The sequence below is a fragment of the Rhodophyticola porphyridii genome (genome assembly GCF_003688285.1).
In the GTDB taxonomy this organism is placed as follows: domain Bacteria; phylum Pseudomonadota; class Alphaproteobacteria; order Rhodobacterales; family Rhodobacteraceae; genus Rhodophyticola; species Rhodophyticola porphyridii.
The window spans coordinates 169,926-280,496 of sequence record NZ_RCNT01000005.1 but is presented as its reverse complement, the minus strand read 5'-3'; the positions used below and the strand labels follow the sequence as shown (position 1 = coordinate 280,496).

Annotated in this window: 114 protein-coding genes, 1 tRNA gene and 1 pseudogene (2 of these 116 running past the window's edge); 53 read left to right on the top strand and 63 right to left on the bottom strand. The window is 65.6% G+C overall.

Annotated features, from left to right (window positions below; genetic code table 11):
- Together D9R08_RS11790 and D9R08_RS11785 are read left to right on the top strand one after the other, a co-directional pair.
- Positions 1-1,140: the 3' portion of a zinc-binding dehydrogenase gene (locus tag D9R08_RS11790; protein ID WP_121898236.1), read on the top strand. Its footprint begins 3 nt before the window's first position; the window shows 1,140 of its 1,143 coding nt (coding positions 4-1,143); its start codon lies beyond the left edge, outside the window; it ends in the stop codon at positions 1,138-1,140.
- A gap of 132 nt (positions 1,141-1,272) precedes the next feature.
- Positions 1,273-2,493 carry a mandelate racemase/muconate lactonizing enzyme family protein gene (locus tag D9R08_RS11785; RefSeq protein WP_121898235.1) on the top strand — a complete coding sequence of 407 codons (1,221 nt, stop codon included), beginning with the start codon at positions 1,273-1,275 and terminating at the stop codon, positions 2,491-2,493.
- Here the strand turns inward: D9R08_RS11785 and D9R08_RS11780 are convergent.
- From D9R08_RS11780 to D9R08_RS11765, 4 genes are all read right to left on the bottom strand, one after another.
- Positions 2,490-3,257: a FadR/GntR family transcriptional regulator gene (locus D9R08_RS11780; protein WP_121898234.1), complete on the bottom strand. Its 768-nt coding sequence runs from the start codon at positions 3,255-3,257 to the stop codon at positions 2,490-2,492. The genes D9R08_RS11785 and D9R08_RS11780 overlap by 4 nt on opposite strands.
- Before the next feature lie 177 nt (positions 3,258-3,434).
- A complete protein-coding gene (locus tag D9R08_RS11775) occupies positions 3,435-4,088 on the bottom strand; it encodes an OmpA family protein (protein ID WP_121898233.1) in 654 nt (217 codons plus the stop codon).
- 139 nt (positions 4,089-4,227) lie between these two features.
- The gene (locus D9R08_RS11770) at positions 4,228-5,082 is read right to left on the bottom strand and encodes a methylated-DNA--[protein]-cysteine S-methyltransferase (protein ID WP_407690609.1); all 855 of its coding nucleotides are present in this window, start codon (positions 5,080-5,082) and stop codon (positions 4,228-4,230) included.
- A 92-nt stretch (positions 5,083-5,174) separates the two neighbouring features.
- Positions 5,175-6,197, bottom strand: a complete 1,023-nt coding sequence (locus D9R08_RS11765; RefSeq protein ID WP_121898231.1) for a Hint domain-containing protein — start codon at positions 6,195-6,197, stop codon at positions 5,175-5,177.
- Between the two features lie 164 nt (positions 6,198-6,361).
- On the opposite strand from D9R08_RS11765, the gene nth reads away from it, so the two are divergent.
- From nth to D9R08_RS11745, 4 genes are all read left to right on the top strand, one after another.
- Positions 6,362-7,006 (top strand): endonuclease III, encoded by a 645-nt coding sequence (gene nth, locus D9R08_RS11760; RefSeq protein ID WP_121898230.1) that lies wholly within the window; start codon positions 6,362-6,364, stop codon positions 7,004-7,006.
- Positions 7,003-8,007 carry an adenosine kinase gene (locus D9R08_RS11755; RefSeq protein ID WP_121898229.1) on the top strand — a complete coding sequence of 335 codons (1,005 nt, stop codon included), beginning with the start codon at positions 7,003-7,005 and terminating at the stop codon, positions 8,005-8,007. The genes nth and D9R08_RS11755 overlap by 4 nt, the downstream gene beginning before the upstream one ends.
- Positions 8,008-8,104: 97 nt before the next feature.
- Entirely contained in the window at positions 8,105-9,328 is a 1,224-nt protein-coding gene (locus D9R08_RS11750) for a S8 family peptidase (RefSeq protein ID WP_121898228.1), read from the top strand.
- Positions 9,329-9,470: 142 nt separating this feature from the next.
- Positions 9,471-11,192, top strand: a complete 1,722-nt coding sequence (locus D9R08_RS11745) for a cation:proton antiporter (protein WP_121898227.1) — start codon at positions 9,471-9,473, stop codon at positions 11,190-11,192.
- A 22-nt stretch (positions 11,193-11,214) separates the two neighbouring features.
- Here the strand turns inward: D9R08_RS11745 and D9R08_RS11740 are convergent, their stop codons facing one another.
- A complete protein-coding gene (locus tag D9R08_RS11740) occupies positions 11,215-11,964 on the bottom strand; it encodes a phosphate ABC transporter ATP-binding protein (RefSeq protein ID WP_233557434.1) in 750 nt (249 codons plus the stop codon).
- A 271-nt stretch (positions 11,965-12,235) separates the two neighbouring features.
- On the opposite strand from D9R08_RS11740, the gene D9R08_RS11735 reads away from it, so the two are divergent.
- Positions 12,236-13,615, top strand: a complete 1,380-nt coding sequence (locus tag D9R08_RS11735; protein ID WP_121898225.1) for a 5'-nucleotidase C-terminal domain-containing protein — start codon at positions 12,236-12,238, stop codon at positions 13,613-13,615.
- 37 nt (positions 13,616-13,652) lie between these two features.
- Here the strand turns inward: D9R08_RS11735 and D9R08_RS11730 are convergent, their stop codons facing one another.
- Both D9R08_RS11730 and D9R08_RS11725 read right to left on the bottom strand, forming a co-directional pair.
- Positions 13,653-14,369 (bottom strand): hypothetical protein, encoded by a 717-nt coding sequence (locus D9R08_RS11730; RefSeq protein ID WP_121898224.1) that lies wholly within the window; start codon positions 14,367-14,369, stop codon positions 13,653-13,655.
- Positions 14,350-15,168: a sulfotransferase family protein gene (locus tag D9R08_RS11725; protein ID WP_121898223.1), complete on the bottom strand. Its 819-nt coding sequence runs from the start codon at positions 15,166-15,168 to the stop codon at positions 14,350-14,352. The genes D9R08_RS11730 and D9R08_RS11725 overlap by 20 nt, the downstream gene beginning before the upstream one ends.
- A gap of 142 nt (positions 15,169-15,310) precedes the next feature.
- Between D9R08_RS11725 and D9R08_RS11720 the strand changes: the two genes are divergently transcribed.
- Both D9R08_RS11720 and D9R08_RS11715 read left to right on the top strand, forming a co-directional pair.
- Complete coding sequence (locus D9R08_RS11720) at positions 15,311-16,888, top strand: DUF5928 domain-containing protein (RefSeq protein WP_121898222.1); 1,578 nt, start codon at positions 15,311-15,313, stop codon at positions 16,886-16,888.
- 83 nt (positions 16,889-16,971) lie between these two features.
- Positions 16,972-17,436 carry a DUF1203 domain-containing protein gene (locus D9R08_RS11715; RefSeq protein WP_233557428.1) on the top strand — a complete coding sequence of 155 codons (465 nt, stop codon included), beginning with the start codon at positions 16,972-16,974 and terminating at the stop codon, positions 17,434-17,436.
- On the opposite strand, the gene D9R08_RS11710 is transcribed toward D9R08_RS11715, so the two are convergent.
- Positions 17,437-18,369: an ABC transporter ATP-binding protein gene (locus tag D9R08_RS11710; protein ID WP_121898221.1), complete on the bottom strand. Its 933-nt coding sequence runs from the start codon at positions 18,367-18,369 to the stop codon at positions 17,437-17,439.
- 102 nt (positions 18,370-18,471) lie between these two features.
- On the opposite strand from D9R08_RS11710, the gene D9R08_RS11705 reads away from it, so the two are divergent.
- From D9R08_RS11705 to D9R08_RS11685, 5 genes are all read left to right on the top strand, one after another.
- On the top strand, positions 18,472-18,660 hold the full coding sequence (locus D9R08_RS11705; protein WP_121898220.1) for a zinc-finger domain-containing protein: 189 nt from the start codon (positions 18,472-18,474) through the stop codon (positions 18,658-18,660).
- Complete coding sequence (locus D9R08_RS11700; protein ID WP_121898219.1) at positions 18,660-19,322, top strand: DUF2459 domain-containing protein; 663 nt, start codon at positions 18,660-18,662, stop codon at positions 19,320-19,322. The genes D9R08_RS11705 and D9R08_RS11700 overlap by 1 nt, the downstream gene beginning before the upstream one ends.
- Before the next feature lie 111 nt (positions 19,323-19,433).
- Positions 19,434-22,235, top strand: coding sequence for a DNA polymerase I (gene polA, locus D9R08_RS11695; protein WP_121898218.1), 2,802 nt, complete (start codon positions 19,434-19,436; stop codon positions 22,233-22,235).
- Between the two features lie 73 nt (positions 22,236-22,308).
- Positions 22,309-22,857 (top strand): YdeI/OmpD-associated family protein, encoded by a 549-nt coding sequence (locus D9R08_RS11690; protein WP_158598989.1) that lies wholly within the window; start codon positions 22,309-22,311, stop codon positions 22,855-22,857.
- 76 nt (positions 22,858-22,933) lie between these two features.
- A complete protein-coding gene (locus tag D9R08_RS11685; protein ID WP_121898216.1) occupies positions 22,934-23,734 on the top strand; it encodes a crotonase/enoyl-CoA hydratase family protein in 801 nt (266 codons plus the stop codon).
- Positions 23,735-23,812: 78 nt separating this feature from the next.
- Here D9R08_RS11685 and D9R08_RS11680 read toward each other — a convergent pair whose 3' ends face one another.
- The 6 genes from D9R08_RS11680 to D9R08_RS11655 all read right to left on the bottom strand — a co-directional run bounded on the left by D9R08_RS11680 (position 23,813) and on the right by D9R08_RS11655 (position 28,854).
- On the bottom strand, positions 23,813-25,162 hold the full coding sequence (locus D9R08_RS11680; RefSeq protein ID WP_121898215.1) for a pyruvate dehydrogenase complex dihydrolipoamide acetyltransferase: 1,350 nt from the start codon (positions 25,160-25,162) through the stop codon (positions 23,813-23,815).
- Positions 25,163-25,165: 3 nt separating this feature from the next.
- Positions 25,166-25,426, bottom strand: a complete 261-nt coding sequence (locus tag D9R08_RS11675) for a hypothetical protein (RefSeq protein WP_121898214.1) — start codon at positions 25,424-25,426, stop codon at positions 25,166-25,168.
- A gap of 4 nt (positions 25,427-25,430) precedes the next feature.
- Positions 25,431-26,822 carry a pyruvate dehydrogenase complex E1 component subunit beta gene (locus tag D9R08_RS11670; protein WP_121898213.1) on the bottom strand — a complete coding sequence of 464 codons (1,392 nt, stop codon included), beginning with the start codon at positions 26,820-26,822 and terminating at the stop codon, positions 25,431-25,433.
- 13 nt (positions 26,823-26,835) lie between these two features.
- A complete protein-coding gene (locus tag D9R08_RS11665) occupies positions 26,836-27,378 on the bottom strand; it encodes a hypothetical protein (protein ID WP_121898212.1) in 543 nt (180 codons plus the stop codon).
- Entirely contained in the window at positions 27,375-28,403 is a 1,029-nt protein-coding gene (gene pdhA / locus D9R08_RS11660) for a pyruvate dehydrogenase (acetyl-transferring) E1 component subunit alpha (RefSeq protein WP_121898211.1), read from the bottom strand. The genes D9R08_RS11665 and pdhA overlap by 4 nt, the downstream gene beginning before the upstream one ends.
- 157 nt (positions 28,404-28,560) lie before the next feature.
- On the bottom strand, positions 28,561-28,854 hold the full coding sequence (locus D9R08_RS11655) for an FtsB family cell division protein (protein WP_121898210.1): 294 nt from the start codon (positions 28,852-28,854) through the stop codon (positions 28,561-28,563).
- 130 nt (positions 28,855-28,984) lie between these two features.
- On the opposite strand from D9R08_RS11655, the gene D9R08_RS11650 reads away from it, so the two are divergent.
- Positions 28,985-30,574, top strand: coding sequence for an acyl-CoA dehydrogenase family protein (locus D9R08_RS11650; RefSeq protein ID WP_121898321.1), 1,590 nt, complete (start codon positions 28,985-28,987; stop codon positions 30,572-30,574).
- A gap of 71 nt (positions 30,575-30,645) precedes the next feature.
- Here the strand turns inward: D9R08_RS11650 and D9R08_RS11645 are convergent, their stop codons facing one another.
- From D9R08_RS11645 to gap (D9R08_RS11625), 6 genes are all read right to left on the bottom strand, one after another.
- Positions 30,646-31,536, bottom strand: a complete 891-nt coding sequence (locus tag D9R08_RS11645; protein ID WP_121898209.1) for a fructose bisphosphate aldolase — start codon at positions 31,534-31,536, stop codon at positions 30,646-30,648.
- Positions 31,537-31,653: 117 nt separating this feature from the next.
- On the bottom strand, positions 31,654-33,252 hold the full coding sequence (locus D9R08_RS11640) for a hypothetical protein (protein WP_121898208.1): 1,599 nt from the start codon (positions 33,250-33,252) through the stop codon (positions 31,654-31,656).
- Positions 33,253-33,369: 117 nt separating this feature from the next.
- A complete protein-coding gene (locus D9R08_RS11635; RefSeq protein ID WP_121898320.1) occupies positions 33,370-34,548 on the bottom strand; it encodes a phosphoglycerate kinase in 1,179 nt (392 codons plus the stop codon).
- Positions 34,549-34,633: 85 nt separating this feature from the next.
- Positions 34,634-35,638, bottom strand: coding sequence for a type I glyceraldehyde-3-phosphate dehydrogenase (gap, locus tag D9R08_RS11630; RefSeq protein WP_121898207.1), 1,005 nt, complete (start codon positions 35,636-35,638; stop codon positions 34,634-34,636).
- A 126-nt stretch (positions 35,639-35,764) separates the two neighbouring features.
- On the bottom strand, positions 35,765-35,908 hold the full coding sequence (locus tag D9R08_RS19240; protein WP_199709336.1) for a hypothetical protein: 144 nt from the start codon (positions 35,906-35,908) through the stop codon (positions 35,765-35,767).
- A gap of 66 nt (positions 35,909-35,974) precedes the next feature.
- Positions 35,975-36,979 carry a type I glyceraldehyde-3-phosphate dehydrogenase gene (gene gap / locus D9R08_RS11625; protein WP_121898319.1) on the bottom strand — a complete coding sequence of 335 codons (1,005 nt, stop codon included), beginning with the start codon at positions 36,977-36,979 and terminating at the stop codon, positions 35,975-35,977.
- Between the two features lie 250 nt (positions 36,980-37,229).
- On the opposite strand from gap (D9R08_RS11625), the gene D9R08_RS11620 reads away from it, so the two are divergent.
- Positions 37,230-38,207: a DUF808 domain-containing protein gene (locus tag D9R08_RS11620; protein ID WP_121898206.1), complete on the top strand. Its 978-nt coding sequence runs from the start codon at positions 37,230-37,232 to the stop codon at positions 38,205-38,207.
- A gap of 76 nt (positions 38,208-38,283) precedes the next feature.
- Positions 38,284-38,712: a DUF2267 domain-containing protein gene (locus tag D9R08_RS11615; RefSeq protein WP_121898205.1), complete on the top strand. Its 429-nt coding sequence runs from the start codon at positions 38,284-38,286 to the stop codon at positions 38,710-38,712.
- Positions 38,713-38,843: 131 nt separating this feature from the next.
- On the opposite strand, the gene tkt is transcribed toward D9R08_RS11615, so the two are convergent.
- Positions 38,844-40,862: a transketolase gene (gene tkt / locus D9R08_RS11610; RefSeq protein WP_121898204.1), complete on the bottom strand. Its 2,019-nt coding sequence runs from the start codon at positions 40,860-40,862 to the stop codon at positions 38,844-38,846.
- 268 nt (positions 40,863-41,130) lie between these two features.
- Here tkt and D9R08_RS11605 point away from each other — a divergent pair, with 268 nt between their 5' ends.
- The 3 genes from D9R08_RS11605 to D9R08_RS11595 all read left to right on the top strand — a co-directional run bounded on the left by D9R08_RS11605 (position 41,131) and on the right by D9R08_RS11595 (position 43,774).
- Complete coding sequence (locus tag D9R08_RS11605) at positions 41,131-42,000, top strand: coiled-coil domain-containing protein (RefSeq protein ID WP_147450665.1); 870 nt, start codon at positions 41,131-41,133, stop codon at positions 41,998-42,000.
- The gene (locus D9R08_RS11600) at positions 41,993-42,415 is read left to right on the top strand and encodes a cell division protein ZapA (RefSeq protein ID WP_121898202.1); all 423 of its coding nucleotides are present in this window, start codon (positions 41,993-41,995) and stop codon (positions 42,413-42,415) included. The genes D9R08_RS11605 and D9R08_RS11600 overlap by 8 nt, the downstream gene beginning before the upstream one ends.
- 156 nt (positions 42,416-42,571) lie before the next feature.
- Positions 42,572-43,774, top strand: coding sequence for a serine hydrolase domain-containing protein (locus D9R08_RS11595; protein WP_158598988.1), 1,203 nt, complete (start codon positions 42,572-42,574; stop codon positions 43,772-43,774).
- 9 nt (positions 43,775-43,783) lie between these two features.
- Here the strand turns inward: D9R08_RS11595 and D9R08_RS11590 are convergent, their stop codons facing one another.
- Entirely contained in the window at positions 43,784-44,449 is a 666-nt protein-coding gene (locus D9R08_RS11590) for an SDR family NAD(P)-dependent oxidoreductase (protein WP_199709334.1), read from the bottom strand.
- A gap of 123 nt (positions 44,450-44,572) precedes the next feature.
- On the opposite strand from D9R08_RS11590, the gene D9R08_RS11585 reads away from it, so the two are divergent.
- Entirely contained in the window at positions 44,573-45,178 is a 606-nt protein-coding gene (locus tag D9R08_RS11585) for a biotin transporter BioY (RefSeq protein WP_121898200.1), read from the top strand.
- A gap of 202 nt (positions 45,179-45,380) precedes the next feature.
- Entirely contained in the window at positions 45,381-45,785 is a 405-nt protein-coding gene (locus D9R08_RS11580) for a BLUF domain-containing protein (protein ID WP_121898199.1), read from the top strand.
- 9 nt (positions 45,786-45,794) lie between these two features.
- Here D9R08_RS11580 and purF read toward each other — a convergent pair whose 3' ends face one another.
- From purF to radA, 3 genes are all read right to left on the bottom strand, one after another.
- The gene (gene purF / locus D9R08_RS11575) at positions 45,795-47,300 is read right to left on the bottom strand and encodes an amidophosphoribosyltransferase (protein WP_121898198.1); all 1,506 of its coding nucleotides are present in this window, start codon (positions 47,298-47,300) and stop codon (positions 45,795-45,797) included.
- Between the two features lie 126 nt (positions 47,301-47,426).
- Positions 47,427-48,020, bottom strand: a complete 594-nt coding sequence (locus tag D9R08_RS11570; RefSeq protein ID WP_121898197.1) for a CvpA family protein — start codon at positions 48,018-48,020, stop codon at positions 47,427-47,429.
- Between the two features lie 58 nt (positions 48,021-48,078).
- Positions 48,079-49,443: a DNA repair protein RadA gene (gene radA, locus D9R08_RS11565; protein ID WP_121898196.1), complete on the bottom strand. Its 1,365-nt coding sequence runs from the start codon at positions 49,441-49,443 to the stop codon at positions 48,079-48,081.
- 597 nt (positions 49,444-50,040) lie between these two features.
- Here radA and D9R08_RS11560 point away from each other — a divergent pair.
- Positions 50,041-51,057: an autotransporter outer membrane beta-barrel domain-containing protein gene (locus tag D9R08_RS11560; protein WP_158598987.1), complete on the top strand. Its 1,017-nt coding sequence runs from the start codon at positions 50,041-50,043 to the stop codon at positions 51,055-51,057.
- Here the strand turns inward: D9R08_RS11560 and D9R08_RS11555 are convergent.
- The gene (locus tag D9R08_RS11555; protein ID WP_121898194.1) at positions 51,054-51,506 is read right to left on the bottom strand and encodes a paraquat-inducible protein A; all 453 of its coding nucleotides are present in this window, start codon (positions 51,504-51,506) and stop codon (positions 51,054-51,056) included. The two genes, D9R08_RS11560 and D9R08_RS11555, sit on opposite strands and share 4 nt — an antisense overlap.
- A gap of 203 nt (positions 51,507-51,709) precedes the next feature.
- Between D9R08_RS11555 and D9R08_RS11550 the strand changes: the two genes are divergently transcribed.
- Entirely contained in the window at positions 51,710-52,300 is a 591-nt protein-coding gene (locus tag D9R08_RS11550) for a GNAT family N-acetyltransferase (RefSeq protein WP_233557427.1), read from the top strand.
- Positions 52,301-52,324: 24 nt separating this feature from the next.
- On the opposite strand, the gene D9R08_RS11545 is transcribed toward D9R08_RS11550, so the two are convergent.
- The 7 genes from D9R08_RS11545 to pyrC form a co-directional block, all read right to left on the bottom strand.
- Positions 52,325-52,693 carry a hypothetical protein gene (locus tag D9R08_RS11545; RefSeq protein WP_121898192.1) on the bottom strand — a complete coding sequence of 123 codons (369 nt, stop codon included), beginning with the start codon at positions 52,691-52,693 and terminating at the stop codon, positions 52,325-52,327.
- Positions 52,694-52,763: 70 nt separating this feature from the next.
- Positions 52,764-53,510 (bottom strand): ABC transporter ATP-binding protein, encoded by a 747-nt coding sequence (locus D9R08_RS11540; protein WP_121898191.1) that lies wholly within the window; start codon positions 53,508-53,510, stop codon positions 52,764-52,766.
- Positions 53,507-54,289, bottom strand: coding sequence for an MlaE family ABC transporter permease (locus D9R08_RS11535; protein WP_121898190.1), 783 nt, complete (start codon positions 54,287-54,289; stop codon positions 53,507-53,509). The genes D9R08_RS11540 and D9R08_RS11535 overlap by 4 nt, the downstream gene beginning before the upstream one ends.
- Positions 54,286-55,332, bottom strand: a complete 1,047-nt coding sequence (gene alr, locus D9R08_RS11530; RefSeq protein ID WP_121898189.1) for an alanine racemase — start codon at positions 55,330-55,332, stop codon at positions 54,286-54,288. Before alr ends, D9R08_RS11535 begins: the two co-directional genes overlap by 4 nt.
- A gap of 137 nt (positions 55,333-55,469) precedes the next feature.
- Entirely contained in the window at positions 55,470-56,972 is a 1,503-nt protein-coding gene (locus D9R08_RS11525) for a replicative DNA helicase (RefSeq protein ID WP_121898188.1), read from the bottom strand.
- Between the two features lie 223 nt (positions 56,973-57,195).
- Positions 57,196-57,876 carry an orotate phosphoribosyltransferase gene (locus D9R08_RS11520; protein ID WP_121898187.1) on the bottom strand — a complete coding sequence of 227 codons (681 nt, stop codon included), beginning with the start codon at positions 57,874-57,876 and terminating at the stop codon, positions 57,196-57,198.
- A 67-nt stretch (positions 57,877-57,943) separates the two neighbouring features.
- Positions 57,944-58,981, bottom strand: coding sequence for a dihydroorotase (gene pyrC, locus D9R08_RS11515; protein ID WP_121898186.1), 1,038 nt, complete (start codon positions 58,979-58,981; stop codon positions 57,944-57,946).
- Between the two features lie 177 nt (positions 58,982-59,158).
- On the opposite strand from pyrC, the gene D9R08_RS11510 reads away from it, so the two are divergent.
- From D9R08_RS11510 to ureG, 12 genes are all read left to right on the top strand, one after another.
- A complete protein-coding gene (locus D9R08_RS11510; protein WP_121898185.1) occupies positions 59,159-59,971 on the top strand; it encodes an urease accessory protein UreD in 813 nt (270 codons plus the stop codon).
- Between the two features lie 16 nt (positions 59,972-59,987).
- Positions 59,988-60,290, top strand: a complete 303-nt coding sequence (locus D9R08_RS11505; RefSeq protein WP_121898184.1) for an urease subunit gamma — start codon at positions 59,988-59,990, stop codon at positions 60,288-60,290.
- A 125-nt stretch (positions 60,291-60,415) separates the two neighbouring features.
- The gene (locus D9R08_RS11500; protein WP_121898183.1) at positions 60,416-60,985 is read left to right on the top strand and encodes a hypothetical protein; all 570 of its coding nucleotides are present in this window, start codon (positions 60,416-60,418) and stop codon (positions 60,983-60,985) included.
- Positions 60,982-61,287 (top strand): urease subunit beta, encoded by a 306-nt coding sequence (locus tag D9R08_RS11495; protein WP_121898182.1) that lies wholly within the window; start codon positions 60,982-60,984, stop codon positions 61,285-61,287. The genes D9R08_RS11500 and D9R08_RS11495 overlap by 4 nt, the downstream gene beginning before the upstream one ends.
- Positions 61,284-61,595: an antifreeze protein gene (locus D9R08_RS11490; RefSeq protein ID WP_121898181.1), complete on the top strand. Its 312-nt coding sequence runs from the start codon at positions 61,284-61,286 to the stop codon at positions 61,593-61,595. The genes D9R08_RS11495 and D9R08_RS11490 overlap by 4 nt, the downstream gene beginning before the upstream one ends.
- A 52-nt stretch (positions 61,596-61,647) precedes the next feature.
- A complete protein-coding gene (locus D9R08_RS11485; RefSeq protein ID WP_121898180.1) occupies positions 61,648-62,043 on the top strand; it encodes a carboxymuconolactone decarboxylase family protein in 396 nt (131 codons plus the stop codon).
- A gap of 506 nt (positions 62,044-62,549) precedes the next feature.
- On the top strand, positions 62,550-64,259 hold the full coding sequence (ureC, locus tag D9R08_RS11480) for an urease subunit alpha (protein WP_121898179.1): 1,710 nt from the start codon (positions 62,550-62,552) through the stop codon (positions 64,257-64,259).
- Between the two features lie 160 nt (positions 64,260-64,419).
- Positions 64,420-65,112 carry a hypothetical protein gene (locus tag D9R08_RS11475; RefSeq protein WP_121898178.1) on the top strand — a complete coding sequence of 231 codons (693 nt, stop codon included), beginning with the start codon at positions 64,420-64,422 and terminating at the stop codon, positions 65,110-65,112.
- Between the two features lie 151 nt (positions 65,113-65,263).
- On the top strand, positions 65,264-65,500 hold the full coding sequence (locus D9R08_RS11470) for a DUF1127 domain-containing protein (protein ID WP_233557426.1): 237 nt from the start codon (positions 65,264-65,266) through the stop codon (positions 65,498-65,500).
- Positions 65,501-65,697: 197 nt separating this feature from the next.
- Entirely contained in the window at positions 65,698-66,141 is a 444-nt protein-coding gene (locus D9R08_RS11465; RefSeq protein ID WP_121898177.1) for an urease accessory protein UreE, read from the top strand.
- Positions 66,113-66,781: an urease accessory protein UreF gene (locus D9R08_RS11460; RefSeq protein WP_233557425.1), complete on the top strand. Its 669-nt coding sequence runs from the start codon at positions 66,113-66,115 to the stop codon at positions 66,779-66,781. Before D9R08_RS11465 ends, D9R08_RS11460 begins: the two co-directional genes overlap by 29 nt.
- Positions 66,782-66,880: 99 nt before the next feature.
- Positions 66,881-67,492: an urease accessory protein UreG gene (gene ureG / locus D9R08_RS11455; RefSeq protein WP_121898175.1), complete on the top strand. Its 612-nt coding sequence runs from the start codon at positions 66,881-66,883 to the stop codon at positions 67,490-67,492.
- Here ureG and D9R08_RS11450 read toward each other — a convergent pair.
- Complete coding sequence (locus D9R08_RS11450) at positions 67,469-68,407, bottom strand: phosphoadenosine phosphosulfate reductase (protein WP_121898174.1); 939 nt, start codon at positions 68,405-68,407, stop codon at positions 67,469-67,471. The two genes, ureG and D9R08_RS11450, sit on opposite strands and share 24 nt — an antisense overlap.
- Before the next feature lie 230 nt (positions 68,408-68,637).
- Between D9R08_RS11450 and D9R08_RS11445 the strand changes: the two genes are divergently transcribed.
- The 8 genes from D9R08_RS11445 (at position 68,638) to D9R08_RS11410 (ending at position 79,345) form a co-directional block, all read left to right on the top strand.
- Positions 68,638-69,537, top strand: coding sequence for an AAA family ATPase (locus tag D9R08_RS11445; RefSeq protein ID WP_121898316.1), 900 nt, complete (start codon positions 68,638-68,640; stop codon positions 69,535-69,537).
- A 519-nt stretch (positions 69,538-70,056) separates the two neighbouring features.
- Complete coding sequence (locus D9R08_RS11440) at positions 70,057-71,367, top strand: vWA domain-containing protein (RefSeq protein WP_121898173.1); 1,311 nt, start codon at positions 70,057-70,059, stop codon at positions 71,365-71,367.
- 20 nt (positions 71,368-71,387) lie between these two features.
- Positions 71,388-73,163, top strand: coding sequence for an OmpA family protein (locus D9R08_RS11435; RefSeq protein WP_121898172.1), 1,776 nt, complete (start codon positions 71,388-71,390; stop codon positions 73,161-73,163).
- A 216-nt stretch (positions 73,164-73,379) separates the two neighbouring features.
- A complete protein-coding gene (locus D9R08_RS11430; RefSeq protein WP_121898315.1) occupies positions 73,380-74,348 on the top strand; it encodes an XdhC family protein in 969 nt (322 codons plus the stop codon).
- The gene (locus D9R08_RS11425) at positions 74,345-75,355 is read left to right on the top strand and encodes a molybdopterin-binding protein (RefSeq protein WP_121898171.1); all 1,011 of its coding nucleotides are present in this window, start codon (positions 74,345-74,347) and stop codon (positions 75,353-75,355) included. Before D9R08_RS11430 ends, D9R08_RS11425 begins: the two co-directional genes overlap by 4 nt.
- 112 nt (positions 75,356-75,467) lie before the next feature.
- The gene (locus D9R08_RS11420; protein ID WP_121898170.1) at positions 75,468-75,953 is read left to right on the top strand and encodes a (2Fe-2S)-binding protein; all 486 of its coding nucleotides are present in this window, start codon (positions 75,468-75,470) and stop codon (positions 75,951-75,953) included.
- Positions 75,954-76,100: 147 nt separating this feature from the next.
- Positions 76,101-78,467 carry a xanthine dehydrogenase family protein molybdopterin-binding subunit gene (locus tag D9R08_RS11415; RefSeq protein WP_121898169.1) on the top strand — a complete coding sequence of 789 codons (2,367 nt, stop codon included), beginning with the start codon at positions 76,101-76,103 and terminating at the stop codon, positions 78,465-78,467.
- Between the two features lie 86 nt (positions 78,468-78,553).
- Entirely contained in the window at positions 78,554-79,345 is a 792-nt protein-coding gene (locus tag D9R08_RS11410) for an FAD binding domain-containing protein (RefSeq protein WP_121898168.1), read from the top strand.
- A gap of 57 nt (positions 79,346-79,402) precedes the next feature.
- Here D9R08_RS11410 and D9R08_RS19235 read toward each other — a convergent pair whose 3' ends face one another.
- Entirely contained in the window at positions 79,403-79,579 is a 177-nt protein-coding gene (locus D9R08_RS19235; RefSeq protein ID WP_199709344.1) for a hypothetical protein, read from the bottom strand.
- A gap of 71 nt (positions 79,580-79,650) precedes the next feature.
- Here D9R08_RS19235 and D9R08_RS11405 point away from each other — a divergent pair, with 71 nt between their 5' ends.
- Together D9R08_RS11405 and D9R08_RS11400 are read left to right on the top strand one after the other, a co-directional pair.
- Positions 79,651-80,568: a LysR substrate-binding domain-containing protein gene (locus D9R08_RS11405; protein ID WP_121898167.1), complete on the top strand. Its 918-nt coding sequence runs from the start codon at positions 79,651-79,653 to the stop codon at positions 80,566-80,568.
- A complete protein-coding gene (locus D9R08_RS11400; RefSeq protein WP_233557424.1) occupies positions 80,538-81,116 on the top strand; it encodes a sugar O-acetyltransferase in 579 nt (192 codons plus the stop codon). The genes D9R08_RS11405 and D9R08_RS11400 overlap by 31 nt, the downstream gene beginning before the upstream one ends.
- A 300-nt stretch (positions 81,117-81,416) precedes the next feature.
- On the opposite strand, the gene infC is transcribed toward D9R08_RS11400, so the two are convergent.
- Positions 81,417-82,115: a translation initiation factor IF-3 gene (infC, locus tag D9R08_RS11395; protein WP_121898166.1), complete on the bottom strand. Its 699-nt coding sequence runs from the start codon at positions 82,113-82,115 to the stop codon at positions 81,417-81,419.
- 28 nt (positions 82,116-82,143) lie between these two features.
- On the opposite strand from infC, the gene D9R08_RS11390 reads away from it, so the two are divergent.
- Positions 82,144-82,800: a hypothetical protein gene (locus D9R08_RS11390; RefSeq protein WP_121898165.1), complete on the top strand. Its 657-nt coding sequence runs from the start codon at positions 82,144-82,146 to the stop codon at positions 82,798-82,800.
- 113 nt (positions 82,801-82,913) lie between these two features.
- On the opposite strand, the gene D9R08_RS11385 is transcribed toward D9R08_RS11390, so the two are convergent.
- From D9R08_RS11385 to cysG, 6 genes are all read right to left on the bottom strand, one after another.
- On the bottom strand, positions 82,914-83,762 hold the full coding sequence (locus D9R08_RS11385) for a ferredoxin--NADP reductase (protein ID WP_121898164.1): 849 nt from the start codon (positions 83,760-83,762) through the stop codon (positions 82,914-82,916).
- 66 nt (positions 83,763-83,828) lie between these two features.
- Entirely contained in the window at positions 83,829-84,287 is a 459-nt protein-coding gene (locus D9R08_RS11380) for a DUF934 domain-containing protein (RefSeq protein WP_233557423.1), read from the bottom strand.
- A gap of 12 nt (positions 84,288-84,299) precedes the next feature.
- Positions 84,300-85,049 carry a phosphoadenylyl-sulfate reductase gene (locus D9R08_RS11375; protein WP_121898163.1) on the bottom strand — a complete coding sequence of 250 codons (750 nt, stop codon included), beginning with the start codon at positions 85,047-85,049 and terminating at the stop codon, positions 84,300-84,302.
- Complete coding sequence (locus tag D9R08_RS11370; RefSeq protein WP_121898162.1) at positions 85,039-86,706, bottom strand: nitrite/sulfite reductase; 1,668 nt, start codon at positions 86,704-86,706, stop codon at positions 85,039-85,041. Before D9R08_RS11370 ends, D9R08_RS11375 begins: the two co-directional genes overlap by 11 nt.
- Positions 86,699-87,007, bottom strand: a complete 309-nt coding sequence (locus D9R08_RS11365; protein ID WP_121898161.1) for a DUF2849 domain-containing protein — start codon at positions 87,005-87,007, stop codon at positions 86,699-86,701. The genes D9R08_RS11370 and D9R08_RS11365 overlap by 8 nt, the downstream gene beginning before the upstream one ends.
- Positions 87,007-88,401: a siroheme synthase CysG gene (gene cysG / locus D9R08_RS11360; protein ID WP_121898160.1), complete on the bottom strand. Its 1,395-nt coding sequence runs from the start codon at positions 88,399-88,401 to the stop codon at positions 87,007-87,009. Before cysG ends, D9R08_RS11365 begins: the two co-directional genes overlap by 1 nt.
- Before the next feature lie 140 nt (positions 88,402-88,541).
- Here cysG and D9R08_RS11355 point away from each other — a divergent pair, with 140 nt between their 5' ends.
- Positions 88,542-89,024: an Lrp/AsnC family transcriptional regulator gene (locus D9R08_RS11355; protein ID WP_121898159.1), complete on the top strand. Its 483-nt coding sequence runs from the start codon at positions 88,542-88,544 to the stop codon at positions 89,022-89,024.
- On the opposite strand, the gene D9R08_RS11350 is transcribed toward D9R08_RS11355, so the two are convergent.
- Positions 88,975-90,207 (bottom strand): bifunctional alpha/beta hydrolase/OsmC family protein, encoded by a 1,233-nt coding sequence (locus D9R08_RS11350; protein ID WP_121898158.1) that lies wholly within the window; start codon positions 90,205-90,207, stop codon positions 88,975-88,977. The genes D9R08_RS11355 and D9R08_RS11350 overlap by 50 nt on opposite strands.
- A 289-nt stretch (positions 90,208-90,496) precedes the next feature.
- Positions 90,497-91,840: a dimethylsulfonioproprionate lyase DddP gene (dddP, locus tag D9R08_RS11345; RefSeq protein ID WP_121898312.1), complete on the bottom strand. Its 1,344-nt coding sequence runs from the start codon at positions 91,838-91,840 to the stop codon at positions 90,497-90,499.
- Between the two features lie 127 nt (positions 91,841-91,967).
- Here dddP and D9R08_RS11340 point away from each other — a divergent pair, with 127 nt between their 5' ends.
- Together D9R08_RS11340 and D9R08_RS11335 are read left to right on the top strand one after the other, a co-directional pair.
- Positions 91,968-92,720, top strand: a complete 753-nt coding sequence (locus D9R08_RS11340; RefSeq protein ID WP_121898157.1) for a heme-dependent oxidative N-demethylase family protein — start codon at positions 91,968-91,970, stop codon at positions 92,718-92,720.
- Positions 92,720-93,916 carry a class I SAM-dependent methyltransferase gene (locus D9R08_RS11335; RefSeq protein ID WP_121898156.1) on the top strand — a complete coding sequence of 399 codons (1,197 nt, stop codon included), beginning with the start codon at positions 92,720-92,722 and terminating at the stop codon, positions 93,914-93,916. The genes D9R08_RS11340 and D9R08_RS11335 overlap by 1 nt, the downstream gene beginning before the upstream one ends.
- Before the next feature lie 18 nt (positions 93,917-93,934).
- Here D9R08_RS11335 and D9R08_RS11330 read toward each other — a convergent pair whose 3' ends face one another.
- From D9R08_RS11330 to D9R08_RS11295, 8 genes are all read right to left on the bottom strand, one after another.
- Positions 93,935-95,008, bottom strand: coding sequence for a 2'-deoxycytidine 5'-triphosphate deaminase (locus D9R08_RS11330; protein WP_121898311.1), 1,074 nt, complete (start codon positions 95,006-95,008; stop codon positions 93,935-93,937).
- A 68-nt stretch (positions 95,009-95,076) separates the two neighbouring features.
- Positions 95,077-95,153, bottom strand: a tRNA-Pro gene (locus D9R08_RS11325).
- An 80-nt stretch (positions 95,154-95,233) separates the two neighbouring features.
- On the bottom strand, positions 95,234-95,935 hold the full coding sequence (locus D9R08_RS11320) for a MerR family transcriptional regulator (RefSeq protein ID WP_121898155.1): 702 nt from the start codon (positions 95,933-95,935) through the stop codon (positions 95,234-95,236).
- 10 nt (positions 95,936-95,945) lie between these two features.
- On the bottom strand, positions 95,946-96,248 hold the full coding sequence (gene ihfA / locus D9R08_RS11315; RefSeq protein WP_121898310.1) for an integration host factor subunit alpha: 303 nt from the start codon (positions 96,246-96,248) through the stop codon (positions 95,946-95,948).
- A 102-nt stretch (positions 96,249-96,350) separates the two neighbouring features.
- Positions 96,351-97,325, bottom strand: a complete 975-nt coding sequence (locus D9R08_RS11310) for a beta-ketoacyl-ACP synthase III (RefSeq protein WP_121898154.1) — start codon at positions 97,323-97,325, stop codon at positions 96,351-96,353.
- Positions 97,322-98,449, bottom strand: a complete 1,128-nt coding sequence (gene plsX, locus D9R08_RS11305) for a phosphate acyltransferase PlsX (protein ID WP_121898153.1) — start codon at positions 98,447-98,449, stop codon at positions 97,322-97,324. Before plsX ends, D9R08_RS11310 begins: the two co-directional genes overlap by 4 nt.
- A gap of 18 nt (positions 98,450-98,467) precedes the next feature.
- Positions 98,468-98,674, bottom strand: coding sequence for a 50S ribosomal protein L32 (gene rpmF / locus D9R08_RS11300; protein ID WP_121898152.1), 207 nt, complete (start codon positions 98,672-98,674; stop codon positions 98,468-98,470).
- Positions 98,675-98,914: 240 nt separating this feature from the next.
- Positions 98,915-99,511: a YceD family protein gene (locus tag D9R08_RS11295; RefSeq protein ID WP_121898151.1), complete on the bottom strand. Its 597-nt coding sequence runs from the start codon at positions 99,509-99,511 to the stop codon at positions 98,915-98,917.
- A gap of 181 nt (positions 99,512-99,692) precedes the next feature.
- Here D9R08_RS11295 and D9R08_RS11290 point away from each other — a divergent pair, with 181 nt between their 5' ends.
- Entirely contained in the window at positions 99,693-100,112 is a 420-nt protein-coding gene (locus tag D9R08_RS11290; protein ID WP_233557422.1) for an outer membrane protein assembly factor BamE, read from the top strand.
- On the opposite strand, the gene msrB is transcribed toward D9R08_RS11290, so the two are convergent.
- Positions 100,109-100,516: a peptide-methionine (R)-S-oxide reductase MsrB gene (msrB, locus tag D9R08_RS11285; protein WP_121898149.1), complete on the bottom strand. Its 408-nt coding sequence runs from the start codon at positions 100,514-100,516 to the stop codon at positions 100,109-100,111. The two genes, D9R08_RS11290 and msrB, sit on opposite strands and share 4 nt — an antisense overlap.
- Before the next feature lie 112 nt (positions 100,517-100,628).
- On the opposite strand from msrB, the gene D9R08_RS11280 reads away from it, so the two are divergent.
- Positions 100,629-101,363, top strand: coding sequence for a GNAT family N-acetyltransferase (locus tag D9R08_RS11280; RefSeq protein ID WP_121898148.1), 735 nt, complete (start codon positions 100,629-100,631; stop codon positions 101,361-101,363).
- A gap of 212 nt (positions 101,364-101,575) precedes the next feature.
- Here D9R08_RS11280 and D9R08_RS11275 read toward each other — a convergent pair whose 3' ends face one another.
- Positions 101,576-102,481, bottom strand: a complete 906-nt coding sequence (locus D9R08_RS11275) for a GNAT family N-acetyltransferase (RefSeq protein WP_121898147.1) — start codon at positions 102,479-102,481, stop codon at positions 101,576-101,578.
- Between the two features lie 164 nt (positions 102,482-102,645).
- Complete coding sequence (tyrS, locus tag D9R08_RS11270) at positions 102,646-103,896, bottom strand: tyrosine--tRNA ligase (RefSeq protein WP_121898146.1); 1,251 nt, start codon at positions 103,894-103,896, stop codon at positions 102,646-102,648.
- Positions 103,897-103,989: 93 nt separating this feature from the next.
- Here tyrS and D9R08_RS11265 point away from each other — a divergent pair, with 93 nt between their 5' ends.
- A complete protein-coding gene (locus D9R08_RS11265; protein ID WP_233557433.1) occupies positions 103,990-105,060 on the top strand; it encodes an anhydro-N-acetylmuramic acid kinase in 1,071 nt (356 codons plus the stop codon).
- A 25-nt stretch (positions 105,061-105,085) separates the two neighbouring features.
- On the opposite strand, the gene D9R08_RS11260 is transcribed toward D9R08_RS11265, so the two are convergent.
- From D9R08_RS11260 to D9R08_RS11230, 8 genes and pseudogenes are all read right to left on the bottom strand, one after another.
- A complete protein-coding gene (locus D9R08_RS11260) occupies positions 105,086-105,505 on the bottom strand; it encodes a cupin domain-containing protein (RefSeq protein ID WP_121898145.1) in 420 nt (139 codons plus the stop codon).
- On the bottom strand, positions 105,502-106,005 hold the full coding sequence (locus D9R08_RS11255; protein ID WP_267898152.1) for a class I SAM-dependent methyltransferase: 504 nt from the start codon (positions 106,003-106,005) through the stop codon (positions 105,502-105,504). Before D9R08_RS11255 ends, D9R08_RS11260 begins: the two co-directional genes overlap by 4 nt.
- A 106-nt stretch (positions 106,006-106,111) precedes the next feature.
- A pseudogene (locus D9R08_RS19530) lies at positions 106,112-106,273 on the bottom strand (hypothetical protein); the annotation flags it as partial.
- A 49-nt stretch (positions 106,274-106,322) separates the two neighbouring features.
- On the bottom strand, positions 106,323-108,020 hold the full coding sequence (locus tag D9R08_RS11250) for a flotillin family protein (protein ID WP_121898144.1): 1,698 nt from the start codon (positions 108,018-108,020) through the stop codon (positions 106,323-106,325).
- A gap of 55 nt (positions 108,021-108,075) precedes the next feature.
- Positions 108,076-108,822 (bottom strand): OB-fold-containig protein, encoded by a 747-nt coding sequence (locus D9R08_RS11245; RefSeq protein WP_121898143.1) that lies wholly within the window; start codon positions 108,820-108,822, stop codon positions 108,076-108,078.
- A gap of 196 nt (positions 108,823-109,018) precedes the next feature.
- Positions 109,019-109,960 (bottom strand): sterol desaturase family protein, encoded by a 942-nt coding sequence (locus D9R08_RS11240; RefSeq protein ID WP_121898142.1) that lies wholly within the window; start codon positions 109,958-109,960, stop codon positions 109,019-109,021.
- A complete protein-coding gene (locus D9R08_RS11235; protein WP_121898141.1) occupies positions 109,957-110,349 on the bottom strand; it encodes a hypothetical protein in 393 nt (130 codons plus the stop codon). The genes D9R08_RS11240 and D9R08_RS11235 overlap by 4 nt, the downstream gene beginning before the upstream one ends.
- 39 nt (positions 110,350-110,388) lie before the next feature.
- Positions 110,389-110,571, bottom strand: partial view of an ATP-binding protein gene (locus tag D9R08_RS11230; RefSeq protein WP_121898140.1) — the end only. Its footprint extends 1,212 nt past the window's final position; only the last 183 of its 1,395 coding nucleotides appear in the window; the start codon falls outside the window, past its right edge — the gene reads right to left on this strand; the stop codon is at positions 110,389-110,391.

The window sequence follows — 110,571 nt, the reverse complement described above, 5'->3', positions numbered from 1 at the left end:
ACACTCATCCGCGCGGCCGTCTGCCATGCCTTTGGCGAACCTTTGAAAATCGAGGAGGTCACCCTGCGCGCGCCTGCCGCGGGCGAGGTGGAGGTGACGCTGGAGGCGGTGGCCATCTGCCATTCCGACATCTCCTATATCGACGGCGGATGGGGCGGCGGCCTGCCGGCGGTCTACGGCCATGAAGCGGCCGGGATCGTCACCGGTCTCGGGCCCGGCGTGACCGGTCTGGAGGCTGGCGCGCGGGTGATCGTGACGCTGATCCGCGCCTGCGGCACTTGCGTCGATTGTGCCTCGGGCGCGCCGGTCTATTGCAGTTCCGCCGCGCCGGTGGCGCCAAGCCTGACGGGCGCGGACGGGCGCGCGCTGGTCAAGGGCCTGAAATGCGCGGCCTTCGCGGAAAAGGTGGTGGTCGACCAGAGCCAGGTCGTTGGCGTGGGCGACCTGGCGCCGGAGGCGGCGTGCCTTCTGGCCTGCGGAGTGCCGACGGGCGTCGGTGCGGCGGTCAACACCGCCGGTATCCGGCCGGGGCAGAACGTGGTGGTGATCGGCGCGGGAGGTGTAGGCCTGAACGCGATCCAGGGGGCCCGGATCGCAGGCGCGGCACGGATCATCGCGATGGATCTGGAGCCGTCGAAACTGGAGGATGCCAGGGCATTCGGAGCCACCGACGGAATGCTGGCAAGCGAGCCGAAGCCGTTGAAAGCGATCCGGGCGTTGACCGGCGGTCGCGGCGCCGATCATGTGCTGGTCTCCGTCGGTGCGATCCCGGCCTATGATCTGGCGATGCGGCTTCTGGCGCCGAAAGGCACGGTCTATGCGGTCGGTATGCCGCATTCGGGCGACACGGCCAGCTATGAGCCGGTGATCATTGCCGCGACTGGGCAGGGTATGCGCGGCTCGCTGATGGGCGAGATTGTCCCGCAACGCGATATTCCCTGGATGGTCGAGCTTTACGGGCAGGGCCGTCTGAAGCTTGATGAACTGGTGACCGGGCGGTGGACGCTGGACCAGATCAACGAGGCGATCGCCGATACCAGAAGTGGTAAGGCGCGGCGCAATGTCATCGTGTTTCGGGGCGTCTCCCCGGGCGGTACCGGTCCCGCGGGGATTGCGGGAGATCAGGCGTTGCCGGGGTGACGGACGCGCGCCCGCTCCGGATAGCAAGGCTGCGCCCCGGGGTCCGCCGATAGCTGCATCGGGTCATCTGGACCCGTTCGGCGAAACGTGATCTGGTCGGTTCTCCGGCCCCCGGAAAAAGGAGAGCCCGCCATGAAACTCGCCGATCTTGAGGTGTTTGTCATCGCGCCGCCGCCGCCGGGCTGGGGCGGGCGTTACTGGCTGATCGTCCGGGTCACCACCAGCTGCGGGATCACCGGATTGGGGGAGGTCTATGCCGCGGCTGTCGGGCCGGAGGCGATGCGCGCGGTCATCGGCGACGTGTTTGCGCGGCATATGGAGGGCGAAAGCCCCGAGAGTATCGAGAAGATGTTCCGCCGGGTCTATTCGAGCGGGTTCACGCAGAGGCCCGATCCGACCGTGATCGGCGCATTTTCCGGACTGGAAATGGCCTGCTGGGACATTCTGGGCAAGGCGCGGGATCGGCCGGTCTGGGCACTGATCGGAGGGCGGATGAACGATCGTCTGCGCGCCTATTCCTATCTGTACCCGATGGACCACCACGATCCTCGCGCTTTCTGGACCAGCCCCGATATGGCGGCCGAGGCTGCCGCGGCCCTGGCCGATGACGGCTGGACTGCGGTGAAATTCGACCCCGCCGGCCCCTACACGATGCGCGGCGGACATATGCCCGCGCTGTCCGATATCGCCCGATCCGTCGCCCATTGCGCGGCGATCCGGGAGGCGGTTGGGGGGCGGGCCGATCTGCTTTTCGGCACCCACGGGCAGTTTTCGACCGCAGGCGCGATCCGGCTGGCGCGCGCGTTGGCGCCCTATGACCCGCTCTGGTACGAAGAGCCGGTTCCCCCCGACAACATGGCAGCCATGGCAGAGGTCGTGGCGGCCAGCGCGATCCCGGTCGCGACCGGCGAACGGCTTTGCACCAAGGCGGAGTTTGCCCCGGTTCTGCGCGCAGGGGTGCGCATCCTGCAGCCGGCCCTTGGCCGGGCTGGCGGCATCTGGGAGGTCAAGAAGATCGCCGCGATGGCCGAAAGCCACAATGCGCAGATGGCGCCGCATCTTTACGCCGGGCCCGTGGAATGGGCCGCGAATGTGCATTTCGGCATCAGCACGCCCAACCTGCTGATGGTCGAGGCGATCGAGACGCCCTTTCATGACGCTCTGGTATCGGGGCGGCCACGGGTCACGGACGGCTTTGTCGAGGCGCCTGCCGCGCCCGGTCTGGGCATCGCGCTGGAGGACGCCGTGGCGGCGGCGCATGCCTATACCGGCGACCGTCTTCATCTGGAGATGCGCGACGCGCCCTGCGACTGGCAGGGCGGCAATGCCTTCGCGGGCGGGGCGGAGGATTAGCGCGTCTTTTCGTGCTGGTAGCGCAGCCTCGCCACCTCTTCGTTCTTCTCGGCCCGCTGCTGATTCTTCAGGTCTTCTTCCACATAGTTCATATGGGTGATGATCGCCGCGCGGGCGGCCTCGGGATCGCGGGCCTGAATCGCGTCGTTGATGATGCGGTGGTGTTCCAGAAGCAGGTCGCGGGTTGTGCGCTGCTTGAACATGATCTGGCGGTTGTAGAAGACACCTTCGCGCAGCAGGTCGAACATCGACCGCATCATGTGCAGCATGATCACATTGTGGCTGGCCTCGATGATGGCCAGGTGAAACTCCGCGTCCAGTTCCGCCTCGTCCGAGGGGTTCCGCTTGGAATGAGCGGCCTCCATCTTATGGTAAAGCGTGTCGATGACCTTCAGATCGGTGTCCGATCCATGCACGGCCGCGCGGGCGGCGGCCAGCCCTTCGAGATCCCGGCGGAAGGACACATAGTCGAACACCGCCTCGTCATGGGCGGCGAACAGCCGGATCAGGGCCTCGGAAAAGGCGCTGCCCAGCACATCGGCAACATAGATGCCGGCGCCCGCCCGTGTGGCGAGCAGGCCGCGGGTCTGCAATTCGGCGATGGCTTCGCGGAGTGACGGCCGCGACACGCCCAGGCGTTCGCTCAACTCCCGCTCGGACGGGAGCCGCTCGCCCGGCCGAAGAATGCCGCGCAGGATCAACTCTTCGATCTGTCGCACAACGGAGTGGGACAGTTTTTCCGCCTCTATGCGCTGAAACGGCACGACCGGGCCCTCCCTCCCAATTGGTCAAAACATATGACCAGCACGGGCGGGTTGTCTAGGCTTGTGATGGGGAATGCTGCGCGGCCGGGCGGCTCCGGGCCATCTGGCCGAAACATCGCGGGGCGCGAACCCGGCCCGTTCGGGGGCCGGGTTCGGATTTTTGAACCGGCGGAAGCGTCAGTTCATCGGGCGGATGACGATTTCCACCCGGCGGTTTTGCTGGCGGCCCGCCGCAGTGGCGTTGGTGGCGATCGGTGCGGTTTCGCCCCGGCCATAGCTGCGGACGCGCGCGGGGCTGACGCCTTCCTCCAGAATCACGCCGGCGACCGCATTGGCGCGGCGCGTGGACAGATCCTGATTGTAGGCGGCCGACCCGGTGTCGTCCGTATGGCCGATCACATCCACCGTGGTGTTGGGGTACTGCTGCAGGTTGCGCGCAAGGGCGCGGATATCGTTTTGCAGGCCGGGGCGGATGGCGGCGCTGTCCACGGCGAACAGGATGCCCTCGGGCATAGTCACCACCAGCTCTTCGCCGGTGTTGTTGATCGAAATCTGGTCATTGGCCATCGACGATCGCAGGTCGCGCGCCTGACGGTCCAGCATCTGGCCGATGCCCGCGCCGGCAAGCGCGCCGACGGCCGCCCCTGCTGCGGCGCCCATGCCCCGGTCGCTGTCATTGGCCTGCGCCCCGATCGCAGCCCCCAGGATACCGCCGATGATCGCACCGTCCCGGGTGCGGTTCGCGTTCGGATCGGTGTTGGTCGGCACGCAGGCGGTGAGGCCCAATGCGGCGATGGCGGTTACGGCGATGCCGGTTTTACGAATGGTCATGTAGCTGCCCTTTTCCCATGTCTTCTGGCCCGGTATCTGTCACGGGCCTCCCTGGCTATCTGCAATAGCAGGGCCTTGTTATTCAATAACACCGGAAAAAGCGACGGCGGAAAGCCGCCGGTTCGGAGGGGCCGCCCGGTCAGGCGGAGTTGCGGGCGTCCTCTGCGGCGGTTTCCCAGGCGAGCATGGCGCGTTTGACCGGCAGCCCCCAGTGATAGCCCGCCAGCGCACCCGATTTCCTGATCGCGCGGTGGCAGGGGATCAGCCAGCTGATCGGATTGCGCCCCGCGGCGGTGCCGACGGCGCGCACCGCGCGGGGGTTTCCGACCGCCCCGGCGATCTCGGAATAGGTGGTGACCTGCCCGGAGGGGATCGACAGGAGCGCCTCCCACACCTTGATCTGGAAGGGCGCGCCGATCAGGTGCAGGCGTGTCTCACCGGTCCGACCAAAGGCGGCGGTGACCCAGGGGGCCAGCGCGACCATGTCTTCAACGTAGTCCGCATTGGGCCAGCGCCCCGACATGTCGGCAAAGGCGGCCTCGCGCCCGACTTCGGAGGCAAAGGCCATTCCGCAGAGGCCCCGCTCGGTCCCCATGGCGAGAGCGTCGCCGAACGGGCTGTCGAACCAGCCGTAGCGGATTGTCAGGCCCGCGCCGCCACGGGCGTAGTCGCCGGGGCTCATCGCTTCCCAACGCAGGAAAAGATCATGCAGGCGGCCGCCGCCGGAAAGGCCGGTTTCGGCCACGGTATCCAGCACCGTGAACCGGTCGGCCAGCAGGCGCTTGGCATGATCCAGCATCAGGTATTGCTGATAGCGTTTGGGGGATACGCCGACCCATCTGGAAAACACGCGTTGCAGATGGGCGGGGCTCATCTTGAGCGCGCGCGCCAGATCCTCCAGCGAGGGGCCGGGCGCGGGTGCTGCATCGATGATGTCGATCGCGCGGCGTACCACGTTGAAGTGATAGGCGGTGTCGGCTTCCGGTTGGGTCATCTCATTCATCTTACGCTCCATCCTTTGGTCAAGGATAGGGGGGCGTCGATGGCGGATGCGACCCGGTTCTTGCGCCTAACGGACGGCCAGTGTCAGGTGACGCTGGCGCGCGTTTCCCGCTGTCTCTGGCGCTGCGGATAGAGGCAGAGGATTTCCTCGGGTGCCAGATCGAGATGGGCAAGGCAGGGCCGGTCGGATAGCCCGCGGGCGATTTGCTGGGCGATGACCCGCGCCATCGGCGGCAGGGCATTCAGGGTCGGCTCACCCAGCCAGAGGCTTTCGACCCAGAGCCCGTTGGCCTGCACCAGTTCATGGGCGTCGAAGAGAAGCTGGACAACGGTGCCGGAGGTACCGGCCGGCAGCGCGGCAATGCCGCCGCCATCGGCCAGCCGGCTCGCCTGTGCGAAAACCTGCGGCTCGCCGAACAGAAGCTCGGCCATCGGTTCGCGGATCTGGATCCGTAGAGAGCCCGAAACGATCAGCGGCTGTTCGGGCCGCCCGGCCGACACCGCGCTTGCGGCAAGCTGCAGCGGAGCAGGGCCGGGGCCCGTCGCGGGTGTGCCTGCGGGCATGCGGTGGTGCAGGATCCAGCGAACGGGTTGCAATCCGTTGTCATGGGTCAGCACCATGTCCCCTTCGCGCAGGCTGTCCGCCCGGCGCAACCCGGCCCCGGTCGCCACCAGCGCGTCGGAGGCGAAACCGGGCAGATCATGCGCGGTGCATGAGCCTGCCCTGTCGGCATGGGCAGGTGCGCCCGGTACATCGTCGCCGGTCAGGTCGGCATAGCCGAGGCCCGGCACAAGCGGTCGGGAACTTGCATAGCCCACCGCCCGCCCGTCGATTTCGATCCGGTCGAGACAGATTGCCGGGCCGTCGGGCGCGCGCAGCCGTGCATAGGGGACGGCATCGACCGCGCCGCTGATCCGGGGCCTGTCGGCGGGGGTGACGATACTGGCCACGGGCGCAGGCGACGGCCCGCCGGTCGCGCCGGGGGTGACGATCATCTCGATCTCGTCCCGCCGGGGATCGAACCCGGCCCCAAGGGCGAATGTCGCCTCCCGCTGGTCATAGACGAGGGCCAGAGGATCGTAGGCGGTAAGACGAATGCGGGGCAAGGCAGTGCCTTTCAAGGTCGACTTTCGGTCTCCGATCTTTACAGGCCGATGATTAACACCTCGTTAACCGCGCCGGGGCAAAGCGCGAACATTTCGCAAAGAATTGGCGGTAATCAACCGGGGGCTTGCCGTGCCGGTTCTGCCGCGCCATACGGTTGCCCGAAATGGCCAAACAGCTCGACTATCATACGCTCCACGAGATTTTCACGCGTTTTCGCGCCTCCGAACCGGAGCCGAAAGGCGAGCTGGAGCATGTGAACGCCTACACGCTGGTCGTGGCTGTGGCCCTGTCCGCGCAGGCGACGGATGCAGGCGTGAACAAGGCCACGCGCGCGCTTTTCCAGATCGCGGACACACCGCAGAAGATGCTGGACCTCGGCGAAGAGGCGTTGATCGGTCATATCAGGACCATCGGGCTCTATCGCAACAAGGCGAAGAACGTCATCAAGCTCAGCCGCATTCTGGTGGAGCAGTATGACGGGCAGGTGCCGTCCTCTCGCGCGGCGCTGCAATCGCTGCCCGGGGTGGGGCGCAAGACCGCGAATGTGGTCCTGAACATGTGGTGGGGCTATCCCGCGCAGGCGGTCGATACGCATATCTTCCGCCTCGGCAACCGTTCGGGCATTGCGCCGGGCAAGGATGTCGATGCGGTGGAGCGCGCCATAGAAGACAATATTCCGGTGGAATTCCAGCAGCATGCCCATCACTGGATGATCCTGCACGGGCGCTACATCTGTGTGGCGCGCAAACCTAAATGCGCGGCCTGCATCATCCGCGATCTGTGCCAATTCGAGGACAAGACCTTATGAGCAAAACCTATGACGTGGTGGGCATCGGCAATGCGGTCGTCGACGTGATCTCCCATGGCGATGACAGTTTCCTGGACAATATGGGCATCACCAAGGGCATCATGCAGTTGATCGAGCGCGAACGCGCGGAGGTGCTTTACGCCGCCATGTCGGACCGGGTCCAGACGCCGGGCGGGTCAGTGGCCAACACGCTGGCGGGCCTTGGTACGCTGGGTTTGAGCACGGCCTTTGTCGGCCGGGTCAAGGATGACGCGCTTGGCCGGTTCTATGCCGACAGCATGGTGGCCGAAGGCACAGATTTTCCGAACCCGCCGGTGAACGGCGAGCATCTGCCGACGTCGCGCTCGATGATTTTCGTCTCGCCCGATGGAGAACGCTCCATGAATACCTATCTGGGCGTGTCCTCCGAATTGAGCGAGGAGGACGTGGACCCAAGTGTGATGGGCGCCGCGAAACTCCTGTTTCTGGAGGGGTATCTTTTCGACAAGGACAAGGGCAAATCCGCCTTTCTTGCCGCAGCAGCCGCATGCCGGGCGGCAGGCGGACAGGCGGGTATAACCCTGTCCGATCCGTTTTGCGTGGACCGCCACCGTGATGGCTTTCGGGCGCTGATCGAGGATGAGATGGATTTCGTCATCGGCAACGAGGCCGAATGGCTGTCGCTTTACGAAACGCACGATCTGGATGTGGCCCTGCGTGAGGCGGCGATGGTTTGCCCGACGCTGGTGTGCACCCGCTCGGGCGAGGCGGTGATCCTGCGCCGCGATGACGAGCAGGTGGAGGTGCCGGTGGAGAAGATCACCCCGGTGGATGCGACCGGCGCGGGCGATCAGTTCGCCGCCGGGTTCCTTTACGGGCTGGCCACGGAGCAGAGCCTTGAAATGGCGGGGCGCATGGGTGTTCTGGCCGCGGCCGAGGTGATCCGCCATATCGGGCCGCGCCCGCATCGCCCGCTCAGGCAGCTCTTCGCCGAAGAGGGGCTGATCCAGATCGAAGGCTAGGTCCGCACCCCGCGATTTGCTAGCAAGAGCCGGGGCCGTCACGCGCATAACCGCCGCAGTCCGTTGTTCTTGAAACAGATTTTTCGGGGTGCCGATCATGGATCGCTACATCATCCTGCGCGATGAAAACACCGCGTTGCGGCGCGGGCAGCCCTTCGGCGTACCCGGGGCGGCGGGCGAGCCTTTCAGCCGCGGCATGGCATCGACCATTCCGCCCGACCCCGTCTTCGAAACCGCCGAGATGCACAGCGCCGAGGCTCGCAGCCTTGAGCATGACCCGGGCGTGCTTCACGTCGCCCGTGCCATGCCGACCCGGCTGGTGATGCCGGTTGCCTCCGCCACGCCGGGGCCGGGCGCGGGGGATGGGCCTACATGGGGCGTGGCGCGGATCGGCGCCGCCGACAGCCCGTTTGATGGGGCGGGCGTGAAAGTGGCCGTGCTGGATACCGGCATCGATGCCACCCATCCGGCATTCCGGGGCGTGCAACTGGAGCAGCGGGATTTTTCCGGCGATGGTGACGGCGATCCGAACGGTCACGGCACCCATTGCGCGGGCACGATTTTCGGACGGGATGTGGAGGGCACGCGGATCGGCGTTGCCCCCGGGGTCGAGACGGCCCTGATCGGCAAGGTTCTGGGCGATGACGGCTCGGGCAGTTCGGAGATGCTGTTCGATGCGCTGAAATGGGCCTCCAGCAACCGGGTGCGGGTGGTCTCGATGTCGCTCGGCTTCGATTTTCCCGGATTTGCGGAGCGACTGGTCGCGGAGGAGGGCATGCCGGTGATCCTGGCCACCTCCATCGCGCTGGAGGCCTACCGGATGAACCTGCGCATGTTCGACCGGATCATGGACCTGTTTCGCGCACAGGCCGCCTTCGATGGCGGGGTGATCGTGGTGGCGGCGAGCGGCAACGAAAGCGCGCGCGAGACGAACCCGGATTTCGAGGTTTCGGCCTCCGTCCCGGCGGCGGCCGAGGGGGTCATTTCCGTCGGCGCGGTTTCGGAGGCGGGCGGCGTGCTTTCGGTTGCGCCCTTTTCCAACACCAACCCGGTGCTGAGCGCGCCGGGGGTCAATGTCCTCTCCGCCGCGACCGGGGGCGGGCTGGTGGCGCTGAACGGCACCTCCATGGCCTGCCCGCACGTGGCCGGCGCTGCCGCGCTCTGGTGGCAGGCACTGGCGGGCGCGGGCGTGCCGCTGACCAGCCGGGCGGTGGAGGCGCGGATGTTGACCAGCGCCTCGCGGGACGGGTTCGTCGAGGGCACCGATATCGCTGATCGCGGGCAGGGTCTGGTGCAGACACCCTCCGCGGCGCTTGCCTAAGCGACAGGAAGGCTTTTCCTATCAATTGTTGCAGTGACTTGCTGACTGGAATCTCTGTAACAGGGTAGCGGTGCTTTGGCAGGCCCGGGCATCCAATCCAGCCAGGCCATCGTCGCAACAACATTGCCGGAGGCCGCTACGTATGACAGACGCGCTCAACAGCTATATCTTCTACGAAATCGCCGCCCTTCTGGTGTTGGCGGCGTCGGTCGGCTTCGTCGGGCTGATGCTGCGCCAGCCGCTGATCGTGAGCTTCATCGCCGTGGGTATCCTGGCCGGGCCGTCGGTTCTGGACATCGCGCGCTCGGATATCCAGATCGATTTGCTGGCCGAGCTTGGCATTGCGGTGCTGCTGTTTCTTGTCGGGCTGAAGCTGGATCTGAACATGGTCAGAACCCTTGGGCCGGTAGCGCTGCTGACCGGGTTGGGGCAGGTGGCCTTCACCACGATCTTCGGTTTCCTGATCGGGCTGGCGCTTGGCTTCGGCTGGGTCACGAGCCTTTACATCGCGGTGGCGCTGACCTTCTCCTCCACCATCATCATCGTGAAACTGCTGACCGACAAGCGCGAACTCGGCTCGCTGCACGGGCGCATCGCGCTGGGGTTCCTGATCGTGCAGGATCTGGTGGTGGTGATGGCGATGATCGTGCTGTCGGCCATCGGTGTGGGGGCAGGCCAGGATGGCGCCTGGACCGATGTGCTGGCCGTCTTCGGCTATGGCGCGCTGATGCTGGTGGCGGTCGGGCTGTTCATCCGCTATCTCGCCGACCCGCTGGTGGAGCGGCTGTCCCGGTCACCCGAACTGCTGGTCTCTTTCGCCATCGGATGGGCGGCGATGCTGGCGGCGCTGGGCCATTATCTGGGCTTCGGCAAGGAACTGGGCGGTCTGCTGGCGGGCGTTTCGCTCGCCTCCACCCCGTTCCGGGAGGCGATTGCCGCGCGTCTGGCAAGCCTGCGCGACTTTCTGCTTCTGTTTTTCTTCATCGCCCTTGGCGCATCGCTGGATCTGTCGGTTCTGGGCGCCAGCGTCTTCGCCGCGCTGATCTTCTCCGCCTTCGTTCTGATCGGAAACCCATTGATCGTACTGGCGATCATGGGGGCCATGGGGTACCGCAAGCGAACCGGGTTTCTGGCGGGTCTAACCGTGGCGCAGATCAGCGAGTTTTCCCTGATATTCATGGCGATGGGTGTCTCCATCGGCCATGTCAGCGACGAGGCGCTCGGACTCGTCACGCTGGTCGGGCTGATCACCATCGCGGCCTCGACCTACATGATCACCTATTCTCACCAGCTCTATGACCGGGTGGAGCCGGTTCTGGGCGTGTTCGAACGCGCCTCGGCAGGCGCGATGGAGGATCGAAGCGAGGCGCCCACGCGCGCTCATGACGTCATCGTGTTCGGCCTTGGCCGCTATGGCATGGCGATCTCCCGCGAACTGGCGGAGCAGGGGCAGCGTGTTCTGGGGGTCGACTTCAATCCGGTCGCGGTCCGCTTCGCCCGCGATCAGGGCATGGATGTGGTCTATGGCGACGCGACCGACCCGGAGTTTCTGGCCCATTTGCCGCTGTCGAACGTGCAATGGGCGGTTTCGGCGGTGCCGGAGCATGACACGGGCATCACCCATGACGATCCGCGCCGCGCCCTTGTGCTGGCGCTGCGTCAGTTGGGCTTTGCGGGAAAGGTCGCGGTGGCCGTCCACAATGACAGGACGGGGGAGGCGATGCGGCTGGCCGGCGCCGATCTGGTGCTGCGCCCGTTCCAGGACGCCGCCACCCAGGCCGCGCGGCTGGTGATGGACGGCACCGCTCGCCCCGCAATCGCCGATGTAACCGACCCCGAGGGGCAGCGCGATCTGGCCTCATGAGCCGCGTTGCGGGCCCGCGGGCCTAGCCGAACTGGCCGTCGATGAAGGCGCGCGCCTCGCGGGTCTTGGCATTGGTGAACATGGTTTCCGTGGGACCGATCTCCAGAAGCCGGCCCAGATGGAAATATGCCACGCGGTCCGCGACCCTGCGGGCCTGCATCATCGAATGGGTGATGATGACGATGGCCTTGCTTTCCTTCAGCTCCAGCACCAGTTCCTCGACCTTGGCGGTCGCGATCGGGTCGATGGAGCCGGTGGGCTCGTCCATGAGCAGCACATCGGGCTGGGTGGACAGCGCGCGGGCGATGCACAGCCGCTGTTGCTGCCCGCCCGACAGATCGGTGCCCGCCTTGCGGTGCAGATCGTCCCGCACCTCCTCCCACAGATGGGCGCGGCGCAGGCAGGTTTCCACATGGCCCTCCAGCTCCGCCTTGTCGCGCATCAGCCCGTGAAGCCGGGCTCCGTAGGCGACATTGTTCCAGATTGAGGAGGGGAACGGGTTGGGCTTCTGCGCGACCCATCCGAAACGCCGGCGCAGAAGCGGCGGGTCCACGTCGGGGTGGTGAATGTCTTCGCCATCCAGCACCAATTGGCCGGTGATCCGCACGTCCCGCGTGTCGTCATGCATCCGGTTCAGGCATTTCAGCGCGGTGGATTTGCCGCAGCCGGAGGGACCGATAAAGGCCAGCGCCTCGCCGGGATGGAGATCGAAATTCACGTCGATCAGCGCCTGTTTCTCGCCATACCAGAGGTTGAGGTCGCGGATCTCCATGAATGGCGGCGTATTGCGGCCCGAGGGATGGATGACGGTGGTGGTCGTGGTGGTGTCCGTGTCAGCAGTGTCGAACATCTTGGCGCTCCTGATTTTGGTCCTGATCCTTGATCTCGAAGGTCTCACGCGGACAGAGACGGGATGTTGATCTGGATCGAACCGGGGCAAGATTTCATGAAAGTTTCACAAACCTGAGGAATCACGTCAGACTGATGTCACCTGCCTTCACTAGACAGGATCTTTGATACCCTTTTGTGACGGAGACGATCCCATGAAGAGTTTTACTGCGGCCCTGGACCGTCGCTGGGTTCTGAAGGCCATCGCCGCCACCCCGATTGCCGCGGGTCTGCCCGCTCGGGCGCGCGCGCAGGACAGCTCGGATGCGATTCTGCTCAGCATCTCGGATCTGCATTCGCCCTATGCGCGGCTTCCCGCGCTGCTGGAGGAGGTGCGCGGCATCGTGCGCGGGGCCGGCGTGCCCGTGGGCATGGTAATCAACGGCGATCTGTTCGAGCGCGGGAACGTGGCGGCCACGCGGTCCGGCGCCAGTGCGGACTGGGCGTTTCTTGAGGCTCTGGCGGCGGAACTGCCGCTGGTCGTCAATCTGGGCAATCACGAAACCGCGATCCTTGACGATATGACGGTGTTCGTGGCCCGCGCCACGGCGGCGGGCGCGCAGGTGATCGGCAATCTGGTGGACCGCCGGACGGGGCGGTTCTTTGCGCCCGTATCCACCCGTATGGGGCTGGGCGGCATCGACATCGCTCTGATGGGTGTGGGAACCGACAACCCCTTCGTCTACCGCCCGCCCGCCCGGGATACGCTCAGCCTTCTGGATCCTGTGGGCTTCGTCTCGGATGCGTTCGCCGACGCGACCGGCGGCGCCGACCTGCCGGTGCTGGTCAGCCACGCGGGCGTTATGGCGGATCGGGCGATCCTGCCGGATCTGGCGGCGGGCACGCTGATCCTCGGGGCTCATGACCATCTGGATTTTGTCCATGAGGCCGACGGGCTGAACTATCTTCACGGTGGGGCCTGGGCGCGCAACCTTGCGGTGATCGGGTTGAGCAGGACCGGCGAGGGCGTGACCGTGAGCCATGAGATGCGCGCGATCGCCCCCATGGGCGGCGACGCGGCCCTGGCCGAGACGATCGCGGCGGTGAAGGCCGAGCACCTGACCACGGGGGATACAGCCGTCATCACCGAACGGGCCGAGGCGCTGGACCTGCCCGCCTCGATCCTGCTGGCCGCCGAGGCGGTGCGCGCGGCAAGCGAGGCGGATCTGGCGGTTCTGGGTCACACGACCTTCGGCGCGCCTCTGGCCGCGGGTCCGCTGACCCGCTATGATTTCGACGCGTTTATCCGGTTCGACGGGGCGATCGCGGTGGCGGAGGTGCCGGGCGATGTGCTGGCGCAGATCATGACCCGCGCCAACCAGCATCAGGCCGGCAGTCTGGACCAGCGGACCGGCGATTTCATTCACGCCGCCGAAATCGAGATCGATCCCGCGCGCATCTACCGGCTGGCCACCAATGGCTGGACCGCCCGGAACCAGGACAGCTATCTCGGGACGAGCGATCTGGAGTTTGCCGAGACCGAGGGCATGACCCTGAAAGCTGTGGTGGCGGAGGCGCTGGCGGCCGGGCTTTGACCGGGTTCTGAACGCGCGTAGGGAGGCGCTTTGCGGGTCAGAGTTGCGGTAGGACCAGCCAGAGCGTCGCGCGCTGGCCGCTCTCCTCATCCTCGCATGTCAGCCGGACAAGCGCGGGGTCCGTGTCGGCATGAAAGAGCCGCATCGCGGCATCGGGCCGGCAGTCCGCCACCGGATCGAAGGCCGCCGGATCGAACGCATCCGCGCCGGTGCTGCCGCCACCAAGCGCATGCGGCGGCAGGATCTGCCGACCGGCGCGCAACGTATCCTCGATCCGCGCGGCCAGATCCTCGGCCGACAGGCGATAGGCGGGCCCGGACGGGATAGCGGGGTTCGGGCGGTACTCAAGGCCGGTCCGGTCGAGCGTTACCGGAACCTCGCCGGGCAGGGCGATGCGCCCCGCGCCGAGCGGCCAGGCGTCGGCACCCGCAAAAAGATCATAGGGGTTGGCCGGGTCTTGCAGGGGAAGTGTCTCGACACGCGGCGCGCCATCGGGGCCGAAGTCGATCACCCGCGCCACACCGCGAAATCCGCGGTCGTCGCCCCCGGCCAGAGAGCGATGGATCAGGAGTGTATCGGTCTGCCGGACCATGTGCAGCCCGTGATTGTCCGTGATCGTGCGCAGCAGAAACAGAGTATCGGCGTTGCGCGCGAACAGTGCATCCTCCACGGTCACGACCTGCGGCGGTGTTGCCCAGACGGGCCCCGCGGAGATCAGGGCCGCGGCGAAGAGCCTAGTCGCCCAGTTTCGCATGAACCTCGTCAAGATCGATCTCTCCGATGGGCATCTTGTTGGACGGATCTTCGAAATCATACCGGAACAACTGGAAATCGCGTTTGTAGATCTCATAGACCAGATGCATCGACAGATCGTCGAAATAGTCTTCGACCGGGTGGGCGCGCCTGGGGCCATGGCCTTCGGATTCGTTGAACCGCGGCACGGCGTCCAGCGCGACCTCATGGGCCATCGGGATCGCGTCCAGAACGGTCTGCATCCCCTCATTGAACTTTTCGGTCCAGAAAATGTGGTCGTAGCGCCCGCCATTCACGATGAAGGTCGAGATATGGCCCGACATCGCCGACCAGTGGATATCCGGGTCCATCGGGCGCCGCCAGCGAATGGTGTCGCGCGCGAACAGCAGGAAGCGCCGGAAGCTCCTGATCTGGTCGAACTCCTCCTTGCCGTCATCGCCGCCGACCTCGATCCCGTATTTCTGGATCAGCAGCGGCACCATGTTGCCGCGGTACCGCTTGCCGTTGCGCTGAACGCCGCAAATCTTGTCGAAAAAGCTGGACAGGATGCGCGTATAAGGGTTGCGCACGCAGGTGAAGGCATAGGATTTATGCGCTTTCACATTCGCCTCGATCTTGGGCTGGCTGGCGTCAAGCGCCCATTTGTGGATGCCCGCCTTGGCGTCATGGATGTCGCCATCGAAATACGCGCCCTGATCGGAGTAATACATGATCTGGCCGATTGTGGAGCAGGCGCATTTGGGCACCACGCGATAGACCACGCTTTCGCTTTCGGTCATCCAGGTTCCGGGAAAACCCATGGGCGGAGCACCTCCTACTCGATAGTCGACGCCTTATAGCGCGCTGATTGATACCGAAAAAGCAAACAACTAGGGTTTCTTCAACCGATATCAGGTATTAGTGGCACAACTATAAGGAAAGATTGAGGCTTCTGTTTCGGAAATGGCAAAGATCGCCTTCATCCTCCTATGCCACAAGGATGCGCCCGCCATCATACGGCAGGCGGAGCGTCTGACGGCGACAGGCGACTATGTGTCGATCCATTTCGACGGGCGCGCCAGCCAGGCGGACTATGCGGCCATCACCACGGCTCTGGCGGATAATCCGGGCGTCGTCTTCGCCAGAAAGCGCATCAAATGCGGTTGGGGGGAATGGTCGCTGGTGCAGGCCAGTCTGAACGCGCTGGAGGCGGCGGAGGCCGCCTTTCCCAAGGCCACGCATTTCTACATGCTGTCGGGCGATTGCATGTCGATCAAATCCGGTGCCTATGCGCGGCGCTTTCTGGACGCGGCCGACAAGGACTACATCGAAAGCTTCGATTTCTTCACCTCCGACTGGATCAAGACCGGGTTCAAGCGCGAGCGTCTGGTCTACCGGCATCTGGTCAACGAGCGGAAGAACAAGTGGCTGTTCTACCTGTTGTTCAACACGCAACGGCGCCTTGGACTGGAACGCAGTATCCCCGAGGATCTGCAAATCATGATCGGCAGCCAGTGGTGGTGCCTGCGCCGCCGCACGGTGGAGGCGGTGCTGGGGTTCTGCCGGCAGCGCCCCGATGTGATCCGGTTCTTCCGCACGACCTGGATCCCCGACGAGACGTTTTTTCAGACGCTGGTGCGCCATCTGGTGGCCGATGTGGAGATCGAGACGCGCTCGCTGACCTTCAAGATGTTTTCCGATTACGGGATGCCGGTGACGTTCTACAACGATCACTATGATCTGCTGATCAGTCAGGACTACCTTTTTGCCCGCAAGATAAGCCCCGAAGCGATGTTTCTGAAAGACCGGCTTGGCGCACTCTGGGCCTCCAGCGAAACCAATTTCTCGCTCTCTGGCGATGGGGAGAAGCTTTACACGTTCCTCACCGGTCGGGGGCGGATCGGGCGGCGGTTCGCGCCGCGCTTCTGGGAGCGGGAATCGACCCTTGGTCAGGACCGGGACCTGATGATGATCGTCTGCAAGAAATGGCATGTGGCCAAGCGGCTGCTGCATGCCGCCGAAGCCGCGACCGGGATCAGGGGGATCGAGTATCTGTTCGATGAGGCATCCTGCGCCATCCCGCATCTCGGCGGGCTGGAGCGCACATTGGAAAAGCGCAACCGCCACCGCCGCGCGGTGATGCGGATGCTGTTCGACTATTATGACACCGATCAGATGATTATCTGCCTCGATCCCAACAATATCGACCTGATGCAGGATTTCATGTCCGACCGGGCCAATGTCAAACTGCTGGAGATCCAGTGCATCTTCGACGATGCGTATCTGATCGGGCATGCCGAGCGGGTGGGGCTGGCGGCGCCGGAAACCCCGGCAAAGATCGTCGACCGGCTGCTGCCGACGCTGCGCTATGAGTTCGATTACGAATCGGTCCGGATCCGCGAGGCGGACTTCCCCAATCACCTGCGCCTGCGCCAGGATCGCCTGGCCGAGGAGAACGCCGATGTGCTGCACAGCTTTTTCGGCGGCTCGCGGGAGGTGGCCGTGGCCCTTGCGGAAACCCCAAATCTGTTCGACGACTGACCGCATGCGCAACATCCGGGTCGCGGCGAGGGGGCCGGCACCGCATGATGGCTCCGATGACGACTTATCGGGGAGAAACAGCCATGTCCGTCACTTTCGAAGCCCTGCCCACCGATCTTGTCGAGGCGCTCAGATCCGGAGCGCCGGATGCCAACGGCATGGTGGCCGAGCGGATGGTCTCCGACGGGCAGGGAATGCCCTGCCGTCACTGCCTGCGAAATGTACCTGCCGGTCGGGAGGCGCTGGTTCTGAACCACCGGCCGTTCGCCGCTCTGCATCCCTACGCGGAAAGTGGCCCGATTTTCCTCTGCGCCGACGCCTGCGCGCCCGGTGACGGGCCGGCGCCCGAGCTCCTGACCTATTCTCCGGATTTTCTTGTCAAAGCCTATAATGCAGAGGAGCGGATCATCTACGGCACGGGCGCGATCACCCCGGCTGAGGAGGTGGCCAGCCGCTGCGAGACCCTGCTGCGGGATCCCGAGGTCGCCTTCGTCGATGTGCGATCCGCGCGCAACAACTGCTTCCTGACCCGGGCGAAACGGGTCTGATCAGGCGTTGCTTGAGGTCAGCGCCACGAACACGTCTTCCAGATCGGGCTCTTCCGTCGCCACGTCGCGAATGGTGATCTTGGCCTTGCGGACGGCTTCCAGGATCGCATTGGCCGAGACTTCCGACCGGTGATAGTGGAACACCAGCGCGCCATCGTCTCGGGTCAGGCATTCCACCCCGCCCGGCACGTCGATCGGGCCCGAAGGCGCCTCGGGCGTGATGACAAGGGTCTTCGCGTCCATCCGGGCCAACAGGTTGTCCGTGCGGTCGCGGACGATCACCTCGCCATGATTGATGATCGCGATTTCGTCGCACATTTCCTGGGCTTCTTCCAGATAATGGGTCGTCAGGATGATCGTCATCCCCTCTTCGTTCAGGCGGCGGACATTGGCCCAGAGCATCTGCCGCAACTCGATATCCACGCCCGCGGTCGGTTCGTCCAGAACCAGGATCTGCGGATGATGGACGAGCGCCTTGCCCAGAAGCAGCCGCCGCCGCATCCCGCCCGAAAGCGATCTGGCATAGGCCTCGGCCTTGTCCTCCAGTCCGATCAGGCGCAGGATATCGTCCGTCCGGCGTTGTGCCTTGGGCACGCCGTAAAGCCCGGCCTGCACCTCCAGCGCGCCGCGCGGGGTAAAGAACGGATCGAGGTTCAGCTCCTGCGGCATCACCCCGATCGCGGCGCGGGACTGGCGCGGGTTCACGTCCTGATCGAAGCCCCAGATCCTGACCTTGCCCGAGGTCTTGTTGACCAGTCCGGCCAGAATATTGATCATCGTCGATTTGCCTGCGCCATTCGGACCGAGCAGCCCGAAGATCGACCCTTGGGGGATCGTCAGATCGATCCCTTTCAGCGCCTCTTTCGCCGGGCTGCTGCCGGCCGCCGCATAGGTCTTGCGCAGCCCCGTCAATTCGATCGCGTTGCCTGACATGTGGCCCCTCCTTCCCGGGCTTGCCCGAAAGGGGGCAACCTGCAATATGGACCCCGCACTTAGGCCGTAAGCCCCCGACGGGCAAGAACGAGGACGACCAGAATGACCCAGGATGCCCCTGAAACCGAGATTGTCACTCAATGGCGCGTGTCCTGTGACGGCGGGGAGGGTGCATTGGGACATCCGCGGGTCTGGTTGCAGATCCCGCCCGACCGGGGCTGGGTCGAATGCGGCTATTGCGACAAGCGATACATCCATGAGGATTTCGCGGATCAGATCGGCAAGGGCTGATGCGCCGGGCGCTGCGCCGCGTCGCGCTGGCGCCGGTGCTGATCATCTGTATGTATCTGGCCGCAGCGATCATCGGCGCCCTCATCCCGGGTCCCGTGGCGGAGATGTCCCGCGACGGGACGGAGACGGTGGAGATCGGCCTGATCGCCGGCCCGATCCATTACGATTTCCTCCTGCCGGCCACGGCGGAAAGCCGCGCCGCCCTGTCTGATGCGGAGGCCGCGGGCGTTCCCGTCCGGCACCCGCTGGTGGCGCATTTCCTGGTCGGTTGGGGCGCCCGCGCGTTCTACACCACGGCGGGCAGCTACGCAGACATCACCGGCAACGCGCTGGCCCGCGCGGTCGCTGGCGATGGCTCGGTTCTGCGGGTGGAGGCGTTGGGCATGTTGCCGCCGGGGTTCGACTACGCCCGGGTATCCCTGACGCGGGCGCAATACGACGCGCTGCTGGCGGCCATCGCCGCAACCTCCACCGGTGTGCCCGTTCCCGAGGCGAGCTTCACCGAAGCGGACGGATTTCTGGAGGCGCGGGGGCGGTTTCACATCTTTCGCACCTGCAATACCTGGATCAGCACGATGTTGCGCGCTGCAGGTGTGGAGGCCGGGATCTGGACGCCCACACCCTATGCGGTGCGCCTGTCGCTCTGGTGGCATCACGGCTGAGCCGAAGCGTCGGCGGGTCCCACATGCCCCCGACGCCGGTGCCCCGAAAAAGGCAGTCGCGCAGAGCGCGGCACTTGGGTAGAACCAAGAGCATCAGTGTGGGAGACGGCAATGGCGGGCGACAAATTCGGCAAGGGACATCATCTGCACCTCGTGGACGGGTCGGCCTTCATCTTTCGCGCCTACCATGCGCTGCCGCCGCTGACGCGCAAATCCGACGGTCTGCCCGTCGGTGCGGTGAGCGGCTTTTGCAACATGATCCACAAGATGATCGAGGGGAACACCGGACCCGATGCGCCGACCCATGCGGCGGTTGTCTTCGACAAGGGATCGCACACGTTCCGCAATGACATGTACGACCAGTACAAGGCCAACCGCGATGAAATGCCAGAGGATTTGCGCCCGCAGATCCCGCTGACGCGGGAAGCCACGCGCGCGTTCAACCTCGCCTGTCTGGAACTGGAGGGCTACGAGGCCGATGACATCATCGCGACACTGGCACGGCAGGCGCGCGAGGCGGGCGGGCGTTGCACGATCATTTCGTCGGACAAGGACCTGATGCAGCTTGTCGGTGGCGGCGTCGAAATGCTGGACGCGATGAAGAACCTGCGCATCGACAGCGAGGGGGTCGAGGCCAAGTTCGGCGTCGGCCCGGATCGGGTGGTGGACGTGCAGGCGCTGGCGGGCGACAGCGTCGACAACATTCCGGGCGCGCCCGGCATCGGCGTCAAGACCGCCGCGCTGCTGATCAACGAATACGGGGATCTGGAGACGCTTCTGTCGCGGGCGGACGAAATCAAGCAGCCCAAGCGGCGCGAGACGCTGATCGAGTTTGCCGAGCAGATCAGATTGTCGAAACGGCTGGTGACGCTGGATACGGAAACACCGATCGAGGTGACTCTGGAAGAGCTGGAGGTGAAGGACCCCGAGCCAGGCCCGCTGATGGCGTTTCTGGCGGAAATGGAGTTTCGCACGCTCACCCGCCGGATCGCCGAGCAGATGGGTGTGGAGGCGCCCGAGATCGCCGATACGCCCGCCCCCGTGGCCGAGGGCGCGCCGGAAGCCGTGCCTTTCAACCATTCCGCCTATGAGATCGTGCGCGACATGGCCGCGCTGGAGGCGTGGATCGCCAGGGCCCATGCCGTGGGATACGTGGCGGTCGATACCGAAACCACCAGCCTGAACGAGATGACCGCCGATCTGGTGGGCGTGTGCCTATCGACGGAGGCGGGCCTGGCCTGCTACATTCCCGTGGGCCACCGGGAGGGCGGGGACGATCTTTTCGGCGGAGAGAAACGGGTCGATGGTCAACTGCCGCTGACCGATGTGCTGAATGCGCTGAAGCCGATGCTGGAGGAACCGTCGATCCTGAAAATCGGGCAGAACATGAAGTACGACGCCAAGATCCTTGCCCGCTACGGGGTGGATGTGGCGCCCATCGACGATACGATGCTGATGTCCTACGCGATGCATGCGGGGCTTCACGGGCACGGCATGGACACGCTCTCGGACCGCTATCTTGGGCATCAGCCGATCCCGATCAAATCCCTCCTGGGAAGCGGCAAATCGCAGATCACCTTTGCCGAGGTCGGCATCGCCGATGCGGCGCCCTATGCGGCGGAGGATGCGGATATCACCCTGCGCCTCTGGCAGCAGTTCAAGCCCGCCTTGCACCGCGCGCAGGTGACCACGGTCTATGAAACGCTGGAGCGCCCGCTGGTGCCGGTGCTGGCGCGCATGGAGATGGCCGGGATCAAGGTTGACCGCGATACGCTCAGCCGCATGTCCAACGCATTCGCGCAGAAAATGGCCGGGCTGGAGCATGAGATCCACGCCCTGGCGGGGACGCCGTTCAACGTGGGCTCGCCCAAGCAACTGGGCGAGATCCTGTTCGATCAGATGGGTCTGGAGGGGGGCAAGAAGGGCAAGACCGGGGCCTATGCCACGGGCGCAGACGTGCTGGAGGATCTGGCCGCGCAGGGCCATGATCTGCCCGCGCGGGTGCTGGACTGGCGGCAGCTTTCCAAGCTGAAATCGACCTATACCGATGCCTTGCAGGACCATATCAACGCGGAGACCGGCCGGGTCCACACGTCCTATTCCATCGCGGGCGCCAATACCGGGCGGCTGGCCTCGACCGATCCGAACTTGCAGAACATTCCGGTGCGCACCGAAGAAGGCCGGCGGATCCGGGAGGCGTTCATCGCCGAGCCGGGCAAGGTTCTGGTTTCGCTTGATTATTCACAGATCGAATTGAGGATTCTTGCTCATATCGCGGGGATCGACGCGCTGAAACAGGCGTTCAGGGAGGGCCAGGACATTCATGCGATCACCGCGTCCGAGATGTTCAACGTGCCGCTGGACGAGATGACGCCGGATGTGCGCCGGCAGGCCAAGGCGATCAATTTCGGCGTGATCTACGGCATTTCCGGCTTCGGTCTGGCGCGCAATCTGCGCATTCCCCGGGCCGAGGCGCAGGGTTTCATCGACCGCTATTTCGAGCGGTTCCCCGGTATCCGCGACTACATGGACGCGACCAGGGATTTCGCGAAATCGAACGGCTATGTCCAGACGTTGTTCGGGCGCAAGATCCATACGCCCGAGATCAATGCCAAGGGGCCGAAGGCCAGCTTTGCCTATCGCGCGGCGATCAATGCCCCGATTCAGGGCACGGCGGCCGATGTGATCCGGCGTGCGATGATCCGCATGGAAAACGCCATCGAAGGGTGCCCGGCCCGGATGCTGTTGCAGGTGCATGACGAGTTGCTGTTTGAGGTGGAGGAGGACGCGGTGGACGATCTGATCGCCCGCGCCCGCGAGGTGATGGAGGCCGCCGCCGACCCGGCGGTGCAGCTTTCGGTGCCGCTGACCGTGGATGCGGGGCAGGGGGCGAACTGGGCCCAGGCGCATTGAGACCCGGGCGCGTAGAGGTGATGCGGGCCCTGCGCCTGTCGTCCGCATGACGGGGCCGGAGGATACACCTCTTGTGATCGTCAGGTCGCGCGCGGAGTTGCGCGACTGGCTGGCCGAAAACCATGCCACCGCCAGGACCGCCTGGCTTGCCACCTACAAGAAACATCACCCCGATTACCTGCCATGGGGGCAGGCGGTGGAGGAACTGCTTTGCTGGGGCTGGGTCGATGCGCAGGTGGCCGCGCTGGACGCGGACCGGATGAAGCACCGCGTGGCCCCGCGCAACGAAAGCTCGGCCTGGTCGGCGGTCAACAAGGAGATCGTGGCGCGGATGCGGGCCGAAGGCCGGATGACGCCGGCCGGCGAGGCGAAGATCGCCGCCGCGGAGGCCAATGGCATGTGGCAGTTTCTGGACGATGTGGAGCGTCTGGAGGTGCCGGACGATCTTGCCGAGGCTCTGGGGCCGCTGATGCCCGTCTGGAACGGCTGGCCGCGCAGCGTGAAACGCGGCACGCTGGAATGGATCAAGACCGCCAAAACCGCGCCGACCCGCATCAGGCGTGTCGATGAGGTGGTGGAAAGCGCCCGCGCGGGACTGCGGCCCAGCCCGTTCCGGCGATAGCGCGACGCCCGGTCAGGCTTGACCCCGCGCCCTTCGACCGGTCTGTTCGGTCGCGGGTAGCAAGGGGAGAGCATCCATGGGCACGCTGGTTTCCGTCATCGATGAACAGGGCCCGGTGGTGGAGGTGCGGCTGAACCGCCCGCGGAAGAAGAATGCGGTCACGCTGGAGCTTCTGGACGAGCTGGTGGAGCTTGGCGAGGCGCTGGCAGACCGGGACGACCTGCGCGCGGTCATCCTGACGGGGGAGGGCGGCGATTTCAGCGCCGGGATGGACACCGGCGTTCTGATGCAGATGGCGGGCAAGCTGGACCAGGTGAAGGCCGAGATGCTGGCCCCGCCCGACGGCCGCACCGCCAACCGGTTTCAGCGCCCGGCGCAGGTCTGGATGGATCTCCCCGTCCCGGTGATCGCAGCCATCGAGGGTGTGTGTTTCGGTGCCGGATTACAGATCGCGCTGGCGGCGGATTTCCGCATTGCCGCCCCGGAGGCCCGGCTGTCGATCATGGAGGCGAAATGGGGCCTGATCCCGGATATGGGCATAAGCCTGTCCCTGCCGCGCCTGATGCCGGTGGACCGGGCCAAGGCGCTGATCATGACGGGGCAGGTCTTGTCGGGCGAGGCGGCGCTGGCCGAGGGGCTCGTGACGCGGGTGGCCCCGGACCCGCTGGCCGCCGCGCGGGTCCTTGCCGGTGAGCTTGCGGCGAAATCGCCCGACGCCGTGCGCGCGGCCAAGGTGCTGGCCGATGCGCTCTGGGCCGGGGAGACGGAGGCCGATCTGGCGCTGGAGGCGCGCCTTCAGGCCGGCTTGCTTGGGGCGCCGAACCAGATCGAGACGGTGATGGCGCAGATGCAGAAGCGCAAGCCGGACTACCGCTAGCCGAAATCGAAACGGGCGGCACCGGTTCCGGCACCGCCCGTTTTGCGACAGGCTCTTGCTTGCGACCGAAGACCGCGATCAGGCCAGCATCACCATCGGATTTTCCAGGTTGTCGACGATGGCTTGCAGCAGTTCCGCGCCAAGTGCCCCGTCGATGACCCGGTGATCGACGCTGAGCGTGACCGACATCACGGTGGCCACGGCCAGTTCGCCATCCTTGCCGACGACCGGTTTCTTGACGCCCGCGCCGACCGCAAGGATCGCGCCATGGGGCGGATTGATCACCGCGTCGAAATTGTCGATGCCGAACATGCCGAGATTGGAGATCGCGAAGGTGCCGCCCTGATACTCATGGGGTGCCAGTTTGCGTTCCCGCGCCCGCGCGGCGAGATCCTTCATCTCCGTCGAGAGGGCGGACAGGGATTTCATCTCCGCGTCTTTCAGAACCGGGGTGAACAGGCCGCCTTCGATGGCGACGGCCACCGCCACATCGGAGGGTTTCAGTCGCAGCATGCGATCGTTGGCCCAGACCGCATTGGCCGCCGGAACCTGTTGCAGGGCGTTGGCGCAGGCCTTGATGATGAAATCATTGACGCTGAGTTTCACGCCGCGGGCTTCAAGTTGCTTGTTGAGCTGGCCGCGGAAGGCCAGAAGCGCATCGAGCCGGATATCCCGGCGCAGGTAGAAATGCGGGATCGTCTGCTTCGCCTCGGTCAGGCGGGCGGCCACGGTCTTGCGCATCCCGTCGAGCTTGACCTCTTCGAACTCGCGACCCTCGTACATCTTGAGCACGGTCTCGGTGGCCGGACCGGTGGGCATCGCCCCTCCCGCCGTCGCGGCAGCAGCGGGGGCCGCCGAGGGCGCGCTGGCGGGCGCGTCCGCCCTGGGTGCGGCGGTGGCGTTTTCCACATCCGATTTCACGATGCGGCCTCTGGGGCCGGAGCCTTTGATCGCGGCGAGGTCAAGGCCCTTGTCCGCCGCAATGCGCCGCGCCAGCGGGCTGGCGAAGATGCGCGTGCCATCGCCCGATGTGGGGGCGGCGGGGGCGGGCGTGGCCTCCGTCTCGCCACGGCCATGGCCCTTGGCGGGCGCGGTCTGCTCCGATGCCTCCGCGGGCGCGGTCTGCGACGAGGTCTCCGCCGGTTTGGGCGCACTGTCGGTGCTGCCGATATCGTCGGCGCTTTCTCCATCTGCCAGAAGCACGGCGATGGGGCTGTTGACCTTGACGTTCTCGGTGCCCTCGGCCACGAGGATCTTGCCGATCACGCCGTCATCCACCGCCTCGAACTCCATCGTGGCCTTGTCGGTCTCGATCTCGGCCAGAAGGTCGCCGGAACTGACCTCGTCGCCTTCCTTGACCAGCCATTTGGCAAGCGTGCCTTCCTCCATCGTGGGGCTGAGGGCGGGCATCAGAATTTCCGTGGGCATCGCTTAACTCTCCTCTGCCAGCGCCAGGCCGTCATATGGCGCGCGCGGGGTCTTTCCATTGGCCAGAACGCGGGCCGCATCGGCCAGCGCGTGTTGATTGGCCGCAATCCATTCATAGGCTTCGGTGTGGCTGACACGGGCATCCCGGCCGTATTCCGAGGACAGGAGCGCATCGCTGACCCACAGTTCGACCGGCGGCTTGCCGTCCAAACCGATGGCGACCCGGTAGGCCGCTCCGTCTTTGGTTTTGCCAAGCACATCCATCCGATCAGCGATAGGTCACTTGCTTCACTGCCGCGATCACCTCGTCGGTGGTGACCAGTGCGTGTTTCTCAAGGTTCGCCGCATAGGGCATCGGCACATCCTTGCCCGTGCAGTTGATCACCGGCGCGTCAAGGTAATCGAAGGCGTTTTCCATGATATAGGCCGACAGGTGATTGCCGATGGCGCCCACGGGGAAACCTTCCTCCACGGTCACGCAGCGGTTGGTTTTCTGCACGCTCGCGATCACCGTGTCATAGTCGAGCGGGCGCAGCGTGCGCAGATCGACCACTTCGGCCTCGATCCCATCCTCAGCCAGCTTCTCGGCCGCTTCCAGAGCATAGGTCATGCCGATGCCGAAGCTGACGATGGTGACATCGCCGCCCTCGCGCCAGATCCGGGCCTTGCCGAAGGGCACTGTGAAATCGTCCATCACCGGCACGTCAAAGCTGCGGCCATACAGGATCTCGTTTTCCAGGAAGATCACCGGGTTCGGGTCTCGGATCGCGGTTTTCAGCAACCCCTTGGCGTCGGAGGCCGAGTAGGGCATCGCCACTTTCAGGCCCGGAACGCTGGAATACCACGCCGCATAATCCTGGCTGTGCTGCGCGCCCACGCGGGCGGCGGCGCCGTTGGGCCCCCGGAACACCATCGGTGCCCCCATCTGCCCGCCGGACATGTAAAGCGTCTTGGCGGCCGAGTTGATGATCTGGTCCATCGCCTGCATGGCGAAGTTGAAGGTCATGAATTCGACGATGGGGCGCAGACCGCCGAATGCCGCGCCGACGCCGATCCCGGCAAAGCCATGCTCGGTGATCGGCGTATCTATGACGCGCTTGGCGCCGAACTCGTCCAGCAGACCCTGGGAAATCTTGTAGGCGCCCTGATACTCGGCGACCTCCTCGCCCATCAGGAAGACCGTGTCGTCGCGGCGCATTTCCTCGGCCATGGCATCGCGGAGCGCTTCGCGGACGGTCGTCTGCTTCACCTCTGTGCCCTCGGGCCAGTCCGGTTCCAACTTCCGGGCCTGTGCGGGCGTGGCCGGGGCAGGGTGGTCCATGCCTGCGGCCGGCTCATCCTCGGACGACCGGGCCTTTTCGGCCGGCGCGGGCTGCTGCGGCTGGCTACTCTCCACTGTCGCGCTGTCGGCGTCCTCGCCCTCGTCCAGCAGTACGGCGATGGGGCTGTTCACCTTCACGCCCTCGGTGCCTTCCTCGACAAGGATCTTGCCCATGACGCCTTCGTCCACGGCTTCGAATTCCATCGTCGCCTTGTCGGTTTCGATTTCGGCCAGAATGTCGCCGGAAGAGACGGTATCGCCCTCCTTGACCAGCCATTTGGCCAGCGTGCCTTCCTCCATCGTCGGAGAGAGTGCCGGCATGAGAATTTCGGTTGCCATGGGTAGTCGTCCTTCAGTCGGGCGCGGCGCAGCGGGACGCGAGCGCGCGGATATCGTCGAGCACGAACTCGGCCCGGGAGCCGGCCATCGGGCCGCCCACAACGAGCGAGGCCGAGGGCGCGTCGGCCCGGGCGGGATGTTCGAGCGTGATGGTGCAGGCCGTGTCGGAGCAGGTCGCGCCCTGCTGTGTCCAAGAGGCGCGGGTTTCGGGCTCGGTCGTGGTCAGCGTGATATCGACCATCACCGGCTCCGCGTCGTCGCGAAGAAACAGGTTGATCTGCGCGATGTCCAGCGTATCGACCGTGCCAAGCTCGTTGATGTCGGTGCGGATGTCGGCATAGTCGATCGGGGTGCGGGTCGTGCGCTCGGCCCCGTCCGAATAGACCTGGGTCATGGTCGCGGTGGCCGTGCAGCCGTCGCTCTCGTATCCGAACAGGATCGAGCCGTCATTGCTCTGCCCGTTGAGATAGGACGCCATGCGGGCATCGGTGGTCTGGGCCAAGGCGACCACGGGCACCGCCAGCGCGAGGCCAAGCATCGGGGCGGCACGCCTCATGCGGAGGCCTCCTGCGGAACCTCATCGGCGTAGATATCCGTCCAAAGCTCGTCCAGCGCGGGTTCCGGGCTTTCCTTGGCGAACTCCGCCGCCTCGTTCACGATTGCCTTGATGTCCTTGTCGATGGCCTTGAGATCGTCCTCGGTCGCGTGTTTGCCCTGCAGGAGCAGCTCGCGCACATGTTCGATCGCGTCGCGCTCCTCGCGCATTTTCTGCACTTCTTCGCGGGTGCGGTACTTGGCCGGGTCCGACATGGAATGGCCGCGATAGCGGTAGGTCTTGATTTCGAGGATGTAGGGGCCCTTGCCCGCGCGGCAGTGCGCCACGGCTTTTTCGCCCGCGGCCTTCACGGCCAGCACATCCATCCCGTCCACTTCCTCGCCGGGGATGCCATAGGCCGCCCCGCGTTCCCAGTAGGACGGCGATTTGGTGGAGCGTTTGGTGGAGGTACCCATGGCGTACTGGTTGTTCTCGATCACGAAAACCACCGGAAGGTCCCAGAGTTCGGCCATGTTGTAGGCCTCGTAAACCTGCCCCTGGTTGGCCGCGCCATCGCCGAAATAGGTGAAGGTCACGCGATCATTGCCAAGGTACTTGTCGGCGAAGGCGAGGCCCGCACCGATCGGCACCTGCGCGCCGACGATGCCATGGCCGCCGTAGAAATGCTTCTCTTTCGAGAACATGTGCATCGAGCCGCCCTTGCCCTTGGAATAGCCGCCTTCGCGCCCGGTCAATTCGGCCATCACGCCCTTTGGGTCCATGCCGCAGGCCAGCATATGGCCATGATCGCGGTAGGATGTGACGCGCTTGTCGCCCTCCTCGGCGGCGGCCTCAAGGCCCACGACGACCGCTTCCTGACCGATATAGAGGTGGCAGAAGCCGCCGATCAGGCCCATGCCGTAAAGCTGACCGGCTTTTTCCTCGAATCTGCGGATCAGCAGCATCTCGCGGTAGTATTCCAGCAGCTCTTCGGCGGAAACATTTGGTTTCGCGGCAGTTTTTGCCGTTGTCTTCCGTGCGGCCATGCGAACGGCTCCTCCAGCCTTGGGCAGATAGTTTAGCGTTGAACTATCGTTAGCAAAGGATTTGAGGAATTGCACCAGTGGAATTCGACGTTGCGTCAAAGCGTCGTGCGACGGATGGGTGGCCGTCCGGGTGCGCCCTGTGCAGCCGGCATCCGCGCTAGGGCAACACGATCTCGTCGGCGCGCATATAGCCCAGAACTGTGCGGGCCTGTTCGTCCAGCAGATCCAGGTCGAGATACTCGTCCGACATGCGCCGGGTCAGGATCTCCATCTCCGCGGTTTCCTCGCGCAGCATGGCAAGCTCTTCGGTCAGGCTCGCAACCTCCGCCTCCACCTGTATCCGGTGGAACAGGCCATAGTTTCCCTGCACCGCGGAAAAGGTGAAATACGCCCCCACGAGCAGAAGCACCATCGGGATCAACAGCCCGGAAGCGGAGCGTTTTTTGGTCATCTGATCGTGTCGCCTCAATGCCGCGCGGTCTCTGTCGGATCGCTGCATGGGGGAGATTCGCATATCTGCTTTGAAAAGGGAATCCCTTGAAAACATATTGTTGCGCTATAATGGCAAGGGAAAGGTGATCATGATCGACCCGCAATCGCATCTGCCGACCCATGAGGTCACCAACCAGCCGCCGGGCCCGCCCGAACGGCATCTCTGGCATGACGATCCGGTGTTGCGCAGCTACGCCGATGCGGATGCAGCCCCCTATGCGGAGCAGTTGAGCCGACCGGACTGGGCCGAGATCGCCCGGCAGGCGCAGCATCCGGGCCCTGAACTGCGTCTCTTCGATGCGGGCGGGCGGCGTCTGGACGAGGTGCGGTTCGCCCCGGCATATCACAGCCTGCTGCAGGCGGGGCTCGAGGCCGGATACGCCGGCGGGCCGTGGACCGGCGGCAGCCATCTGACCCATGCGGCGATGGTCTATCTCCATTCCCAGGTGGAGCCCGGCACCTGCTGCCCGATGACGATGACCTATGCCGCGATCCCGGTGCTCGCGAACACGCCCCTGGCCGGAGAGTGGGTGCCGAAGCTCTCGGCACGGGAGCATGATCCGGCGATTGCCCCGATCGGCAGCAAGCGGGCCGCGACGCTTGGCATGGCGATGACGGAAAAACAGGGCGGGTCGGACGTGCGGACGAACACCACCCGCGCCGAGCGCGACGGGGCGGTCTATCGCTTGACCGGGCACAAGTGGTTCTGTTCCGCGCCCATGTCCGACGGGTTTCTGACATTGGCGCAGGCGCCCGGCGGGCTCAGCTGCTTTCTGGTGCCCCGCTGGCTGGAGACAGGCCGCAACGGCATCCACCTGCTGCGCCTGAAGGACAAGCTGGGCAACCGCGCGAACGCCTCCGCCGAGATCGAGTATCACGGCGCGCAGGCCCATCTGATCGGCGAGGAGGGGGAGGGAGTTCAGCGGATCATCGAAATGGTGCATCACACCCGCCTGGACACCGCATTGGCACCGGCGGGGCTCATGCGGGCGGCGCTGGTCCATCTGCACCACTGGGTGTCCCATCGCCGGGTGTTCCAGCGCAGCCTGATCGATCAGCCGCTGATGCGGAGCCTTCTGGCCGATCTGGTTCTGGACTGGGAAGGGGCCGCCGCACTCGGTCTGCGCGTGGCGCGCGCGTTCGACGGCGACAGCGCCGAAGACCGCGCCTTCGCCCGGATCGGTGTCGCGCTGGCGAAATTCATCAACAACAAGCTCTGCCCGCGCGTGGTGGTGGAGGCGATGGAGGGGCTGGGTGGCATGGGCTATGTGGAGGACACACCCCTGCCGATGCTCTACCGGGAGGCGCCGCTGAACGGGATCTGGGAAGGGTCGGGCAATGTGATCTGCCTTGATATCCTGCGGACGTTGGCGAGGGACGGGCTGGCCGCGGCGACATTGGGCGAGGAGCTGGAGGCCGCGCGCGGCGCCGACCGGGCCTATGACGCGGCGCTGGCCGACCACCGCGCGCGCTGGCCCGGCCTGCCGGAGGAGGCGGAGGCGCGGTGGTATGCGGAGCGTCTGGCGCTTTTGCTGACGGCGTCGGTCCTGCTGCGCCATGCGCCGGGTGCGGTTGCCGACGGGTTTTGCGCGACCCGGCTGGCCGGGGTGCGGGGCCATGTGGCCGGAAGCGTCGGCGGATTGGACATGGACGCGCTGATCGCGCGGCTGGGGCGGTAGCGGGGCGGCCTGCCACGCTCTGTCCTGTCATGCCGCGCGGAAAGAGACGCGCCCGACCCGCCGGCCCGGTGCTAGCCGGCGACGGAGGCCGCGTAGATCGTATCGATCGATTTGCCGATGGCGGCGTTGAACTCCGCATTCGATTGCCGGGCCGACAGACCTTCGGTCAGGGCGCGGGAAAAGCTGGCGATGACGCCGGTATTCTGCGCCAGTTTCGCGTTCGCCTCGTCCCGCGAATAGCCGCCGGACAGCGCAACGACCCGCATCACGGCGGGATGCTCCACCAGCGGTTGGTAGAGGTTGGGCTGGTCCGGCAGGGTCAGTTTCAGCATCACCTGCTGGCCTTCGGGCAGGGCGTCGAGATGCCGGGCAAGCTCGGCCAGAAGCATCTCCTCGGCGCGGGCCTTGTCGGCGATGGAGATCGTCACTTCCGGCTCGATGATCGGCATCAGGCCCTTGGCCGAAATCCGCGCCGCGATCTCGAACTGCTGCGCCACGTTGGCGGCAATCCCGTTTTCCGAGGCCGCGTTGATGGCCGAGCGCATCTTGGTGCCGAAAATGCCAGCGGCGACCGCGCGGTCAAGCAGGGCGTCAAGCTCGGGAATGGGTTTCATCAACTGGACGCCATCGGCCTCCTCCTCAAGGCCCTTGTCGATTTTCAGAAACGGCACGACGCCCCGGTCCTCCCACAGAAACCGCGCCGAAGGCTTGCCGCCGATCTCCCGGTCCATCGTCATCTCGAACAGGATCGCCCCGATCACCTTGTCGCCGGTGAAGGCGGGGGCCTGGGCGATGCGCGCGCGCATCTGGTGGATCAGGTCGAACATCTCCGCCTCCGAGCCATAGGCATCCTCTTCGATTCCGTAGAGACGCAGCGCCTTGGGCGTGGAGCCGCCGCTTTGGTCCAGCGCGGCGATGAAACCGGGGGCCGAGGTCATTTGGGCGGCTTGGGCATCGGTCATTGGGACAGGGCCTTTCGTTGCAGGAAGCGGATGACCCTGTGCTTATGCGCTGCGGCGGCGGCGGGCAAGATTGGTGGCGCTAACGACGCGCCCGACCCGGTTGCCCGCCGCGGCCGTTCACGGGGCGCGGTAGCGGCTGGCAAGATCGAGCGCGATCCAGTCCGCCAGTGCCGCGCGTTGGGTTTCTGCGCTCAGATCGGACCAGAAGGCCGCAACCGCGGGCCCGCGGGCGCCAAAGCGTGCCTCGATCTCCTCGCGCAGCGCGGTGGCGCCGATATCGCCGGCTGCTTCGGCCAGAAGCGCATAGTAATAGGCCCGCGCATAGGCCCGTGGCGCACCGAGGCCGGTGAAATGGGCCAGCGCCAGCGCCCTGAGATCGCGCGGGTCGGTGCCGGTACCAAGCGCGTCGGCGGGGCTGCCGGTCAGATTGACATTCTGCGCGGCGACGACGGTCGGCGTGGTCAGCCGCGCCTCAAGCGCGTCAAGCATCGAAATGGCCCCGGGCACCTCGGCGGCTGTGGCGCGCAGCGCGTGGCCATAGGCGGTTTCCGGATCGGTCCGGGCCAGCGCACTGGCCACAAGACCGGCGGCTTCGGCGGCGCGGTCATCGTCACTGCCGAGGACCGGAGCCAGAAGCTCGGGCACAAGCGAGGTGGCCAGTGGCACGCCTTCTCCGGACATCAGTGCCCGGGCCAGATCGAGCCGCTCGGCGATGGTCAGCTCGCCGCCGTCGATCTGCGTCAGAAGGTCGGTGTCGATCAGGCGTGACCGCGACAGGGGCGTCATCCGCGCATCCAGAGCCAGCGCCGAGATCAGACCGTGGGGTTTGGCGTAGGTGTCGGGTTCCAGCACGATGCCGCCGGGCGGCAGATCGGCCTCGATCGTGATTTCGCCCGGGTCGCGGACATAGGCTTCCACCTGCGTCATCAGCGCATCGATGAAGTTGCGTTCGATGGCGCTGAGATTGCGGGTTCCACCTTCGGAAAGGGCCTGAGTCAACTGCTCGTTCCCAAGTGCGCGGATGGTTTCGGGCGCGCGCAGGTTTTCCGGCAGCAATTGCGACAAGGCGGCCCATCCGCCGGTGTCGCGCAGGCTGGCCACGGCCCGGGTGACGCGAAAGGCAGGATCGCCCGGTTGCCCGAATTCGCCCGGTCGCGGCAGGAATGTCCCGGCGGCGGAGACATCCAGAATGGCCACCCCGTTCAGCGCCGCGGACAGATCGAAAAGCGTGGCGCCGGTGCCGTAGACGTAATCCGCGGTTACGGTCAGCCGGTCGAGGGTGATGGCATTGAAACCGGCCGTGCGAAGCCCGAGCGATGCCTCCGGTGGCAGGCAGGCGATGGCGGCATCGGCTCCGATCAGCGTCAGCGCAACCTCGGAGGAGACGGCGAAAGGTTCCGACAGGTCGGAGCTGAGCACAGCCCGTTCGACGGTGATCTCGCACTGTCCGGCACGGTCATAGGGCAGGCGGGGGCGGGCGGTGACACCGGACAGGGACAGCGTGCCCCGCAGGACATCGGTGGACAGATACTCGTATTCCAGTTCCATCTGGGTCCGGATCGCGGCAATGCCGACATTGGCGAGTGCGGCGGCCAGACGATCGGGCGCGAAAATCTCGCCGTAGCCCGGGCGCGGGTCGCCCTCCTGGGCCGCGGCGGGCAGGCTCAGCGCGGCGACGACAAGTGCGGCCCGCGGCAGCATGGTGAAAAGGCGCATGAAAAATCTCCCCTCAGAAATGTCCGGGGCAGAGAGTACCGCAGATTTGCCATTTGGTAAGGGGGGTTTCCCTTACTCCGCCCGGCACCCGGCCTGTCGTGTGCGGTCGGGCCGGCTTCATCCCTCCAGCGCGGCCACGCCCGGCAGGGTCTTGCCCTCCATCCATTCCAGAAACGCGCCACCGGCGGTGGAGATATAGGTGAAACGATCCGCCGCGCCGGCCTGGTTCAGGGCTGCGACCGTGTCGCCGCCCCCCGCCACGGTGATCAGATCGCCCGCGGCGGTCAGGCGTGCCGCGGCCTCGGCGGCGCGATTGGTGGCGGCATCGAACGGTTTCAGCTCGAACGCGCCAAGCGGGCCGTTCCAGATCAACGTTTCGCAGGCCGCGAACACCGCCTCCAGCGCCGCCACGGTTTGCGGCCCGGCATCCAGGATCATCGCGTCCGGCGGGCAGGCATCGGCGGGCAGGGTCTCGTGCGGGGCCTCGGCGGCAAACTCGCGGGCGACGACGATATCCCTGGGCAGGTGGATCGTGCAGCCGGCGGCGTCGGCCTTCGTCAGCACGTCGCGGGCGGTTCCGGCCATGTCCTTTTCGGCCAGAGAGGTACCGATTTCATGGCCCTGCGCATACAGGAAGGTGTTCGCCATGCCGCCGCCGATCACCAGATGATCGACCTTTTCCACGAGGTTGCCGAGCAGATCGAGCTTGGTGGAGACCTTGGCCCCGCCCACGACGGCCACAACCGGGCGTTTGGGGGTGCCAAGGGCGGCCTCCAGCGCGCTCAGTTCGGCCTGCATCAGCCGCCCGGCGCAGGCCGGCAGAAGCCGGGCCACGGCCTCGGTCGAGGCATGGGCCCGATGGGCGGCTGAAAATGCATCGTTGCAGTAGATATCTGCAAGAGAGGCCAGACGGGCGGCAAAATCGGGGTCGTTCTTCTCTTCCCCCGGAGCGAAGCGGATGTTCTCCAGAAGCAGGATCTCGCCCGGCTGCATCGCCTGCACCGCAGCGCTATAATCGCCATCGGCGAAGGTGACCGGCTGCCCGAAGGCCTTTTGCAGGGCCGGCAGAAGCTGGCGCAGGCTCATCTCGGGGACGACCTTGCCCTTGGGGCGGCCGAAATGCGCGACCAGAACGGGCAGGCCGCCCTTGGCGAGGATGTCCTTCACAGTGGGCAGGATCCGGTCGATCCGCGTGGTGTCGGTGACCTCTCCGTTCTCCACGGGCACATTGATGTCCACCCGCGTCAGCACGCGCTTGCCCGACAGGTCCATTTCGTCAAGGGTTTTCCAGGTCATGTCACGCTCCTTGCGGCCGCGGGCCGCATCTTTGAAACCGGCGCGGGGGCCGGGCGTTTCGAAGAAACCGATCTCCCTGCAAGTGTCAGAGGTATTTGCCCATTTCAACGGCCGTATCCGCCATCCGGCAGGAGAAGCCCCATTCGTTGTCATACCAGCTGAGCACGCGGCACATGTTGCCGTCCATCACCTTGGTCTGGTCCGTGGCGAAGATCGAGGAGTGTGGGTCATGGTTGAAATCCATCGACACCAGCTTGTCGTCGGTGACGCCGAGAATGCCTTTCAGCGGGCCACCGGCGGCGGCGGCATGGATCGCGGCGTTGATCTCGTCGGGGCTTGTGTCACGACCGGCCTCGAATGTCAGGTCGACCACCGAGACGTTAGGCGTGGGCACGCGGATCGCCACGCCGTCAAGCTTGCCGGACAGCTCCGGCAGGACAAGGCCCACGGCCTTTGCCGCGCCCGTCGAGGTCGGGATCATGCTCATCGCGGCGGCTCGTGCGCGGTAGAGATCCTTGTGCATCGTGTCGAGCGTCGGCTGGTCGCCGGTATAGGAATGGATCGTCGTCATGAACCCGCGCTTGATGCCGATCGTGTCGTTAAGAACCTTGGCCACGGGCGCCAGGCAATTAGTGGTGCAGGATGCGTTCGAGACGACGATCTTGTCGGCGTCCAGCAGCTCGTGGTTGACACCGTAGACAATGGTCGCGTCCGCGTTCTTGCCGGGGGCCGAGATCAGCACCCGGCTGGCGCCGTTCTCCAGATGCGCCTGGCAGGCCTCCTTCGAATTGAAGATGCCGGTGCATTCCAGAACGATATCGACGTCCGACCACGGCAGATCGGCGGGGTTGCGGATGGCGGTGACGGCGATCGGGCCGCGGCCCACGTCGATGCTGTCATCGGTGGTCGTGACGGTGGCGGGAAACCGGCCGTGAACACTGTCGAAACGCAGAAGATGAGCGTTGGTTTCGACCGGCCCCAGATCGTTGATCGCGATCACCTCGATATCGGTGCGGCTCTGCTCGATGATGGCGCGCAGCACATTGCGCCCGATCCGTCCAAACCCGTTGATTGCAACTTTGACGGCCATGATCTGTCTCCTCGCCATGTAACTCTGGATGCTCTCGGTGCCATTATGCAGATCGCGCTGACGAATGGCACATGTTAGCGGTAACAGTCCGCTTGTAACGGTATGATGTCGGGATGGAAAGACCGGCTAGCGCCAGAAGGCCATCCAGTCGAGAAGGCGCAGAAGCAACTCCCCGAGAATCAGGTGCAGATCCCAGCCGAAGATCAGAAAATCCGCGGCGAAAACGGCGATGATGATGGCCGCCAGCCAGAGCGCGAGCGTATTGGTCATCTGGGCAGGATCCCGGGGCTGATCTGTCGCGGCAGACTGGTCCGGGCCGGGGCCGGGCGCAACCCCTCAGTGCAGCAGCCGCCCCATTGCGCCCGCCACATCCGCCATCCTGACGGAAAAGCCCCATTCATTGTCATACCAGGCCAGAACCCGCACCGTGCGCCCGCCCACGACCTTGGTCTGATCCGGCGCGAAGATCGAGGAGTGCGGCGTGTGATTGAAATCGATCGAAACCTTGGCCTCTGGGTCGTAGGCCAGAACCGCGCCCATATGCCCGGCGGCGGCTTCGGCGACCACGGCATTCACCTCCTCCACGGTGACATCGCGGGCCGCCTCGAATGTGAGGTCGACCGCCGAGACATTCGGAGTGGGCACCCGCAGCGCGGTCCCGTCGAGCTTGCCGTCGAGTTCCGGCAGCACCTCTTTCAGCGCCCTGGCGGCCCCGGTTGAGGTGGGGATCATCGCCAGCGCCGCGGCCCGCGCGCGGTACAGATCCGCATGGCGCCGGTCCAGCGTCGGCTGGTCGCCGGTATAGCTGTGGATCGTGGTCATGATCCCGCGTTCGATGCCGATCGCGTCATTCAGGACCTTGGCCAGCGGCGCCAGGCAATTTGTCGTGCAGGAGCCGTTGGAGACCACATGGTGTTCGGGCCGCAGCTCCCGGTGGTTCACGCCATAGACGATGGTCTTGTCGGCGCCTTTCGCGGGCGCGGAGACGAGCACGCGTTTCGCCCCGTGCTCCAGATGCACCGCCGCCTGATCGCGGGAGTTGAACTTGCCCGTGCATTCCAGAACCACGTCGCAGCCGGACCAGTCGAGCTCGCGCGGCTCGTAGGTGGAAAAAACTTTCATCGGCCCGCGACCCAGATCCAGCGTGTCGCCGCTGACCCGCACCTCGCCGCCGAACCGGCCATGGATACTGTCGTATTTCAGCAGATGGGCGTTGGTCTCTATCGGGCCGGTGGCGTTGATCTTGACCACCTGCACATCGTTGCGCCCGCTTTCGGCGATATGCGCCAGCGTGCAGCGCCCGATGCGGCCAAAGCCGTTGATCCCGATGGTGACAGTCATGCCCGGTGTCCTTTTGTCGTCGCGCGTCGCATTTCCCGGCCCGAATACAAAACCGCGCCCGGGATCGAAAGGAAAAACCGACATGTTTCCCGCATGTTAGCGCAAACCCCTTTCAAAACGGCCATGGTGGCGCTAACGAAATCCGAACCCACGCACCCGGACCGGGGGAACCGCCCGCAAGCGCAAACGTTGCCTTCCGGGGCTGATTGGGCCACCAGTGGGGACACAAGTTGCACACAAGGCGGGCAGGATGAGCGGGCTACTGGCACTGTTGGACGATGTGGCTGCGATTGCCAAGGTTGCGGCGGCGTCGGTCGATGACGTGATCGGGCAGGCGACGAAAGCCGGTGCCAAGGCCGCGGGCGCGGTGATCGACGATGCCGCGGTGACGCCGAAATATGTCCACGGATTCGCGGCCGAACGTGAGTTGCCGATTGTCTGGCGGATCGCGCGCGGTTCGATCTTCAACAAGCTGGTGATCCTGTTGCCGGTGGCGCTGCTGCTGTCCGTTTTCGCACCCTGGATGATCCCGCCGCTGCTGATGCTGGGGGGCGCCTATCTCTGTTTCGAGGGGGCGGAGAAGATCTGGCACAAGCTGAACCCCACGCCGCATCCGGAGATCCCCATCGACGAAAAGCTGAAGGATGCCGCCCATCTGGAAGAGGAAAAGGTCAGGGGCGCGATCAAGACCGATTTCATCCTGTCGGCCGAGATCATGACCATTGCACTGGCGGCCTTGCCGGAAAGCAACCTGTGGTTCGAGGCGGCCGCGCTGGCCATCGTAGCGGTGGGCATCACGGTGTTGGTCTACGGCAGCGTCGCGCTGATCGTGAAGGCTGACGATGTCGGCTTGCATATGGCCGCGGAGGGGCGCCTGGGCGTGACCCGCCGCGCGGGCCGGGCAATCGTCCGGGGTATGCCGGGTTTCATGACGGTGCTGACCTGGGTCGGCACGGCGGCGATGCTGTGGGTTGGCGGGTCGATCATCGTGCACGGGCTGGCGGAGCTGGGCTGGCACGCGCCCGAAGACGGGATCCACCACGCGGCCGAGGCCGTGGCGCATCTGGTGCCCGCCGGTCTGGCCGGCTTCGTCGAATGGATGGTCAAGGCCGTCATCGACGGCATTCTGGGCCTCGTGCTCGGTCTGCTGCTGATCCCGGTTGCGACCGGTGTGATTGCTCCGGTTCTGCGCGCCGTGGGTCTGGGGGCGGGATCCGGCGGCCACTGATCCAGGTTAATGCCCGACCGCGCGGTTCCTGCTGTGATCTCATACATGGGAGCCGCACGCAGGAGGAGGATCCGGTATGAGTGCGCTTGGATTGAAGATCATCGACGAGTCCGTGCAACAGGCCAATATCTGGGTCAACGATGTGGATTATCGCACGGGATGGAGCGACAAGCAGAGGGCTTATCGCCTGCTGCGCGCGGTTCTGCACGCGCTGCGGGACCATCTGAGCGTGGATGAAGCCGCGCAGCTGGCCGCGCAGATGCCGATGCTGATCCGGGGGTTGTTCTACGAGGGGTGGGATCCGTCCCGAACCCCTGTGATCGAGCGCAGTCGCGCCGGGTTTGTCGCCCGGGTGCAGGAGGCGTTTTCAGGTGACCCGATGGGAGACGCCGAAGATGCCATCGGCGCGGTCTTCGATACGTTGGACAGCCGCATATCCCCGGGCGAGATGGCCCATGTGCGCAAGAGCTTTGCCAAGGACATCCGCAAGCTGTTCGCCGAGTGATGCCGCGGCCCGTTCCTCGCGCCTGCGGACCGCCCGTCCGGCCCGACCCGAGAAACCGTACGCCAGACCAGGACTGGCGATGAACATCGGGGGCTGGCCACACAGAAGGCGCGCCGATCAGGGCGCAGCGCCTATTTCAGCAGGGATTTCGCCTTTTCGGCCACGGCTTCGGCGGTAATGCCGAAGTGGGCGTAGAGATCTTCCGCTGGGGCCGATCCGCCAAAGCCATGCATGCCCACGAAGCCGGATTTCTCCCGCTTGCCACGCTCGCCGAAAAGCCAGCGGTCCCAGCCGAACCGCACCGCCGCCTCGACCGCGACGCGGACCGGCCCGCCGGGCAGAACGCGCTTGCGGTAGGCTTCGGGCTGCTCCTCGAACAACTCCCAGCATGGCATCGAGACGACGCGGGTTCCGATCCCGTCGGCCTGAAGCAGATCTCGGGCGGCCATGGCAATCGCCACCTCGGATCCGGTCGCCATGAGGATCGCCTGCCGCTTGCCCTCGGCATCGGCCAGCACATAGCCGCCCTGGGCGACCATGTTGCGGGTCTTGTGGTCGACCCGGACCGTGGGCAGCCCCTGACGGCTGAGCGCCAGAACGGATGGCGTTGATTTCTGTGACAGCGCCAGTTCCCAGGCCTCGGCGGTCTCCACTGCGTCGGCAGGGCGGAAAACAAGGCAGTTGGGGGTGGCGCGCATCATCGCCAGATGTTCCACCGGCTGGTGGGTGGGACCGTCCTCGCCCAGACCGATGCTGTCATGGGTCATCACATATTGCACCGAGACGCCCATCAGCGCGCTCAGCCGGATGGCGCCCCGCGCATAATCGGTAAAGCACATGAAGGTCCCGCCATAGGGGCGCACACCGCCGTGAAGCGCCATCCCGTTCATCGCCGCCGCCATGCCGTGCTCGCGGATGCCGTAATGGATGTGGCGGCCTTTCCGGTCCTCGGGCGAGAACACGCCGAGATCGGCGGTCTTCGTGTTGTTCGACCCGGTCAGATCGGCCGAACCGCCAAGCGTTTCGGGCACGATCGGGTTGATCACCTCAAGCGCCATCTCGCTGGCCTTGCGGGTGGCCACCTTGGGCCGGGTTTCGGATATCTGCTTTTTCAGCGCCTTGATCGTGGCCGACAGTTTCGGGGGCATGTCGCCCGCGAAGGCCCGCGTGAAACTTGCCTGTCTGGTGGCCGATTGCAGGGCAAACTCCGCCTCCCAGGCCTCGCGCGCGGCGCGGCCGCGTGAGCCGATCGCTTCCCATTCGGCTTTCAGATCCCCGGGGATCTCGAACGGTCCGTATTTCCAGCCGTAGGCGGCCTTGGTGTCGGCGATAAGCTTGGGATCGGTCAGCGCGCCATGGCCCTTGGCGGTGTCCTGCGCGGCGGAGCCGATGGCGATATGCGTCTTGCAGGCGATCATCGCCGGGCGCGGGGACGCCTTCGCCTCGCCAAGGGCGCGGTCGATATCGGCGGGGTCATGGCCGTCGCAGTCGAACACATCCCAGCCGGAGGCGGCAAAACGCGCCTTCTGATCGGTCCGGTCCGAGAGCGACACCGCGCCGTCGATGGTGATGTTGTTGTTGTCCCACAGCACGATCAGCCGGCTCAGCTCGTGGCGGCCGGCAAGGCCGATCGCTTCCTGGCTGATCCCCTCCATCAGGCAGCCGTCGCCCGCGATGCAATAGGTGTAGTGGTCGATCAGCTTGCGGCCCCACCGGGCACGCAGGCTTTCCTCGGCCATGGCAAAGCCCACGGCATTTGCGATGCCCTGCCCGAGCGGGCCGGTCGTGGTCTCCACGCCTTTGGCATGGCCGTATTCCGGATGGCCCGCGGTGATCGCGCCCAGTTGGCGGAAGTTGCGGATCTGGTCGATGGTCATGTCCGCATAGCCCGTAAGGTGCAGCAGGCTGTAGATCAGCATCGAGCCGTGGCCCGCGCTCAGGATGAACCGGTCGCGGTTGGGCCAGTCCGGGGCGCTTGCATCGAAACTCAGATGTTTCTCGAACAGAACGGTCGCCACATCGGCCATGCCCATCGGCATGCCGGAATGGCCGGAATTCGCGGCACCGACCGCGTCGAGCGTCAGGGTGCGGATGCAGGCGGCGCGGCGCCAATGATCGGGGTTCTGTGCGTCAAGGGCGGAAAGGTCCAAGGCGGGCGTCCTGTCTCAAGTGGCGTTAGGTCGGGGCGGTGATAGCAGAGGTCGGGCGAAGTGCAAGCGGGCCTGCGTCGGTGGCGGTGCCGATTTGGTGGCGAAAAATACGTGCGCGACCGGGAAAACCCCGGAAACGGTTGCAAAACCGGCCCGGATAAGATTCGCTAGGTATGAGGGTCCGGAATACGGCGACAGGCCCGCCGGACGAGGTGAAAAACGGCCCCCGTCCAAAGGGGGCGCCAGAGACCGGGGGCATCGGCAGAGTATGAGCGAGACCGCAGATATGGACCAGATTGCCGCATTGGAGGGGCGTCTTGCCGCCGCGCTTGACCGGATTGCCGCGGGCGTGACCGCCTTGCAGAGCCAGACCGGTGCCGCCGAAGATATGGACGCCGCCGCAGCCGCGCTGGAGGCCGCCGAGGCGCGCGCGACCGAACTTGCCGCCCGTCTGGCCGAGGCCGAGGGGGCAGGGGGCGAGGCGCTGGCCGAAACCCAGGCCGCGCTGGCCGCAGAACAGGCCGCCAATGCCGAGCTGACCGAGCAGGTTCGCGCGCTGGAGGCCTCCCGTCAGGCAAGCCGGGATGAACTGGCCCGCGCCGCCAGCGCCCATGATGGCCATCTCGACGAGATGAAGGCCGAACTGGAACAGGCGCGCGGCACCATCGAAGAGCTGCGTGGCAAGGTCGCGGAGGCGGATACCGCGTCTTCGGCTGACGCGGGCGATCCCGCCGACAAGGACCGGATCGCCCAGTTGGAAAACGAGGTCGAGATTCTGCGCCGCCGGGTCAAGCGGTTGCGCAGCGAAAGCCACGCCGCCATGGCCGCGCGCGACGAGGCGCAGGATGCGCTGGACGAGTTGCGCGCGTCGGATTCGGATGGCGCTGCAATGCCGGAGGCCGCACTGCGCGCCGAACTGCGCAAGTTGCGGCTGGCCAATGCGGAACTGGTCGCAACCAGCGAGGAGATGCGCCGGAACGCGGCAGCCGGCGACGCGGTGGATGCCGACCTGCTGAATGCGGCGCTGGCCGCCGAACTGCTCGCGCTCAAGGCGGAGCGCGCGGCGGATGCGGCCGAGATGCAGGATATCGTGGACGAGTTGACCCCCCTGGTAAGCGGAGACAAAGCCAATGCCTGAGCTGGATATCGAAATCGGCGGCCGCACATTTGCCGTTGCCTGTCAGGAAGGTGAAGAGCCGTTTCTGGAATCCGCCGCCCGCATGCTGGATACCGAGGCGGCGGTGGTTCTGGGCCAGATCGGCCGGATGCCGCCCGAGCGCATGTTGCTGATGGCGGGCCTCATGCTTGCCGACAAGACCGCCGGTCTGGAGGAGGATCTGGGCCGGATGCAGAGCGAGATTGAGGCGATGCAATCGGCCCTGACCGCGGCGCAGAACCGTCTGGACGACCGGGCGCGCCGGATCGCCGAACTGGAAGAGGCGGCGCCGCCCGCCGAGATTGCCGTGATCCCGGCGCAGGTGACCGATGGTCTGGCGGAACTGGCCGCACGGGCCGAAGCAATGGCCGATACGCTCGACCGGGCGCGCGGATAGCTCCGCGCCGGTCTGCCGCGGATTGTGCCTATGGCTCATAGGTTTATTCGATTGACCCCTTCGGGTTGACCCTGCGCAGCGGCATTCATCTCACAGATGGCTTGGCCTATTCTTTGCCCCGCCGGGCGTGTCCCGTCGAGTTTCAAAGGGGTGAAAATGAAGCGGGTCGTGCTGCGGGTGTTCCTTGGGCTGGGGCTGATTCTGATCATGGCCGGGACCGGGGGCTACATCTTGCTGCGCAACAGCCCGGCCTGGGACGGTCTCATGCTGTTTTCCGAAGGCACGCGAGTTGAGAATTTCCGCAATCTCGACGCCTTGTTCCCGTCCGATCCGGTCCGGCGCGGCACGACGGTCTGGGCGTTGGGGGAAGCGCCCCACAGCCTGCCGGACGGCTATGGGTTCGAGGGCGAAAACCGGGACCTGGCCGCATTCCTGGACAGAACCGAGACGACAGGACTGCTTGTCCTGCATCAGGGGCGGATCGCCCACGAGGACTACCGGCTCGGGGCGGACGAGACCTCGCTTTTCACGTCATGGTCGGTCGCGAAATCAATGCTGTCGGCCCTGATCGGTATCGCGCTGGAGGAAGGGTATATCACGTCCATCGACGATCCGGTCGCGGATTACGTAAGCGCGCTGGACGGGTCGGCATATGGCGCGGTTCCGATCCGGCATGTGCTGACCATGTCATCGGGCATAGGGTTCGACGAGAACTATGACAACCCGTTGTCGGATGTGTACCGCATCTTCATGAGCTTTTCCACGGGCACACCGCTGGCCGAGGTTCTGGCCGGATACGAGGCGGAGCGGGAGCCCGGCATCTATAACAACTATATCAGCAGCGACAGTCTGGTGCTCGGTCTCGTGCTGGAAAGCGCGACCGGTATCGGACTTGCGGAATATGCGCAAACCCGGCTCTGGGCCCCCATGGGGGCGGAGGCCGATGCCACCTGGAGCCACAGCGTCTCCGGCGAAACGATCGCGATGTGCTGCTTCAACGCCACGCTGCGGGACTATGGCCGGTTCGGCCATCTCTATCTGCAGAACGGGGCTCGGGATGACGTGCAGATCGTGCCGCAGGACTGGATCGAGGCCAGCATCACCCCTGAGGCGCCGCATCTGCAACCGGGTGACAACCCGGCCTCGTTCTGGCGCTTCGGCTACGGGTATCACTGGTGGATCCCCGAAGATCCGCAGGGCGATTACCTCGCCATCGGCATTTGGGGGCAATACATCTATATCGACCCGTCACGCGAGATCGTGATCGTGAAGAAAAGCGCCGACGCGGGGTTCGATACCCGCGATCATGAAACCGTCGCGGCGTTTCGCGCTATCGCCCGGCATGTCGCGGGGGGCTGACGCCGACGCTCAGGCTCCGAGCAGAACCGGGAGCAGGCGCGCGGCCTCGTCGCGGGGGGAAGTGAGGGCGTCCCTGTCCTCACCGGGATAGAACCGCGCCCGGATTGCGGTGGGCATCGGCTCGGGCCTGAGCAGGTGGATCTCCGGGCCGGATTTCGCGGTTTCGGCCTGCCAGCTTTCCACCAGCGCACGCTGCGCCGCCTTAGACATGCCATAGCCGCCCGCGAATTTCCGATCCCAGTCGCTGTCGAAGAAGACCGCCTTGGGGGCCGGGCTGGGCGCGATCAACGGATCGACCAGCGCGATCAGCCGGGCCAGCGCGCGGATATTGGTGGCGATCAGCCGGTCCAGATCCTTGGCCGTCAGATGCGGCGTGGGGGTCAGCGCCGTCGCGTGAAAGGCGCTGTGGACCCAGATATCGGCATGCCCCCACCGGTCATGTATCGACCGGCAAAGATGCGCCATCGCCCCCTCATCGGTCACATCCATGGGGGCAAGCGTGGCCTTTCCGCCCGCGGCCTGGATGCGGTCATCCAGTTCCTCCAGCGCGCCCGTCGTGCGGGCCACAGCCACCACATGCGCACCCCGTGCCGCCAGCCATTCGGCGCTGGCCGCGCCGATCCCGCGGGAAGCGCCGGTCACCAGCGCGATCTGTCCGTCCAGTATCTTTTCCATGGCCGCCAAATGCCGCGTCTGGCGCCGCTTGGCAAGGGGTGCAGCCTGCGGCGGATTGCTTGACTTTGCCGCGCCTGCATCAGACAACATCCCCCGACACGGACATTATTCAAGGAGAGGCCGATGAGCCGCGAAATGACCCTGAGCCAAGCCGCCTTCGGAACCGATGGTCTGCTGCGCAAGACGCTGATGGTGGTGTTCGGCACCTTGTTGATCGCGCTTGCCGCAAAGGTCAGCGTTCCGCTCTGGCCGTCGCCGATCAGCCTGCAGACCCTGGCCATTCTGACTGTCGGCTTCGCCTTCGGCTCGCGCATGGGTGCGGTGACGCTGCTGGTCTATCTGGCGCAGGGCTGGGCCGGTCTGCCGGTCTTCACGCCCACCACCGCACTCGGGCCGCTGGCCTTCGTCGGCCCGACCGCGGGCTTCCTCGTGGGCTTTGTCGGGATGGCCTGGCTGGCCGGCCTGGCGGCGGAACGCGGGTTGGCCAAGGGCTTCCTCGGCACCGCGCTTGCGGGCGTGGTGATCTCGGCGCTGCTCTATATCCCCGGTGCGATCTGGCCGATGGCCGTGGCGGGTGCGCTCGGCGTTGAGGCCGGCTGGGTCGGTCTGGACGCCTCGGCGGTCTGGGCCGGTTTCGTAGCGCCCTTCCTGATCGGCGATGCGATCAAGGCGGTGCTCGCGGCTCTGATCGTCACCGGCGCCTGGACGGTGCTGCGCAAGCGCGGCTGAGAGCCTTCCGGGCCTCCGTTGGCCCCTTGCCACATTCAAAGCGCCGTCTCCGTCCGCGGGGGCGGTGTTTTGTGTTGCAGGGGCGCCCGAACCGCGGCCAGGACCGTCGGCGCAGAAGAAAGCTGGACTTGCGTGGCGTGGCGTCGCAGGCTGCCTGCGGTGGCGGGCACAATCGCCCGCCCGGGTCGAAAGCGGTTTGCCGATGCACCTTGTTCAGCTGATCTATTCCTCGCGCCCCTTCGGCTATGATCAGGCCACGCTGAACGGCATTCTCGTCACCGCTCGCGGGCGCAATTCCGCGGCCGGGGTGACCGGCGCGCTGATCTGTCGGGCGGATCTCTATCTCCAGCTTCTCGAAGGGCCCGAACCGGCGGTTGCGGAGATCTATAAAAGCATCATCCGCGACGACCGCCATCTGGATGTGACCCTGCGCAGCGACGGCCCGGTGACCGAGCGGCTTTTCGGGGAATGGGATATGCTGGACGACCCGGCGCGGGGCTGGATGTGGGACCGGGACGCGGTGGCCGATGGTGTGCTGGACCACGCGTCCGCACAGGATTTCGTGTCCGTGTTTCGCCGGTTGCGCCGGGAGATCCCGGCAGGTTGAGCGCGGTTTCTACTCGGCCGGTTCCTGCTGTCGAAACTCGAAGCCCTTGGCTTCCATATCCGTGGGGCGCACAGGGTAGTCGCCCGAAAAACAGGCATCACAATATTGCGGCGATCTGGCGTCACGACCCTTGGGCTCGCCCACGGCGCGGTAGAGGCCGTCAAGCGAGATGAAGCGCAGGCTGTCCACCTGCAGATGCGCGCGCATCTCCTCCTCCGACATCGTCGAGGCCAGAAGCTTTTCGCGTTCGGGTGTGTCGACGCCGTAAAAGCAGGGCCATGCGGTCGGCGGGGAGGCGATGCGGAAATGCACCTCCGCCGCGCCGGCATCCAGGATCATTTCCTTGATCTTGCGGGAGGTCGTGCCGCGCACCACGCTGTCATCCACAAGGATCACGCGCTTGCCGCGGATCAGTGCCCGGTTCACGTTCAGCTTCAGGCGCACGCCCATATTGCGGATCTGTTCGGTCGGCTCGATGAAGGTGCGGCCCATATACTGGTTGCGGATGATGCCCATCGCATAGGGAATGCCGCTTTCCTGGCTGAAGCCGATGGCTGCGGGCGTGCCGCTATCGGGGACGGGGCAGACCAGATCGGCATCCACCGGCGCCTCCCGGGCCAGTTCCACCCCGATCTGACGGCGGGTTTCATAGACCGACTGGCCGCCCAGAATGCTGTCGGGCCGGGAGAAATACACATGCTCGAAGATACAACTGCGGGGCTTGCGCGGCTCGAAGGGCATGTAGCTTTCGATGCCGTCGCCATTGATCACCACCATCTCGCCGGGCTCGACCTCGCGCACGAACTCTGCGCCGATGATGTCCAGCGCGCAGGTTTCCGAGCTGAGCACCCAGGCCCCGTCACCGATCCGGCCCAGAACCAGCGGCCGTACGCCAAGCGCATCGCGTACGCCGATCAGCTTGGTGCGGGTCATCGCGACGATGGAAAACGCGCCTTCGACCCGCCTGAGCGCGTCCTTCATCCGCTCGGGGATGTTCTTCTGATAGCTGCGCGCCATCAGGTGAATGATGCATTCGCTGTCCGACGAAGACTGGAAGATCGAGCCGCGCCCGATCAGCTCCCGCCGGAGTTCTTCGGCGTTCACGATATTGCCGTTATGGGCGATGGCCGCGCCGCCCATGGCGAACTCCCCGAAGAAGGGCTGCACGTCACGGATCGCGGTATTGCCCTTGGAGCCGGTGGTGGAATAGCGCACATGGCCGATGGCCAGTGGGCCGGGCAGGGTCTCCATTACCTTGTGGGATGTGAAATTGTCCCGCACATAGCCGAAGCGCCGGGCGGAATTGAACCCGTGATCGGGGTGGTGGGCGACGATCCCGCCCGCCTCCTGCCCGCGATGCTGAAGTGCGTGCAGGCCGAGGGCCACGAAATTGGCCGCATCGGTCACACCGATCACACCGAAGACGCCGCATTCCTCATGCAGTTTGTCATCATCGGAGAACGGGTCGAAAGGATGGGCGGGAAACCGGTCGTCAGCGCCAGTCGGGTGGCTCATTCAGTCGCTCCTGTGGCAGCAGGTCAGGGCCGAATCCGGGGTCAGATTTCAGGTTGTATGTAGGGCGTCGGACAGGGGCTGTCACGCGCCGCTTCATCAAGCTGTCACAATTGTTGCGGCGATGCCCTAGTTGCCGGTCGTTTCGGGGGCCGCCGGTTCGTCGGTTGCGGACTCGGTGGAGTTGATCAGCTCTTCATACCGGTCGAGAATCCAGGCCGGTGCGTTGCTGGGGATCTGCGCCTCGATCCGGTCCTGAAGCTGGCCGAAGATCTGGGCGGTGCGGCTGTCATCGACCATCGGCACCGCCTGATCGCCCGACACCCGGTCATAGACGATCAGCGCCACCACGGTCAGCAGAATGCCCCGCGCGACCCCGAAGAGAAAGCCCAGACCGGCATCGAGCCCCCCCAACACCGAGCGTTGCACGGCGCTGGCAAAGAGCGGCGTGAAGATCGAGACGATGACCAGCGCGATGGCAAAGACACCGGCGAAGGCGACGATGATCCCAAGTTCGTTGCTGCCGCCGATGAAAGTGCCCAGATAGGGGATCTCGTCCACCAGCGGAAAGGCGGTGGGGGCGAAGATGAAGGCCACGACCGCCGCGATGATCCAGCCGACGATGGCCATGACCTCGCGCACGAAGCCCCGGGAATAGGCCAGAATCGCGGAAATCACGATGACCCCGGCGACGACGCCGTCGATGATGGTGAAGCCGTCCATGGCTGCCCTCGTTTCTTTCTGCGCCCCTGCTGTTGGCGCCGTCCTTGCCCCGGCGCGCCTAGGCTGCGCCGAAGATATCCCCCACGAACCGGGTCAGATCGGCCATGGCTTTCAGTTCCATACCCGCGCCATCGCCGGTTTTGCACCCCTCGGGCGCGATAGCCTGTGAAAAACCAAGTTTCCGGGCCTCTTTCAACCTGTTTTCCGCCTGCGACACGGGGCGAAGCGCGCCGGAAAGGCTCAATTCCCCGAATACCACGCAGTTCGGCGGAATCGCGGCATCCTCCCGCGCGGACAAAAGCGCCGCCGCCACGGCCAGATCGGCGGCCGGTTCCGAGATGCGCATGCCGCCCGCGATATTCAGGTACACATCCAGCCCCTGGAAGGAGATACCGACGCGCGCCTCCAGCACCGCAAGGATCATCGACAGCCGCCCGCTGTCCCATCCCACCACCGCGCGACGCGGCTGACTGAGCGACGAGGGCGCCACAAGGGCCTGGATTTCCACAAGCACGGGGCGCGTGCCCTCGATGCCCGCAAAGACGACCGACCCCGGCGCGGGCGTGTCCCTGTCCGACAGGAACAGCGCTGAAGGGTTCGGCACTTCGGCCAGCCCCGCACCGGTCATTTCGAACACCCCGATCTCGTCGGCGGGGCCGAACCGGTTCTTGACGCTGCGCAGGATGCGGAACTGATGGCCGCGTTCGCCCTCGAAATAGAGGACCGTGTCGACCATGTGTTCCACCACCCGCGGCCCCGCGATCTGGCCGTCCTTGGTGACATGGCCCACCAGCATCACCGCGACGCCGCGTTTCTTGGCGAATGTCACCAGTTCATGGGCCGCAGCGCGCACCTGCGACACGCTGCCGGGCGCGCTTTCGACCGTATCGAGCCACATGGTCTGGACCGAGTCGATGATCGCGAGATCGGGGCGTTCGGCATCCAGCGTGGTCAGGATATCGCGCAGGTTGGTTTCGGCGGCAAGCTTGACCGAGGCATCCGCCAGCCCCAACCGCTGTGCCCGCATGCGAACCTGCGCCGTCGCCTCTTCTCCGGAGACATAGATGACCTTCAGGCCCATGCGCGCGAAGCTGGCTGCAGCCTGCAGCAAAAGCGTGGATTTGCCGATGCCCGGATCGCCGCCAACCAGACAGGCCGACGCCGCGACAAGCCCGCCGCCAAGCACCCTGTCCAGCTCCGCCAGGCCGGAACTCTGGCGGGGCGGCGGCGTTTCCTCGCTCGTCAGATCGGTCAGGGCCATGGCGCGGCCCTTGACCGCGCCGAGCGATTTTCCGGGCCCGGCGCTCAACGGAGCTTCCTCGGCGATCGTATTCCACTCGCCGCAATTGTCGCACCGGCCCGACCATTTCTTGTGGATCGAGCCGCAAGCGGAGCAGATGAACTGGGTAACGGGTTTTGCCATGGCGGGTAGGTACCTTGCGGAATGCAGAAAGACCATGGCGCTGATTGCGCCTGCTGTCAGGCGGCAACACGCGCAAGATGCGGGTTTTCTTCAGGGGAAAAATATTGACTTGATGAGTCGACAGGCGGTATTCCGCCTATAGTGGAATGGTAAAACAAGCGCGGAATTGCGCAATACAGGCATAAGGCTCCCCGTATGAATTTCGTTCGGTTTTCAACGGCTCTGGCCGCAAGCACCCTGCTGTCTTCGGCGGTGTTCGCGCAGGAAAGCTTCACACATGTGTCAACGATAGATGCAACGGGTACGCAGAGGCTCTCCCCTTCTCAACCTTACAGCACGGTTCAGGTAACCATTACCGATGTATCCGTCTTCTCCATACGCCGCGACCTTCAGACCGTCGTCAACGGGTGCTGCGGAGATGAGCACTACGGAACCCTTGTTTACTTCCATACCGGATCGGCGCCTTTTCCGGGTAATGCGACCAGCACCTCGGCTCTTTCCGGGATCGATGGGTATGCCGGACAGTCCACTTTGTTCCAAGGCAGCACGACCAATGGGCCTTCGGGCCTGTCTAACGGTCAATACACGATTTTGTTCATGCCGGATCATCTGGACACTTTTAGTGAAGTGTTCACGATTACCAAAACGTTTACCGGTGCCGTTCTGGGCTGGGGTCCTTCAATCAACGAACAGTTTGCGCAACTTGTCGGGGCCGCCGGCGCCTTGAGCCGCAGATCCTCCGCCTCTTCTTTCGCCGTGGCCCGGTCATCCGCCGAGGACAGTTTTGTCGCCCGGGGCCGGGCGCTGAGCTATGAACTCGCCCCTGCCGAAGATGGCACCCCACAGGTTGTTGCGGTCTCGTCGCGGTCTCCCGATCTGGTCGGCAATGTATACACATGGTTCGAATTCACCGGATATGAGGCCTCTGGCCGGTCCGACAGCCGGGACTATTCCGGTCGGGGGCTGCAATTCGGCGCCGATATCGCATTGTCGCCGAACTGGATCGTTGGCGTTTCCCTGGGCGCAGCCGATCTGAATGCCTCGGCAAACGGATTTGCGCAGGACGGCACGTTCCGGTTCATTCAGCCCTATGCAAGCTATCGGAACGGATCGTGGTCGGCCGATATCAGTCTCGTCTATGGTCAGAGCGATTACGACCAGGTCGATGCCGGCGGTGCGGGCAGCGCCGAAAGCGACACCGTTGCGGTGAGTGTAGCGCTCGCCCGTGACATCGCATTCGGCGATCGGACCCTGACGCCGTCGATCACGGTTTTGACCGGTCAGGAAGAGATCACCGGAACGGGTGGGACACTGGCCGCTGCCGGGACGGAAGATATCGACTATACGGAAATCTCGCTCGGCGCGCGCTACAGTTTCCCCACGGCGTTCGGTGGGGCCTATCTCGGCCTTTACGGGGACCATTTGTCGACCGATGCGACGACGGCGTTGGCCTCGGGAAGTTTCGATGAAGAGGGCTGGTCGGGCCGTGTGGAACTGGGGGCCGATTTTGATCTGTCGGATCGCAGCCGTCTGGCCGCCGGTGTTGCCGTGGGCGGTCTTGGGTCCGATCTTCGCACGATGTCTGGCAATCTGCGCTTCGAGATGCGCATCTAGGTTACCCTGGCTGAAGCAAGACGCTTGTCGCTCACCACGCTGATCGCCAGCGAGGTGAGTACACAGGCCGTGAACAGCCAGAGCCCCCATGCGGTTTCGATGCGCCCGACGCTGACGCCCCTGGCCAGAACGATGTAAAGCGCGATCAGGAAGATATCCGCCATCGCCAGCTTGCCGAGCGTCGTGGTGACGCGCAGTGCACGACCGGGCAACCGGCCCAGATGGATCAGCGCGATGGCAATCGTCTTGGCCATGGGCGCGATCAGGGCGAAGATCGTGACCAGAACGGCCAGCAGCTTCTCATCCTCCCAAAGTGCCGCGATGCCCGACAGGACAGAGATTTCCTCCAGCCCGAAGAGCGGCAGCACGCCCGCCCGCATCAGCGGCGCGGTCCAGGAGATGGGGAACAGGATCAGCAGCGCCAGATTGGCGACTTGAAGCGCACGCATGGAGGGGCCTTTTTGTAACGGGTTCTCTGACGCAGATGACCCGATGCGCTCGGCCAGACAAGTCTCCGTCGAAAGATCCTGTTTGGGATATCGCCCCGATCGGTATAATGTTCACTATATGTTCTTATATCGTCCTTGCCCCGGGAAAAGCTTCTTGGCGGCCGGCCCGCGGACCGGTGCAGGACTATTGGCGGAGAAGATAGATGCAGACGCGTGACGGGACGCCCGGTGGACCTTCGATGACCTTCGACATCCGACCCGCCGACTGGGCCGGGTTTACCAGCGTGATGGGTGAAAAGGGCGGTTGCGGCGGATGCTGGTGCATGTTGTGGCGGCAATCCAGGGCGGAGATGGAGACGGGCATGGGCGCGGGCAACCGGGCTGCGATGAAGGCGCTGTTCACAGATGGTCAGGCGCCGGGTCTGATCGCCTATCATGACAGTCTGGCCGTGGGCTGGATGCAGGTCGCCCCACGCACGGAATTCACCCGGCTTGCGCGGTCGCGGGTGCTGCGACCGGTGGATGACAGACCGGTCTGGAGCGTGTCATGCTTTCTGATCGACAAGCGGTTTCGGCGCATGGGCCTGTCGGTGCAGTTGCTGCGCGCGGCTTGCGGCTTCGCGCGGGACAGCGGCGCGGATATGCTGGAAGGATATCCGGTCGATACGCCGAAACGGACCTATCCGCCGGTTTATGCCTGGACAGGATTTGCGGGCAGCTTCCGGCGTGCGGGCTTTGTCGAGGTCGCCCGCCGGTCGGACACGCGGCCGATCATGCGCAAGGAATTGATTTAGAGAGATTTTATAGGGTTCGCGCTGTCAACTGAACTGCCGCCGCCAGATTGTGACGGCCGCAACCGCAAGAACCACCAGCAGCTTGACTGTTTCGAACCGCCAGTTGGCGTCCCGCATGTCGTTGAGCGACTGGTGCAAGCCGAAGGCCAATCCGGCGGGAAACAGCAGTGCGATGATCACCACGACCGAGGGCAGGCCGACCACGGCGCCTGCCATCACCACCACCACCAGCGCGATCATCACCGGCACGAGATTGGCCAGAAGCTCGGTGACCATCGGGATATGCTGCCGCCGCTCGGCGCGCGCGGCGCGCAGCAGCCATTCCAGCAGCCCGGCCCCCGCATAGACCCACAGGATCGTGGCAATCGCCTCGATGGCGGCGATAGGGGTCATCTGCTCGCCGCCTCCGGCAGTGCGGTGCCGAGGGGGGGCGGCGTATTGTCGGCGCGGCGTTCGGGCTCCATCAGCGCACGGCCTCGATCGGCCCGTCGGCCGATCCGGTGATGAACTGATGCAGATAGGGATCGGTCGCGTCATCCATCCGCGCCACCGGGCCTTCCCATTTCACCACCCCGTCATGCAGCATCGCCACCCTGTCGGCGATGGCGCGCACCGACGACATGTCATGGGTGATGGTCATCGCGGTCGCGCCCATCTCGACCACGATTTCCCGGATCAGCTCGTTGATGACGCCCGCCATGATCGGGTCGAGGCCTGTGGTCGGTTCGTCGAAGAAGATCACATCCGGTTCCGCGGCGATGGCGCGGGCCAGCCCCACGCGTTTCTGCATGCCCCCCGATAATTCGGAGGGGAAGAGATCCGCCACATCCGGGGTCAGACCTACGCGGCGCAGTTTCTCAATGGCGATCTCGCGCGCCTCGGCCATCGGCCGTTTGAGAGAGCCGCGCAGAAGCCGGAAGGCGACATTCTGCCAGACGGCGAGCGAATCGAACAGCGCACCACCCTGGAACAGCATCCCGAAGCGCGCAAGGAACGCATCGCGCTCGGCGGTCAGCACGTCCTCGCCCTCCAGCGTGATGGTGCCGCTGTCATGCCGGATCAGACCAAGGATGCATTTCAGCAACACGGATTTGCCCGTGCCCGAGCCGCCGATGATCACCATGCTCTGGCCGCGTTCGATGTTCAGATCGACGCCGCGCAGCACCCGTTTGGGCCCGAAGGATTTATGAACGCCCTCAAGTGTGATCATGCGGTGAAAAACAGCTCCGTCAGCAGATAGTTCGAGGCCAGGATCAGGATCGAGGCCGAGACGACGGCATTGGTGGTGGCGCGCCCCACACCGCGGGCGCCGCGGCCCGAATTCATCCCGTGATAGCAGCCCATCAGCGCCACGATGAAGCCGAAGACGGCCCCCTTCACAAGGCCCGAAAGCACATCCCAAAGCTCCAGGAAATCGACCGTGTTGTCGAGATAGGTGGCCGGGTTGAACCCCAGCCGTGAGGTCCCCACCAGATAGCCGCCGAAGATGCCGATCACGTCGCCCACGGCCACCAGAACCGGCAGGCTGAGCGTGGCGGCCAGCACCCGCGGCGCGGTCAGGTACTTCATCGGATGCGTCGAGAGCGTGACAAGCGCGTCGATCTGCTCGGTCACCTTCATCGTTCCGATTTCGGCGGCGATGGCCGAGGCGACGCGACCGGCGACCATCAGGCCGCCCAGAACCGGCCCCAGTTCGCGGACCATGCCGATGGCCACGATGGAGGGCACCACGGCCTCGGCGTTGAACCGCGCGCCGCCGGCATAGATCTGCAAGGCGAGCGCGCCGCCGGTGAACAGCGCCGTCAGCCCCACCACCGGCAGACTGAGCCAGCCGATCTGCAGCAGGGCCTGGGCGAATTCGCGCGGGTAGAAGGGGGGCCGGACCAGATGGCTGATCGCCTGCGCGGCATAGATCGCGACGCGCCCGATCAGGCCCAGCATCGACAGGGTCGAACGGCCGATGGCCCCGAGCGGAGAAAGCAGGATCATGCCGTGATGCACCCGGAATACAGGCGGTCATAGCGCGCGCCCAGAGAGGTGAGGATTTCATAGCCGATGGTGCCCGCGGCCTCGGCCAAGTCATCGACCGTCTGCGCGGGGCAGAGGATATCGAGGTGATCGGGCATGTCACGGAGGCCGGTCACGTCCACGGTGATCAGGTCCATCGACACGCGGCCCGCGACCGGGCAGGGTGTGTCCCCCGCGTAGAGCGTGGCCCGGCCGCTCAGCGCGCGGATCAGCCCGTCTGCATAGCCGCCGGACACGGTGGCTATCTTTCGCGGCGCCGGGGCGGTGTAGGTCGCAGAATAGCCGACCGTTTCGCCGGGCGCGAGATCGCGCACCTGCACCACCGGCAGGGACAAGCGGATCGCGGGGCGGGCAGAGGCATAGGGCAGCCCGCCATAAAGTCCGACCCCCGGGCGCGTCAGGTCGAAATGATACGCGGGCCCAAGCAGGATGCCGCCCGTCGCAGCAAGGGAGCGGGGCACGGTGACGCCCTCGGTCATGGTGGTGAAGGCGGCCAGTTGCGCGGCATTCTGCGCATGGGCGGGCTCGTCGGCACAGGCCAGATGGCTCATCACAAGCCGCATCGGGCCGGTTTCCAGCCCATCGCGCAGCCCGGCCCAGTCGGCGGCTTCCAGCCCCAGCCGGTTCATGCCGGTATCAAGCTGTACGCCATAGGGCGCATCGGGCAACGCCACGCGGTGGCGCGCGGCCTGTTCGGCACTGTTGAGCAGCGGTATCAGCGCGGCGTCGCGGATCGGATCTGTATCGCCCGCCATATGGCCGGAAAAGACGTATATCTCCGCCGGCGGGCCAAGAACGTCGCGCAGATCGGCGCCTTCCCGTGCGGTTGCCACGAAAAAGCTGCGGGCGCCCGCACCGGCCAGCGCGCGGGCCACATGCGCCGCGCCCAGCCCATAGCCATCGGCCTTGACCACCGCACCGGTTTCGCCTGCCGACAGAGCATCCAGAGCCCGCCAGTTGGCGATCACCGCATCCAAATCGATATGAAGCTGCCCGCATGCCATGGGTTCTTCTGTCCGCGTTCCGGGCAGAGGCGTCAAGGCCCATGCGCTGGCGCGGGCCTTTTCCGGTGCAGGACGCCGCCGCAGGAGGCCTCCCGCCACCAAGGGGTCTGCCCAGAACGCCTTCCGCCATCGGGCGTTCAGCGGAACCCGTCGCCTTCGACAGCCGCCTGCCACGGTTTGACCAGATTGCCGAACCGCGTGAAGCGGCCCTCGAAGCTGAGATCGACCGAACCCACGGGGCCGTGACGCTGCTTGCCGATGATCACTTCGGCCTTGCCGTGCAGTTGCTCCATCTCCTGCTGCCATTTGGCCATGGCCTCAAGATTGTCCTCGCCGGGCTTCTCGCGCTCTTTGTAGTATTCGCCGCGATAGACGAACATCACCACATCGGCATCCTGTTCGATCGAACCGGATTCGCGCAGGTCACTCAGTTGCGGGCGCTTGTCTTCGCGCTGCTCCACCTGCCGGGAAAGCTGCGACAGGGCGATCACGGGGATGTTCAACTCCTTGGCAACCGCCTTCAGCCCTTGGGTGATCTCCGAGACCTCGTTGACCCGGTTTTCCGATTTTCCGCCGCCGCGGAGAAGCTGGAGATAATCGACGATCAGAAGATCCAGACCCTGCGGGGAGCGTTTCAGGCGCCGGGCTCGGGCGGCCAGCTGGCTGATCGGCAGGGCGGGCGTGTCGTCGATGTAAAGCGGGCAGCTTTCCAGGTCCTGCGCCGCACGCAGGTAGCGCTGAAACTCCTGCTCGTTCAGGTCGCCCTTGCGGATCAGTTCGGAAGGCACCTCGGCGGCCTCGGACAGGACCCGCTGCGCAAGCTGCGCGGCCGACATCTCCAGCGAGAAGAACCCCACCACGCCCCCGTCCACCGTGCCGTCGGAGCCATCGGGCTTCTGCCCGCGCTTCCACGATTTGGCCACGTTGAAGGCGATGTTGGTGGCCAGCGATGTCTTGCCCATCGACGGTCGCCCGGCCAGGATCAACAGGTCGGAATTGTGCAGCCCGCCCAACATCTTATCCATATCGACAAGGCCGGTGGAAATGCCGGCAAGCCCGCCGCCCCGGTTATAGGCGGCATTGGCGATATCGACCGCATCGGTCAGCGCGCGCAGGAAGCTCTGAAAGCCGCGCGAGGTGGTGCCGGAGGAGGCGAGTTTGAACAGATCGGCCTCTGCCTCGACGATCTGCTCGTCGGGGGTGGCGTCGTCGCGCACGGTCTGCGCCCGGTCGGCTATGGTGCGCCCCAGATCGATCAGTTCGCGCCGGAGCGCCAGATCGTGAATCAGTTGCGCGTAATCGCGCGCGGCGGAGGTGGCGATGGCGGAAAGCTGCAGGCGCAGCAGATACTCCGCGCCGCCCAGATCTTTCAGCCCCGGGTGATCGGCAAGGAAGTTCTTGAGCGTGGTGGCGTCGGTCTGCAGGCCCTTGGTGATCCGGCTGGCGGCGGTGGCGAAGATCTCGCCATGCACCGGATCGTAGAAATGATCGGGTTTGACCAGATCGTCGACCCGGTCCAGCACGTCGTTGGAGGACAGTATCGCGCCCAGAAGCTGCTGTTCGGCCTCGATATTATGTGGCAGCTCGGGCGCGGCTTCCAGTGCGGCACCGGTCGGGTTTATGGCCTTCACCTCGTTCATGACGCTGCCCTTTTTTGATTTGGATCGCTGCCCCCCGACAGTGGTCACGGGCCTACAGGAGTCGCTGCGCGGGGGTCAATCGGGATATCCCTGTGGATAGCCTGTGGGCTGAATTTAGGGGCGAATATTGCCTTACTTCCCCCGCCAGCGTCAACATCTGGTGTCTGCCAGCCGGCGGCGTGGCGCAAAGACCACGCCCGCGATTTATTCCCGCATTCTGGGATCAGGCGCCGCCACCTGCGGCTTGCCAGCCCTCCGGCGCGGCAAGGAATCGCTCCACCTCGGTCAGGGTATGCTCGTCGAAATCACCGGCGCGGCGCGCCTCGGCAACCACATCTGCCCAGGTGCAGAGGTAATGGAGCGCCACACCTTCCGCGGCCAGCGTCGGCACCGTGTCGGGAAAGATGTCGTAGAAGAAAACCACTGCCGTGTGGTTGCAGCTTGCGCCGGTCTTGCGGATCGCCTCGACGAATTTCAGCTTCGATCCGCCATCGGTCGTCAGATCCTCCACCAAGAGGACCCGCTCGCCTTCGTTCATCTGGCCTTCGATCTGGGCGTCGCGGCCATAGCCTTTGGGCTTCTTGCGCACATAGGTCATCGGCAGCGCCATGCGTTCGGCGACAAGCGCGGCGAAGGGTATGCCCGCGGTTTCGCCGCCCGCGATATTGTCGAAGGCTTCGAGCCCGGCATTGCGCAGGATCGTGCAGGTCAGGAAATCCATCAGCGTGGAGCGGATGCGCGGGTAGGAGATCAGCTTGCGGCAGTCGATATAGGTCGGAGCCTGCTTGCCCGAGGCATGGGTGAAGGGCTCGGTCGCGTTGAAGTGGACGGCCCGTATGTCCAGCAGCATGCGGGCGGTCATCTGCGCCATGTCAGCGGGGGAAAGATAGGTGGCGGGGATCATCGGCGCGGGTCTCCTTGGCTGACCGCGGGATGCCTCCGGCGGCCATGTGTCGAAAGCGAAGGTGCGATCAGGTCACGGCCCAGTACAGCGGGTGGCCGGGATCGAACAGGGTGACCGGCCCGTCGCCGGTTTCGAGCTTGGCGGGGTAGGTGACGGGCGTGGCCTGTTTGGTGAGTGTGATCATGTCCGTGTTCGGGGGCAGCCCGTAATGGGCGGGGCCGTGCAGCGACGCAAAGCCTTCTAGCTGGTCGAGCGCGTTCTCCTCCTCGAACACATGGGCGAGGCAGGAGAGCGTGTTCGTGGCGGTGAAGCAACCGGCGCAGCCGCATGCGCTTTCCTTGTTCGGATCCGTGTGAGGGGCGGAATCGGTGCCCAGAAAGAAGCGTGGATTGCCCGAGGTCGCGGCGCGGCGAAGTGCCTGCTGATGGGTGTTCCGCTTGGCGACCGGCAGGCAGTAGTAATGCGGCCGGATCCCGCCTGCGAGAATATGATTGCGGTTGATCATCAGGTGATGTGTGGTGATGGTGCCGGCGATTTTCCCATCCGCATCAGCAACATAGTCAATTCCATGGCTGGTGGTGACATGTTCCAGCGTAACCGTCAGGCCGGGGGTGGCGCGGCGGAGCGGGTCCAGCACCGTGTCCAGAAACACCTGTTCGCGGTCGAAGATATCGACCTGCGGATCGGTCACTTCGCCGTGGATGCACAGTGGCAGGCCGATTTCGGCCATCGTCTCCAGAACGCCGCGCACCCGGTCGAAATCGGTCACGCCGGAGGCCGAGTTGGTGGTGGCCCCCGCGGGGTAGAGCTTGACCGCCGTGATCAATCCGCTGGCATGGGCCGCGGCCACGTCGCGGGCATCGGTCTCCTCGGTCAGATAGAGCGTCATCAGCGGGGTGAAATCGGCGCCTTCGGGCAGGGCCGCGAGAATCCGGTCGCGATAGGCGGCGGCATCGCTCCCGCGGACCACGGGCGGCACCAGATTGGGCATGATGATCGCGCGGGCGAAATGGCGGGCGGTTTCGGGCAGAACGGCCTCCAGCATGGCGCCATCGCGCAGGTGCAGGTGCCAGTCGTCGGGGCGGCGGAGACGAAGTGAGGTCATGGACTCTCCGCTACACCGGGGCGGCGGCGCTGCCAAGGGGGAAGTCCGCCGCAGCGTGATGCGCGGCCTGCCGATTTTCGCGGCGCTTTGCCTGAATTTTGGGCGAACCTGCAAGGCGCGGGCGGGTCCGGTCGGGGACCGCTTGTCACCATCCGAAAGCGTGCCAAAGCTTGGCCGATGTTCGACGCAACCAGCACCGCCACCGGTTTGCAACGCACCCGCGGGCGGGCCCGGGTGGCGATGGCCGATGGCCGGCTGACTCATCTGCATCAGGAAGGCGCGGCCAAGGCGATGCTGCCCCGGATGCACGGCCGCCGGCCCGAGGTGGTGTTTCTGAACACAAGCGGCGGGATCACCGGCGGCGACAGGCTGGACTACGCGCTGGATCTGGCCCCGGGAAGCCGGGCCGTGGGCACCACACAGACCGCCGAACGCGCCTATCGCGCCGCGGGCGGTGTGGGGCGGGTACGTACCCGTCTGACACTGGGCGCGCGTGCAGAGCTGCATTGGCTGCCGCAGGAACTGATCCTCTTCGACGGCGCCGCGCTGGAGCGGGATCTGCAGGTGGAGATGGCGGCGGATGCGACGCTGGTGATGCTGGAAACGCTGGTTCTGGGCCGGATGGCCATGGGCGAGACGCTGGCCGATCTGCACCTGCGCGACCGGCGCGCGGTGCGTCGGGACGGACGGCTGGTTCTGCTTGAATCCGTCCGGATGGACGCCGCCGACCTGATGCGCCCGGGCGCGGCCGGGCTGAACGGGGCGCGGGCGCTGGCCAGCCTCAGCGTGATCGCGCCCGATGCCGTGGATCGGCTGGCCGGGCTTCGCCGGATCCTGCCTGTCGATGGTGTGCGGGCCGCGGCGTCGGCCTGGGGCGGGCGGCTGACCGCGCGGCTTGTCTCGGCGGATGCCTTCGCCCTGCGCCGCTGCGTGGCCCGCGCCGTGACTTTTCTGACCCGCCAGCCGCTGCCGCGGGTCTGGCAGATTTGAGCTTCGAGGAGACCGGATGAACCTGACCCCCCGCGAAAAAGACAAGTTGCTGATCAGCCTTGCCGCGATGGTGGCGCGCAACCGCCTGCTGCGCGGTGTCCGGCTGAACCATCCCGAGGCCATCGCGTTGATTACGGACTTCGTGATCGAGGGCGCGCGGGATGGGCGGAGCGTGGCCGATCTGATGGCGGCGGGCGCCGGTGTGATCCGCGCCGATCAATGCATGGAAGGAGTGCCCGAGATGATCCATGACGTCCAGGTCGAGGCGACATTTCCCGACGGCACCAAGCTGGTGACCGTGCATCACCCGATCCGATGAGCGGAGCGGCCGGCATGCCTGCGACATCCCAATCGCCCGCACGCTCCGCCGGTCTGTGGTATCGTCGGGGGCGGGTCCTCTTCGGGGCCCCTGGCAAAGCTGCTGTGGCAAAGGAGTAGAGACGGATGTTGTGGAACCTGATCCTGGGGGCGGTCGCGGGCTATCTGACACCGATGGCCGAACCGCATGTCAAACGGGTGCTCAAAGAGCTGGTGCAGGCCGAAATCCCCGTCGGCAAGACCGAATACGACATGCTGACGCTGGTGTTGCTGCTGATGGCGGCGGCGATCCTGGTCTGGCTTTTCGGGGGGGACAGTTCGGCGTTCCTGCTGTTGCTGGGGGCGCTTGGCGGGCTTTTCGGCAAGCATATCTACAAGGCGATCGTGAATCCGGGCGTTGCGGAAAACCCGGGCACGGGCGCGCGCTATGCGGCGGCGGCCTCCCCCGCTGCGCCTGCGGATGCAGGGGTTGTGGCGGCCGAACCGGTGAGCGTGGCCGAGGCCCCTCAGACAGAGCCCGCGGCGGAGACGTCCGCCGAAGACGCGGTGCCCGCCGAGGATACCATACCGGCCGAGGATACCGCGCCCGCCGAGGATACCGCGCCCGTCGAGGATACCTCGCCTGCGGAAGAGACCGCACCCGCGACGGCCAGCCCGCCCAAGGGCAAGACGCGATCCCGGACGCCGAAATCATGATCCCCGGAGAGATCATCACCGCGCCGGGCGACATCACGCTCAATGCGGAGCGCGCGGCGGTCACGCTGCGCGTGGCGAATACGGGCGACCGGCCGGTGCAGGTCGGCAGCCACTACCATTTCGCCGAGGCCAACGAGGCGCTGACCTTCGATCGCGACGCGGCCCGGGGTCATCGGCTGGACATCCCCGCCGGCACCGCAGTCCGCTTCGAACCGGGCCAGACCCGCGATGTGCAACTGGTGCCCTATGGTGGGAACCGGATCGTCTGGGGCTTCAACCAGAAAGTTATGGGGGCTTTATGAAATCCTCTCCGTTTGATTACTGGCGCACCGGGTTCGAGCTTGCGCAACTGGGCGTGGAGGCCAGTTCGGTCGTCTGGATGCGGATGATGGGGCTGGCGGGGGTGTGGAATACGCCGTTTGACGAAAGCTGGCGGATGATGCGGGAAAAACCGGGCGCATTCGTGGAGGCGACCGGCCGCGGGGTGGAGGCGATGTTGCGGGGCCAGCCCCCGGCCAGTGTGGTGTCCGCCACCGTCGCACCGCTCAACCGGCATGCGGCGACGAACCGGCGGCGGCTGGCGCGGCGCGGCCCGCAGAGGAGACGTTGAGATGCCATGGGGCGATTCAGCGGCGACGGTCCGGACCGGGAGGGGGTAGGGGATGGGTACAGTCCGGCTTTTGAGCGATGACGCGCTGTCGCCTGAGGCGCAGGCCGTCTTCGACGATATCCGGGCGGTGCGCGGCTCGGATTTCGTGAACGATTTCTGGCGCGCCCTGGCCCATGATCCAGTCACGCTGAAGGCGACCTGGGAGCGGATCAAGGTGGTGATGGCGCCCGGCGCTCTCGATCCGCTGGTCAAGGAGATGATCTATGTGGCGGTCTCCACGGCCAATGGATGTTCCTACTGCATCCACAGCCACACCGCCGCGGCCAAGGCCAAGGGCATGACGCCTGAGATGCATGGTGAGTTGCTGGCCGTGATCGGAATGGCCATGCAGACCAATGGCCTGGTGACCGCTCTGCAGGTCGAGGTGGACGAGGTGTTCAAGGCGTGATCGGTTTGTGGAAAGCCCGCTGGCGCGGAGCAAAGGCGCAGCCGCCGCGCCATCCGCTGCCCGGCAGGCGATCTTGCATTGCAAGATCTGCCGAGAGGGGACGGGCCGCCCGTCGCACCATAGGTGCGCTGAGATTCCCTGGCGCGCCTTTGGCGCGACGGCACGTCGATTGGGCTGGTCTTGGCGCACCGCTCTTCGGTCGTTCGGATAGGGCTGCCATAAAGCACGCGAGCTCAAAGGCCGGCTCGACGCACCGCGGCCCGTCGATGGCGCTTTCGTGTCTACCACCAATTTCGTTTGGCCCCGATGCTCACGATTATCGGTATAGCAATGATGGCGCTGATCTCGGCGATTCTCAGCCAGAGCTCGATGGGTTCCATGCCGGGTGCCTTTCCATTTCGGGCGTAAACGAATCACCCGCTATGCGGGCACTCCCTTCACTAAAGACGCTTTCCTCCGTTGTGCGGCATGATTGATCGCGGAAACAAATAAGGAACAGATTACCCATGCCCACCCAAATCCCCCGCAGCACCTATGCCGACATGTATGGCCCCACCACCGGCGACCGGGTGCGGCTGGCCGATACCGATCTGATCATCGAGGTGGAGCGCGACCTCACCACCTATGGCGAGGAGGTGAAATTCGGCGGCGGCAAGGTGATCCGCGACGGCATGGGCCAGAGCCAGGTCACGCGGGCGAACGGCGCGGTGGACACCGTCATCACCAACGCGCTGATCGTGGATCATTCGGGTATCTACAAGGCGGATGTGGGCCTGAAGGACGGGAGGATCCACGCCATCGGCAAGGCTGGCAACCCCGACACGCAGCCGGGCGTCGACATCATCATCGGACCGGGAACCGAGGCGATCGCGGGCGAGGGGCGGATCCTCACGGCGGGCGGGTTCGATGCGCATATCCATTTCATCTGTCCGCAGCAGATCGAGGATGCGCTGCATTCCGGCATCACCACGATGCTCGGCGGCGGCACCGGCCCGGCCCATGGCACGCTGGCGACCACCTGTACGCCGGGGTCGTGGCATATCGGGCGGATGCTGCAGGCGCTCGACGCTTTCCCGATGAATTTCGGGCTGTCGGCCAAGGGCAATGCCAGCCAGCCTGCCGCCTTGGTGGAGATGATTGAGGCAGGCGCCTGCGCGATGAAGCTGCATGAGGATTGGGGCACCACGCCCGGCGCCATCGATTGCTGCCTGTCGGTCGCCGAGGATATGGACGTGCAGGTGATGATCCACACCGATACGCTGAACGAAAGCGGGTTCGTGGAAAATACGCTCAAGGCCATCGGGGACCGCTGCATCCACGCCTTCCACACCGAAGGGGCGGGCGGCGGGCACGCGCCCGACATCATGAAGGTGGTGGGCTACCAGAACATTCTGCCGTCCTCGACGAATCCGACGATGCCCTACACCGTCAACACGCTGGAAGAGCATCTGGACATGCTGATGGTCTGCCATCACCTCGACAAGTCGATCCCCGAGGACGTCGCCTTTGCCGAAAGCCGCATCCGCAAGGAGACCATCGCCGCCGAGGATATCCTGCACGACATGGGCGCGTTTTCCGTCATGGCCTCCGACAGTCAGGCCATGGGCCGGGTGGGGGAGGTCATCATCCGCACATGGCAGACGGCCGACAAGATGCGCAAGCAACGCGGCCGTCTGGCCGAGGAGACAGGCGACAACGACAATGCCCGCGTCAAACGCTATATCGCGAAGTATACGATCAACCCCGCCATCGTGCATGGGATGAGCCGGCATATCGGCTCCGTCGAGCCGGGCAAGCGCGCCGATCTGGTGTTGTGGTCGCCCGCCTTCTTTGGCGTGAAGCCAGAGATGTCTCTGATCGGCGGCAGCATCGCGATGGCGCAGATGGGGGACCCGAATGCCTCCATCCCGACGCCGCAGCCGGTCTACAGCCGGCCGATGTTCGGGGCCTTCGGCGGCGCGGTCGGGCAATCGTCGGTCAGCTTCGTCAGCCAGGCGGCGCAGGCGGCGGGCATCGGCGCGGCGCTGGGGCTCGCCAAGGACACGGTCGCTGTCGAGGGCATCCGCGCGATCCGCAAGGCCGACATGATCCATAACTCGGCGACGCCTGAGGTGAATGTGCATCCCGAAACCTACGAGGTGCGCGCCGACGGGGAGTTGCTGAGCTGTGCGCCCGCGACCGAGTTGCCCATGGCGCAGCGCTATTTCCTGTACTGAGGCCGCCCTTCCGGCGGCAGTCGTCGGGGCGGTTCGGGCCGGGCAAGCCTTGACAAAAAAGGCCAAGCTCCGCCCCCATGGGATGTGGGCGACGCGGAAGAGCCGTCCGGTGACCGGCACGGCCCGCTTGGTCCGCCCGGATGAAGGAAGGGGTTTATCCATGCGCGATTATCTGATGGCGGCTTGTCTGGCCCTGATCGCGGCGAGCCCCGCCATCGCCAGTTGTCCCGCCAGCCGGGAGGACGTGACCGATGGCATCTATGTCGGGTTCGACGGGTATGCGATGCGGTATCAGCTGCGCCGCGACGGCAGCATGGAGGAGGTTGAAACCCATTTCGACGGCAGTTCCACCTTTCGGTTCCTGACCCGTGGCGGCGTCTTCGTGACCGACAGCTGGAAGATGGAGCACGGCCGGCTGCTGGCCGGATCGCATCACCGGACATCCTTTGCGGTCCCGTCCGCGGATCTGCCGCAGCTTAGCGCCGGTCTGCGCTGGAGCGCTGCGACACAGACCCGTTTCTCCGACGGGAGCGTGTCGGCCGATACGATGACGGTCGATGTGGCGCAGCCGACGCAGCTCCGCCTTGGCGCCTGCAGCTACGAGACGCTCCCGGTGCAGGTGACCCGGACCGACGGCACCGCAGGCGAGCCTTATGTGGAACGGATGCTGTACCTGCCGCAACTGGGCATCGGGATCTATCTGGCCGGCGGCGGCGCGTCGGAGACGGTTCGCCCGGCGATCCCCTTGACGATTGGCTTCGAGCCGCCGGAGACGGAGCCGGAAGATGACGGCGGACAGGGCGGTGGCGCGGCACTGCTCCCGCCGGCGGGCGACGCGACCCCGGCCAAGTAGTCGTCAACTCCGCCCGGCCCGATCCATGCGTTGCGGCTGCCCGTCCAGCGCAGACCGGGGTTGCAGGAATGGCAATTGCCCGGGCTGAGCGCCACGCCTAGCTATGAGTCAAGGGAGGAAACACCTGACACGACCTTGAAGGAGTTTCCACATGGCATCGAGTGCAGCCAGTATCAGAACGGCCCCCATCAGACCTCTCGCGGGACTTGCCGCGCTGATCGCGAAACCTTTCGCGGCAATCGGCGGTTTCCTTGTGCGGATGATGGATGGCAACGACCGGGTTCGCGAGGTCGAAAAGCTCAACGCCCTGAGCGATGCGCAGCTTGCGCGCCGGGGGCTGAAGCGCGAGAACATCGTGCGCCACGTCTTTCGCGACATGGTTGGCTGAACCGCCAGCGCGCTGGCACTGCAGGAAGGCGGTCCGTCAAGGGGCGCCTTTTTTTTGTGCAATGCGATGAATTGGCGGGCAGGTCGTTGCTGCCGGCCCGACCTTGGCCCGGTACGGGGATTGCACCCGCCGGCACGCCCTTTATCGTCTCTCGCGACCCGCCCCTGCACCAGCCGAAATCAAGGACACCGCCGCCCATGACCGCCGCCCAGATCGTTCATAAAGCCGGGCATTGGTCCGGCCCCGCCGCCGACCGGCTTGTGCTGGATTACGAGGCGCGTTTTCTGCGCCGCAAGCGGCTGGTGACCGAGGCGGGGGCCGAGCTGATGGTGGATCTGGCCGAGACCGTATCGCTTGACGACGGCGACGCGCTGGAAACCGGCCTGGGGGAGATGATCGAGATCCGTGCGGCGGCGGAGCCGGTGCTGAAAGTGACTGGCGATCTGCCTCGGCTGGCCTGGCATATCGGCAACCGGCACACGCCCTGCCAGATCATGGGCGACCACCTGCTGATCCGCGCCGACCACGTGCTGGCCGGGATGCTTGCGGGCCTCGGCGCTGAGACGGTGGCCCTCACCGCGCCCTTCACGCCGGAAGGCGGCGCCTACGGACATGGCCGCACTCATTCCCATGCCCATTGAGGCCGCATCGCCCGGCGATGGGCTCTTGCGCCTGACCCAATGGCTGTCGCCGGGTTTTCCGGTCAGCGCCTATGCCTATTCCCATGGGCTGGAGGCGGCGATGGACGCGGGCGAGGTGACCGACGCGGCAAGCCTGTCGCTCTGGATCGAGGGAGTGTTGCGCGCGGGCGCGGGGCGCAATGACGCAATCCTGCTGGGCCGCGCCATGGCCGGGGAGGACCCCGCCGGCCTTGCCGAACATGCCGAAGCGCTTGCGGGCTCCGCCGAACGTTGGGAAGAAACCCGTGATCAGGGCGCGGCGCTGGCGCGGACCCTGACGGCAATGGGCCATCCGGTGCCGCCCTTGCCCTATCCGGTGGCTCTGGGCGTGGCGGCGGCGGAGCTGGCGGTGCCGGCGGAAACGGTCGCGCGGCTGATGCTGCATGCCTTCGCCGCCAATCTCGTCTCGGCGGGGGTGCGGTTCATCCCGTTGGGGCAGTCGCAGGGGCAGGCGGTGCTGGCCGGGTTGCACGATGTCGTGACGGAGGTGGCGGCAGACGCGGTTGGGGCCACGCTTGACGATCTCGGCGGCGCGGCCTTCGGGTCCGATCTGGCGGCGATGATCCATGAGCGGCTGGAGGTGCGGCTGTTTCGCAGCTGAATCGCCCGGGCGCGCGTGGCGCACACGGAATACCGAAGCAAACGCCGCCCGCTCCGATCGCATCGGGCCGGGCGGCAGATCGGAAGGGAGATCGGATTATTGGCACATGCGAACGGGCCCCTCAGGGTCGGGATCGGCGGGCCGGTGGGCGTGGGCAAGACCACGCTGACGGCGGAGCTTTGCCGGGCGATGGCGGCGGAGTTTTCCGTGGCTGTCATCACCAACGATATCTACACCGCCGAGGATGCGGAGTTCCTGCTGCGCGCGCAGGTCTTGCCCGCCGACCGGATCAAGGGCGTGGAAACCGGGGGCTGCCCGCATACGGCGATCCGCGAAGACGCCTCGATCAATCTTGCGGCGGTGGCGGAGTTCCGCGAACGGCTGCCCGATCTGGATGTGATTTTCATCGAATCCGGCGGCGACAATCTGGCCGCGACCTTCAGCCCGGAACTGGCCGATCTGACGCTCTATGTGATCGACACGGCGGCCGGGCAGGACATTCCGCGAAAGAAGGGGCCGGGTCTGACCCGTTCCGATCTGCTGATCATCAACAAGACCGATCTGGCGCCCTATGTGGGCGTCGATCTGGACATGCTGCGGCGCGATGCGGAGACGGCGCGGGGCGCGCGGCCCTTCGTGATGGCGACCCTGCGCGAGGGCCGGGGCGTGGCCGAGGTGGTGGCGTTCCTACGCCGGGAGGGTGGGCTGTGACCCGGGCGCCGCACCGAGCGTCTGCAGCGCGGCGGCGAAGTCCGGGTGGCCGGTTACCTCGGCACCATGGGCAGCGACCTTGCGGGCCAGGGCGCGGCGCCCCTTGTCGAGCGCGCGGGCCATCAGCCGTTTCAGATAGGCCGGGTCGTTGCGCCGGGCGTTGCGGGTGATCTTCGCAAAACCGTGGACTGTCATTCTACCCCGTGCGGCGTCCTGCAGCAGGCGGGCGAGCGCGCCGTCGCGTGCCAGAAGCGGGAACAGGTTGGCCCCGCACCAGCGCATGGGAAGGCGCATGGTGTTGGGCGCGCGGAACAGTGCCGCATGCGCCGCCGAGGGCGGATCGTAGGGGTCATAGACGATGGTCGTCTGGGTCGTACCGTCTACCATATAGGGTGCATAGCCGTAGCGATCGGTGAAGTTCAGCCGCCGGGCGCCGCGGAACCTCATGTCGAAGGGTGCGTCTTCGCGATCCTGCGTAGCCGCCGGCCCAAGCGCCAGCACCCGCGCCCCCGGCGAAGTCACCGCATAGGCGCAGGCCGCATAGCCGCACATCGGCCCCGCCCCCAGAAACACCACCCGGTCGAAGCTGTCGAAGAAGCCCTCGTCCACCAGCTTGTCGAAAAACGCATAGAGATCTGCGTCGCGGAACCAGCTTTGCCCCGAGGCCATGATGTTCAGAAGCGACCATTCATGGCGTTGCACGGCATCGAAACCGATGGGCAGGCCGTCTTCCGTCTGGCCGTAGACGCGGGCGGCCTCGTCGAACGTGACCAGAAGGGTGGGGCCCTCTTCGACGAACAGCGCCGAATGCCGCTTCCCGATCCGTTCGAAAAAACCATGCGCACGACCGATCTCGGTCAGGTGGGCCAGCCAGGACTGGCGCGAGTCGTGGCTCGGCGGGGTCGGGTTACTCATGACACTCTCTCAAAACTAATCAACTCGTACCGCTGCCGTCATGGGAGACAACTGTGGCAGCGCCGCGCATCGGATGTGGTTTTTCTTGGGGGAATAGTTACCAAAACCTTAACGGTGTCAGAAGGGGTAATCGGGTCAACGAAAGGGCGCGATTGTTTCGTGGCGGCCCAAGGCGGGGCTTGACGGTGATGATCTGCGCCGCCTTGATGGGCGCTCAAGGAGGAGAGGCCATGCAAAGCATCGATGCGGTCACCCAAGCCCTCGCTGCGCAGAATTACGTGTGTGGCCGACCGTTGGCGACGGTGGTGTTCCTGTCCCTGAAACTGGGCCGTCCCCTGTTTCTCGAAGGCGAGGCCGGCACCGGCAAGACCGAGATCGCTAAGGCGATTGCGGCAAGCCTCGGACGCCGCCTGATCCGCCTGCAATGTTACGAGGGGCTGGATGCGGCCAGCGCCGTCTATGAATGGAATTTCGCGGCGCAGATGGTCGCGATCCGCGCCGCCGAGGCCGAGGGCGGGGCGGACAAGGAGGTGCTGACCAAGGCGCTGTTTTCCGCCGATTACCTGATCGAACGGCCCTTGTTGCAAGCGATGCGACCGGATGCGGCGGGCGCGCCGGTGCTTCTGATCGACGAGTTGGACCGGACCGACGAGCCGTTCGAGGCGTTCCTTTTGGAGGCGCTGTCGGACTTTCAGGTGACGATCCCCGAACTGGGCACGATCCGGGCGCCCGAGCCGCCCATCGTGATCCTGACCTCGAACCGCACGCGCGAGGTGCATGACGCACTGAAACGCCGCTGCCTCTATCACTGGGTCGACTACCCCGATTTCGACCGCGAGATGCGGATCATCCGGGCCCGCGTTCCCGACGCGTCCGAGGCCTTGAGCCGCGAAGTCGTGGCTTTCGTCCAGCGGCTCAGAACCGAGGATCTGTTCAAGAAACCGGGCGTGGCGGAAACGATCGATTGGGCGAAATGCCTGCTGGCGCTGGATGTGGTCGAACTGAGCCCCGATGTGATCGCCGACACACTGGGCGCGATCCTGAAGTATCAGGACGATATCCAGCGTCTCGAAGGCTCCGAAGCGAAACGGATTCTGGACGAGGCGCGCGCCGCGGTCGCAGTGACCTGAGCTGGCTCAGGTCACCGTGTATGCTGTCAGTCTGGAACGGTACAGACAAACCCACCATCAGGCCCTGTGCTGCTGCCGCCTCCGCGCCCGTTGCACACAGCGTCTTTGGCCAGAAGCGGCAATCCGCAGACACCGGTTGCATCCGGGTCGCTGGTTGGCGGACAGCTAAAGCTGCCGCCGGACCCGTTTCTTTCATGGTCGTTGTCACCACCCGATGGGGAAAATCCATCGCCGCCACGATCCGGGCGCGATCCGCCGTCGTTCGGTGTTTCTGCGAAACCACCGCCGACGTCCCGCGACTATGCCTCGGCCATGGGCGCGAACGGGATGCCGATGGCGGTGATCAAAAGGGCTGAAACCACCGCAACTGCAGTCTTTGTCATTGCTTGAGGTCCATGATGTGTTGATGTTGTGCCCGTGGGTCGCGTGCTTGACATGCCGGGTTCAAAAACAGACCGTTGCGCGGCCAAGGTGGCGGCCCCGCGATTTTCGGATTTGGCTTTCGCAGAAGGACAAACCATGGAGCATACGCCGCTGGAGCTTCCTGAAACTCCGCGCCTTGCGGGCAACATCACCCATTTCGCGCGGGCCTTGCGCAAGGCGGGCTTGCCCATCGGTCCGGGGCGGGTGGTCGAGGCGATCCGTGCGGTGGAGGCCGCGGGCTTCTCTGACCGGACCGATTTCTACTGGACGCTTCACGCCTGTTTCGTTTCGCGCCCCGAACAGCGCATTGTTTTCGCGCAGGTGTTCCGGCTGTTCTGGCGCGATCCGCGTTATCTGGAACACATGATGGCGATGATGCTGCCGGCGATCCGCGGCGTCGCCGAGGACCGTCTTGCCAAACCGGCGGAGAAACGGGCCGCCGAGGCGCTGCTCGACGGGGCGGCGCGGGATCTGCCCGAGGGCATGGGCGAGGAGGAGGGCACCGAGATCGAGGTCGATGCCTCCTTCACCATGTCCGGGGAGGAAAGGTTGCGCAGCCTCGATTTCGAACAGATGAGTACGGCCGAGATCGCGGCGGCGAAACGGATGCTGGCGGCTCTGAGCCTGCCGGTCCGGCCCCTGCAAAGCCGCCGGACCATGGCCGCGCGCGGCGGTGCCCTGCCGGATTGGCGGCGCACCATGCGGGCGGCGATGCGGCAGGGCGGGGAGATCACCGGGTTCGAGATGCGCCGACGCCGCCTGCGCTGGCCCAATCTGGTGTGCCTTTGCGATATCTCGGGCTCGATGTCCGCCTATTCCCGGGCGGTTCTGCATTTCCTGCATGCGGTTGCGAACCGCAAGGGCGCGGGTTGGGCGCGGGTGCATGCCTTCACCTTCGGCACCCGGCTGACCAATATCACCCGGCATCTGGGTCAGCGGGATGTGGACGCGGCGCTGGCCGCGGCCGGGGCCGAGGCGCAGGACTGGGAGGGGGGCACGCGGATCGGGGCCTGCCTGCATGCGTTCAACCGCGACTGGTCCCGCCGGGTGCTGGGGCAGGGCGCGGTGGTCTTGCTGATCACCGACGGGCTCGACCGGGACGACCCGGAGGCCCTGGCCCGCGAGATGGAGCGGCTGCACCTGTCGGCGCGGCGCGTGATCTGGCTGAACCCGCTGCTGCGGTGGGAGGGGTTCGCGCCGAAAGCGGCGGGCATCCGCGCGATCCTGCCCCATGTGGATACGTTCCGCGCGGGCCATAACATCGCCGCTCTGGAAGGGCTGGCCGCGGCGCTGTCGGATGGGGCCGATCCGGGAGAGGCCGCGCGTCTGCGCGAGTGGCTGGCGCGCGAGGCGCCCGGGCCGGAGCGGGAACTTTTGGCTGACGGGGCCGTTAACCTCTCGCACTGAAACATTTCGGGAATAAGACCATGCGACTTTCGCTGAAAACGTCCACCGCCCTGATTGCCAGCCTCGCCCTCGCCATGCCGGGAACGTTGCCGGCGCAGGGATTGGGAGAGGCCGTACCGGAATTCGAATGCCCCGAGGGCACGTCAGAGGCGGATTGCCTTCTGCTTGGCGAACAGGCCGCGGCAGACGCAGCCGCCGAAGCCGAGGCCGAGGCCGCAGCCGCCGAGGCTGCCGTGGAGGCAGAGGCCGCCACCGAAGCGGAGGCTCAGGCCGCCGCGGACGCCGAAGCCGCCGCCGCAGAGGCCGAAGCCGCCGCACAGGCTGAGCTGGAGGCCGCAGTGGAAGAAGCAGAAGCCGCCGCTGCCGAAGCGGAGGCGCAGACCGAAACACAGACCGAGACCGAGGCCGGGGCAGAGACAGACGCCACCGCCGAGGCGCCCGCCGCGGACGCCGAAACCGCTGTCGAAGCGGAAGCCGCTGCCGAGGGGGACGCCACATCCGAGACGGAGACGCCGGCCCCCGAAAGCACGGCGGAGACTGAAACCGACGCGACGGTCGAGACCGAAGCCGAGGCTGCCGTCACTGGCGAGGCCGGGACACCCCCGGCGGAGATATCGGACACCGCCGAGACACAGGACACCGAGGTCACGGAAACCGAAACGACGGACGCGGGATCGACAGAGACCGCGACATCCGAAACCGCGACCGCTGAGGCCGACGCCGCCGCCACCGAGGAGGAGACGCAAGCCCCCCTCGCGGCCTTGGGCGCCGAGGGCGAGTCTGAGGCCGAGGTCACGACCGAAACCGTGACCGAGGAGAACTCCCGCTCCAGTTCCGAGGATTTCGAGCAATCCGCCTCGGGCGAGGCCACGGCGGAGGCCGGTGCCGAAACGACCGCCGCCCCCGCGGCCGGCAATGACGATGACGGGCTCTCGAACCTCGAACGCGCCTTGCTGATCGGGGCGGGTGCAGTCGTCGTCGGCTCGATCCTCAACGGCAACCGCGAAGTCGTAAGCCAGACCGATGACCGCGTCGTGGTGCAGCGAAGCGACGGCAGCTACGAGATTCTGAAGGACGACAACGCGCTGCTGCGCCAGCCGGGCTCCGAAGTCCAGACGCAGACCTTCTCCGACGGCTCGACGCTGACCACGGTCACCCGGCCCGACGGCTTTCAGGTGATCACCGTGCGCGATGCCGAATTGCGGGTGGTCCGTCGCGTCTCGATCGCGCCGGACGGCACCGAAACCGTGCTTATCGACGATACGAACCGGGCCGAGCCGGTGGATGTGGCCACCTTGCCGACCCCGATCGAGACCACGAATGACGGAGATCTGCGGGCGGCGCTGGAACGTCAGGCGCTGATCGACCGTCGCTTCTCGCTGGCGCAGGTGCGCGACATCCGCGAGGTCCGCCTGCTGGCGCCCGCCATCGATCTGGACAACATCACCTTCGAAACCGGCTCCGCCGCTATCTCGCCCTCCCAGGCGGAGGAGCTGACGATGATCGGCCGGCTGCTCAGCGACATGATCGACGAGAACCCGGGCGAGATCTTCCTGATCGAAGGCCACACCGATGCCGTGGGCGGGGCCGCGATGAACCTGACCCTGTCCGACCGGCGGGCGGAATCCGTCGCTCTGGCCCTTTCGGAATACTTCGACGTGCCGCCGGAAAATCTGGTGGTGCAGGGCTACGGCGAATCCAATCTGCGGGTGCAGACAGACGGCCCGGAGCGCGCCAACCGCCGGGCGGTCGTGCGCCGGATCACGCCGCTCCTGCAGGTTGCCGCCGCGCAGTAACGCACGCCCGCGGAGACCGGAAGACGACACCCGGACATCCTCGCGCGCGCCCCGATCCGGGGCGCGCGTTTTTCCTTGCCCGCTCCCGCGCCAGTCCCCATGCGCCCCGGTGCGCGGGGTCGATTTTCCTTGCAGAGCTACCGCACTTCCGGCCTGATTGGTGCGGGAAAGGCGGACGCGCGCGGCAAGACGCGCGGGTTCACCGGGAGGGCCAGGATGGACGATCTGGAAAAGCTGCCCGAACGGGCGCTGGAATGGCATCGCCAGGGCAAGGGCGCGGTGCTGGCGACCGTGGTCGAAACCTGGGGCAGCGCGCCGCGCCGGGTGGGCAGCCAGTTGTTGGTGTCCTCGGAAGGGGAGATGGAGGGCTCGGTCTCCGGCGGCTGTGTCGAGGGCGCGGTCGTGGTCGAGGCGATGGAGGCGCTTGAGGCGGGTGACGCACAGCTTCTGGAATTCGGCGTGAGCGATGACGAGGCCTTTGCCGTGGGGCTGGCCTGCGGCGGCACGATCAAGGTGCTGGTCGAACCCGTGGGCCGGGTCCTGCCGGTGGAAATGCTGGAGGCGCTGGTCGATGCGCGCGCCGCGCGCCAGCCCGTCGCCTATGTGGTCGAGATCAAGAAGGGGCAGCGCTGGCTGGCGGGACCGGGCGATGACGGGCTTGCCGCGCGGTTCCGGGAGGATCGCTCGGGCATGGATGCCAACCGCTACATCGGCATCCACAACCCGCCGCTTCGGATGATCGTCGTGGGCGCCGTCCATATCGCGCAGGCCCTGGTGCCGATGGCGCGGATGGCGGGGTATGATCCGGTGCTGGTCGACCCGCGCCCGGCCTTCGGCGCGCAGGCCCGGTTCCCCGGCGAGCGGATCGTGGAGGACTGGCCCGATGCGGCGCTGGCCGGGATCGGCCTCGATGCGCGCACCGCGGTGGTGACGCTGACCCATGACCCGAAACTGGACGACCCCGCGATCACGGCCGCCCTGCGCTCGGAGGTGTTCTATCTTGGCTGTCTTGGGTCCAGCCGGACCCATGCGAAACGGGTCGGCCGGCTGAGCGAGGCGGGGTTCACGCTGGAGGAGATCGGGCGCATCCACGCCCCCGTGGGTCTGAATATCGGCGCGCAGGGCCCCGCGGAGATCGCCGTGGCGATCATGGCGGAGATCACCCAGGGGTTGCGATTGGGATGAAATTCGGTCCGGTTCCAGTGACAGAGGCGCAGGGCGCGGTTCTGGCCCATTCGCTGGCGCTGCCCGGCGGGCGGCTGCGCAAGGGCCGGGTGCTGGGCGCGGAGGATATCGCGGCGCTCCGCGAGGCCGGCCAGACGGAGGTGATCGTCGCGCGGTTGGACCCGGGCGACGTGGATGAGAATGCCGCCGCCGCCGCGCTGGCCGATGCGCTGGTGCCAGATCCCGACGCCGCCGGGCTGTCCGTCGAGGCGCCCTTCACGGGCCGGGTGAACATCCGCGCCACCGGGCCGGGCATCGTGGGGCTGGATGCCGCCGCGATTGTCGCGCTGAACGCGGTGGATCCGATGATCACGCTGGCCAGCCTGCCCGAGCATCAGCGCGTCAGCGAGGGGATGATGGTGGGCACCGTCAAGATCATCTCCTACGCGGTGCCGCGGGCGGCGCTGGACCGGGCGCTGGCGGCGGCGCGCGGCGCGCTGTGGCGGGTGCCGGTCCGGCGGCGCAGCGCCGATCTGATCGTGACGGAGGTGCCCGGCGCCCCGGCCGGCCCCGAGGACAAGGGCGTGCGCGCCGTGGCCGGCCGGCTGGACGCCCTCGGGATCGTGCTGGCGCGAATCCGGATCGTGGCGCATGACACCGCCGCAATCGCCGAGGCGCTTGCCGGCTCGGAGGCGGAGATGGCCCTGATCCTGACCGCCTCGGCCACGTCGGATGCCCATGATGTGGCCCCGGCGGGCCTGGGCCGGGCCGGGGGCGCGCTGACCCGGTTCGGGATGCCGGTGGATCCGGGCAACCTGCTGTTTCTGGGCGATCTTGCGGGCAAACCTGTGGTGGGGCTGCCGGGCTGCGCCCGGTCGCCAGCGCTGAATGGGGCCGATTGGGTGCTGGAACGCGTGGCCTGCGGGCTCGAGGTGACCGGCGCGGATATCGCGGCGATGGGCGTGGGCGGGCTCCTGAAGGAAATCCCGACCCGCCCGCAGCCGCGCGACCGGCCGAAACGCCGCTGACGGCGCCGCGCCGGCAGGCCCGGGCCGGGCTGTCGGAAAATGCACAGAAAATCCTTTTTGCGATTCCGCCGATCCATGGTTGGATGGGCGGGACAACCAAGGGAGGATTTGGATGACCCAGGTAACCATGACCGTGAATGGCGAGGCTGTTTCCGGTGACGTGGAAGGGCGGACGCTGCTGGTCGAGTTTTTGCGCGAAGGCCAGGGCATGACCGGCACCCATGTGGGATGCGACACCAGCCAGTGCGGCGCCTGCGTTGTGCATGTGGATGGCAAGGCGGTGAAGGCCTGCGCGGTTCTGGCGCTGGAGCTGGAAGGCGCGGAGGTGACGACCATCGAGGGAATGGCCAATGCGGACGGATCGCTCGGGACCATCCAGCAGGCGTTTCAGGACCACCACGGCCTGCAATGCGGCTTCTGCACGCCAGGCATGGTGATGTCGGCGGCGGCACTTCTGAAAGACAATCCGTCGCCGAGCGAGGCCGAGATACGGGAATATCTGGAAGGCAATATCTGCCGCTGCACGGGCTACCACAACATCGTCAAGGCGATCATGGCGGCCAGCGGGCAGGACGTATCGGCGATCGCGGCGGAATAGCGCCGGACCCGGCGCCCGAGGACGGCGCCAACCCGGCCGGAGGACCGGACGCGACGACAAGACAGGGCCGGTGGCCCTTGGGATGATCCTTCGGAGGCCCCCTATGGTGGCGGTGCCGGAAGGACACAGAGATAAGGGAGGACAACCATGCCGAAAGACAGTGGCATAGGCGCAAGTTCCAAGCGGCGCGAAGACCTGCGGTTTCTGACCGGGGAAGGGCGCTACACGGACGACATCAACCTGGCGGGGCAGGCCTATGTGTATTTCCTGCGGTCCGACATGGCGCATGCAAGGATCAACAGGATCGACACATCCACCGCCGAGAACATGCCCGGCGTGCTGCGCGTCTTCACCGGCGCGGATTTCGAGGCGGTGGGCGGCATTCCCTGCGGCTGGCAGGTGACCGACAGGCAAGGCAACCCGATGCAGGAACCGGCCCACCCGGTTCTGGCCCGCGGCAAGGCCCGCCATGTGGGCGATCCGATTGCCGCGGTTGTGGCCGAGACCTATGCCCAGGCCCGCAACGCGGCCGAGGCGATCGAGATGGACCTGGATGAGCTGCCGGCGGTCGTGGATATGAAAGCCGCGCTCGCCGACGATGCGCCCAAGGTCCATGACGAACTGGACGGCAACCTGTGCTATGATTGGGGCTGGATCGAGGATAACAAGGCGGCGACCGATGCGGCCTTCGAGGCGGCGGCCCATGTGACGACGCTGGAACTGGTCAACCAGAGGCTGGTGGCCAATCCGATGGAGCCGCGGGTGGCCGTGGGCGATTACGCCAAGCATTCAGACGAAAGCACACTCTACACCACCTCGCAGAACCCCCATGTGATCCGCCTTCTGATGGGCGCCTTCGTGCTGGGCATTCCGGAACACAAGCTCAGGGTCGTGGCCCCGGATGTGGGCGGCGGTTTCGGCTCCAAGATCTTCCACTACGCGGAGGAGGCCTTCTGCACCTTCGCCGCGAAACAGCTCAGACGTCCGGTGAAATGGACCTCCACCCGGTCGGAGGCCTTCATCTCCGACGCCCATGGCCGCGATCACGTAACCAGGATCGAACTGGCGCTGGACGCGGAGAACAATTTCACCGCCATCCGCACCGAAACCTATGCGAATATGGGGGCCTACCTGTCGACCTTCGCGCCGTCGGTACCCACCTATCTGCATGGTATTCTGATGGCGGGCAATTACAAGACGCCCAATATCTACGTAAATGTGAAGGCGGTCTTCACCAATACCGTGCCGGTCGATGCCTATCGCGGCGCGGGCCGCCCCGAGGCCACGTTCCAGCTTGAGCGGGTGATCGACAAGGCGGCACGCGAACTGGGCGTGGACCCGGTGGAGCTGCGCCGGCAGAACTTCATCACCGAGTTCCCCTACGCCACCCCGGTGGCGGTGGAATACGACACCGGCGATTACAACGCGACGATGGACAAGCTCCTCGAGATGATCGACCGCGACGGGTTCGAGGCGCGGCGCGCTGAAAGCGCCAGGAACGGCAAGCTGCGCGGGCTCGGCGTGAACTGCTATATCGAGGCTTGCGGGATCGCGCCCTCGGCCCTTGTCGGGCAGTTGGGCGCGCGCGCGGGGCTTTATGAAAGCGCCACGGTGCGGGTGAATGCCACCGGCGGTCTGGTCGTGATGACCGGCAGCCACAGCCACGGGCAGGGGCACGAGACCTCCTTCGCGCAGGTGGTGGCCGACATGATCGGCATCGACGAAAGCATGGTCGAGATCGTTCATGGCGATACCGCCAACACGCCGATGGGTATGGGCACCTACGGGTCCCGCAGCCTCGCGGTGGGCGGCTCGGCCATGGTGCGCGCGACCGAGAAGATCATCAACAAGGCCAAGAAGATCGCGGCCCATCTGATGGAAGCCTCCGAAGCGGATATCGAGCTGAAGGAGGGCCAGTTCAGCGTCGCGGGCACGGATAAATCCGTGGCCTGGGGCGATGTGACCCTCGCCGCCTATGTGCCGCATAACTACCCGATCGAGGAGATCGAACCGGGGCTGGAGGAAACCGCGTTCTACGACCCAAGCAACTTCACTTACCCGTCCGGCGCCTATGCCTGCGAGGTGGAGGTGGATCCCGAAACCGGGAAGGTGCAGATCCTGTCCTTCGCCGCGGCGGATGATTTCGGCAATATCGTCAACCCGATGATCGTCGACGGGCAGGTGCATGGCGGCGTGGCGCAGGGTATCGGCCAGGCACTGCTGGAACAGGCCGTTTATGACGAGAACGGGCAATTGGTGAACGCCTCCTACATGGATTACACGATGCCACGCGCCGACGATGTCCCGTTCTACCGGGTGGATCATTCCTGCGTGACGCCCTGCACCCACAACCCCTTGGGCGTGAAAGGCTGCGGGGAGGCGGGCGCGATCGGGTCGCCGCCATCGGTCGTCAATGCGGTGGTGGATGCGCTGCAACGGGCGGGGCACACCCATGTGACCCATATCGACATGCCGCTCAGCCCCTCGCGGGTGTGGCAGGCAATGCAAGGCTGAAGCGGGCGGGGGCCGCCACACGGGCGGGCCCGCCTGACTATTTCGAACAAGGAGAGGGCGCTTACCCCTCTCGGGAGGAGACACGGATGTATAATTTCGACTTTGCGCGCCCCGGTAGCATTGATGAGGCCGCGACGGCGCTTCAGGGCGAAGAGGCACAGGCGCTGGGCGGTGGGCAGACCCTGATCCCGACGATGAAACAGCGGCTCGCCGCCCCGGCAACCCTGGTCAGCCTGACCGGCATTCCCGAGATGCAGGGTGTCTGTCTCGACGATGACGGCCGGGTCTGCATCGGCGGCGCCACGCCGCACGCGGTGGTGGAGGCCGAAGCGGCGGCGCATTTCCCGGCGCTGGCGGCCCTTGCCGGGCGTATCGGCGACCCGGCGGTCCGCAATCGCGGGACCATAGGCGGATCGCTGGCCAATAACGACCCCTCCGCCTGCTACCCTGCCGCGGTGCTTGGCACCGGGGCCACGATCAAGACCAACACCCGCGACATCGCGGCCGATGATTTCTTCGAGGGGATGTTCACGACCGCCCTTCATGAAGGCGAGATCATCACCGAGGTGCGTTTTCCTGTACCCGAGGCCGCGAATTACCAGAAATTCGTCCAACCCGCCTCACGCTTCGCCCTCGTCGGTGTCTTCGTCGCAAAATATGCCGATGGGGTGCGGGTCGCGGTGACCGGCGCATCGGAGGATGGCGTGTTCCGCTGGAGCGAGGCGGAGGCGGCCCTGTCAGCGGATTTCTCTGCCGATGCGATCGCCGATCTGTCGGTGCCTGCCGATGACATGATCTCCGATCTGCACGGCTCGGGTGCTTACCGGGCGCATCTGGTCGGCGTCATGACCCGGCGGGCGGTGTCCGCCGCCACCTGAGCCGGGAGAGGCTCGAATTGAAAAAGCCCTGCCATTGCGGCGGGGCTTTTTTTGTTGTCATTCGGGCTTGATCCGGGCCGGGTCGAAAGGCAGGTCGGCCAGTTCGCGTCTATTCATCCGGGCGATGTCGGGATGCGAGAGTGGATCGCGCCGCCATTGCTGCCTTGCCTCTTCGGCCTGGCGGCATCGCCAGAGACGCAGCAGATGTAGCGGATATCGGAAAACCTGTGTCATGGCTATAGAGGTAGCGGTGGATTTACCCGTATGTTATGGAGTATTCTGGCAGGAGACTTTAGGAAAACTGAATGAGAGAGCTGAACCGCGTGCATTTGTCGGGCCTCAGGGCGGTGGAGGCCGTGGGTCGCCTGCACGGATTGCAGCGCGCCGCTGACGAGCTGGGCGTTTCCATCGGCGCGGTCAGTCAGCAGGTCAAGAAGACCGAGGCAGCACTTGGCCGCACCTTGTTCCACCGCACCCCGGCGGGGATGCGACCGACCAGGGCGGGGGACGAGGTTCTGGTTCATCTGGGCCGGGGCATGGCCGAACTGGCCACTGCGGTGCGTCTCGCCGGGCGCGGCGCGGAAGATAGGCTGGTCGTCTCCGTCGCACCGATTTTTGCAAGCCGCTGGCTTGTCTGGCGGCTGAGCGATTTTCATGCGCGTTTTCCGGATATTCGTGTGCGGATCGAGCCCGATATTGCGCTGGTCAATCCCGATGAGGCGGATGTGGACGTGTGCATCCGCGTAGGCCGCGGCGGCTGGCCCGGTGTGGTGGCGGAAAAGCTTCTTGATCAGCGCGTGTTTCCTGTCTGTGCGGCAGAGATGGCCGGCCGGCTGGCCGCGCCCGCCGATCTTGCCCATGTCCCCGTGATCCGCGAGAACGAGGCGCTGTTCGGCTGGGATGTGTGGCTGGGGGCCCAGGGTCTGAGCCCCGATATTCTGGGCGAGGGGCCGACCTATGCCGATGCATCGCTGTGCCTCGACGCGGCGATTGCGGGGCAGGGGGTGTTTCTGGCTTGGGAAACGCTGGCCTGTCCGGCGCTGGAGATGGGCCAGCTTGTCAGCCCCTTTCCGCAGCGGTTCCAGACCGGCGTCCATTACTGGGTCATTGCCCGCCAATCAGGCCTGCGGGCACGCGCCATCGCACAGTTCACAAGCTGGCTGAAGGCGGAAATGGAGGCCTCGGTCCATCAATGGCGGGCGCGGGAGGCGCGGGCGGGATGATGTCGGAACGTGAAAAGATGGCGGCCGGCACGTGGTATTCCTGCCTCGACGAGGAGCTTGAGGAGATGCGCATGGTCGCCCGGCGGGCCGTGCATCAGCATGCGACAATGGCGCCCGATCCGCGCGGCGGGATGGCCCCGCTGCTGCGCGATCTGTTCGCCTCGGTCGGGGCCGATGTGATGCTGGAGGCGCCGTTTCACTGCGCCTACGGGGTGAATATCTCGCTGGCCGACCGGGTTTACATGAACGCGGGCTGCGTGATCCTGGATACCGCGCCGGTGCGCATCGGGGCGCACACGATGCTGGGCCCGGGCGTGCATATCTATTGCGCGGAACACGATCACGATCCCGCCCGCCGCGCGGCAGGGCTGGAGATCGCACGGCCGGTCACGCTTGGGGCAAATGTCTGGATCGGCGGCGGCGCGATCCTGTTGCCCGGGGTCCGCATCGGCGATGGCGCGATCGTGGGGGCGGGCGCGGTCGTGTCCCGGGACGTGGCCCCGGGGCAGACGGTGACCGGCATGCCCGCGCGGGCAAGGCCCGGCTGATCCGCCGGATCCGTCCGGGTCTGGGAAAAACAGCGGCTCCCCGTCCAGCACAAAGGACGCGATGGCACCCTGACCCTCTTCCGCAGCAGCCACCGGGTGAAGGCCGCCGCCCCGTCGGCATTCACCTTCGGGCAATGCTCCGGCTTGACCGGCACCACGCCGTCTTGATTGAACAGCGCCGCGTCCCGTCGAAAGATTGCTGCACAATGGGGGCCGTCTGCCTCACCGATCCGGCGCGCAGCAAAAAGGCGCGGCGGGTCCGCCCCGCGCGCGTCTCATGTTTCGTTTCGGGCCGAAGGCCTACTTGGCCGGGCCAATCATCATCACCATCTGGCGGCCTTCCATCTTGGGCATGTTTTCCACCTTGCCGAGACCCTCGATATCGGTGGCCACACGTTCCAGAAGCTCGCGTCCCAGATTCTGGTGAGCCATTTCGCGGCCGCGAAAGCGCAAGGTCACCTTCACCTTGTCGCCATTTTCCAGAAACCGCGTCACGTTGCGCATTTTCACGTCATAATCATGGGTGTCGGTGTTGGGGCGGAATTTCACCTCCTTCACCTCGATGATCTTCTGTTTCTTCCGCGCCTCGGATTCGCGCTTTTGCTGTTCGTATTTGAACTTGCCGAAATCCATGATCTTGCAGACCGGCGGGTCCGCATTCGGAGAAATTTCCACCAGATCAAGGCCGGCCTGCTCAGCCATTTCCATGGCGCGGGCGGGTGTCACGACGCCGACATTTTCGCCTTCGGCGCCGATAAGGCGTATTTCGGGTGACCGGATGCGTTCATTGACGCGGGGTCCTGTCTCGCGCGTGGGCGGCGCATTATGGGGTCTGCGGGCTATTGGATTTTTCCTTCTGTAGCCTGAGGTTCGGGCCGCAAATCTAACCGTACCACCGTCGGCTTTCAAGGCGAATTGATGGCGGCCCCTTGCCGAGGGGAGCGGAGACGCCGCTTTCCCATTGTGCCGACGCTGCGGGGCAATTATGTGCCGAGTCATATGAAGTTGAACACCCTTGGGGGATAAGATGAATCGGATTCTGATCATTGTTGCGGTGCTGATCGTTGTCGCGGTGGGCGGGTACTTCCTGACCCAGGGCGCGGATGAGGCACCCGTGGCCGACGCGGTCGAAAGCACGACCGAAGACGCCGAAGCCGCCGCGGCCGAGGCGGAGGCGGAAGCCGCCGCCGCCGCTGAAGAGGCCGCCGCCGCCGCCGAGGCAGAAGCTGCCGCCGCCGCTGAAGAGGCCGCCGCCGCCGAGGCAGAAGCTGCTGCCGCCGCCGAAGCGGAAGCCGCCGCCGCTGAAGAAGCCGCCGCTGCCGCAGAAGCGGAAGCCGCTGCCGCCGCCGAGGCTGAGGCCGCCGCTGCGGAAGCCGCCGCCGCCGAAGCCGCGGCAGAGGTCGAAGCCGCTGCCGACGCCGCCGCAGAGGCGGTCGAGGATGCCGCGACCGAGGCCGCAGACGCGGTTGAAGGCGCCGCAGCCGATGCGGAAGTGTCGGCCGAAGCAAACGCCGCGCTGACGGTTGACGGGTTTGATGCCGATGCCGCGCTCCAGGCCGTGGAAAACTCCGATCTGGGCGAAGGCACGAAGCTGGGCCTGCGCACCGCCATCGAAGCGGCCCGCGACAACCCGGCGCTGGTCGAAGGCGTGGTGACGCAGATCCGCGAGGCGCTTGGCCTCTGACTCGAAGCCGGGCCAGCCCCATGACGACGCAACCCCGCACCGGACCGGTGCGGGGTTTTCATGTGTCGGCCGGAAAGACGTTTCAGCTTGGGCGCGGCGCTGATGCGCCGGGATCAGTCCAGAAACGCCTTTTCCACCACATATTGGGCGGGTTTGGAATTGGCGCCTTCCTCAAGCCCGTATTCCTCCAGCATCGCCTTCAGTTCCAGATTGAAGGCCAGGTTGCCGCAGATCATCGCCCGGTCATTCTCGGGGCAGAGCGGTTCGACGCCCAGATCCGCATACACCTCGCCCGAGCGCATCAGGTCGGTGATCCGGCCCATTTTCGGGCTCTCTTCGCGGGTCGTGGTCGGATAATACCTGATCTTGTCGGCAAAGCCTTCGCCGAAGAGCTCGGCCAGAACCTCGTCCTTGCGTATGCTGTCGATCAGCTCGGCACCATAGGCCAACTCGCCTGCCTCGCGACAGGTATGGGTGATGATAACCTCTTCGTAATCCTCGTAGGTCTGCGGATCGCGCAACAGGCTTGCAAAGGGCGCAAAGCCCGTACCGGTCGCGAAAAACCAGATCCGCTTGCCCGGGATCAACGCGTCATGCACCAGCGTTCCCACGGGCTTGGGCCGCAGGATGATCTCGTCACCGGGCCGGATATGCTGCAACCGGCTTGTCAGCGGGCCATCGGGTACCTTGATTGAATAGAACTCCAGTTCCTCGTCCCAGGAGGGGGAGGCGATGGAATAGGCTCGCAGAAGCGGTTTCTGCTTGCCCGTCTTGGGATCCGGGTCGCCCATCAGGCCGATCATCACGAACTCGCCCGAGCGGAACCGCAGGGAAACGGGCCGCGTCACACGAAAGGAAAACAGGCGATCCGTCCAGTGCTTCACGAAGGTCACGGTCTGGGCGTCGGGCAGGGTGGGTGCCGGTTTGGCGGCGGTCTGGGTCACGGGGGTTTGCTCGGTCATGCTCATGTAACGGCTCTAGCAGCCGTCCCTTGTCTTAGGCATTGATCTGGATCAGGGGAAGGGGGCTTAGCCGCGCAGCCGCGCCTGATAATCGAATGCGCGCCAGTTCGCGCGCGCCAGCCATTGGTCCTCGGGCTGGCGGGCGGCCAGATCGGGCCCGATCTCCACCTCGTCGAACCCGGCCCGCCGCGCCATCGCATATTGATCGGCCAGCACATGGCCGAAGGCCCGCAGCCGCCCGCCATAACCCATCGCGCGCAACCGTCTGGCAAGCGTGAAGCCGCGCCCATCGGCAAAGCTGGGAAAGGCGATGCGGATGATCTCCAGCCGGTCAAGATCCGCGGCCAGATCGGTCACGTCATCCGCCGGACCCAGATCCAGCCCTGCCGCATTGGCCGCGCAGCCGTCGCCAAGGGCCACGAAGCCCCCGGTCCAGTCCTCCGCCGCGAACCCGGTGTCGCGCACCAGCACCCGATCATCCATCGCGGGGTTGCCTTCTGTCTGTTCCAATTGCGCAAGTTCCATTGCCGGCCCCTTTCACGATGCCTGTTTCAGAGGGCCGCGGACGATCCGGCCATCGACGAAGTGAATGCCGCATTCATCCTTGTCCCGGCCCTTCCAGCGGCCCGCCCTCGGGTTTTCGCCCGCCGCAACCGGCGCGGTGCAGGGCGCACAGCCGATCGAGGGATAGCCGCGGGCCACAAGCGGGTGCCGGGGCAGGCGGTTGTTGATCATGTAATCCTGCACATCCTCCGGCGCCCAATGGGCCAGCGGATTGATCTTGATCCGAAAATCCCCCTCCGCCTCGAAAAACTCCAGCTCCGCGCGCTGCCCGCCCTGAAACCGCTTCCGGCCGGTGATCCAGGCGTCGAACGGGGCCAGCGCATGGGCCAGCGGCTGCGTTTTCCGCAGGCCGCAGCACGCATCCGCGTCGCGCTGATGCAGATCGCCCTCGGGGTCATGCGCGGCCAGCGCGGTCTGGCTCGCCCGGATGATCCGAAGCTCTTCCAGACCCAGAAACCCCGCAACCTCGCGCTGATACGCCAGCGTCTCGGGAAACAGCATTTCGGTGTCGATGAAGAGCACCGGCGTGGCCCGGTCGACCACCGAAACCATGTGCAGCAGCACGATCGATTCCGCCCCGAATGCGCTCACCAGCGCGATCCGGCCCGTATCGGTGTCGCGCAGGCCGTGCTCCAGCACCGAGATCGCCGAATGATGCCGGTAGCGGGCGTTCAACCGGGCCACGCGCGTTTCGACCGGCGGCAGCCTCACGTCACGCGGCATCGGCCTTGGCCTCCGCCGGGTAAAGGGCCGCCTTGAACGGCGCGATGCCAAGCCGCCGATAGGTTTGCAGGAAGGTCTCCTCCGGGTCGTCGCGAAGATCCAGATAGGCATGGACCAGCCGCTCGATGGCCGGAACGATATCCTCGGCGCCGAACCCGGGGCCCGCGCGCTCGCCGATCGTGGCCTCCTCGGTTCCGTCACCGCCTAGAGTGATCTGGTAGTTCTCCACCCCCGCCCGGTCGAGTCCCAGAATGCCGATATGGCCGACATGGTGGTGCCCGCAGGCATTGATGCAGCCCGAGATCTTGATCTTCAGCGGGCCGATATCCTGCTCCAGCTTCAAAGCCTCGAACCGGGTCGCGATTTCCTGCGCGATCGGGATCGACCGGGCCGTGGCCAGCGCGCAGTAATCCATGCCCGGGCAGGCGATGATGTCCGAGATCAGCCCGATATTCGCCGTGGCCAGCCCCGCCCTGCGCAGCGCCGCGTAGATCCGGGGCAGATGCCGGCGCGGCACATGGGGCAGGATGACGTTCTGCTCATGGCTGATCCTCAACTCATCATGGGCATAGGTTTCCGCCAGATCGGCCATTACCCGCATCTGCTCCGCCGTCGCATCACCCGGTGTCGCGCCATGCGCCTTGAGCGAGACGGAGACGATGGCATAGCCCTCCTGCCGGTGCTTATCCACATTTGTATCCACAAAGGCGCGAAATGCTGGATTTATGGCATATGTGATATCAAAACTCTCTGTACCTCCGGTTTCATAGGCAGGAGGTGCGAAGTGACTTTCGATTTCTGAAAGCATGCGTTGATCAATTCCGGCGAATGCGGCCTTTCGCATGGCAAATTCATCCCCAACCATGTTGCGGATTTCGTCGATCCCGGTTTCATGCACGGTGATCTTGATGCGGGCCTTGTACTTGTTGTCGCGCCGGCCAAGCAGATTGTAGACCGCAACCACGCTTTCCAGATAGGGCAGCAGGTCCTCGCCGGGCACGAAATCGGCCAGCACCTTGCCGATCATGGGTGTCCGGCCCAGGCCGCCGCCGACCAGCACCCGATAGCCGATTTGCCCGTCCCGCGCGACGATGCGCAGCCCGATATCATGGGCCGCCGTCACCGCCCGGTCATTGGGCGCGCCGGTGACGGCCACCTTGAATTTGCGCGGCAGGAACTGAAACTCCGGATGGTCGGTGGACCATTGCCGGATCAGCTCCGCCACCGGGCGCGGGTCGGCGATTTCATCGGCGGCGGCGCCCGCGAAATGGTCGGCGGTCACGTTGCGGATGGTGTTGCCGCTGGTCTGGATCGCATGCATGCCCACCTCGGCCAGCGCGTCCAGCATGTCGGGGACATCCGCCAGTTTCGGCCAGTTGAACTGGATGTTCTGGCGCGTGGTGAAATGGCCATACCCCTTGTCCCACCGCTCGGCGATCATCGCCAGCTGCCGCATCTGCGCGCTGTTGAGCGTGCCATAGGGGATCGCCACACGCAGCATATAGGCATGCAGTTGCAGGTAGAGCCCGTTCATCAGGCGAAGGGGCTTGAACTCCTCCTCGGTCAGCGATCCGTCGATGCGGCGCGCCACCTGCGCCCGGAACTGGGCGTTGCGCTCGGCCAGAAAAGCGGCGTCGAAATCGGTGTATCTATACATTTTTGGACTCCACCTGCTTGCCATGGGCGTAGTTGGACGGCCCCGTAGCGCGAAACGTCTCGCGGAAATGGACCGGGGCAGGTCCGTCGGGACCGGCGACGGCATCGGCCAGATAGGGCCCGACGACCTGGCCGGGGCGCATCTCCGCATCCAGGAGGCGCAGTTGCGCATGCGCCTCATCCTCGATCAGCTCCGCTTCGGTCAGCTGCCGGGTCCAGCGGTCATCTTCGGTCAGATACACCACATCGCCTTCCAGAAGGGCGTTGGCGGTGACGACTTTGGGCGTGAAGGCACGGGGCATCAGGCATGGTCCTTTTGCAGATGGGGAAGGGCGGCCTCGGCGGCGCGGGGGCTCAGGCCGTAAAGCAGGATCGCGGGCCCCGCCATGGCGGCGGTATCGATATCGGCAGCCAGACGCGCCAGCGTGGTCGACAGCACCCGCGCACCGATGCGCGAGGCGTTTTCGACCACGCTCACCGGCGTGTCGGGGGCCGCGCCATGCATCAGCAGCCGGCCCTGCAGGAACCGCGCCCCGCGCTTGGCCATGTAGATCGCGGCCACCTCTCCGCGCCGGGCCAGACCGCGCCAGTCATGCTCGGCAAAGCCCTGCACGTCATGACCGGTCAGAAATCGCAGCGCCGAGTTGCGGTCCCGCTTGGTGAGGCTTTGGCCTATCCCGGCCGCCGCGGCCGAGGCGGCGGTGATCCCGGGAACCACCGACCATGGAACGCCCGCGGCCTCAAGCGCCTCGATCTCTTCATCGAGACGGCCATAGATCGTGGGGTCGCCGGATTTCAGGCGGACCACATAGGCGCCGTCGGCCGCGTGCCGGATGATCAAGCCGCAGATGTCCTGCTGCGACATGGATGGGCCGAACCCCTCTTTGCCGGCATTGATCAGCACCGCTTCGCGCCTGGCGAGTTCCAGAATTTCCGGCGCGACAAGCCGGTCGTAGATCACCACATCGGCCTCGTCCAAGGCGCGGCGGGCCTTCAGCGTCAAGAGTTCCGGATCGCCGGGGCCTGCGCCCACCAGCGCCACGCGGCCCGGCTGGGCCTTGCGCGTCAGATGGTCGGAAAGCAGGGTTTCAAGATTTTCCAGGGCGCCTTCTTCACCCCTTTTATCAGCGGCTTCCGGTCCGGACTTGAAGTAATACTCCGCCCAGAAGTCGCGCCGGGCGCGTCCCATGGGCAGTGCCTCCGCTGCTTTGCGGAACCCCTTGCCGACCCGCGCCAGAAGGCCAAGCTTGACAGGCAGGCGCGCCTCCAGATCCGATTTGATCGCGCGCGCCAGAACCGGGGCCGCCCCCTCGGTGCCGATCGCCACGGTCACCGGATCCCGGTCGACGATGGCGGGCGTGATGAACTGGCTTCGCTCCAGATTGTCTACCCAGTTCGTCAGGGCCCCATCGGCCTGGGCCAGCGCGGTCACGCGCGCATCCTCGACCTCGTCGTCATTGGCGGCGTAGAAAAGCGCCGCGCAGAGCGCATCGCCCGGGCCAAACGGGCGCCGGATCACGGTCAGCCGGCCCTCCGCCGCCCAGGCGTCGATCTCCGGCGCAGGATCGGACGCGAAGACCGACAGGCGCGCCTCGGTCTTCATCAGCAGTCGCAGCTTGGCCAGTGCCGCCTCGCCGCCGCCCGAGACGACGATGAGGCGGCCGGCGACGGCCAGAAAGATCGGGAAATGCTGCATGGCGAACCTCAGGCGCTGTTTTCATACCAAAGGTAGAATAATTTCCCGATAAATGGCAGATCGAGCTTGCGAAAAGGGACGTATGTTCTATGACCTGAGTGAGATCAGATACCCTGTTCGTCCGATGAAAGGCCCTTGGAATGACTGTTCAGGTCGATGAGATGGACCGGAAAATCCTACGCGCGCTGCAGGAGGATGCGAGCCGGTCTCTGGACGAGATCGCGCGGGAGGTCGGCTCCTCCAAGACCCCGGTCTGGACCCGGATTCGCAAATTGCGGGAGGCCGGCATCATCGGTCGGCAGACGGTGATCCTCGATGCCGAGGCTCTGGGGCTGGAGGCCTGCTTCTTCGTGCTGATCCGCACGTCGGAGCATGAGGCCGAGTGGCAGCAGACATTCCTAGCCGCCCTGCGGGCCCGGCCCGAGGTGATGGAGGCGCACCGCCTCGCCGGTGAAATCGACTATATCCTGAAGGTGCGCGTCCCCAACGCCCGGGCCTATGACGCGTTCTATCAGGCGCTGATTTCCGAGGTGCGGATCTACAACGTGACCGCGCTTCTGAGCATGGAGGAGATCAAGTCAACGCCGCTTCTTCCACTTGGACAAGCTCCGTCGAAATCTTAGCACTTTGCTCCAGGCTCTTGTGAACAGGGCATTTATCGGCGATCTCCAGAAGCCGCAGACGCTGGTCGGTATCCAGATCGCCGCTGAGCGTGATCGCCCGTGTGAAATGATCCAGCGGCATCGCGGGGCCCGCGGCGTCCTGCCCGTGCATCCGGTTGTGGGTCACGTCCACGGCCACGTGGTCCAGCGGCCATTTCTTGCGCCGTGCATACATCCGAATGGTCATCGACGTGCAGGCGCCCAGACCCGCGGCAAGGAACTGGTAGGGTGTCATGCCCCGGTTGGTCCCGCCATAGCTTAGCGGCTCGTCGGCATAGGCGTGGTGGAACGGGCCGGCCTGAATGTCTTGCAGGAAACCGTCCGGGCCTGCCTCGCTCACCCGCGTGATGCCCTCGGGTGCGCCGGGGGGTGGCGCGGGCGGGCGCAGGTCGACGTAGCGCCCGACCCATGCAGCGATCACATCGGCGGCGTATTCCGCGTCTTCGGCCCGGCTGACCAGATGATCGGCGCCGTCTAGTGTCACGAAGCTTTTGGGGTGTTTCGCGGCAACGAAGATCTGCGTGGCGTTTTCGATCCCCACGATCTCGTCACGCGGCGCATGAAGAATCAACAACGCCTTGTTGAGCTTTGAAATTGCGGGCGCAATATTCTCCGCCTTCACATCCTCGACAAAATGCTGTCCGATCCTGACCGGCCGCCCGCCAAGGTTCACCTCGCCCACGCCATCGGCCGCGATCCTGTCCAGCGCGTCGCCGAAGTTATGTGTCACATGGCCCGGATCGAACGGCGCGCCGATGGTAGCCACGGCCTTCACACTGTCGATCCGGCCCGCCCCTCGCAGCACCGCCGCGCCGCCAAGCGAATGGCCGATCAGAAGCGCAGGCGCCATGCCGCGCGCTTTCAGCGCGTCGGCGGCGGCCAGCAGGTCGCTCACATTCGAGGTGAAGGAGGTGTTTTCGAACTCGCCGCCGGAATGGCCCAGCCCGGTGAAATCGAAGCGCAGAACCGCAAAACCCATCGCCGCCAACCGGGCGGAGATGCGCCGCGCGGCCGGAATGTCCTTGCCGCAGGTGAAGCAATGCGCCATCAGCGCCGTCGCCAGATGCGGCCCGTCCGGCAGGTCCAGCCGCGCAGACAGGTCATGACCCCCGTGGCCGGGGAAGGTGAAGCGCTCTGTTGGCATGGGGACACGGGCTCCTTTGTGCACCATTCAGCATGTGGTCCACAGACGGTCTGCCGCAAGCTTGCTCTCGGTGATCTCACGGCCTTGTGCATGGAACGCAGGCAATGCGTGACAATTCCGTGGCGTTTCGAATGCCCGCGCCGCGCGGCTACGGGCAATGCACCCCCGTTTTCCCGCATCCGGCGGCGGATCCGGCTCTACGGGGCCGATTGCAGTCGGGGGCGATTCTCCGCCGGTATCGCGCGCCCAGCCACGGCCCGAAAAGGCCCGCGCCTCAGCCTTTCATCGCTTATGCCGAACCGCCGCTCAGCCCCATCAGGCGTTCGTCAAACGGATACCGGGTCAGATCCTCGTACCCGTCTTCTGTCACCAGCACCTGATCCTCCAGCTTGATGCAGAAATCTCCGCCTTCTTCGCCCACCAACGCTTCCACGCACAGCGTCATCCCCGCTTCCAGATGATAGTCGAAGGCGCCCTCGTCTATGCTCTCCGGATACGCGATGAGCGGCCATTCATCGCAAAGCCCGACCCCGTGAAACCGGCAGGAATACTGCCGCGCCACGTATTTCCGGTCCAGCTGATGGCCGCCGAAGGTCAGGTCCCGGAACGACACGCCCGGTTTCAGCATCTCCTTGTTGGTCATGATATGCTCATGGGCATGCTGCATCGCCGCGATCATGTCGGGGCGCGGGGTGCCGTCGCCCACCCACCATGTGCGGCTGATATCGACGCAGATGCCATAGCTGCCGATCAGGTCGGTGTCGAAGGCCACGATCTCGTTGTTCTGCACCACCCGCGGCCCGCATTCCTGGAACCACGGGTTGGTGCGCGGGCCCGAGGCCAGCAACCGCGTTTCGATCCATTCGCCGCCGCGCCTGATATTCTCGGCATGCAGCACCGCCCAGATCTCATCCTCGCTCAGCCCCGGGGCACAGGCGACCTCCATCTCGGCCATCGCAACCTCGCAGGCATGGGCGGCGCAGCGCATGGCGAGGATCTCGTCGGGGCCCTTGAGCACACGGGCCTTCTCGGTCACCTCCTCGCCCTCGAAAATCTCGAACCCGGCCCGCTCCAGCGCCCGGGCGCCTTTCAGCATGATCTTGTCCACCGCCAGCCGCCTGTTGCGCCCGGCATGGGCCGCCATCACCTCCGCCACCTGGGCCGCGAACCCTTCGGCCGCCTCGCTTGTCCGATCCCCGGCGGAGAAATAGAACATCGACGCGCCGGAGCGGGTTTCGCGCACCAGCGGGTTGTGATCGGCCAGAAACGGCGAATTCTTGTAGTCCCACAGCACCATGTACCCATCCGCCGTGACGAGACAGGCGCGAAACGGATTATGGGTGTTCCAGAGCTGCATCGAGGTCGAATCGGTCGCGTAGCGAATGTTCAGCGGGTCGAACATCAGCAGCCCGCCATACGCCCGCTCCGCCAGCTTCTCCACGAGCCGTTGCAGTCTGTAGGCCCGCATCGCGGCCAGATCCGGCAGTGTCAGCCCCGCCGCCTCCCATTCGCGATAGGCCAGCATCGTCGGGCCGATCTCAACCCGGTCATTGTCGTTCGGCGTGCCGTCCGGCAGGGCAGGGCCCTTGCCGGGGTCGATCTTGCGCTTGGGCGGTCGATAGGCTTCATTCATCTCGGGCGTCCTTGCCACCATGGGGCCAGCCTGCGGGCCCGCGACGGGCCCATCGCGCCAGAACGCGGCACCGGAAAGGTCGGATTTGGAACACATCTTTCAGAAGACCCTGCCTTTTGCGCCCTGGATGACCGAAGCGAGCCGCCGCCTTCCTGGGGTGCAGCCGCTGAAGATGACCGACTGGCTGGTGGTGGATGACGCCTTCGCCGGGCAGATGGCCGCGCGGGACCGGTTGCTGAGCGAACGCCGTGCGGAAGTGCTGGCGCCAGGCCCGTCCGATGCGCCCGCGGCGGAGCTTCTGGCGCTGATCCTCGCCCATCTGGGCCCCGGTTACGGGCGCGCGGCAGGGCAGGTGACCCGCCCGGACGGGGTGACCGTGCGGCTTGATGGGCCGCCGCTTCTGACCGCCGCCCGGCTGGTGCAGGAGGATCTGTGCATTCTGGAAAAACCGGATGGCGCGCCCGAGCATGTGCTGACCGCCGCGGCGCTCTGCTTTCCGGCAAGCTGGACACTGGCCGAGAAGATCGGCCACCCGCTCAGCCGTATCCACGCCCCGGTTTCCGTCTATGACGCGGATATGGCACCTCGCGTGCAGCGCCTGTTCGACAGGGTTCACCCCGAACGCCCGCTCTGGCGGCAGAACGCGCTGCTCTACGCGGACCCGACGCTCTATCACCCCAGAACCGAGCTGCAGCCGCGCGTCGCCCCGGCGGAGCGACCGGACTACCTGCGCTCGGAACGGCAATGCATATTGCGGCTGTGGGACACCGGGGCGGTGGTGTTTTCCATCCATACATGGGTGTTGCCCTTCGCGTCCCTGACCGCGGCCCAACTGGCCACGCTCAAGACCTATCCGATCGAGTATGAAGGGCGAACCTGATGGATGATATCGCCGCCCAATACGACGCCTATCCCTATCCCCATCGTGACCCGGAGGATGAGAAGAAGCGGCTGATCACCGGCTCGCCCAGCCATCCGCTGGAGATTGACCACTTCCTGTTCGCCGGACAGCGCGACTGGTCGCGCAGCTTTCGCGTTCTGGTGGCCGGTGGGGGTACGGGAGACGCGCTGATCCAACTTGCACAAACGCTCACAAGTGCCGGAAAACCTTATGAGATAACCTATCTTGACCTGTCCGCCGCCGCGCGCCGCGTGGCCGAGGCGCGGGCCAGGGCGCGGGGCCTGCGCGGCATCGCCTTCCACACCGCATCGCTTCTCGATGCGGCGCAATACGGACCGTTCGACTATATCGATTGCTGCGGCGTGCTGCATCATTTGCCCGAGCCGCAGCTTGGCTTCGACGCGCTTGGCGCGGCGCTGGCCGATGGCGGCGGGATCGGGATGATGGTTTATGCGCCTTACGGGCGCGCCGGGGTCTATCCCCTGCAAGAGGCGTTCGGCGCTCTGTTGCAGGGCAGTCCGCGCGACAGGCTGCGTCAGGCCCGGGCTATCTTCGCCCGCCTGCCCGAGGGCCATCCGTTCAAGCGCAATCCGCATCTGGGCGACCATCTGGAGGGCGATGCGGGCTTCTACGATTTACTTTTGCACGGGCAGGACAGGCCCTATACGATCCGCCAGCTCGTCGAAACGCTCGGCGCGGCGGGGCTGGAACTGGTCGGCAGCCCGCAGGCCCATCTCTACGATCCGGGGCCCATCGTCGGCGATCCGCGTCTGATTGTGGGGATGGACGATCTGGCGCGGATGGAGCTTGCCGAGAAGCTGCGCGGCACGATCAAGACCCATGTGGTCTATGCCGCCCATAACGCGGCCGGACGGGTGGCGCGGCCGGGCCCCGGCGCGGTGCCCCATCTCAAGGGCGTGTCCGGGTCCAAACTCGCCGATGTGATCACCCGGAAAGGCGTGGTGCCGGTGACATTGGCGGGCGAAAAGATGGAACTGCCGGTGTCCGCCATGGCCGCCCGTTGCCTGCGTCATGTCACGGGCCGGGCCAACCTGAGCCAGATCGGGGCGGCGGCGGGGCTCGATCCCATCGCCTTCAACGCCGTCTGGGCCCCGGCCTCCGATGAACTGACGCGGCATGGGTTGATGTATTACTCCACGCTGCTGACCGGCTGAAAGGGCGCGCAGGGCACACTACATCCTGAAATGCTTGGAGAGTTTCAGCCCCTGACCCTGATAGTTGGAGGCCAGATCGGCGCCGTATAGCCGCTCCGGCAGGGACGCCATCTTCTCATAGACCAGACGCCCGACGACCTGCCCGTGTTCCAGCACGAAAGGCGCCTCGTGGCACCGCACCTCCAGCACGCCGCGCGCGCCCGCGCCGCCCGCCTCCGCATGGCCGAAACCGGGATCGAAGAAACCCGCGTAATGCACGCGGAACTCGCCGACCATCGCCAGATAGGGGGACATCTCGGCGGCGCAATCGGGCGGGATCGTCACCGCCTCCCGGCTCACGAGAATGTAGAACGCACCGGGGTCCAGAATGATACGGGCCTCGTCCGTGCGCACCTCTTCCCAGAAATCGGCCGGATCATAGCCACCGATATTGTCCAGATCGATCACGCCGGTATGCGGTTTGGCCCGGTAGCCCACCAGATCGCCGGTATCCGGTTTCAGATCGACGGAAAAACCGAGCCCCTCGTCGATCACCGCAACCCCCGAGACCAGCGGGCTTTCCGCATGGCGCGCGCGCAGGTCGTCATCGCTCAGCACGGCCTGTCCCTGCCGGAACCGGATCTGGTTGAGCCGCATCCCGGGGCGGACCAGCACACTGAAGGAGCGCGGGCAGATCTCCGCATAGAGCGGGCCGTTATAGCCCGGGCCGATCCGGTCGAACTCCACGCCGCCATCGGTGATCGTGCGGGTCAGCAGGTCAAGCCGTCCGGTGGAGCTCTTGGCATTGGCCACCGCACTCATATCATCGGGCAGCGCCAGTTCCTCCATCAAGGGCACCACATAGACGCAGCCCTTTTCCAGAACCGCGCCCGGGGTCAGATCGACCCGGTGCATCTCGAACTCGTTCAGCCGTGCCGCCACCGTCGTCCCGTCGCCCGCCAGAAAGGACGCGCGCACACGATAGGCGGTGGTGCCAAGGCGCAGGTCGAGACTGGCCGGCTGGATCTGGTCCGCGGTCGGGGGAATGACGGCGGCAATCTCCCGCCGGTCGATCATCGCCCGGATCACGTGGTCGGGCAGAACGCCTTGCATCATAACGGCCCCCTTTTCAGCCATCAAAAAAACCGCCCCGCCCAAACGGGCCCGGGCGGTTCTTGAAATGGTCGGGCTAGCAGGACTCGAACCTGCGACCTTCCGTCCCCCAGACGGACGCGCTACCAGGCTGCGCCATAGCCCGACGTCCCGCCCTTCTAGCGATTTTGCGAGGACGTGCAAGCTTGAAACAGGAGCGGTCATCGGCGGGGGCGGGGACCGGTCTCAAGCCGGCGGAGCGCCGGCCATCCTGTCGCGCAGAGCCTGCAACCGGGCCAGCGCCGGGCCAAGCGCCTGGCGGCGATCCGCGGGCAGATCGGCGCCGCGGGCCACAAGGTCGCGGAGATGGGCGACATGATCCACCTGCCCGGCGGGGGCGGCGTGGGGCGAATCGGCCTCGGCGGCGGGCTCGGGCGCCCTGGCCGTCTCCGGGCTTTGCGCCGCCACGGGCTCAGGCTCCGGCTCGGGGCCCGGTTCAGCCTCGGTCTCTTCAAGCGGCAATTCCGCAGGGGCAGGGGTTGTGTCCGTCACCTGCTTCGCCTCTGGCGCGGCATCCTCGGCCTCCGTCTCGCCAGCGGGGCCGGCGGCGGCATCCTCCTGCAGATCCTCCTCGGTCACCAGCGTTCCGCTCAGCGTTTCGACACCTGCGGCCTCGAACGGGGGCGACAGGCTCGCGATATGGGCCACGCCCTCTTCGCGGATCATCTTCTTGACCCCGCGGATGGTCAGGCCCTGCTCATGCAGCAGAACCTTGATCCCCCCGACCAGGGCCATGTCCGCGGGCCGGTAATATCGCCGTCCGCCGGCCCGTTTGACCGGTTTTATCTGTGGAAACTTGCTTTCCCAGAAGCGCAGCACATGGGCGGCCACGTCAAGCCATTCGGCCACCTCGCGGATGGTGCGAAAAGCTTGCGGAGATTTGGACATCTGCGCGGCCTTACCTGCGGTTGCCCGCGGCCACCCGGTCTTTCATGAGATGGCTGGGGCGAAAGGTCAGCACCCGGCGGGGCAGAATGGGCACCTCTTCGCCGGTCTTCGGGTTCCGGCCGACACGCGCGGTCTTGTTGCGAACCGAAAATGTGCCGAAGGACGAGATTTTCACCTGACCGCCCTCCACAAGATTGTCCGACATCAACTCCAGCACGCGCTCCACCAGTTGGGCGCTTTCGTTGCGCGACAGACCCACCTCGCGAAACACCGCTTCGCTCAGATCCATCCGTGTGAGAGTTTTGCCAGCCATGCCATCATTCCCCATGTATTTCGCAACAGCATGAGCGATGGTATTTCTCAAGTCAATATCAAGGGCTTGTGGATAGGCGCTGATTTGCCGCCCGCTTCGGGCCTACCAGCGCAGGATAACCGCGCCCCATGCCAGCCCGCCGCCGATCGCCTCGGTGACCAGCAGATCGCCCCGCTTGATCTGCCCGCGCGCCACGCCGACGGACAGCGCAAGCGGGATCGAAGCGGCCGAGGTATTGCCATGGTCCTGCACGGTCACCACGACCCGATCCATGCCCACACCCATCTTCTGCGCGGTCCGGGTGATGATCCGCAGATTGGCCTGATGGGGCACGATCCAGTCAACATCCTCCGCGCCCAATCCGGCCTTGTCGAGCGCGGCATGAGCAGTTTCGGCAAGCTTTTCAACAGCATGGCGGAACACCTCCCGCCCCTGCATCCGCAAGACGCCGGTGGATTGCGTGGACGAGACGCCGCCATCCACATAGAGCAGATCGCGGAAATCCCCATCCGAATGCAGATCCGCCGCCAGAATGCCCCGATCCTCTGGGGTGCCCTTGCCGTCCTGCGCCTCAAGGATCAGCGCACCGGCCCCGTCGCCGAACAGCACGCAGGTGCCGCGATCCTGCCAGTCCATGATCCGGCTGAAGGTCTCCGCACCGATCACCATGACCCGCTTGACTTGCCCCGAGGTGATGAACGCATTCGCCGTGGAGAGCGCATAGACAAATCCCGCGCAGACCGCCTGCACATCGAAGGCAAAACCGCTCTTCAGGCCAAGGCCGGCCTGAACCATCGTCGCCGCCGACGGGAATGTCAGATCCGGGGTCGACGTGGCGACGATCAGCGCGTCGATATCGCCGGGCTCAAGTCCCGCATCCGCCAGTGCGGCCCGGGCCGCTGCTATCGCCATGTCGGAGGTGGTTTCGCCCTCCGCCGCGAAATGGCGCCGCTCGATGCCCGAGCGGGACCTGATCCACTCGTCGGTGGTGTCGATCGTCTTCTCGAACTCGGAATTCGGCACGATCCGCGCGGGCAGATAATGGCCGATACCGACAGGAACGGCGCGCAGGGTCATGACTTGCTCTCTTGTTGTTCTTCTTGTTCTTGTTTTTCTTCCGCCTCGTGGATGGCGGCAGCCGCCGCCTCCTCGGCATCGCCGATACGGGCGGCCAGACGCTCGGTGAAATCGGAGGCCGCAAGCCGCGCCGCAAGCTTGATCGCGGCCGCCATGCCTGTCGGGTCGGAGGAGCCGTGGGATTTCACGATCGTTCCGTTCAGGCCCAGAAACACGCCGCCATTCACCCGGCGCGGGTCGATCCGTTTCGACAGGCGGCGCATCGAGGTCAGCGCCAGAAGCGCCGCGATCCGCGACAGGGGCGAATAGCGAAACGCCTCGCCCAGCAATTCGCGGATCATCCGCGCCGTGCCTTCGCCTGTTTTCAGCGCCACATTTCCGGTGAAGCCGTCGGTCACCACCACATCGACCCGGTCCGAGGGCAGATCGCCGCCCTCCACATTGCCGATGAACTCGAAATTTGCCGCAGGCGCCACCCGCTCGATCAGGTCATGGGCCATTTTCAGCTCGGCCCGGCCCTTGTGCTCTTCGGTGCCCACATTCAGCAAACCCACCCGCGGGCGCTTCAGGTCCAGCCCGTTGCGGGCATAGCTGGCGCCCATCAGCGCGTATTGCAGCAGGTCTTCGGCATCTGCGCGGATGTCCGCGCCCGCATCCAGCATCACGTTGAATCCCTGCGGATTGCGTGACGGCCAGAGACAGGCGATGGCGGGGCGGTTCACCCCCTCGATCTTGCGAAGGCGCAGCATCGACATCAGCATCAGCGCCCCGGTATTTCCGCAGCTCACCGCGACCTTGGCCTCACCCGCCCGCACCGATTCCACCGCAGACCACATGGAGGTGTTCTTGCCGTGGCGCATCACCAGGCTGGGCTTTTCGTCCATCGTCACGACCGCCTCCGCATGGCGGATGTCGCAGCGACCCGCCAATACTTTCTTGCGGTCGATCAGGCGGGTCAGCTCCGCCTCGTCGCCATGGACGATGAACCGGATATTGGGGTTCTTGCTGGCCGATTTGGCCATACCGGAGACAACCGCGGAGGGGCCCAGATCGCCCCCCATGGCATCAATAGACAGAACCGTGCCGGGAATCTGAGCCCCGGTCAGTGCTGCCGTATCGGTCATGCCGCCCCCGGGCCGCGCTTAGGCCGCGTCGTCGTCGAGGTCGATCTCATCGGCCTGGGCGATCACTTCGCGGTCGGCGTAATGCCCGCAGGACGGGCAGATGTGATGCGGGCGTTTCAACTCGCCGCAATTGGGGCATTCATTGGGATTGTCTGCAACCAATGCATCATGCGCCCGGCGCATGTTGCGGCGCGATTTGGTGATCTTGTTCTGGGGGACAGCCATGTCTCAACCTCAAATTTAGGGCGGGGTCGGCCTGGCCGGTTTTACCCCTGGGTTCCGTCTAACTCTATTCCTGTCATCTCGCCTCAGCCAAGCGGCTACCGGCACACCCCGTCCGGCCGGGCGCAACCTTGTGGTAAGGCGCGTCTTTTCTTGGCGGCGAATGAGGCCGGGAACATACTCGGATTCCCCCGCCATGCAAGCCCTAATCCCGGCCCCCCCGCCAAACCCGCCGCAAAGGGCTCAGTCCTGTCCGCCGCCATCCTCTCCCCCATCGTCCGGGTCGGCGTCCTTCAGGGCTGCGCGCAGCCCGGACAGGCCCGCAAACGGGCGCGTATCCTCGTCGCGCAGGGGGGTGACGCCCGGTTCGGTGAACACCGCCTCGCCCAGATCGGCCCCCTCGGCGCGGGGGTAAAGCGGCAGGTTCAGCGCCAGCGCCTCGATCATCACCTCAGCCAGATCGAGGCGGGGGCGCAGCGGCTCCATCGTCTCGTCCTCGGGCATCTCCACCTCGTCCTGCTCCGGGTCCGGTTCGGGCATCTCCGCCAGATAGCGGCGGGTAACGTCGGCCTCGATCCGGGTCGTCACCGGGGCCAGCGTGATGATGCAGGGTTGTACGACCGTTGCGCCCAGATGGCCGTTCAGCCGCAATTCGGTATCCGAAACACGGTCCAGCGCGCCGGTGAAGCGCAGTTTGCGCAGGCCCTCGATCTGCAGCGACCGGGCGATCGCGCGCATCTCCCCGGCGGTCGGGATCAGCTCGAATTCCTGTGCCTTGTCGCGGCGGATGTCGCCAAGGCGGATCTCGGCGCGGGGCAGGTCGTTGGCGGGCTCTGTCATTGCGAAAGGCTCCTGATGTCAACGGATACGCGCGTGCAGCTTGCCCTGTGCGCGCGGGTCGGGTAAGCCGATAGAAAGGATTGTCGGGCCTTGCAAGAGCCCGCGGCAGAAGGGTTGGGCAATGGCGATCGGGCAAACTTTCCCCATTAGGCAGCGGGTGCGGCTTGGTTTGGCACTGCTGGTGATATCGGTGACAGCGGCTTGTTCGGCCACTTTCAACAATCACGGATATATCCCGCCCGAAGAGGAACTGGCCGCGATTCTGCCCGGCGTGGATACCCGCGAGAGCGTGGAATCCAGCGTTGGACGGCCCGCCACCTCGGGCGTGATGCGGGACGAGGCGTGGTTCTACGCCGATTACCGGGTCCGCAATTTCGCGTATCGCGCGCCCGAGATCATCGAACGCAACATCGTGGCGATTTCCTTCGACGACGCCGGCGTGGTGCAGAATATCGAACGCTTCGGTCTCGAAGATGGGCAGATCGTGCCCCTGTCGCGCCGGGTCACCGAAAGCAGCGTTCAGGAAATCACCCTGCTGCGTCAGATCCTGCAGAACTTCGGACGGATCAATGTGGCCGATGCGCTTGGCGGCGACACCTAGGGTCCGGCATCGGCCCCGGTCGGCCGGAACCGGATTGATATACCATTGATACAGTAGCGCAGGCCCGTCGGGGTCGGCCCGTCGCCGAAGACATGGCCCAGATGGGCGTCGCAACGGGCACAATGCACCTCTGTGCGGCGCAGGAACCAGCCCCGATCGACGCTTTCCCCTACGGCAGCCGGATCGATCGGCTGCGTGAAGCTGGGCCAGCCCGTTCCGCTGTCGAATTTGGCGGTCTGCCCAAATAGGGGCAGATCGCAGCAGACACAGTGGAACTGCCCGGGATCCTTAGGAAAATCGTCGTTGCTGAAGGGGCGCTCGGTCGCGTGTTTGCGGGTCACGCGATAGGCCAGATCGCTCAGCTCGGCGCGCCACTCCGCATCCGGTTTCACCAGTTTTTCCACGCGCGCCCTCTTGTCGTTTCGGTGTCATAGTCCCAAGCTATTGGGGGTGCACAAGATGTAGGCCTCGTCTGCATCCTGGCAAATTGCCCGGCAAAGGCAGGAGCTTGGGCCGATGTTGAATCTTCTGAAAGGGCGATATCGCGCCCGGTTTGCCGAGAACGACGCCGATATCGACGCGGCACAGCGGCTGCGTTGTCTTGCGTTTCGCGCCGATGGAACCGGGCGCGATGCGGATGCCTATGATGCGGCCTGCGCCCATGTTCTGGTGGAAGAGGTCAGGACCGGTCGGCTCGTCTGTTGCTTCAGGCTGCTGCATCTGGCCGGCGGGGCAGAGATCTCGCGGTCATATTCCGCGCAGTATTATGAACTTTCCGCGCTGAAGGATTTCGCGGGCCCGATGGTGGAGATGGGACGCTTCTGCCTTCACCCCGAGTGCCACGACCCCGATATTCTGCGCGTGGCCTGGGGCGCGATGACGGCCTATGTCGACCGTGAAGGGGTGGAGATGCTGTTCGGCTGCTCCTCCTTCCATGGAACCGAGGCGCGGGAGTATTACGACGCCTTTGCCCTGCTTCGGGACCGCCACATCGCGCCGAAACGATGGCTGCCGCGGGTCAAGGCGCCTTCGGTCTTCCGATTCGCCAGCCGGCTCCGCCGAAAACCCGATCTGAAACTGGCCCAGGCCAAGATGCCGCCGCTTCTGCGGACCTATCTGCTGATGGGCGGATGGGTCAGCGACCATGCGGTGGTGGATCGGGATCTGAACACACTGCATGTGTTCACCGGGCTGGAGATCAAGGCGATCCCGCCGGCCCGCGCTCGTCTTCTGCGCGGCGTCGTCGGTTAGCGAGGCGCAAGAGCGCAAATATCCTCGGTGGACTTCCAGGGCGAGAGGCGGACTCTATCCCGCACGGCCGGGCTCTTCCCTCCGGCGGAGGCAGGGTGCGCCACCAGCGCGCCGGCGCTCTGCCGTCAGCCCCTCTGGCAAGCGGCGCCAGCACGGTAGACCTCATTCTGTCCGAGACAAATGGCAGGACCTGCCCGCGTCGGTCCACGGCCCTATGTCTTGTGCCACCATTCGGCGATGGATTGCACCGGACCGAGCGCGGCCGAGCATGCCCAGGTTCCGCCGAGCGGTCTTGTCCGTGCCCCGCTGCCGCGCTTGAACCGGGCAAGCCCGGGCGCGTCATCCGGGTTATGCGCGCCAAGATCTATCCGCTGATGCCCTGCGGCGGAGAGAGACTGCATCGCCTGCCAAAGCAAGAGGTTATGGGCGGAGTTTGCGCGACCTATGTCACTGCTCCAGCCGATGTGATAGCTGGCCACGGGCCCGTGGCAGAGAAACAGCATGGCCGCAACCGGCCGCCCCGCGGCGCGCGCGGTGAAGAGCTGGGCAGCCCCCGGCAAGGCGCTGGCCATGGCCAGCGTGACCGCATGGGGCAGGGCGCGGAAATTCAGGCGTTTCTGCTGCGCGATGTCTTCGCTCAGCAGCCAATGGGCCGGGTCGGGGCGAAAGGCGTTCTGGGTTACCACCAGCCCGGATTTCTGCCCGTGCCGCAGCCGGTTGCGCCATTTGACGGACATTGACGCCCACCACGCCTCTCGCGGGCCCAGCAACGACAGCTCCGCCACCTCTCGCGGCGCGGCGATCCGCAGGAAACCGGCCTGTCTCAGCGCCGCGGCGTCCGCGGCATCATCCGCGTTCACGATCAGATGGCGGATGCCAAGCGCGCGTCTCAGCCCGGCCAGCGCCTGCGGATTGCGCCGCCCCGTCCAGACCGGCCCGCGGGAGATCAGCCCCACCGTGCCGATCCCGGGCCAGCGCCGCCGGATCACCAGCGCGCGCCCGCCGGGCAGAACATGGGAGATCGCGTTGACCCCGACCGCTGTCAGCGCATCGGCGAACAGAGGGGATTGCTGGAGCGGCAGGGCGGTGGCGGGCGGGCTTGGGGCGAAATCGAACATGCAGGCAGGCTAGAGCCAACTCTCTAATGGCTGGTTAACCCTGCGCCGGGATCGACCGTGCCGGTCCGCAGAATGGTGGGCGATGGCCCCTCCCGATATGCCAGCGCGTGCGTGGCCGCCCCGCCGTGCGGCCACGCGCTGAGTGCCGATGACGGCGCGAGAGGTTACTCCATCACCACCAGCGCGTGGCGTTTCCGGCCCGCGCTCAGCTTGATTGGCTCCGCCAGATCGGCCGCGGAAATCATCAGTCCTGCATCGCTGAGCAGCTCGTCATTGATGCGGGCACCCTTCTCGGCGATCAGGCGCTTGGCCTCCTTGCCCGATTTGGCAAGCCCCGCGCGGGTGATCAGCTGTACGACGGAGATTCCGTCCCCCACCTCTTCGGCGCCAAGGCTCAGCTTCGGCAGATCCTCGCCAGCGCCGCCATGCTCGAAAACCTCCCGCGCGGTCGCCTCGGCAGTTCCGGCCGCATCAACGCCGTGCAACAGCGCCGTGACTTCATTGGCCAAAATGATCTTGGCATCATTGATCTCGGAGCCTTCCAGAGCGCCAAGACGGTCACATTCCGCCACCGGCAGTTCGGTGAACATCTTCAGGAACTTTCCCACATCCGCATCGGGCACGTTCCGCCACCATTGCCAGAACTCGTAGGACGACATCATGTCTTCATTCAGCCAGACGGCGCCGTCGGCGGACTTGCCCATTTTCTTGCCATCCGCGCGGGTCACAAGCGGCGTGGTCAGCCCGAAGGCATCCGCCGCCTCGACCCGGCGGATCAGATCTGCCCCCGAGACGATATTGCCCCACTGGTCCGATCCGCCCATTTGCAGGATGCAGCCATATCGCCGGTAAAGCTCCAGATAATCGTAGGATTGCAGCAACATATAGTTGAACTCGATGAAGCTGAGCGCCTGTTCCCGGTCCAGTCTCGATTTCACGCTCTCGAACGCCAGAAGCCGGTTGATCGTGAAATGCTTGCCGATGTCGCGCAGGAAATCGATGTATTTCAACTTGTCGAGCCATTCGGCATTGTTCACCAGCGGGGAATCCGTGGGCCCGTCGCCATAGGAGATGTAGCGGGAGAAGACCTTGCGGATCCCCTTCGCATTCGCCTCGATCTGCTCCACGGACAGGATCTTGCGCATCTCGTCCTTGCCCGAGGGGTCGCCGACCTTGGTTGTGCCGCCGCCCATCAGGGTGATCGGGCGATGCCCGGTCTTCTGCAGCCAGCGCAGCAGCATGATCTGGACCAGATTGCCGATATGCAGGCTGGTCGCAGTCAGATCGAAGCCGATATACCCCGTCACCACGCCCTTGGTCAGACGCTCGTCGAGCTCTTGCAGATCGGTGCAATCGGCGATGAATCCGCGTGTGCTCAGTTCCCGCAGGAAATCGGATTTGGGGTGGTAGGTCATGGGTGATGCGTCCATTCTTTCGGCAACGGGTCTATAGCGGGGCAGGTCGTGAAGGGAAAGAGCGAAGCGCGGCCATTGCGGGTGGCAGGCGCGATGTCGGGCACCTCGCTGGACGGGGTCGATCTGGCAGTGATCGAAACCGATGGCGTCTCGATCCTCGGGTTCGGCGAAACCGCCTATCGGCCCTATGACAAGACCGAGCGGGCCGCGTTGCGCGCGGCGCTCGGCCGCTGGCCGGGTGAAGCGGGGGTGGCCGGTGCTGCCACTATCGTGGAGGCGGCGCATCTGGCGCTGGCCCGGGATCTCGCGCCGATATCGGCCCTGGGTTTTCACGGCCAGACCCTTGCCCATGAGCCGGACGGGCGCGGGACGCATCAGGCGGGAGATGGCGAACGGCTGGCGCGCGATCTGGGCTGCCCCGTGATCTGGGATTTCCGCAGTTCCGATATCCAGCTTGGCGGGCAGGGCGCGCCGCTTGCGCCGTTCTTCCACTGGGCCTGCGCCCGCTGGATCGGGGCCGAAAGGCCGGTTGCATTCCTCAATCTCGGCGGTGTCGGCAACCTGACCTGGGTCCAGCCGCTGGCCGATGCCCCCGATGCGCCGGGGGCGCTTCTGGCCTTCGATACCGGGCCCGCCAATGCCCCGCTTGATGATCTGATGCGGGCGCGGGGGCTGGGTGAGGTCGATCTGGATGGCGCACTGGCGCTGTCGGGCCGGCCCGATCAGGAGGCCGTGACGGCGTTTCTGAGCGACGGGTATTTCCTGAAAATTCCGCCGAAGTCGCTGGACCGTGGCGATTTTGGCCACCTGATCCAAAGGGTCGCGGGCTTGCGGAACGCCGATGCGATGGCGACACTGGCGGCCTGTGTCACCGGCGCGGTCGCGCGTGGAATGGAGCATCTGCCCATACCCCCGGCACAGGTTCTCGTTACCGGCGGCGGGCGCCACAACCCGGCGCTGATGGCGGGGCTGCAACGAAACCTCGATATGCCGGTCCTGCCGGTGGAGGCGGTCGGGCTGGACGGTGATTTTCTGGAGGCTCAGGCTTTTGCCTATCTGGCCGTCCGGGTCATGCGCGGCATGACCACAAGCGCGCCGGGGACCACCGGCGTCGCGGCTGCGGTCGGCGGCGGGCGGATCAGTCGGCCGGACACCGCGCCCTGAGCGGCGGCCGTACCGCCCGGGAGGATTACCGGCGGGGGATGTCGAAGCCGGCCGGCGCGAGGGTGAAGCCGCTGAACCGGAAACCGGGCGAAACCGTGCAGGAGACGAGTGTGTAGGCCCCGGTGGTGCGGGCGGCCTGCCAGTGGTTTTCGGGCACGATGCATTGCGGGCTGCCATGCACCAGATCCGGGGTCAGCAGGTGATCGGTGGCGGGGCCCGTTTCCGTCTTGCTGAGCGACAGGATCAGCGGTGCGCCGGAATGGTACAGCCAGATCTCGGTCGCATCGACCTTGTGCCAATGGCTGGTCTCACCGGCCTTGAGCAGGAAATAGATGCAGGTGCCGCTTGGGCGGCCCGGAGTGTCGGCAACCCATGTCTGGCGGTAATGGCCCCCCTCGGGATGGGGGGCCAGATCGAGATGCGCGATGATCTGGTCAGCGGTCATGGGGTGGGCGGGCATGGCGAGAGATCCGTTGGTTCACGCGACATCGGTTTGGTTCCGGCAACGCTGGTGGCACAGCCAAAGACATGATTGCGCAGCACCACGTCAAGCCCCTGCGCCTGCAATGCCTGCGCCATTCCGGCTGCGGTCCCGACACGCTTGGAATAGGGGCCGATCATCGTAAAATCCTGCGCGCCGGTGAGGAACAGCCGTTCGACCCACGGCAAGACGCGATCGAGATAGAGGCGATAGAGCGGGCGGCCCCACCAGCCGACGGGATCGGAGGCCTCGATCAGGGAAAAGCTTCCGCCGGGTCTCAGCAGGCGGGCGATCTGCTTCGCCAGGCGGGCCAGCTGATCGGAATTGAAGGTCTTGAGTCCAAAGGTCGAGATCACCAGATCCGCGCTTTCGCCTGGCAGGTCCGTTTCGAGCGCGTTGGCCTGCAGATGCTGGATCCTGTCGCCATAGGCCCCGTGCAGGCGCGCCACGGCATCCAGATGCATGCGGTGCGAGATGTCGATGGCCGTGATCGCGGCCAGATCGGGGGAACCGGCGCAAGAGGTGCGGCCAGACTTCGCCGGTGCCCGCCATCAGATCGACCGCCTGAGCCCCGGGCGCCGGGGGCACGAGCCGGGCGACACATTGGCGCCGCCAAAGCCAGACGAAGCCAAAGGAACTGACCGCGCTCCACCGGCGATAGTTGGCCGAACAGCGGTCGAACAGATCGGCGACATAGTCGGGATCGTAGATGTCGGTCTGGGGCTCAGGCATGGTGCGATCCGAAAATGCCCCCCGGCATATCACCGGGAGGCTTGTGTGGTCACTCCGCGGCGCGGGGCGGGGTGTCGGTGTCGCCGGATGCGGTGGGCGCCGCGAGGGGGCGCGATGGGGTCTCGGGCTGCGCGGTGAGCCCTTCGGCCACACCGGCCAGACCATTGTCGAGGCTCATGCCGAGTTCTTCGCCCAGGCGTTTCAGGGCGGGCATCTGCACCGCCATGCCCATGATCGAATCCAGCGCCTGATTGACGACCGGCTTGTCGCCGCCGGGCGTATCGGCGCCGCCGCCTGGGCCGCCCATGCCAAGTCCGCCGACCTGATGGATCTTGATCGAGTCGATCTTTTCGACCGGTTTGACCATCTGCTCCATGATCCCGGGGATGGCCTCGATGCGGGCCATGTCGACCTTCATCGCGACGATCTCGGGGCTGAGCGCATTGTCGGCCTCCACGATGGCGCGTTTGCCTTCGGCCTCGGCCAGCATGTCCTTTTTCTTGGCCTCCGCCCGGATCGAAATTGCATCCGCTTCGGCCTGCGCCTCCTCGCGGCGGGCATCGGCGCGGTCCTGTGCGGCGTCTTTTTCGGCCGCTGCGGCAAGGCGGATCTTCGTCGCTTCCCGCTCTGCCTCGCGGGTGGCTTCGATCAGGGCGATCTGCTTGGCGCGCTCGGCCTCCGCCACCGCGCGCGCGGTGGTCACGGCTTCCAGCGCCTTGGTGGCCTCGGCACGGGCGAGATCGGCGGAGCCACGGGCGCGGCTTTCTTCTTCGGATTTCTGGTTGATGATGATCTGGCGTTCCTGCTCGGCCACCTCAAGTTCGCGCTCCTTGGTGATCTCGGCCTCGCGGATCTTGCGTTCGCGGGCGATCTCGGCGGAACGAATGGCCTCCTCGCGCGCAATGCGGGAGCGTTCCGTTTCGCGCATGGAATCCTCGCGCCGGGCGGCGATTTCGGCTTCCTGCGCGGCCTTCATGGTTTCGATCTGCTGGACCTGCGCAATCGCGGCCTGTTCCTCGTCCTGCTGGATCGCCAGCTTCTGACGTTCGGCCTCCATCGCGGCGCGGCGCACGGCGACCTCGGCCTCGGCGTCGATCTCGGCCCGCTCTTTTTTCGACTTCGCGATGACCTCGGCCAGTTTGCGCATACCCACCGCGTTGAATGCGTTATTCTCGTCGAGCGCCTCGAACGGCGTCTGGTCCAGCGCCGTCAGCGAGACCGACTCCAGCGACAGACCGTTTTTCAGCAGGTCCTCGGACACGGCGTTCTGCACTTGCTGGACAAAATCCGAGCGGTTTTCATGCAGCCCGTCCATCGTCATCTTGGCGGCCACGGCACGCAGGCCGTCGATCAGCTTGCCCTCGATCATCTCGCGTAGCTGGTCGACATAGAAGGTCCGGTCGCCAAGGGTCTGGGCGGCGCGGGCGATGCCGTCATCGGTGGGGTTGACGGAGACATAGAACTCCACGCCGACATCGACGCGCATCCGGTCCTGGGTGATCAGCGCGCCTTCGGCGGTTCGGCGCACTTCGAGGCGCAGGGTCTTCATGTTGACCGGGCTGACCTCATGCAGAAGCGGCACGACGATCGTCCCCCCGTCCATGATGACCTTCTTGCCGCCGGCCCCGGTTTTCACAAGGCTCACCTCGCGCGTGGCCCGGCGGTAAAGGCGGCCCAGAACAAGGCCGACGAAGAGAATGAAGGCCAGGATGGCCCCGACGATGATACCAAGGGTGGCGAGATCCATGGGGGTCTCCTTTCAGGATCGGTTGGGCGCAAGATCTGCGCGTGCAATTTGCCCGTCAGTCGCCGAACGGGATCAGTCGAAATCCGCCGGTCGGGCGGTGGCGGAGCACGAGAACTTCGGCCCCCTGGGGGATCTCCTCGCCGGGCCTGAACGGTTCGGCGCGAAGGTAGTGGCTGTTGCCATACCGGTCGGTGACGCGGACCTCGGCGGGGGTCCCGGTCCTGGCGGTGCCTTGCGTCACGGTGCCCCTGCGCCGCGCGAGGCTGCGAGCGGCGACGGACTGGGTTTCGGTCTTGGGAATGGCGCGGGCAAAGACGGCGCCGAAGCTGCGGGCGAACCAGATCGCGGCAAGAATCGCAGGCAGGCTCGCAAGGGCGGCGGGCAAGGGGGCCCAGAGGGCGGTGGCGGCATTCTGGATCACGATCCCCGACACGCCGAAGGCCAGCAGGACCGCGCCCAGCCAGATCAGGGCCGGAACACGGCCAAGGCCAAGCCAGGCCGCAACTCCCGTCGCCGGCCCGGCGGCGGCGCCGGTATCGAGATCGGGGGCAAAATCCTCGGCACTCGGAAGTTCGAACTCGGTGGGGTCGATGTCGAGCGCGTCGAAATCCATGTCGAGATCGAGCTCGGGAACATCCGCCAGGTCGGGCAGATCGATCTCGACCTCCGGCTCGCCGCCGCCTGCGCCCAAAAGTGTCGCGCCCATGACGGCAAAGACAAGCTCCAGCGCCAAAAGGCCGAAAAGCAGGGCGAGAGACAGCGTGAAAGGCGCGTATGCGCCGGACAGAAGAGTGTCGAGCATCCGTTGAAACCGTTCATTGTGTGCAAAGGTATACTGAAAACATAGGAGGTCACGGGTTTGTTACAAGTCTGGCGGTGGGCGTTCGGATTGTGATGCGACGAGATTACAAGGCAGACCGTGTCGCATGATCGTGTCGAGATTATCACCTTGGCGCGTCACGGGCAGTGCCGCAACGGGGAAAGACCCGACACCCGGGTCATGGCCTGCGGGCTCCGAAACCCGGCGTCCCGCGATCATCGGGGTGGCGCGCCAGATAGGCGTCCTTGATCTCTTCGGAGGTCTGGCGCGAGCCGTCATGACTCCAGCCCGGCGGGGCAAGCGCATAAAGCAGCCGCTGGCGGAGCGTCAGGCCGGGCTGCGTGATGTCCCGGAAGATCCCCACCCATTCATGAAAGGCGACGCGCAGCGGGTTGAAGGTGCCGATATTGTGGACCAGCCCGTAATCCGGCTTTTCCTCCTTCAGTTCGGGCACGAACGTGCCGAACATCTTGTCCCAGACGATGAAGACGCCGGCGTAATTGGCATCGAGATAGCGGGCATTGCGGCCATGATGGACCCGGTGGTGGGAGGGCGTGTTCATAACCGCCTCGAACCAGCGGGGCATCTTGCCGATCGCCTCCGTATGGATCCAGAACTGATAGATCAGGTTCAACCCGCCCACGAACAGCACCATCGCCGGGTGAAAGCCCAAAAGGATCAGCGGTGCACGGACCACCATCATGAAAGTGAAGGTTCCGGTCCATGTCTGGCGCAGTGCGGTGGTCAGGTTGTAATGCTGACTGGAATGGTGGTTCACGTGGCTGGCCCAGACCCACCTTATCCGGTGGCCGAAACGGTGCACCCAGTAGTAGCGTAGATCGTCCAGAACGAAGCACAGGATCACGACCCAGACCGATGTGCCCAGATCAAGGGGCGTGATGGCCCAGAGCAGCATGAAAAAGCCCCAGGCGATGAAGCCCAGCAAGAGGCTCGACCCGATATTGCCGGCCCCCATGATCAGCGAGGTGATCGCGTCACGGGTTTCATAGCGCCCGCCGCGATGTCTGAGCGTGATCCAGAGCAGTTCGGCCAGGATGGCGGCGATGAAGAGCGGCACCGCCCATTGGACCACGTCGGGATAGGTGAGAAGGTCGGTCATCGGATCCTGTCCAGTTTTTGCCGCCAGAGGGCGCGCGTATCGGGTCTGAGCGAAACTGTGAGCCCCGGCGCCCCGAAATCATGCAGATGGAACCTCAGACCGTTTGCGGTTTCGGTGATAGTGGCGTTCGCAAGCCGGTGGGCGGTGCTGTCTGCGCCCATCGCCCAGACGAGGCCGGGGCCATGGTCGGTTTCCACAAGAGCCGACAGGCCGTCGTCGCTGACATGGGTGGCCGATATGGTGTCGTCGGGAAAATGCCGGCTCCATTCGCGGCGGATCGCGGCGTCATCGGCGAAATGCAGACGGCGCGAAAAGCCTAACAGATGCAGCAGGATCGCGATGGCGGCAATTCCGCCGATCACCAGTGCAAGCAATAGCGGCAGCGGCATGGTCTGCTCGGCCCTTCCTCCCGGTTGCTCCTCCGCGGATCACTCTGCCATGTCGGGCGCGTCTGTCAAAGGCACCGTGGCGTCACGCTCGGCCTGCGGCAGGACGAGCGTCGCTTCCAGCCCGCCCTCGGGCCGGTTGCGCAGCGAAAGCGCGCCCTCGGTCTGTTCGGCAAATCCCACGACCATGGACAGGCCAAGGCCGGAGCCCTTGCCAAGGGGTTT

Coding starts and splice junctions, on each gene's coding strand:
- D9R08_RS11740 (WP_233557434.1), bottom strand. CDS start 11,964: ATGGAGATCCGCGACCTCAACCTCTGGTATGGCGAGAAACAGGCGCTG.
- D9R08_RS11600 (WP_121898202.1), top strand. CDS start 41,993: ATGCCTGAGCTGGATATCGAAATCGGCGGCCGCACATTTGCCGTTGCC.
- D9R08_RS11375 (WP_121898163.1), bottom strand. CDS start 85,049: ATGCCGCGTGACGTGAGGCTGCCGCCGGTCGAAACGCGCGTGGCCCGG.
- D9R08_RS11320 (WP_121898155.1), bottom strand. CDS start 95,935: ATGTCCAAATCTCCGCAAGCTTTTCGCACCATCCGCGAGGTGGCCGAA.
- D9R08_RS11580 (WP_121898199.1), top strand. CDS start 45,381: ATGCACCTTGTTCAGCTGATCTATTCCTCGCGCCCCTTCGGCTATGAT.
- D9R08_RS11505 (WP_121898184.1), top strand. CDS start 59,988: ATGAACCTGACCCCCCGCGAAAAAGACAAGTTGCTGATCAGCCTTGCC.
- D9R08_RS11415 (WP_121898169.1), top strand. CDS start 76,101: ATGCCGAAAGACAGTGGCATAGGCGCAAGTTCCAAGCGGCGCGAAGAC.
- D9R08_RS11400 (WP_233557424.1), top strand. CDS start 80,538: ATGGCGGGCGCGGGAGGCGCGGGCGGGATGATGTCGGAACGTGAAAAG.
- D9R08_RS11620 (WP_121898206.1), top strand. CDS start 37,230: ATGAGCGGGCTACTGGCACTGTTGGACGATGTGGCTGCGATTGCCAAG.
- D9R08_RS11745 (WP_121898227.1), top strand. CDS start 9,471: ATGACAGACGCGCTCAACAGCTATATCTTCTACGAAATCGCCGCCCTT.
- D9R08_RS11560 (WP_158598987.1), top strand. CDS start 50,041: ATGCCGGATCATCTGGACACTTTTAGTGAAGTGTTCACGATTACCAAA.
- D9R08_RS11330 (WP_121898311.1), bottom strand. CDS start 95,008: ATGCAAGGCGTTCTGCCCGACCACGTGATCCGGGCGATGATCGACCGG.
- D9R08_RS11670 (WP_121898213.1), bottom strand. CDS start 26,822: ATGGCAACCGAAATTCTCATGCCGGCACTCTCTCCGACGATGGAGGAA.
- rpmF (WP_121898152.1), bottom strand. CDS start 98,674: ATGGCTGTCCCCCAGAACAAGATCACCAAATCGCGCCGCAACATGCGC.
- D9R08_RS11405 (WP_121898167.1), top strand. CDS start 79,651: ATGAGAGAGCTGAACCGCGTGCATTTGTCGGGCCTCAGGGCGGTGGAG.
- ureC (WP_121898179.1), top strand. CDS start 62,550: ATGCCCACCCAAATCCCCCGCAGCACCTATGCCGACATGTATGGCCCC.
- D9R08_RS11335 (WP_121898156.1), top strand. CDS start 92,720: ATGGATGATATCGCCGCCCAATACGACGCCTATCCCTATCCCCATCGT.
- D9R08_RS11275 (WP_121898147.1), bottom strand. CDS start 102,481: ATGTTCGATTTCGCCCCAAGCCCGCCCGCCACCGCCCTGCCGCTCCAG.
- D9R08_RS19235 (WP_199709344.1), bottom strand. CDS start 79,579: ATGACACAGGTTTTCCGATATCCGCTACATCTGCTGCGTCTCTGGCGA.
- D9R08_RS11550 (WP_233557427.1), top strand. CDS start 51,710: ATGCAGACGCGTGACGGGACGCCCGGTGGACCTTCGATGACCTTCGAC.
- D9R08_RS11555 (WP_121898194.1), bottom strand. CDS start 51,506: ATGCGTGCGCTTCAAGTCGCCAATCTGGCGCTGCTGATCCTGTTCCCC.
- D9R08_RS11370 (WP_121898162.1), bottom strand. CDS start 86,706: ATGTATAGATACACCGATTTCGACGCCGCTTTTCTGGCCGAGCGCAAC.
- D9R08_RS11605 (WP_147450665.1), top strand. CDS start 41,131: ATGAGCGAGACCGCAGATATGGACCAGATTGCCGCATTGGAGGGGCGT.
- D9R08_RS11355 (WP_121898159.1), top strand. CDS start 88,542: ATGACTGTTCAGGTCGATGAGATGGACCGGAAAATCCTACGCGCGCTG.
- D9R08_RS11750 (WP_121898228.1), top strand. CDS start 8,105: ATGGATCGCTACATCATCCTGCGCGATGAAAACACCGCGTTGCGGCGC.
- D9R08_RS11500 (WP_121898183.1), top strand. CDS start 60,416: ATGTTGTGGAACCTGATCCTGGGGGCGGTCGCGGGCTATCTGACACCG.
- D9R08_RS11715 (WP_233557428.1), top strand. CDS start 16,972: ATGTCCGTCACTTTCGAAGCCCTGCCCACCGATCTTGTCGAGGCGCTC.
- D9R08_RS11430 (WP_121898315.1), top strand. CDS start 73,380: ATGGACGATCTGGAAAAGCTGCCCGAACGGGCGCTGGAATGGCATCGC.
- D9R08_RS11735 (WP_121898225.1), top strand. CDS start 12,236: ATGAAGAGTTTTACTGCGGCCCTGGACCGTCGCTGGGTTCTGAAGGCC.
- D9R08_RS11425 (WP_121898171.1), top strand. CDS start 74,345: ATGAAATTCGGTCCGGTTCCAGTGACAGAGGCGCAGGGCGCGGTTCTG.
- D9R08_RS11235 (WP_121898141.1), bottom strand. CDS start 110,349: ATGCCGCTGCCGCTATTGCTTGCACTGGTGATCGGCGGAATTGCCGCC.
- D9R08_RS11260 (WP_121898145.1), bottom strand. CDS start 105,505: ATGACCGCTGACCAGATCATCGCGCATCTCGATCTGGCCCCCCATCCC.
- D9R08_RS11590 (WP_199709334.1), bottom strand. CDS start 44,449: ATGGAAAAGATACTGGACGGACAGATCGCGCTGGTGACCGGCGCTTCC.
- D9R08_RS11770 (WP_407690609.1), bottom strand. CDS start 5,082: ATGACCCAACCGGAAGCCGACACCGCCTATCACTTCAACGTGGTACGC.
- D9R08_RS11380 (WP_233557423.1), bottom strand. CDS start 84,287: ATGGAACTTGCGCAATTGGAACAGACAGAAGGCAACCCCGCGATGGAT.
- D9R08_RS11755 (WP_121898229.1), top strand. CDS start 7,003: ATGAGCAAAACCTATGACGTGGTGGGCATCGGCAATGCGGTCGTCGAC.
- D9R08_RS11675 (WP_121898214.1), bottom strand. CDS start 25,426: ATGGATGTGCTTGGCAAAACCAAAGACGGAGCGGCCTACCGGGTCGCC.
- D9R08_RS11595 (WP_158598988.1), top strand. CDS start 42,572: ATGAAGCGGGTCGTGCTGCGGGTGTTCCTTGGGCTGGGGCTGATTCTG.
- D9R08_RS11465 (WP_121898177.1), top strand. CDS start 65,698: ATGACCGCCGCCCAGATCGTTCATAAAGCCGGGCATTGGTCCGGCCCC.
- D9R08_RS11340 (WP_121898157.1), top strand. CDS start 91,968: ATGACCGAAGCGAGCCGCCGCCTTCCTGGGGTGCAGCCGCTGAAGATG.
- D9R08_RS11240 (WP_121898142.1), bottom strand. CDS start 109,960: ATGACCGACCTTCTCACCTATCCCGACGTGGTCCAATGGGCGGTGCCG.
- D9R08_RS11725 (WP_121898223.1), bottom strand. CDS start 15,168: ATGGGTTTTCCCGGAACCTGGATGACCGAAAGCGAAAGCGTGGTCTAT.
- D9R08_RS11775 (WP_121898233.1), bottom strand. CDS start 4,088: ATGACCATTCGTAAAACCGGCATCGCCGTAACCGCCATCGCCGCATTG.
- D9R08_RS11665 (WP_121898212.1), bottom strand. CDS start 27,378: ATGAGGCGTGCCGCCCCGATGCTTGGCCTCGCGCTGGCGGTGCCCGTG.
- gap (WP_121898207.1), bottom strand. CDS start 35,638: ATGGCCGTCAAAGTTGCAATCAACGGGTTTGGACGGATCGGGCGCAAT.
- D9R08_RS11250 (WP_121898144.1), bottom strand. CDS start 108,020: ATGGATCTCGCCACCCTTGGTATCATCGTCGGGGCCATCCTGGCCTTC.
- D9R08_RS11635 (WP_121898320.1), bottom strand. CDS start 34,548: ATGACCTGGAAAACCCTTGACGAAATGGACCTGTCGGGCAAGCGCGTG.
- D9R08_RS11495 (WP_121898182.1), top strand. CDS start 60,982: ATGATCCCCGGAGAGATCATCACCGCGCCGGGCGACATCACGCTCAAT.
- D9R08_RS11295 (WP_121898151.1), bottom strand. CDS start 99,511: ATGACAGAGCCCGCCAACGACCTGCCCCGCGCCGAGATCCGCCTTGGC.
- D9R08_RS11545 (WP_121898192.1), bottom strand. CDS start 52,693: ATGACCCCTATCGCCGCCATCGAGGCGATTGCCACGATCCTGTGGGTC.
- D9R08_RS11570 (WP_121898197.1), bottom strand. CDS start 48,020: ATGGACGGCTTCACCATCATCGACGGCGTCGTCGCCGGGGTCATCGTG.
- D9R08_RS11615 (WP_121898205.1), top strand. CDS start 38,284: ATGAGTGCGCTTGGATTGAAGATCATCGACGAGTCCGTGCAACAGGCC.
- D9R08_RS11720 (WP_121898222.1), top strand. CDS start 15,311: ATGGCAAAGATCGCCTTCATCCTCCTATGCCACAAGGATGCGCCCGCC.
- dddP (WP_121898312.1), bottom strand. CDS start 91,840: ATGAATGAAGCCTATCGACCGCCCAAGCGCAAGATCGACCCCGGCAAG.
- D9R08_RS11470 (WP_233557426.1), top strand. CDS start 65,264: ATGGCATCGAGTGCAGCCAGTATCAGAACGGCCCCCATCAGACCTCTC.
- D9R08_RS11310 (WP_121898154.1), bottom strand. CDS start 97,325: ATGACCCTGCGCGCCGTTCCTGTCGGTATCGGCCATTATCTGCCCGCG.
- D9R08_RS11650 (WP_121898321.1), top strand. CDS start 28,985: ATGATCGACCCGCAATCGCATCTGCCGACCCATGAGGTCACCAACCAG.
- cysG (WP_121898160.1), bottom strand. CDS start 88,401: ATGCAGCATTTCCCGATCTTTCTGGCCGTCGCCGGCCGCCTCATCGTC.
- D9R08_RS11450 (WP_121898174.1), bottom strand. CDS start 68,407: ATGAGTAACCCGACCCCGCCGAGCCACGACTCGCGCCAGTCCTGGCTG.
- D9R08_RS11390 (WP_121898165.1), top strand. CDS start 82,144: ATGAATCGGATTCTGATCATTGTTGCGGTGCTGATCGTTGTCGCGGTG.
- D9R08_RS11730 (WP_121898224.1), bottom strand. CDS start 14,369: ATGCGAAACTGGGCGACTAGGCTCTTCGCCGCGGCCCTGATCTCCGCG.
- D9R08_RS11410 (WP_121898168.1), top strand. CDS start 78,554: ATGTATAATTTCGACTTTGCGCGCCCCGGTAGCATTGATGAGGCCGCG.
- D9R08_RS11685 (WP_121898216.1), top strand. CDS start 22,934: ATGGGCACGCTGGTTTCCGTCATCGATGAACAGGGCCCGGTGGTGGAG.
- polA (WP_121898218.1), top strand. CDS start 19,434: ATGGCGGGCGACAAATTCGGCAAGGGACATCATCTGCACCTCGTGGAC.
- D9R08_RS11440 (WP_121898173.1), top strand. CDS start 70,057: ATGGAGCATACGCCGCTGGAGCTTCCTGAAACTCCGCGCCTTGCGGGC.
- D9R08_RS11645 (WP_121898209.1), bottom strand. CDS start 31,536: ATGACCGATGCCCAAGCCGCCCAAATGACCTCGGCCCCCGGTTTCATC.
- D9R08_RS11655 (WP_121898210.1), bottom strand. CDS start 28,854: ATGACCAAAAAACGCTCCGCTTCCGGGCTGTTGATCCCGATGGTGCTT.
- D9R08_RS11700 (WP_121898219.1), top strand. CDS start 18,660: ATGCGCCGGGCGCTGCGCCGCGTCGCGCTGGCGCCGGTGCTGATCATC.
- pdhA (WP_121898211.1), bottom strand. CDS start 28,403: ATGGCCGCACGGAAGACAACGGCAAAAACTGCCGCGAAACCAAATGTT.
- D9R08_RS11510 (WP_121898185.1), top strand. CDS start 59,159: ATGTTCGACGCAACCAGCACCGCCACCGGTTTGCAACGCACCCGCGGG.
- D9R08_RS11520 (WP_121898187.1), bottom strand. CDS start 57,876: ATGATCCCCGCCACCTATCTTTCCCCCGCTGACATGGCGCAGATGACC.
- D9R08_RS11640 (WP_121898208.1), bottom strand. CDS start 33,252: ATGCGCCTTTTCACCATGCTGCCGCGGGCCGCACTTGTCGTCGCCGCG.
- D9R08_RS11385 (WP_121898164.1), bottom strand. CDS start 83,762: ATGACCGAGCAAACCCCCGTGACCCAGACCGCCGCCAAACCGGCACCC.
- D9R08_RS11350 (WP_121898158.1), bottom strand. CDS start 90,207: ATGCCAACAGAGCGCTTCACCTTCCCCGGCCACGGGGGTCATGACCTG.
- D9R08_RS11460 (WP_233557425.1), top strand. CDS start 66,113: ATGGCCGCACTCATTCCCATGCCCATTGAGGCCGCATCGCCCGGCGAT.
- tyrS (WP_121898146.1), bottom strand. CDS start 103,896: ATGACCTACCACCCCAAATCCGATTTCCTGCGGGAACTGAGCACACGC.
- gap (WP_121898319.1), bottom strand. CDS start 36,979: ATGACTGTCACCATCGGGATCAACGGCTTTGGCCGCATCGGGCGCTGC.
- D9R08_RS11525 (WP_121898188.1), bottom strand. CDS start 56,972: ATGAACGAGGTGAAGGCCATAAACCCGACCGGTGCCGCACTGGAAGCC.
- purF (WP_121898198.1), bottom strand. CDS start 47,300: ATGAGCCACCCGACTGGCGCTGACGACCGGTTTCCCGCCCATCCTTTC.
- D9R08_RS11540 (WP_121898191.1), bottom strand. CDS start 53,510: ATGATCACACTTGAGGGCGTTCATAAATCCTTCGGGCCCAAACGGGTG.
- D9R08_RS11485 (WP_121898180.1), top strand. CDS start 61,648: ATGGGTACAGTCCGGCTTTTGAGCGATGACGCGCTGTCGCCTGAGGCG.
- D9R08_RS11490 (WP_121898181.1), top strand. CDS start 61,284: ATGAAATCCTCTCCGTTTGATTACTGGCGCACCGGGTTCGAGCTTGCG.
- D9R08_RS11435 (WP_121898172.1), top strand. CDS start 71,388: ATGCGACTTTCGCTGAAAACGTCCACCGCCCTGATTGCCAGCCTCGCC.
- D9R08_RS11265 (WP_233557433.1), top strand. CDS start 103,990: ATGTCGGGCACCTCGCTGGACGGGGTCGATCTGGCAGTGATCGAAACC.
- D9R08_RS11420 (WP_121898170.1), top strand. CDS start 75,468: ATGACCCAGGTAACCATGACCGTGAATGGCGAGGCTGTTTCCGGTGAC.
- plsX (WP_121898153.1), bottom strand. CDS start 98,449: ATGACCGATACGGCAGCACTGACCGGGGCTCAGATTCCCGGCACGGTT.
- D9R08_RS11705 (WP_121898220.1), top strand. CDS start 18,472: ATGACCCAGGATGCCCCTGAAACCGAGATTGTCACTCAATGGCGCGTG.
- D9R08_RS11785 (WP_121898235.1), top strand. CDS start 1,273: ATGAAACTCGCCGATCTTGAGGTGTTTGTCATCGCGCCGCCGCCGCCG.
- D9R08_RS11245 (WP_121898143.1), bottom strand. CDS start 108,822: ATGCTCGACACTCTTCTGTCCGGCGCATACGCGCCTTTCACGCTGTCT.
- ihfA (WP_121898310.1), bottom strand. CDS start 96,248: ATGGCTGGCAAAACTCTCACACGGATGGATCTGAGCGAAGCGGTGTTT.
- D9R08_RS19240 (WP_199709336.1), bottom strand. CDS start 35,908: ATGACCAATACGCTCGCGCTCTGGCTGGCGGCCATCATCATCGCCGTT.
- D9R08_RS11585 (WP_121898200.1), top strand. CDS start 44,573: ATGAGCCGCGAAATGACCCTGAGCCAAGCCGCCTTCGGAACCGATGGT.
- D9R08_RS11255 (WP_267898152.1), bottom strand. CDS start 106,005: ATGCATCTGGATGCCGTGGCGCGCCTGCACGGGGCCTATGGCGACAGG.
- D9R08_RS11680 (WP_121898215.1), bottom strand. CDS start 25,162: ATGCCCACGGAAATTCTGATGCCCGCCCTCAGCCCCACGATGGAGGAA.
- pyrC (WP_121898186.1), bottom strand. CDS start 58,981: ATGACCTCACTTCGTCTCCGCCGCCCCGACGACTGGCACCTGCACCTG.
- radA (WP_121898196.1), bottom strand. CDS start 49,443: ATGGCAAAACCCGTTACCCAGTTCATCTGCTCCGCTTGCGGCTCGATC.
- alr (WP_121898189.1), bottom strand. CDS start 55,332: ATGGCATGCGGGCAGCTTCATATCGATTTGGATGCGGTGATCGCCAAC.
- nth (WP_121898230.1), top strand. CDS start 6,362: ATGGCCAAACAGCTCGACTATCATACGCTCCACGAGATTTTCACGCGT.
- D9R08_RS11280 (WP_121898148.1), top strand. CDS start 100,629: ATGTTGAATCTTCTGAAAGGGCGATATCGCGCCCGGTTTGCCGAGAAC.
- D9R08_RS11710 (WP_121898221.1), bottom strand. CDS start 18,369: ATGTCAGGCAACGCGATCGAATTGACGGGGCTGCGCAAGACCTATGCG.
- D9R08_RS11535 (WP_121898190.1), bottom strand. CDS start 54,289: ATGATCCTGCTTTCTCCGCTCGGGGCCATCGGCCGTTCGACCCTGTCG.
- D9R08_RS11475 (WP_121898178.1), top strand. CDS start 64,420: ATGCGCGATTATCTGATGGCGGCTTGTCTGGCCCTGATCGCGGCGAGC.
- infC (WP_121898166.1), bottom strand. CDS start 82,115: ATGACTCGGCACATAATTGCCCCGCAGCGTCGGCACAATGGGAAAGCG.
- D9R08_RS11365 (WP_121898161.1), bottom strand. CDS start 87,007: ATGCCCCGTGCCTTCACGCCCAAAGTCGTCACCGCCAACGCCCTTCTG.
- D9R08_RS11445 (WP_121898316.1), top strand. CDS start 68,638: ATGCAAAGCATCGATGCGGTCACCCAAGCCCTCGCTGCGCAGAATTAC.